The sequence below is a fragment of the Microbacterium sp. 20-116 genome (assembly GCF_041079415.1).
Lineage (GTDB): Bacteria > Actinomycetota > Actinomycetes > Actinomycetales > Microbacteriaceae > Microbacterium.
Window position 1 is genome coordinate 1 of the sequence record NZ_JBFYGP010000008.1, and the last position, 113,669, is coordinate 113,669.

Sequence of the window (113,669 nt, forward strand, 5' to 3'; positions counted from 1 at the left end):
CCCCCACGCAGAAACGCTCTCCGCGCGCAGAAACACGCTGTCCTCGCGTTTCCGGGCGCTGATCGCGTTTATGCGTGCTCGACGCGCGTGATGGGACCGCCGCCGGGCCCTCGCCGCGTGACGCCCCACGCAGAGACGCCGCGCTCGTGAACGCCGAACCCCCGCGCAGACGGACGCGAGGCGCATTCGCGCGCGGCCCGCACGCACCCGCTCAGCGCATCGGCAGCAGGCGCGTCGGCGACGGCGACGGGGTGCGGTGGCGAACCCGGCCCGGGATGCCGGTGCGGGTGTCGAGCGGCAGCGACACGATCTCGTGCGCGAGCTGGCCCGCCACGAGCAGCGTGTCGTCGACGACCACGTGATGTCGGGGCCAGTGCGTCCCCGTCTCGGCGAGGGCGAGCAGCTGCAGCTCCTCACCGTGACCGCGGACCGACAGCACACCCACTGTGTCGCTGCCGCGGACCCCGGCGTAGATCGTGGCCCCGTCACGGCTGGCCGAGAGCTCCGCGGCCGTGTCGGTGTCGAGGGTGCCGAGAAGGGGCTGACCCGAGAGCACGTGCCAGCGCCCGGCGCGGTCGGCCCCCAGGACGAAGACCTCGCAGCTGAGCTCGGTCACGACGTACAGATGACCCGAAGGATGCCAGAGCCCGTGCCGCGGGCCGCTGCCCTTCGGGAGGACGACCTCTTGCACGAGACGCAGGCCGTCGTCGACCTGGCGCCAGAACCGCACGAGGTCGAATCCCATGTCGGTCGTCGCGATGAGACCTCCGGGAAGGAACACCGCCTGGTGGGCTCGCGAGACGCGTGCCCCGGCGGCAGCCTCTTCGGACTCCGCGTCGGTGAGGGGAACGTCGTCGTAGTCCGGGACGAGGTGGGAGTACTCGTCGCCCGCGGCCTCTCGGAGCGCGCGAGCGGCCGCCGCGAGGTCGGGGACGACGGCGCCCGACACCCGGGCACCGGTGGAGATGCTGCCCTGCTCGGACGAGGATCCGTGGGGATCGGCAGCTTCGGCGCAGATCACCGGGCCCGACGGTCGGCCCTGTGCGTCCAGCGCCATGCGGACGATGCGTCCGTCGCCCCAGCAGCTCGCGATCAAGAACGACGCGTCGGGCGAGACTGCGACGTGGCAGACCGCACCGCCGGCCTCGACGGGCGGGCCGAGAGGCGTCAACCGCGTATCGCTCGTACGGCGGAATGCCTGGACAGTACCGTCGAACTCGACGGCGGCGTACACGATGTCGTCGTTGGAGGGGTGGGCGGCCACCCACGACGGCGACCCGGGTACCTCGGCCGCGGTCGCGACCATGCCGAGGAGGCCACCGGCACCGAGCGCGTCGCGCTCCCCCGCCTGCAGGATGCCGATGCCCTCCGCCGACCCGGTGTCGGGGGCGTAGGCGCCGACACAGAAACGCATCAGTCGATCAGGTCGTGACGCACGATCACCTGGTCGCGGGCCGGGCCCACGCCGATGACGGAGATGCGCGTGCCGCTCATCTTCTCGAGCGCCAGCACGTAGTCCTGCGCGTTCTGCGGCAGGTCGTCGAACGTGCGGGCGGTGGAGATGTCTTCACTCCAACCGGGGTAGTACTCGAGGATCGGCTTCGCGTGGTGGAAGTCGGTCTGGTTCACCGGCAGGTCGTCGAACCGCTCGCCGTCGACGTCATAGGCGACGCACACCGGGATCTGCTCGAGACCGCCGAGGATGTCGAGCTTGGTCAGCACGAGGTCGGTGATGCCGTTGATGCGCGTCGCGTACCGCGTGATGGGGGCGTCGTACCAGCCGACCCGGCGCGGGCGACCCGTGGTCGTGCCGAACTCGAAGCCCCGTGAGCGCAGCCAGTCGCCGCTCTCGTCGAACAGCTCGGTCGGGAACGGACCCGAGCCGACGCGGGTCGTGTAGGCCTTGACGATGCCGACGATCCGGTCGAGCCTGTTGGGGCCCACTCCGGAACCCGTCGATGCCCCGCCGGCCGTCGCCGACGACGAGGTGACGAAGGGGTAGGTGCCGTGGTCGACGTCGAGCATGGTCGCCTGCCCGCCCTCGAAGACGACGACGTCGCCCGCTTCGAGCGCGTCGTTGAGAAGCAGTGACGTGTCGGCGACCATGGGACGCACGCGCTCGGCGTACGCCAACAGGTCTTCGACGATCTCGTCGGCCGTGATCGAACGACGGTTGAAGATCTTCACCAGCAGGTGGTTCTTCTGGTCGAGTGCCCCTTCGACCTTCTGCCGCAGGATGTTCTCGTCGAAGAGATCCTGCACGCGGATGCCGACGCGGTTGATCTTGTCGGCGTAGGCCGGACCGATTCCACGACCGGTGGTGCCGATCATGCGCTTGCCGAGGAAGCGTTCGGTGACCTTGTCGAGGGTGCGGTGGTACTGCGTGATGATGTGCGCGTTGGCGCTGATCTTGAGGCGGCTCGTGTCGAGGCCGCGCGCGTTGAGAGCCTCGAGCTCGTTGAAGAGCACCTCGAGGTCGACGACGACCCCGTTGCCGATCACGGGGGTGACCCCCGGGGACAGGATGCCGCTGGGCAGCAGGTGCAGCGCGTACTTCTCGTTACCGATGACCACGGTGTGCCCGGCGTTGTTGCCGCCGTTGAACTTCACCACCCAGTCGGTTCGTTCACCGAGCAGATCGGTGGCCTTGCCCTTACCTTCGTCGCCCCACTGGACGCCGACGATCACGATTCCGGGCATGTGCGCTCCTCGCGTCTGATTCCGGCGGTACACCCCATCCTATCGAGCGGGTGCGACACGCCCCGCGCGAAAGCTGCGGACCCGAGGTGCGCGTGATGTCGCGCCACGCGATCGACGCGCGCGCGGAGCCGGTGCGAGCACCGGGGGCGCGGCATCACTGTGCAGAAAGTTGCACGGGTGCCTTCCGGCGTCGCGTACGGAGCGCGAGGAGCAGAGCGAGGGGGATGAGAATGCCCGCGCAGGCGAACATCGTCGGCTGCGGGACGTGCGCCAGCAAGATGCTCGCGCAGGCGAAGCCGGCGTTCTGTGCAGCGAAAGCCCAGGAGAGGTAGCCGGCACGTTGCCGCGGGGGCAGATAGACGTCGATGCGGTGCGAGCGCAGGCCGAGAAGAGTGGCGACCGGCAACCCGCTCAGGAGCAATCCAGTCACGGCCCAGGGCAGCGGCGGAGTGAACGCGAGGAGGAGGCAGCCGACGCCCAAGGAGACGGCACCGACGAGTGCCCACCCGTCCTCAGAAGCGCCCGCCGGTCGCGACGCGTCCACCCACCCGCCGAGCACGCTGGTGACGGAGAGGGCGAGGAAGACCACCCATGCGAGGCTCACCTCGAAGCCGTACGTGACGACGAGCCCGGAAGCACCGACCTCCATCGCCCCGAAGTAGAGCCCGATCGTCGCGCTGAACAGTATCCACGCCACGCCACGCGCGTCCCATCGAAGGCGTCCCCCGCGCGGATGGGGACGCTCTCGCCCTGCGGCGTCAGGCGCGGGCGTTCCGCGCGACGTCAGGGAGACCGCTGCGGCCGCGGCGAATCCCACCAAGGCCACGGTGGCGATCGGTGCGACCGGGTGGATGAGGGACGCGAGGGCGGCGACCAGCGGCGCCAGGAAGATGAGGATGTCGAGGAAGATGACATCGACCGTGGATGCCGATCGTGCGGCATCCGCGGGCACCGTCTGCGACATCAGCGCCCGCACCGCGCCTCCGTTGCCGGCGATGCTCGCGCCCGCAGCGGCGGCGAGCATCGCGGCGATCCACGAAGTACTGCCCGCGACCCAACACGCGGTGATCCCGATCCATAGGACCGCGTGGGCAAGCATCTGCCATTGCAGTAACCGCTGCAGCGGCAGGATTCCCACCACATGCGCCATGACCGGCGTCGCTACGACCGTGCCTCCGACGTACCACGCTGCCAGAACCGCACCGGTGGCCAGGCTTCCCGTCATCAGGATGCTCGTCGTGGTGAGAGCGACCGCGGCCATCAGGACGGGTGCGCGCATGAGAGAAGCCGTCGCGGAGTAGCGCCAGAAGGCGCTGGACCGGAGGACGGCGTTGAGCGGTGAGGAGCGAGCCATATCTCGACCGTAACGGATGCGCTAGGCACCTTCCGTTACCTGCGATCATGGACCCATGGACAAACGGCACCATGCACGCGATGAGCTTCACCGCGTCATCGCACTCGTCGCGACGCGACAAATCGGGCCCTGGCCGGAAGAACTTCGAACCGCCGAAGATCTCGAACGGATCCTCCCCGGCAGCAGCGCGCACTCCGATAGCAGCGACGCGGGCCTCGGCGAATTGCAGGAGATACGACTACTCCGCGACAAGGTCGCGATAGTGCTCCTCGACCCGGAGGCGTCCGATGCATCGTCCCATCTCAATGATCTCGTGGACGCCTTCGCCCTTGCCCCTCTCGTCGCAGGCCTGGGCGAACCCCTCGGATTCCGCAGCTCGCGCACCGGATTGGTCGGAAGAGTCGCCGAACGCGTCATCGGCGCCGCCGTCACCGCGTTCTACAGCGGCGAGGCAACACACATCCACGAGTGCGAAGCCGACGGGTGCATCACGCCGTTCTTTGACGCCTCCCCGCGCCACAATCGCGCGTATTGTTCCGATCGCTGCTCCACAAAAATGCGCGTGCGACGCCACCGACGAAGCGCGGTCGCCGGGGCTTGATCCGCAGGTAGTCGGGCCAGAAGTTCGTCGGTGGCTGTGCGCGCAGACGCACAGCGCGCCTTCACTCGCCCAGGCTGTCGAAATGCCGCGCGAGCACCCTCTCGGCGTCGTCGCCAGGGTCGCGGGAAGCGTTCCACAACAGATGAAGCGCGAGCCCGTCGAGGAGCGCGTGGAGCCGAGCCGTCTCGAGATCCAGATCGACGTCGGTTGCCAGCAGGCCCGCCTTCGACATGCCTCCCAGCGCCGCCGCGCACACGCGACCGACACCGTCATGGAGGTCTCTGGCATGTCCCCGCATGGTTTCGTCCGTCTCGGCCAGCCGGCTCAGCTGCATCTGCACCACGAGTTCGGTCCGCCGTACGTCGTCGAGAGGGAGGAGCTCCTTCATCGCCTGCAGAGCGCGCTCTCGGGCGGTGCCCGTCACAGCACTCAACCGGGTCGTGACGGCGTGGCGTATCCGTTCGAAGCAGAACTGGCGCAGAGCATCTTGCGTCGCGAACGCGCGCCGCAGGGATGCGGTGGCGATCCCGGCTTCATCTGCGACTTTCCTCACCGAGAGTCCGGTCAGGCCCTCGCGTTCCAGAACCCGGAAAGCGGCCGCCGCGATCTCGTCGTTGCGGGCGTCATGGTCGATGAGGCGGGGCATAGTTCATCTTGCCTCCGCCGCGCGGGCACGTTTCGGCCAGAGGGAGTAACTGATCGCCCAGAGCAGGTCGACGACGACGATGACTCCGAGGACGGGGAAGATGCCGAGCAACTCGGCCGTGCGGGCGGGATCGGCGACCACGACGATGAGCCCCCCGAGGATGGCGGCCGTGATCACGGCGGCGAGGAGCGTACGGGCCACGTCTTTCCAGCAGGCGACCGCGTACGCCGCGCCCGACAGCGGCGCCGGCCGCGGCACCCCACGAAAGCGCGCGGCGAATCTGGCATCCATCCACCCGATCATGCGGTGTCCGTACGCAATGGATATCCCGATGTAGAGACCGGCCAGGCCGTGGTGCCAGGAAGCGGTTCCGCCACGGAGAAGATCGACCGTCACGAGCACCAGCAGGACCACGTCGATGATCGGAGCGGCGATCAGCAGGGCTCCTCCGAGCCTGGGGCGGCGAAGGACGTACCGAGCGGTCAGGCCCGCGAGGATCGCAATCCAGAAAGCCACCTCGCAGACGAGGATTGCCACCAAAATCATGAGCGCCTTTCCGGCATCTTTGCATTGTTAGCACGAGCGTACTAAATAAAAGGCGCATTTCGCGACCCGAACAATGCAGCCGGCGTGCGGCCGGACGCCCCAGACGATGGGGATGCGAGGCCGCGAGAGCCGAGACGCGACGGCTGTCGCAACCCCTCCCCGCGGCATCCGGGCTCTGATTAGCCTGGGGCGATGCAGAGATCGCGCGGATGGGCGACCGGGTGGAACGCGGCGCGCGTGACCGTCGCCGTACTCATCCTCGTCGCGGTGGGAGCACAGTTCGCATCGTCGACGGCCGAAGCCGTTGCGCGCGGCCGCGATGTCGCGACGGTGGTCGCCAACTTCTTCAGCTTCTTCACGATCCTCTCCAACGTCTCGTCCGCGATCGTGATCGCGTGGCTCGGCGCCCGTTTCTTCGCACGCGGCCGTCGTGTCGAGGTCGATCCGCCCGCCCTGGCGACGGCCCTCGCGTTCGTGTCGACCTACATGATCGTCACCGGCATCGTCTACAACCTGCTGCTACGCGGCATCCCCCTGCAGCCCGAGACGGTCGCCTGGTCGAACGAGATCATGCACGTGTGGGGCCCGCTCTTCCTGCTCTTGGACGTGCTCCTCGGGTCCGGCCGCAGGCGCCTGCCCTGGTCGGCGGCATTCGCGGCAGCGATCTTCCCGGTCGCCTGGATCGTGTACACGCTGCTGCGCGCGCCGCTCATCACCAACCCGACGACCGGCGCGCCCTTCTGGTACCCCTACCCGTTCCTCGATCCGAGTACCGGGGGATGGGGCAGCGTCGCGGTCTACATCGTGGTCATCGCCGTGGCCATCATCGCTCTCGCCTTCGGCGTCGTCGCGATCGGTCGGGCACGCGGCATCCGGAGACCGCGCCTCTCCGATGTCGGGGCAGACGTCCGTGGACGTCATGCCGCCGGCCGCCGGTGAGAAGCGTCCGACGGGGAAGGTCGACACGATCAGCCTGGACGGTGAGCGCGCGGCAGGGCCAGAGCCCGTGACCACAACACGGACATCTCCTCGGCCACGAGCCCGGATGCCACGAGCACACCGCCGTGGCGGGGGAAGAGCGATCGGCGACCGTCTTCGTCGCGCACCTCGGCTCCGGCCTCGTGAGCGATGAGCACCGCGGCGAGGTGATCGATCGGGCTGAAACGGTGCACCAGGGCGGCGCATCCGCGGCCGGCGGCCGGCCCGAGGAGCGTCAAGGTTCCCGAGCCCATGACGCGGAGCGTGCAGAATGCCGCGGTGAGCGAGAGCGCGAGGGCGTCCATCCCGGGCCAGGGCTCGTGGCCCGCCAGCTCGGTGCCGACCACTCCCCCGCGCAGTCCCGCGCGCTCCGGCAGGAGCAGCGGCATGCCATCGCGGCGAGCGCCCTGCCCGGCGACCGCATCGAACACCGCGTTCTGCCACGGCTCTGCCACGACGCCGACGAGCGGCTGATCGTCGACGGCGAGCGCAAGCGAGAAGGCGGTCCAGGGAACGCCGTTGGCGAGATTGGTGGTTCCATCGACGGGATCGAGGTACCAGGTCGGAACACCGGTGCGCGCACTGCCCCCGTACTCCTCCCCGACGAACGCATGGTCGGGGAAGCGGCCCAGCACGACCTCGCGCACTCTCCTCTCGATCGCGCGATCGAGCTCGGTGACGAGGTCGGCCGGATGCGCTTTGGCGTGCACCGCCGTCACCCGGTACGCACGCGTCTGGTCGATCGCCCATCGCGCGAGCTCCAGGGCCAGTTCGTGGGCCGCCGACAGATCTGACGGGGTCATCGTCTCGGCTCCTTCGTCGCGGATGCCGATCGCGCAGCGATCATCGCCCGCAGTCGATCGAGGCGGTTGGTGGTGACGGTGTCGATTCCGAGGTCGAGCGCCCGGGCGAGGTCGCTCTCGTCGTCGATCGTCCATGCGGTCACCGGCAGGCCCAGGTCGTGAACGGCTTCCACGAACCGGTGATCGACGAGCGGAAACGGCGCGTTGATGAGAACCGGCGACAACTCCTCCAGGTCGAGTGCCACCGGGGGCTGCTTGTGGGCCCACGGAAGCCAGATACGCGCGTCGGCGTCCCTCTCACGCAGCAGCCGCATGGCCGCGAGGTCGCCGCACCAGTCGACGACGACGCCCGAGGCCGCGACGACCGCATGGGCCGCGGCGGCCGGGCGCACGGCATCCATGTCGATCACCAGGCGGCTGTCGGCGTCGGCGAACAGCGGCAGCACCTCGGCGAGGAGGGGCGGGCGGTGGTCGGCGTCACCGAAGGCCGCCAGCTCGGCGGTGCGCACCGTCTCGATCGCGCGCGGGTCTCCCCACAACCGGGCGAGGGTGGGGTCGTGCAGCACGACCACGTCGCCGTCGGCGGTGAGCCGCACGTCGATCTCGACGACGGCCGCGCCCTTGGCGAGGGCCGACCGCACCGCCGGAAGGGTGTTCTCGCGCAGGGCCCACGAGTCTCCGCGGTGCGCGCAGGCGCGGGACCCGGCGGGACGCGTCATGCCGTCACCCCCGCCCGGCGCTCGACGAGACGACCGTCGCGGTACACGAGCGCCGAGGCGATCGACGCATACCCGCCCGCTCCGACCTGGGGCGGCACCCCCGGCACGAAGGCGTCGAGGGTCGCGTCGTCACGGCGCAGCCGCACCCGGTGGAAGTGGCCGTGCGGCACGACGCGCTCGACGCGCGCCGGTCGCGCGCCGGGCCGGGCGTCGAGCGTGAAGACGACGTCTTCGGGCCGCACTCCCACGACGGCGGACCCCTCGACGATGCCGACGCCGTCGAACTCGCCCTCGATCCGGTTGAGCGATCCGATGAAGGTCGCGACGAACTCGGTCGCGGGCCGCTGGTACAGCTCTCCGGGCGCGCTGAACTGCTCGACGCGACCCGCGTTCATCACGGCCACGCGATCCGAGATCGACAGGGCCTCTTCCTGGTCGTGCGTCACGACGACCGTGGTGATGCCGAGCCTCTGCTGCAGGTCGCGGATCTCTTCGCGCACCTTGACCCGCAGTTTCGCGTCGAGGTTGCTGAGCGGCTCGTCGAGCAGCAGCACCTCGGGCTCCTGCACGAGCGCACGGGCCAGGGCGACGCGCTGCTGCTCACCGCCCGAGATGCGCGGCGGGCGCGAATCGCGGTGGTGCAGCAGGTTCACCAGCTGCAGCACGGCGTCGACGCGCTCGGCGACCTCGGCGCGCGGGAGGCGGCGCAGCCGCAGCGGATAGGCCACGTTCTTGGCCACGGTCATGTGCGGCCACAGCGCGTAGTTCTGGAACACCATCGCGCTCGGTCTCTTGTCGGGCCCGAGCCGGGTCACGTCGCGGCCCGCCATCTCGATGCCGCCCGCGTCGGGGGCGAGGAAGCCGGCGATCATGCGCAAGGTCGTCGTCTTGCCGCATCCCGACGGCCCGAGCAACGACACCAGCTCGCCCCGCTGCACCGTGAGATCGAGGTCGTCGATGATGGTCCGCCCGCCCAGGGTCTTGCGCAGCGAGGTGAGACGCAGCCCCTCGGAGGGGTCGGAGGCGCCCGCGGGGGCGACAGAGGTCGGATCGACCGCGATGGTCACAGCATGCTCCTTCATTTGAGCTGGAATCCTTCGGCCAGCTGACCGCCCATCACGTGCTTGCGCACGGCGAGCAGCAGCACCACCGAGGGGATGGCGAGCAGGATCGAGAACACGGCGGCGACCTGCTTGGGGAAGTTGAGGACGAGGGAGTACATCTCGGTCGGCATCGTCACGATGTCGGGGGCACCGACGAGATAGGTGCCCTGGGCCTCGTCGAAGGCGGCGAGGAAGGCCATGACACAGCCCACGAGGATGCCGGGCAGAGCCATCCGCAGCGTGACGGTCACGAAGACGCGCACTCGCGAGGCGCCCGCGTCGCGCGCCGCCTCTTCGAGCGACCGGGGCACCGACGCGAACGCTGCGGCCGGGATCCACGTCATGAAGACGATGGTGCCGAGCAGCTGCACGACCACGACCCCCGCGACGGTGTTCATCAGGCCGAGGGCGTAGTACAGCGAGGCGAGCGTGGCGAACAGGCCCATCTTCGGAAAGGCGTTCGTGGCGAACAGGCCGATCAGGAACAGCCGCCGCCCGGGGAACTCGAACCGCGCGAACGCGTACGCCGCCGGCAGGCAGATCACCGCCGCGACCACGACCACGATCGGGGTGATGGCGAGGGAGCTCTGGATCGACGACGCGAGCTGCGGGTCGGTCAGCACGGTCGACCACCAGCGCAGCGTCCATGAGTCCGGCAGCAGGTGCGGATACGTCCACGTGTCGGCGAAGGCGTGGGCGCCGAGCCAGACGAGCGGCCCGAGCACGAAGACCAGCAGGACGACGGCGAACAGCACGGCGGCCGAGGTGCGCAGGGCCGCGGCGAGCACGCGGGGCATCAGACCTTCCCCTCACGACGGGCGGTGCGGAAGTTTGCCCACACGTACAGGGCGCCGATTCCGGATGCCGCGGCGAAGACGACGAAGGCCATGACGATCGACTGTTGCGGTTCGTTGTACGACGTGAACGAGTTCGCCAGCGCCACCCCGAGCATCGTCGGGGCATTGGGGCCGGTGAAGTACGGCACTGTGTAGGAGCCGATCACCCCGATCGCGGTGAACGTTACGGCGATGACGATGGGCACCGCGCTCATCGGCACGAGGACGGTCCGCACGATGCGGACCGTTCCGGCCCCGGCATCTCGGGCTGCCTCGATCATGGCATCCGGGATCGACTGCAGACCCGACGTGATCATGAGCACGGCGAAGGGCAGCGACGTCCACGCCGAGCCGATGACGACGGCGACGGGGGTGAACGCCCACACCGGCGCGTCGAGGCCGACCGCCGCGAACAGGCTGGTCAAGAAGCCGTCGGCCGAGTAGAAGGTCAGGATCGCCCACGACGCGATGACGACGGGGATGAACAGCGGCACGATCGCGACCGCCGAGAGCAGCCGCGCCAGGAACCCGCCGTGCAGGCGCAGGAAGAGGCCGATGCCGCCGGCGAGCACGAGCACGATCACGGTGCTGGCCAGGGTGACGCCGAGTGTCAGGCCGAGGTTCTGCCAGAAGTCGTCGGCGCCGAACACGTCGCCGTAGGCGGCCAGCGTGGGCATGGCGCCGTCGGCGCGGTGGACGTTCTGCCCCACCGCGGCGATGACCGTGTTGAGACCACCGGTGAACCCGACGCTGAACGCGAGCGCGGTGATCACCGGCACGCCCACGAACAGGGCGATCACGAGCACCGGGGGAAGCGCGAGCAGGAAGCCGGCCGCCGCCGTCCGCCGAGCCGGATGGGCTCGACGGACGGCGGGGCGCGCCACCCGTTGTGCGGTGGCGGCGGTCATCACTTGCCGGGGACCTTCTGGGCCCACGCCTTGTTCATGTCGGCCGCGTTGGCCGCGAAGTACCCGGGGCGCAGGTTCGCGATGTCGGCGTTCGCGAACGTGGACTGCACCGACGCCGGCAGCTTGTCGAGCGAGATCACGGGGTAGCCCGAGATGCTGTCGGCGACGAGCGCCTGAGCCGTGGGCGAGAGCACCCAGGCGAGCAGCTTCTGGGCATCGGCCTGACGCGGCGACGCCGCGGGGATGCCGAGGTAGCTGGCGCCGCCGGTGAACGAGGGGTCCGAGATCTGGGTGTAGGCGATGTTCGAGGGGATCTGGCCGTTTTTCACGCCGGTCACGAACTGATCGCTCCACACGGGCGCCATCGAGATCTGCCCGCTCGACAGCAGGTCGAGCACCTGGCTATTGCCGTTGGGGTAGACGCCCTTCTGGTAGACCGACGCGTTCAGGCCGGCGAGCGTGGCGAACCCGGTGCTCCACTCGCTCTCCAGATCGGGGGCGGCCTCGGTGGCGAGCTTGGTGCGGTCGTCCGCCGAGATGCTCTGGTCGAGCACGGTCGTCACGAACGAGGCGCCGCTGCCGCCCGTGCTGGGGGCGCAGTAGGTGAAGCGACCGGGGTTGGCTGCGATCCAGGCGAGCAGGTCGGCGAGGGTCTTCGGCGGGGTGGCGACCGTCTTGGTGTCGTAGGCGAGCACGACGCTCGATCCCCGGTAGGGCACGCCGCCGTTGCCGCCGGCCTGCACGAGAGCTGCGGGTACGTCGGAGAGCGCGGGCACCTGGTCGGCGGTCACGGGGGTGAGCAGACCCGATGCCGCGACCTGGGTCACGAAGCCCGCGTCGACGAGGTCGTAGCCGGGGTCCTGGTGCTGCACCGTCGCGGCGGTGAGCTTGGCCACGGTCTGCTGGTCGTGTGCGCCGTGCAGGTCGAAGTCGACCTTGACCGTGTAGCCGGGGTTGTCCTTCTCGAACGCGGGGATGAGCGTCTTCTGCCAGAGGTCCTGGATGTTGGTGTCGGCGCTGAGGAAGACGGTGAGGGTCTTGTCGGACCCGTCGGACGACGAGCCGTTCGAGCCGCTCTGGCTGCAGCCGGCCAGGGCGAGCCCGACGGCCGCGACGGCGGCGAGGGAGGCGATCAGGCGAGGACTTTTCACGGGGTTCTCCTGTGAGAGGAAGGGGTTCGGGTGCGTCGTCCCGTCGGTGGCGAGGACGAACGGTGTCACGCTAACTCGGCCGCTCATTTGTGGCGTAGCGTCGCGGGGAGGTTTCATATGAGCATCCGCAGTCGTTCAATCGGCGTTAATGTGAGCGCAAATGAGCATCGAGAGAGTGTGATCGACCTCAAAAGGAGTGCTGTGCTGACCCATCAACGCGAGGCGGCGATCCTCGAACGACTCGAGGCCGTCGGGAGCGTGACCGTCGATGAGCTGTCCCGCCTGCTCGACGTGAGCGGGACGACCATCCGTCGCGATCTCGAACGTCTCGAGCTGGGCGCCCGGCTGCGCCGTGTGCACGGCGGAGCGACCGTCGCCCGCACCCGGGAGCCGGGCGCGGACGGCGAGCTCGACGACGACACCCGCGAGAAAGAGGCCATCGCGCGCGCCACGGCGGGCTCGATCGCCGACGGTCAGGTGGTGCTGCTCGACATCGGCATCACCACGCTGCGACTGGCGCGGCACCTGCGCGGGCGACCGGTCACGGTCATCACGAACAGCCTCGCGGTGCTCGACGCCCTGCGCGACGACGACGTCGTGACACTGGTGCTGCTGGGCGGCATGATCGGCGCCAAGACGCGGACGCTCATCGGCCCGCTCACCGAGGAGTCGCTGGCCCGTGTGCACGCCGACGTCGCCGTGATCAGCAGCACCGGGATCAAGCCCGAGGGGGCCGTCGTGACCGACCTGACGCACGAGGCCAGCATCAAGCGGCGCATGCGCGAGGTCGCCGACCGGTCGATCCTCGTCGCGAACACGTCGAAGTTCCCCGGCAGCGGCTCGTACCGGATCGCGTCGCTGTCCGACTTCGATGCGATCGTCACGACCGACCGGGCGGATGCCACGACCCTCGCCGCCGCCGCTCGTGCGGGTGTCGAGATCGTCCGGGCGTGACCCGCAGCGCAGGTACGGCTCGAACCCTTACCCTGGTCGCGTGCGTACCCGACTGATCTCGGCGGCCCTCGCCGCCTCTGCCCTCCTCCTGCTCACCGGTTGCGCGAGCGCCCAGACAGCGCCCGCGACCGAAGCCTCGGTGAGCGCCCCGTCACCCACGACCGCCGGCTGCGCGTACACGGCGTCGGGCCAGGCCGCCGCGCCCGCGACGGCGCCGCCGTCCGACGCCCGTCCGGCCGCGTCGGTGAGCGCGGTGCTGCAGACCTCGGCGGGCGACATCCCGATGACGCTCACCGGCGAGCGCACGCCCTGCACCGTCGAGAGCTTCGTGTCGCTCGCCCAGCAGAACTACTTCACCGACACGACGTGCCATCGCCTGACCACGTCGGGTATCTACGTACTGCAGTGCGGCGACCCCACGGGCACCGGCATGGGCGGCCCGGGCTACCGGTTCGGCGACGAGCTCGACGGCACCGAGACCTACCCGGCGGGCACGGTCGCCATGGCCAACGCCGGCCCGAACACGAACGGTTCGCAGTTCTTCCTCGTCTACAAGGACTCGCCGCTGCCGGCGAAGTACACCGTCTTCGGCACGCTCTCGCCCGAGGGCCTCGCGGTCGTCTCGAAGATCGCGCAGGCCGGGGTCTCGGGCGGCGGCGCCGACGGCGCCCCGGCGACGGCGGTGAAGATCTCCGGCGTGACGATCGGCTGAGGCCGTCGGGCACCGGCGGCCCACCGGCGCTCTCGTGCGTCGGCCGCGTCAGCCGTCGTGACGCTGGAGCCAGTCCAGCACGAGTTGCCGACTCGCCTCGGCCGAGGCGGTCAAGGTGCCCGTGGTGTCGCCGGTGCCGTGTTCCAGGCCCGGGTACTCGACGTACCTGTTCGTGATACCGCGTTCGGTCAGCAGCTCGGCGAAGACCCGGGTGCGGTCGGCGAGCACGAGATGGTCACCGGTGCCCTGATAGATCAGGGTGGGCGGGGATTCCGCCGTGACGTGGGTCGCCGAATCGGTGAAGCGGTAGCGGTCGGGGTACTGCGCGGGAGGACCTCCCACGTACCACTGCTCGACCTGGCGAGCGATCGCGGTGGTATCCCCGATCCCGGTGAGATCGACCGCGGGGTACCCGGCGATCACGGCACGCACGGTGGGCAGCGCAGTCCCCGGCGGGGAGCAGCTCGACGCGAGGGTGTGGTCTGCCGACATGTACGCGGCGTTGACCGCGAGGTTGCCGCCGGACGACAACCCCAGCGTCGCGATGCGATCGGGATCGAGATTCTGTGTGCGGCCGTCGCCGGCGATCCAGGCGAGTGAGCAGCCGATGTCGTCGACCTGCGTGTCCCACGCGTGGTACGTCGACGAAGCGAGACGGTAGTCGACGTCGAGCACCGCGTAGCCGTGCTCGGGAAGGTAGCCCGTGTAGGCGTTCGGCCCCCGGGTGCCGGTCGAGAACCCGCCTCCGTGTATCGAGACCACGACGGGCCACCCCGCTCGTGGTGCCGCGCCCGGCGGAAGGTAGAGATCGGCCTGGAGCGTGGTGCTGCCCGCCGTTCCGAGCGTGACGGTGCGGCTCGGGCCGCTGTCGAGCCCGGTGAACGGGAGCGCGGGCAGCAGTGGGCTCACCCCGAGCCCGAGCGAGCCGATCGAGACGGCCAGCAGCGCGGTGGTCGCGACCACGCCGACCGTTCCCGCGGTTGCGGTGGCGGTCAGCCAGAACGGAAGGCGGCGGATGCCGGGCCGCGACCGCCAGAGGACGACCGCGCACACGAGGCCGACCAGCGCGACGACGAGGTTCCAGATGCCGAGCGTGTCGCGCAGCAGCCCGAAGACGAGCACCACGTACTGCGTCAGCTCCGTCTGGAGCAGCCAGATGGTCCACGGCACCGGGACGATCGCGAGCAGTTGCGCCAGAACCGTGTAGCCGATCGCGAGGAAGGCGAGGCAGGTCAGGATGACGCGGGCGGTACGGGACCGCACTCCGTGCTCGCGGGAGGTCGTCACGGATTCACCGTAGCAGAACGAGACGGTACCGTTCCATGAATGCGAACGGTCGCTAGAGTGGGCGCGTGGAGCAGGCGGTGAAGATCAGAGGAGCCGCGCGGCCCCGAGCGGCGACCACCGATGCGATCCGCGACGCCTGCGTGGCCGAGCTCACCGAACGCGGGTATCACGCGCTGTCGATGGAGAGCGTGGCGAGGCGCGCCGGCGTGGGAAAAGGCGCCCTGTACCGCCGATGGCCCGACCGGGCCGCGATGGTGGTGGCCGTCGTCGAAGAGATCACGCGCATCCTCCGCCCCGACCTGGCTTTCGATGACGACGACCTCGAGAGCGACCTGACGCTCTTCGCGGCATCGGTCGATCGGTGGCTGCACGACCCGCGCATCATCGCCGACCTCGTCTCGGTCGGGGTGCGCGACGCCGACTTCTCGACCGCCCTCACCGCCGCGGTCGCGGCGGTCCTGGGACCCACGCGAGAAGCGCTGCGCGAGCGGGCCGCACGACGCGGCGATCCCGATCCCGCCGACGCCATGGCCGACATCACGGGCGCGGTCTTCTGGCGACGCGCGGTGATGCATCAAGATCTGACCGACGCCGACGTGGCGCAGCTCGCACGGCGCGCAGCGCGCGGCGCGACGATGCCGCAGGTCGACTGACCTCGCACATCACCCTCGAGGCCGGCCACGACCACCTCGCGGTCGAGTCGGGGCGTGGCATCCGTCCCCAATAGAATCGAGGGCATGTCCAAGGTCTTGCAGTCCCTTCCCGTCGGCGAGCGCGTCGGCATCGCCTTCTCGGGAGGTCTTGACACCTCGGTGGCCGTCGCGTGGATGCGCGACAAGGGCGCCGTCCCCTGCACGTACACCGGCGATCTCGGCCAGTACGACGAAGACGACATCGCGTCGATCCCCGGCCGCGCCACGCAGTACGGTGCCGAGGTCTCGCGCCTCGTCGACTGCAAGACGGCACTGGTCGAAGAGGGCTTCGTCGCCCTGGCGTGCGGTGCCTTCCACATCCGCTCGGGCGGACGCACGTACTTCAACACCACGCCGCTCGGTCGCGCCGTCACGGGCACGCTGCTCGTGCGCGCGATGAAAGAAGACGGTGTCGACATCTGGGGCGACGGCTCCACATACAAGGGCAACGACATCGAGCGGTTCTACCGCTACGGCCTGCTCGCCAACCCCGCCCTGCGCATCTACAAGCCGTGGCTCGACGCCGACTTCGTCACCGAGCTCGGCGGCCGCAAAGAGATGAGCGAGTGGCTCGTCGCCCACGACTTCCCCTACCGCGACAGCGTCGAGAAGGCCTATTCGACGGATGCCAACATCTGGGGCGCCACGCACGAGGCCAAGACCCTCGAGCACCTCGACGTCTCGCTCGAGATCGTCGAGCCCATCATGGGCGTGCGCTTCTGGGACCCCGCGGTCGAGATCGAGACCGAAGACGTCACGGTCGAGTTCGAGGCCGGTCGCCCGGTCGCCATCAACGGCACGCGCTTCGCCGATCCCGTCGAGCTCGTGCGCGAGGCGAACACGATCGGTGGCCGCCACGGCCTGGGCATGAGCGACCAGATCGAGAACCGCATCATCGAGGCCAAGTCGCGCGGTATCTACGAAGCTCCCGGCATGGCGCTGCTGTTCCTGACCTACGAGCGCCTGGTCAACAGCATCCTGAACGAAGACACCCTCGCCACGTACCACGAGCAGGGGCGGCGCCTCGGTCGCCTCATGTACGAGGGTCGCTGGCTCGAGCCGCAGTCGCTCATGCTGCGTGAGTCGATCCAGAAGTGGGTCGGTTCGACGATCACCGGTTCGGTCACCGTGCGCCTGCGCCGCGGTGAGGACTACACGATCCTCGACACCGTGGCATCCGGAATGTCGTACTCGCCCGAGAAGCTCTCGATGGAGCGCGTCGGCGACGCCGCCTTCGGTCCCGTGGACCGCATCGGTCAGCTCACCATGCGCAACCTCGACATCGCCGACTCGCGCGCGCGTCTCGAGCAGTACGCCGCGATGGGCCTGCTGGGCGGTCCCACGGGTGAGCTCGTGGGCGATGTCGCCGCCGGTGGCGCGCAGGGCATCATCGAGTCGGCCGCCCCGCTCGACGCGGCCGGCGAGCGCCTGGCCGAGGCGACGGATGCCGCGGGCGAGGCCGCCGCGTTCGACTCCGGCACCGACTGACACGCACCACCTCGACGGAGCCCGCGACGCCTCGGCGCCGCGGGCTCCGTCGTTCTCGGCCGTCCCCTTCCGACGCACAGCGAGCGAGGGACCACGATGCGGAGCACAGGGCCGCACCCGTGAGCGAGAGCCGACGACGATAAGTTGCACACACGCGTGCACTTTCGGCGTACACTTGCCTCCGTGAGCACCCCCACCCGCCGCGACGCCGTCGAGAACCGCGCCGGCATCCTCGACGCCGCCACGGCCGCCATCGGCCACGACCCGCGCGCCTCGATCGACACGATCGCCCGCCGCGCCGGCCTCTCGCGCCGCGCCCTGTACGGCCACTTCGACGACCGCAACGCCATCGTGCGCGAGGTCATCGCCGCGGGAGCGGCCCGCTTCAACGACATCGCGGCCCGTATCGACGATGCCGACTCCCGCGTGGCGCTCGCGCGCCTGGCATCCGAGCTCTGGCGCGAAGCCGCTCACGTGCAGGCCGCGGCCGCCCTCGCCCTCGACGACGCCCACCTCGCCGAGACCTCCGACGCCCTCGCACCGCTGCGGCGTCGCATCGACGGGATCGTGCGCCGGGGGCAGGAGGCCGGAGAACTTCGGACCGACCTTCCCGCGGCCACCCTCGCGCGCCTTCTCGAAGAGACCGGGCGCATGGTCGTCTCGCGGGTGGATGCCGGTTCGTCGACGGCCCGCTCGATCGCGGTATGCGCGGTCCTCAGCATCGCGGGACTCTCGTGGACCGAAGCCCGCGCCCTGCTGGAGCAGCACCCCGACCTGGAGGCGCAGTGAGAGTCGTCCTGAACGCCGTCGCGAAGGGCCGTGCGCACAGTGCCCTGCCCGAGACGTCGACCTCGTACGAGACCGGCCGCGCGACCCTGGTCGTCGCCGAGACCGAGCAGCGCCCCACGGTGCTGGGCCTCGTGGCATCCGGTCGCATGAAGGTCGACAGCGGCACCGTGACCCTCGACGGTCGCTCCGACTCCTCGGGCATCCGCCGCCGGGTCGCGCTCGTCGATGCCCCCGTGGTCTCGGAACCCGAGTCGAACGTCACCGTCACCGGGGTCGTCGCCGAGGAGCTGATGTTCGCCGGCCACGCCCCGAATCCGTTCTCCGCCGCGCGCTGGCTCGAGGGCATCGGGCTCGAGTCGCTCGCGAACGTGGCCATCGGCAACGTCGAGCCCGCAGCCCGGGTGCGCCTGCTGCTCGAACTCGCAGCCCTCCGCAAAGACGTCGAGGGGCTCGTCCTGGTCGCCCCCGACCGCCACGGCGGCGAACCGCTCGCCTGGTGGCGTATCGCCGAGGAGTTCGCCGAGCGCGGGTACGCCGTGCTCGTGGTCGCGGGCCACGCCTCGAAGACCATGATCGACGCCCTCGACGAGACGGTGGAGGCCGCCCGATGAAGATCCCGCAGATGATCACGGCGGAGCTGCGCCGCCTCACCTCGACCCGCATGTCGGTGATCGCCCTCATCGCGTTGCTCGCGGTCCCCATCCTGTACGGCGGCCTCTACCTCTGGGCCAACCAAGACCCCTACGGCAACCTGTCGAACGTCCCCGTCGCCCTCGTGGTCGACGACCAGGGGGCCGACGTCAACGGTCAGCAGCGCAATCTCGGCGACGAGGCCGCCGAGCAATTGCTCGACAGCGACACCTTCGAGTGGCACCGCGTGTCGCCCGACCAGGCCGACGCCGGCCTGCAGGCGGGCGACTTCGACTTCGTCGTGACCCTGCCGGCCGACTTCACCGAGGCCGTCGCCTCGCTCTCGAGCTCGACGCCCCGTCAGGCCGACATCGAACTGCGCACGAACGACGCCAACAACTACCTCGCCTCTACGATCGGCACCCAGGCCGTGGCCCGCATCCAGTCGTCGGTGGCGAAGAAGGTCGTCGACGAGGCCGGTCTGACGCTGCTCGACGCCCTGAACACCATCCGGGTGAAGCTCGTGGATGCCACGAACGGGGCGACCCAACTCGTCGACGGTCTCGCGAGCGCGAAGAACGGCTCGTCGCAGCTCTCGACCGGCTCGACCACCCTGGCCGAGGGCGCCGCGAAGCTGGCCGACGGCAACGCGCAGTTGTCGGCGGGCGCGAATCAGCTGCGCGACGGAACCGTACAGTTGCGCGACGGCTCCGCCCGCGTCGCCGACGGCGCCCAGCAGGTGGCCGGAGGCCTCGACCGCCTCGACGCGGCGGCCCGCCAGGTCGGCTCCGTCGCCGGCGACGCGGCGTCGCAGCTCCCCCAGGCGCGCACCGACATCGCCAAGGCCCTGGCCGACGCGGGGCTCGACCAGGCCCGCATCGACCAGATCCTCACGCGTCTCGACCCCGTCGGAGATCGCCTCGCGGCCGCCAACTCGCGCGTGCAAGACACGGTCACGCAGATCGACCAGCTCGACGACGGCGCCCGCCAGGTCGCCTCGGGAAGCGCCACCCTGGCCACCGGTGCCGCCAGCGCCGCCGACGGCGCCTCGACGCTGGCCGACGGCGCCGCGACCGCGGCATCCGGAGCCTCCCAGCTCCGCGACGGATCCGCTCAGCTCCGCGACGGCGCGACCCAGCTCGACGATGGCATCGCCCAGCTCTCGACGGGTGCGACGCAGCTGCGCGACGGCCTCGCGGCGGGTGTGAACCAGATCCCGGACTCCGATCAGGCCACTCGCCAGGCACAGGCCTCGGCCATCTCTGACCCCGTCACGGTCGGCTCGACCTCGGTCACCAAGGCGCAGAACTACGGTGCGGGGCTGGCCCCGTTCTTCGCCGCGCTGGCCGGATGGATCGGCATCTACGCGCTGTTCCTCATCGTGAAGCCGGTGTCGAAGCGCGCGGTCACGGCGCTGCGCTCGCCCTTCCGCGTGACTCTCGCGGGCTGGCTCACGCCCGCGGGGCTCGGCGCCCTGCAGATGGTGGGACTGTTCACGATCCTCGCCTTCGCGTTGCAGTTCTCGTTCGCGAACCCCTGGGCGGCCCTCGGCATCCTGCTGTTCGCCTCGGCGACGTACGCGGCGATCGTTCTCGCGCTGAACGTCTGGCTCGGGTCGGTGGGGCAGTTCCTCGGACTCGTGCTGATGGTGTTGCAGCTCGTCACCGCCGGAGGCACGTTCCCGTGGCAGACCCTGCCCGGGCCCCTCGCCGCCCTGCACCACGTGCTGCCGATGGGATACGTCGTGGATGCCATGCGGCAGGTCATGTACGGCGGAGACGTCTCGCGAGTCGGCCAAGACCTGCTGGTGCTCGGCGCGTGGATGGTCGGCGGCGTGCTGATCGCGGCGATCGGCGTCACGCGGATGACGCACCACCGCACGCTGCGCGACCTGCAGCCGAGCCTCATTGGCTGACGCGTCTCGCGAACCCGTCGCGGGGCACGCCATGTGGCGCCGGGACCACCTGCCTCCCCCCGGCGCCCGAGCTCACACCGGAAGCCTCACCTCGAACACCGTCCGCCCCGGCCGACTCTCCACCGAGATCGACCCGCGGTGGGCGGTGACGATGGCCTCCGCGATCGACAGTCCGAGGCCCGTGCTCCCGGCATCGCGGTTGCGGGAGTCGTCGCCGCGTGCGAAGCGGTCGAACAGCCGCCGGGCGACGCCCGGATCGATCCCCGGGCCGGTGTCTGTCACGCGCAGCACGGCTTCCGCACCTTCGCGCACGAGCGACAACGTCACCGTCGTGCCCGCCGGCGTGTGCGTCTGCGCGTTGCGGAGCAGGTTCGCGACGACCTGTCGCAGGCGGTTCTCGTCGCCCGTGACCGAGATGAGGTCGTCGTCTGCGACATCGAGACGCCACTCGTGCGTCGCATCCGCCGCCTGCGCATCGCTCACGGCGTCGACGGCGAGCAGGGTCAGCTCGACCTCTTCGCGTCTCAGGGGCTGGCCGGCATCCAGTCTCGCCAGAAGCAGAAGGTCGTCGACGAGGGATGCCATGCGCTCGGCCTCCGACTCGATCCGGTCGAACGAGCGGGCCTGGGTCGGCGTCATGGGTGCGTCCTCGCCGAGCGAGAGCTGCGCGTAACCGCGGATGCTCGCCAGGGGCGTGCGCAGCTCGTGGCTCGCATCGGCGATGAAGCGTCGCAGCTGGTCCTCGCTGTGCTGCCGCGCCGCGAGGGAGGACTGCACGTGCCCGAGCAGGTCGTTCAGCGACGAGCCGACGCGTCCCACCTCGTTGTCGACGCGGGTGTCCGCCGGAGCGACCCGATCGGGGATGTCGACCGCGCCCGCGCTGAGCGACAGGGTCGACACGCGCTGCGCGACCGCGGCGACACGGTCGAGCGGTCGCAGGCTCCGCCGCACGAAGAGCGACAGCCCCAGGATCGCGACGATCAGCGTGACGGCTGACACCGCGACGAGGATGACGGTCAGCGCCGAGGTGGTCGCGGTGACATCCGCCTGGGAGCTGCCGACGAACACGGTCGCACCGTCGTTCTCGGCCGCGGCGACGCGGAACGCCCCGAGGTCGCCCCCGAGGTCGACGGTCGTCGGGGTCCGGTCGGTCGGCACCGCCGATCGCAGCAGCGCGACCTGTTCGTCCGTCAGCGCGACCACCGTGCCATCCGAGCGTGTGTAACTCGAGACGAGGACCCCGCCCGCACCGTCGACCACCGCTTGCAGGGTGCCGATGCGCGGCGCCGGGGCACCGGCATCCCGCTGAGGGGGACGCTCCCCGCCGAAGGGCCCGCCCGAGCCGTCGCGCCCCACGGCGAACGACAGACCCTCGCGCACCTGCTGGTCGAGCCGGTCGAGCGTGAAGGAGCGCAGTGCCACGACGGTGGCGACGCTCATCACCAAGAAGGCGAGGCCGACGAGCACGCTCGTCCCCACGACGAGGGTGCGCCGCAGCGTCCATCGAACGCGCATCAGACGGTCTTGATCGAGTACCCCACACCGCGCACGGTGTGGATCAGCGGGTCGCCGAGAGTGTCGATCTTCTTGCGCAGGTACGAGATGTAGATCTCGACCACGCTGCCGTTCCCGCCGAAGTCGTAGCTCCACACCTGGTCGAGGATCTGCGCCTTGCTGAGCACGCGTCGCGGGTTCTGCATGAGGTAGCGGAGCAGGTCGAACTCTCTCGCGGTGAGCTTGATCGGGATGCCGCCGCGCTCGACCTCGTACGACTCCTCGTCGAGCGTGAGGTCTCCGACGCGCAGCCGCGGATCGGCGTCGGCGACGACCGCGACGTGACGGCGGGCCATTCCCCGCAGCCGCACGACGACCTCTTCGAGGTTGAAGGGCTTGGTGATGTAGTCGTCGGCCCCGGCCGAGATGCCCGCGATCCGGTCCTCCACCGCGTCTTTCGCCGTGAGGAACAGCACGGGGGCGTCGTTGCCCGCGGCGCGGATACGGGTCAGCAGCTCCATGCCGTCGAGCCCCGGCATCATGATGTCGAGCACGAGCAGGTCGGGGCCGAACTCCCGGATCGTGCCGAGCGCTTCCTGACCGTTCGCGGCGGTGCGGGCGTCCCACCCCTCGTTCTCGAGCGCCATCCGCAGCAGGTCGCTGAGGTTCGCCTCGTCGTCGACGATCAGGGCCCGGACGGGGGAGCCGTCGGGGCGGGTGAGGGGCGCGGGACGAGATGCCATGACAGCCAGCATGCACGCTTAAAGACGCCGCCGTCGCTCGACATATCTCCTTCATAGGAACGGTGAGGCAGCGGTGAGGGTGCCGTTCTTACGGTCGACGCAACGGCCGCACCCCGCGTCCGGAAGGAGAAGCATGTACGGCACCTACCTGCGGCGCGAACTCGCCGGCCGAAAGAAACAGACCGTGATCGTCGCGGTCGGGCTCGCGATCGCGATCGCCCTCGTCATCGTCGTGAACGCCCTCTCAGCGGGCGTCCGAGATGCCCAGTCGCAGGCGCTGTCGTCGGTGTACGGAGTGGGCACCGACCTCACGGTGACCGGCGCGCAGTCCGAGCCGGGCCAGGGCGGCGGCTCGCGCTTCGACTTCGGCGCCGGCGAGGGAGCGAGTGCCGACGGCACCACCACCCTCAGCCAGTCGCGGCTGATGACCGACATGCGCCGCGGCACGCTCGACGCCACCGCCGTCTCCACGGTCTCGAGCCTCGAGGGGGTGTCGGCCGCCACCGGTGCACTGGCACTGACCAACACGACCTTCTCGGGCCAGGTCCCCGATCGCAGCGCACAGTCGGGCGCCGGATCCGGCCCGGGGCAGGGCACGGGCGGAATGGGCGCTCCTCCCGCGGGCGGACCGGGTGGCGACGGCGGCAGCGCCTTCGGCGTCGACTCCTTCAGCGTTCTCGGCGTGGACCCCGCGGCATCCGTCGGCCCGCTCTCCTCGGTCACCGTGGCCGAGGGCCGCGCGCTCACCTCGGCCGACGCCGGCACCGACGTCGCTGTCGTCGACGCGACCTACGCGGCGAGCGCCGGGCTCTCCGTCGGCGGCACGGTCGAGGTCGCGGGCACGGCGATGCAGGTCGTCGGGATCGTCGCTTCCGCTTCGGCTGACGCCGACACCGCCGCGAACGTCTACCTCCCCCTCGATGTCGCACAGACCCTCGCCGGCACGGGGGATGTCGTCTCGACGGTGTACGTGCAGGCCGCGTCGGCGGATGCCATCGACGCGGTGCAGAGCGAGATCGCGGCCGCGCTGCCCGAGGCCACCGTCAGCTCGCAGTCAGAGCTCGCCTCGAGCGTCTCGGGATCGCTTTCGAGCGCGTCGACCATGATCACGAACCTCGGCACCTGGCTGTCGGTCGTCGTGCTGCTGGTCGCCCTCGCCCTGGCGGTGCTCTTCACCATCTCGGGCGTCGCGCGGCGCACCCGTGAGTTCGGAACGCTCAAGGCGATCGGCTGGTCGAACGGCCGCATCGTGCGTCAGGTCGCGGGCGAGTCCCTCGTGCAGGGACTGATCGGCGGGGCCGTGGGACTGCTCTTGGGTCTCGGCGGCATCCTGCTCATCGACGTCATCGCGCCCACGATCTCGGTGGCCGCGGAGACGACCGGTCCCGGCGGCCAGGGCGGACCCGGGGGCCCAGGCCCCGGCGGCTTCGGCCAGGCCGCGGCCCAAGCCACCGACATCGTGCTCAGTGCTCCCATCACCCCGGTGGTCGTGGTCGCGGCGGTGGGGATCGCCGTTCTCGGCGGGGTCCTCGCCGGAGCCTTCGGCGGATGGCGAGCCGCTCGCCTCAGCCCCGCCGCCGCCCTCAGATCCGTCGCGTGAGCGGCATCCCCCATCTTTCGAAAGAGACATCATGACCCTCACCGCTCCCCCCTCCGTCGCCACCGCCTACCGACTCGACGGCGTCACCCGCACCTACCGCCAACGCGATCGCACGGTGCAGGCACTGGCCGGAGTCGACCTCGAGATCACCGTGGGCGACTTCGTCACCATCCAGGGACCGACCGGCGGCGGCAAGTCGACGCTGCTGCAGATGCTCGGCGCCCTCGACCGGCCCTCGAGCGGGTCGATCGTGCTGGGCGAGCTCGACATCGCGCGGGCGTCGAACGCGCAGCTGGCGAAGCTGCGCGCCGAAGAGATCGGGTTCGTGTTCCAGGGATTCAACCTCATCCCGACGCTGACCGCCGCCGAGAACGTCGACATGGGCCTCGAGCCCCTCGGGCTGGGCCGCGACGAGCGCCGCGTCCGCGTGACCGAGGCCCTGACCCGCGTGGGCCTCGCCGACCGCGCCGATCACCGCCCCGGAGAGCTCTCGGGCGGTCAGCAGCAGCGCGTCGCGATCGCCCGGGCCGTTGCTAAACGGCCCCGCGTGCTGCTCGCCGACGAGCCCACCGGCAACCTCGACGAGCGCATGCGCGACGAGATCCTCGACGTGCTGCAGGAGCTCAACGCCGAGGGGCTGACCCTGGTCGTGGTCACACACGACTCCGCCGTCGCTCGCCGAGCCCGCCGTCGCTTGCGCCTGGCTCAGGGCACCGTGACCGACATCACCCGCGGCTGAGAGCCCCACACCACGCGCGAGGGGCCGAGAATCGTGGCCGGGACAGTGCCCCGGCGATGATTACCGGCCCCTCATGCGCGGGCAGCGCGTCAAGGGGAGCGGGCCAGAACCCCGCGGCGGCCTACAGTCGGATTCACGCCGACAGGAGGGATGCCATGGCCGCCCGCAACACGCGCCTGATGCGCTGCACGCCCGACGACCTCTTCGCCGTGCTCTCCGACGGCTGGCTCTACCCCGTGTGGGTCGTGGGAGCCGCGCGGATGCGCGACGTCGACGAACAGTGGCCGCGCGAAGGATCGCGCATCCATCACTCGCTGGGCGTGTGGCCCGTGATGATCCACGATCAGACCGAGATCGTGGAGTGGGATCCCCCTCGTCTACTGCGACTGAGGCCGGAGGCCGGCATCCTGGGGCGAGGAGTCATCCGCATCGACGCCCGCCCCCACGGCGACGGCACGGCGGTGACCATCGTCGAGGAGCCGGTGTCGGGAGCCGCGTCGTTCCTGCCCCGCGCCCTGTGGAAGCCGATGCTCGTCGCACGCAACCACGAATGCCTCAACCGCTTGGCGTTCCTGGCCGAGGGGCGGCGCGAGGAGCGCGAAGCACGCGAGCTCGACCACCGCACCGAGACACCCGACCCCGCCGAGGGCGTCGCCTCACCGCAAGCCCAGCAAGACGTCCGCGAGGCCGGGATCTGAGCGGGACTCAGCTCTCGGGGCGGGACTCCGCCCCGGTCGAGCCGGGCTGCTCCGTGCTGTGGTGCAGTTCGTCGATGTAGAGGTTCTCTTCATCGGTCGTCCGGTTGCGGTAGGCCGCCCGCCCGACCATGTGCGCGGCGAGGGGTGCCGTCGCGAACTGGATGAGCACGATCGGGATGCCGAAAGCGAGCGCCTCCCACGTGCCCGTCGCCAGCGCGACCGCAGAGACGATGAGAAGCACGCCGAGCACCTGCGGCTTGGTCGCCGCGTGCAGGCGCGTGGGCACATCGCGCCACCGCAGGAGGCCGATGGTCGCGGTGAGGCAGAGGATCGCACCGAGGAGCACGAGCACGAGCGCCACGGTGTCAAGAACGCCGTCGAGGGTCATCTCGGGTTCTCCTTCCGCGCGACGAAGCGGGCCACGGCGATCGAGCCGAACACGCCCACGGCCGCGATGATCAGCATCGCGGGCAGCGAGCGCGTGTGGTGATTGATGACCATGTCGGCGCCCAGGATGCAGAGCACCTCGGTGAGCAGCACGTCGGCGGCGACCGCACGGTCGAGGATCGACGGACCGATCACGAGACGGATCAGCGCCAGCACCGCGGCGACGGCGAAGACGACGAGGATGACCACGACGAGGATGTTCACAGTAGCGTCCTCCCATCGCGCGGCGTCTCGGCCCCATGGCGGGCGTCGACGTCCGCCTCGGCGATCTTGGCGCGCAGCTCCTGCAGCTCTTCCTTCGAGCCCACGGCACGCGTGATGCGGGCTTCCCACCCGAGCACGACGCGGCGCTGGTGCTCGGCATCCGCGTCGCTGCGCACCCCGATGGTGTGCAAGAACAGTGTGCGGTTCTCGCGATCGACGTCGACGATGAGCGAGCCCGGGATGAGCGATGCCGTGACGGCGGTGTGCGCCATGATCACATCGTCGTCCACCCGAAGGGGCACGGCGATGATGGCCGCACCGGGCTGCCGCCGAAAATCGAGCACCTGCCACGCGACGATGAGGGAGCCCTTGATGACGGCGCCGAGGAAGGTGACGACGAAGACGAGGCCGTACCAGAGGTTGATGCGACCCGAGAGCTCGACCGGGGGCAGCCGGAAGACGCGGGTGACGAAGACCGCCATGACGAGACCCGTGAGGAAGGCGAGCCAGGTGAACTGGCCCCACAGCAGCATCCACAGTGCGACCAGCCAGACCAGGAACGGAAGCTGGTGCAGGAAGAGCGACACCTGCGAACGGCGGGACGGGTTCATCTTTGACCCGCCTGTTCCTGGACCTGGACGAGGCTGACCCCGTCGGTGATGTCGACGCCCGCCCGCAAGCACATGTCGAGCAGCGGTCCGGCGAACACGGTCAGCGACACGGTGACGGCCACCATGCCGACGGTGGCGAGCGTCATGATCTTCGGCGTCGTGCGCCGCTCGGTCGAGATGGCGGCGGCGGGCGCGTTGCCGAGGTAGGCGATGCGCTCGGTCGTCTCGGCCGAGTCGTCGTCTTCGCGCCAGAACGAGAGGTTCCACGCGCGCATGAGCGCGTACAGCGTGAGGATCGAGGTCACGATACCGCCGACGATCAGGACCATCATCACGGGTGTTCCCACCTGAGCCGCGGCGTCGAACAGCGCGTACTTGCCGATGAAGCCCGAGAACGGAGGCAGGCCGCCCAGGTTGATCGCCGGGATGAAGTAGAGCACCGCCAGCAGTGGCGCCGCGCGCATCAGGCCCTTCACCTTCAGGATCGAGGTACTCCCCGCCCGGCGCTCGATGAGGCCCACCGCGAGGAACAGCGTCGTCTGCACGATGATGTGGTGGACGATGTAGTAGATCGTGGCGCCCACCGCGAGCGGCGTGTTGATCGCCAGACCGAAGATCATGTACCCGATGTGGCTCACCAGCGTGAACGACAGGATGCGCTTGAGCTCGGCCTGCGCGACCGCCCCCAGGATGCCGACGATCATCGTCGACAGCGCGACCATCATCAGCAGGAAGTTGAGGTCGTTGTCGACGAACAGCTGTGTCTCGGTGCGGATGATCGCGTAGACGCCGACCTTGGTCAGTAGGCCCGCGAACACCGCCGTCACCGGCGCGGGAGCCGTCGGGTACGAGTCGGGCAGCCAGAACGACAGCGGGAAGACCGCCGCCTTGATCGCGAAGGCGAGCAGCAGCATGAGGTGCAGGATCGTCTGCGTGTCCTGGGGCAGCAGCGACATCCGCTCGCTGATCTGGACCATGTTGACCGTGCCGAGCGCGCCGTAGACCATCGCGATCGCGGCGAGGAAGAGGATTGACGACACCAGCGACACGACGATGTAGACGACGCCGGTGCGGATGCGCGATTCGGTGCCGCCCAGGGTGATGAGCACGTACGAGGCGACGAGAAGGATCTCGAAACCGACGTACAGGTTGAACAGGTCTCCGGCGATGAAGGCGTTGAAGATGCCCGCGCCGAGGATCAGGTACGCCGGGTAGAAGATCGAGACCGGGGTGTCCTCGTCGTTGTCGGCCGCGCCCTGGCCGATCGAGAACAGCAGGACCGCGAGGAGGACGATGCTCGTGACGACCACCAGCAGGGCCGCGAGCACGTCGACGTAGAGCACGATGCCGAACGGGATGTCCCACGCGGCGATCGCCACCGCGATGGGCCCGCTCGTGTCGACGGTGACGAGCAGGACCGCACCCAGCACGAGGACGGCCGCGAGGGAGGCGACCGACACGACGATCTGCGTCTTCTTGCGTCGTCCGAAGATGAGGTTGATCGCGGCACCGATGAACGGAATGCCGACGAGCAGGGGCACGAGGGCGCTCACGAGCGATCACCGTCCTGGGGGTCGCGGGGGGCGTCGAGCGGCGGCTCCGATTCACGCGACACCGCGACCCGGTCGACCGGAGCGTCGTCGACCAGCTGCGAGAGATCGCCCTGGTGCAGCACGCGGATGGGCGAGGCCACATCGCCGACGAAGTCGGTGGTGACGTCTTCGTCGTCGGAACGGGCCTCTTCGTCCATCGCGTCTTCGGGCTCGTCGGCCGCGCGGGTGCGCAGAGCCACGTCATCGGCGTCGTCGATGACCGTGTCGGCCTGACCGAGCTGCCAGGAGCGGTAGATGAGGGCGAGCAGGAACGCCGAGATGCCGAACGTGATGACGATCGCGGTGAGCGTCAGGGCCTGGGGCAGCGCGTCGGACATGTCCGCGGCATCCGTCTGCCCGCCGTCGTAGAAGGGGGCCCGGCCGGGCGCGCCCATGACGATGAGGAGCAGGAGGTTGGCGGCGTTGCCGAGCAGCAGGAAGCCGATCAGCACGCGGGTCAGGCTGCGCTCGAGCATCGCGTACACACCGCACGCGAAGAGCACGGCCATGACGATGACGAGAACGAAGGAGATGGTCATGAGGGCGCCATCTCCGCATCTTCCGGGTGCTGCGACTGCCGGTCGACCTCGGCGCCGAGGCTGCGGAGCACGTCGAGCACCAGACCGATCACCACGAGGTAGACGCCGACGTCGAAGATCGTGCTGGTGACGAACTCCCAGTGCCCGATGATCGGCAGCTCGCCCTCGAAGGTGAAGCTCTGCAGCGGTGCGAACCCGAACACCATCGGCACCAGGGCGCACAGCACGGCGATCGCCATGCCCGCACCGAGCAGGCGTCCCGCGTCGGTCGGCGCGGCGGCGCCGAGCTCCCAGCGGCCGCCGGCGATGTAGCGCATGACCAGGCCCATTCCCGCGACCAGGCCTCCGGCGAAGCCCCCGCCGGGCAGGTTATGGCCGGCGAAGAGCAAGTACAGCGACACGATCATGATCGAGTGGAACAGCACCCGGATGATGATCTCGAGCAGGATCGAACGGTTCTCGGGCTGCACCTTGGAGCCCGAGATCAGCCACGCGCGCGGGGCGCCGGTCTCGCCCACGCGTCGAGCGCGCACGCCGCTGTCGGTCTCGACGAGGGGTCGACGGCGGCCCAGCCCGACGCGAGAGCGCGCGGTGCCCGATCGGCGCGCGAGGTTGTCGCTGCGGTTGGTGATGAAGACGAGGGATGCCACGCCCGTGGCGGCGAGGACCAGCACCGAGAGCTCTCCCATCGTGTCCCAGCCGCGCAGGTCGACCAACGCGACGTTGACGACGTTGCGTCCGTGGCCGATCTCGTAGGCGAGGGGCGGCCACTCGAGGGAGATGGGGAGGTCTTGACGTGCTCCGGTCGCCACGATCGCGACGAGGGCCATGGTGAGCCCCACGCCCGCGCCGAGGATCGCTCGGGCGATCGGGGCCACCGACTCGTTCTGCTCCCCCATGCGGGCGGGGAGGCGCCGCAGCACCAGCGCGAACACGACGAGGGTCACGGTTTCGATGAGCACCTGGGTCAGCGCGAGATCGGGGGCGCCGCTGGTCGCGAAGAGCACCACCATTCCGAGCCCCGTCACCGAGACGAGCGCGACCCCGGTGTAGCGCTTTCGGGCGCGGACGGCCAAGATGCCGGCGGCGATCATGACAGGTGCCGAGATCAGCTGCGCGGGCGACTGCCAGGCGTCGAGCTGCGCGCGCCACTCGCGCGAGGCCAGCAGGGCCGTGCCCTCGGCGACCACGAGCACCACGAAGATCGTGCCGACGTAGAACGGCAGCGAACCGCGCTGGAAGCGGGCGGTCACCCACTCCGAGGTGTGGTCGATCGCGCGGAGGGTGCCGTTGTACGCGTCGTTGGCTGTGAAGGGCAGCACACGAGGACGCTTGTGCAGCTGTGTCTTGCGCACCACCCAGAACACGCCCGCGCCCAGCGCCAGGGTGCCGAGCGAGATGAACAGCGCCGGCTCGAGCCCGTGCCAGAGGGCGAGGTGGTACGGATACTCGGGCGAATCGACCCCGGCCGTCGCCTCGGGGAGTCCGTCGGCGTAGGGAGCGAGCCAGTGGTCGACGATCGGCGCGAGGAACCCGAGGGCCAGCGTGGTCGCCGACAGCAGTACGGGAGCCGACAAGAACCCGATGGGCGGGTCCGGCCACTCGGTCGTCTCGACGTCGCGCTTGGTTCCGTACGCACCCCAGAGGAATCGGATGCCGTAAGCCGCCGTGAGCGCGGAGCCCAGGACGATGCCGACCAGGGCGACGATCCCCCACACCGCTCCCCCCTCGGCCTCGTGCAGCAGAGCGGTCAGCGCCGTCTCTTTCGCGACGAATCCGAGGGTGGGGATCACACCCGCCATGGAGAAGATCGCGACGAACGACGCCGTGGCCATGACGGGCGCCTGGCGGCCGAGGCCGGAGAGCTGGCCGATGTCACGGGTGTTGAGCTGGCGGTCGATGACGCCGACGACGAGGAAGAGGCACGACTTGAACAGGGCGTGGCTGAGCAGGAGCGCGACGCCGGCGAGAGCGGCATCTCTCGTTCCGTATCCCAGCATCACCGTGAGAAAGCCCAGCTGGCTGACCGTGCCGAAGGCGAGGATGCGCTTGAGGTCGCGTTCGCGCAGCGCCTGGAAGCCACCGAGCAACATGGTGAAGACCCCGAGCGCGATGAGGGTCGGTCGCCAGAACGGGGTGTCGGCGAACCCGGGGGCGAGACGGGCGATCAGGTAGATGCCGGCCTTCACCATGGCCGCGGCGTGCAGGTACGCGCTGACCGGGGTGGGCGCGGCCATGGCGCCGGGGAGCCAGAAGTGGAACGGGAAGATCGCGGACTTGCTCAGGGCGCCGACCAGCAGCAGCAGGACCGCGATGTCGACGACCGCGCCCGTGGGAGGGTCGGCGAGGATCGCCGACAGGCTGGACGTGCCCGACTGGACCACCATGAGCACCACGCCGATGAGCATGACGAGCCCGCCGAGGGTCGTGACGAGCAGCGCCTGCAGCGCGGCACGGCGACTCGCGGAACGGCTGTGGTAGTAGCCGATCAGCAGGTACGACAGGACGCTCGTGGCCTCCCACAGCATCACCAGGACGACGAGATCGTCGGTGAGGACCAAGCCGTACATCGCACCGGCGAACCCGAGCAGGACCGCCGAGAACTGCCCCACGCCCCGCGTCTTGCCGCGGAAGTACCAGCGGCAGTAGAGCATGACGAGCGCCCCGACGCCGGTGACCACCAGGGTGAGGAGCCACCCCAGCACATCCATGCGCATCGACAGCGACACGTTCAGCGCGGGGATCCACCGGTATTCCTGTAAAGGAATATCGCCCGAGAAGACCGCGGGGGCAAGGACCACCGCGTGGGCGAAGGCAAGGGCGGGGAGCACCGCGGCGGCGTAGAACGCGCGGGCGCCGATGCGCGAGACGAGCCACGGCAGAAGAAGGGGGACGGCCGCGAAGGCGCCGAGGAAGATCAGCACGGTCGGGCCTCCTCGGGGTCGACGGGCGGATGCCCGGGCTCTCGGGGTGTCGTGACTATTCTATGCGGAGCATGAGAGTCCCAGCATCCGCGGCGTCATGTGGTACGCGGCGGGCCGGTCGTCGTTCCCTCTCGGAAGGCGCACCGCAGGTCGAGCCCTGAGGGCGTCTCGTCCTCGAGCATCGCCGCCACGGCCTCACCGGCAGCGCGGCCCTTCGCGGTGGCGGGCTGCACCAGGGTGGTCAGCACGTGCGGGGCGAGGCCGTCGACGACGACCCCGTCGAACCCGGTTACGCTCACGTCGTCGGGCACTCGCAGACCCGCTTCCTCGGCGGCGCGGATGACCCCGGCCGCGAGCAGGTCGCTCTGGGCGATGACCGCCGTCGGGCGGTGGTCGGGATCGGCGAAGATCGCTCGACCGGCGATGCTCCCCTCGTCGATCGAGCTGGTGGCGGCGGCCACGGCGGGAGCGTCGGGGAACACCTCCCGGGCCCCGGCCAGCCGGTCGGCGGTGACGTCGACCCGGACGACGGCTTCGTCGGAGATCCAGCCGCGGCGCCGAGCCGTGTCGGTGGGCAGGGTGACGATCACGACGTCTCGGTGACCGAGCGCCTCGAGGTGGCGCGCGGCCTCGCGCTGCGCTTCGGTGTTGTCGAGCAGCACCTGGGGCACGCCCTCGCCCGCATCGCCCTCGACCACGACGACCGGGATGCCGCGGCCCTTCACGATCTCGAGGGAGTCGCGCATGCGCGGGCTGCAGCCGATCAGCACCGCGGCGTCGATGGGAGCGGTGTGCAGCGAGGGTTCGCTCACCGTCTCGCCGTCGTCGCGAAGCAGCAGCAGCGCCGCCCCCAGGCGGGAGACGCCGTCGGCCAGACCGTCCATCATGTGGGTCGTGACCGGGTCGAGGAACGCCGTACCGAGGTGCTGGTCGAAGACCACGCCCACGATGCCGGAGCGTCCGCGACGAAGGGACGCGGCGCGCGGATCGGGCCCGGTGTACCCGAGGCTCTCGGCCGCCGCGAGCACTCGCGCGCGGGTCGCCTGCGAGGTCGGCGTCTTGCCGCTGAAGACGACGGACGCGGTCGACGCCGAGACGCCGGCCTCTCGGGCGACGTCGCTGATGGTCGCGCGACGGTTGCTCACGGGCCGATCGTACTCGCCGACGCGGGCGTCGCCGAATCGATTCGATGCGTGTCGAATCGATTCGGTACAGTGGCCGCATGCACTCGACGCTCACCCGGTCCCAGCTCGTCCGCTGGCACATCGCGATCTGCGCCATCTTCCTCGCGAGCGGGCTGAGCATCTCGACGTGGGCGTCGCGGGTGCCCGCCATCCGCGAATCGCTAGGCATCGAGAACTCCGGCGTCGGGCTGCTCCTGCTCGGCATGGGCGTGGCATCCATCATCGGTCTCTCGATCGCGCCGGCTGTCATGGCCCGCATCGGCGCGCGCACCGGCATGCTCGTCGCCCTGCTGCTCGTCGGCATCGGCCTCATGATCATCGGCTTCGGGGCCGACTCGCTGCAGTTGTTCGGGGTCGCCCTCGTGGGCCTCGCCCTGTTCGGGTTCGGCAACGGCACGGTCGACGTGATGATGAACGTCGAGGGAGCAGCGCTCGAGAAAGCCACCCGGCGCACGATCATGCCGCTGCTGCACGCCTTCTTCAGCTTCGGCACCGTCATCGGCGCGGGTCTGGGATTCGTCGCCGTCAGCCTGGGCATCCCCGTGGTCGCGCACTGCGCGGCGATGGGCGTGGTCATCATGGTGGTGGCCTTCGTGTCGGTGGCCAACGTGCCGCGGGCCGAGGTAGCGATGGACGCCCCCGCCGCCGAGGAGCGCGCCCACTGGCGCGAGCGTCTCGCCGTCTCGCTGCAGGCCTGGCGCGAGCCGCGCACGTACACGCTCGGGGTGATCATGCTGGGCATGGCGTTCGCCGAAGGCAGCGCCAACGACTGGCTCCCCTCGGCCGTGGTCTACGGCCACGGAGCCCCCGAAGAGGCAGGTCCTGCGGTGCTCGCGGTATTCTCGGTCGCCATGACCGTGGGCCGAATCGCCGGGGGCCCCGTCGTCGACCGCCTCGGCCGTGTGCTCGTGCTGCGGGTGCTCGCCGGCACCGCCGCCGCGGGTCTGTTGCTGTTCATCCTCGCGCCCTACGGTCCCCTCGTCTTCGTGGGTGCGGCTCTGTGGGGCCTCGGTGCCTCGCTCGGGTTCCCGATCGGCATGTCGGCCGCCGCCGACGACCCCGCCAAGGCCGCCTCCCGCGTGGCCGCCGCGGCGACCATCGGCTACGTGGCGTTCCTGTGCGGCCCCCCGATCCTCGGGTGGATCGGCGACCACATCGGTCTGCTCAACACGCTGCTCATCGTGGTCGGGCTCATCGTGGCATCCGGTCTCTTCTCGGGCGCGGCCAAGCCGCTCGCCGTCGAGAACGAGCGGGCCGCAGAGCCGGCGCGGCGCGATTAGGCGCCACGGCCCCCAGCGGTCGCTGCTGCGTCGATGACTCCGGCCGCCTCGACGCGCATCCCGCCGTCGCGACGACGGTGCGGAACCCTCGGGGTGACGCGACCCGTCGGACGAGCTACCCGGGGGCGGCGGCGCACCGCAGCCACGGCACGGTCTCTCTCGACGGCGGTGTGACGATCGTCTCGAGTTGCGACAATGGAGTCGTGCGCCTCGTCATTGCTCGTTGCTCCGTCGACTACACCGGTCGCCTGAAGACACATCTGCCCCTCGCGACCCGACTCATCATGGTCAAGGCCGACGGTACGGTCGCGTTCCATCGCGACGTCCAACACGCGCCCCTGAACTGGATGAGCCCGCCGTGCTCGCTCACCCTCGAGCAGCCCGACGAGGCCGACATCGAAGACGGCGTGATCGAACGCTGGCGCGTGACGCACGCGAAGAGCGGCGACGCACTGCTGGTGCGCATCCACGAGGTCATGCACGACACCGCCCACGACCTGGGCCTCGACCCCGGGCTCATCAAGGACGGCGTCGAGGCCGATCTGCAGCGCCTGCTCGCCGAGCAGGTGTCGGTGGTGGGTGAGAACCTCACGCTCGTGCGCCGTGAGTACCCCACCGCGATCGGCCCGGTCGATCTGCTGCTGCGCAATGACGACGGCCACGGCACCGTCGCGATCGAGGTCAAGCGTCGCGGCGACATCGACGGCGTCGAGCAGCTCACCCGCTACCTCGAGCTGCTCAACCGCGATCCTCTGCTCGCCCCGGTCACCGGCGTCTACGCCGCGCAAGAGATCAAGCCCCAAGCGCGCGTGCTCGCCACCGACCGCGGCATCCGGTGCCTCGTCCTCGATTACGACGAGATGAAGGGCGTGCAGTCGGGCGCCCCGCGGCTCTTCTGACGCGGCGAGCGCCGCGCGCGGGCAGCGCCGGTAGCGTGGACGCATGCCTGCACGCTCTCCCTTCTCCTGCGTCCTGTGGGACGTCGACGGAACCCTCGTCGACGCATCGGAGGGCATCCTCCGCCGGTTGACGATCACACTCGAGCACTTCGGACGCACGCCCCCCGTGCGGGGAGAGCTGTCGCACTGGATCGGTCCGCCGATGTTCGAGTCGTTCCAGGTGAACGTGGGGATGACTCCTGAGCAGGCCACCGAAGCCGTCACCTTCTACCGCGGGCTGAACAAGAGCGAGGGCTACACGGTGAGCGCGCGCCTGTACCCGGGCGTCGAACAGCTGGTGCACGACCTGCACGCGGCGGGCATTCCGCAGTCGACGGCGAGCTCCAAGCCCGAAGTACAGGTGGTCGCCCTCATGGACCACTTCGGCCTCGCTCCATCACTCGAGGCCATGGTCGGAGCCACCCTCGACGAGCGCACCCTGAGCACGAAGGCCGACGTCGTGCGCGAGGCGCTGCGCCGTCTCGAAGCCGCCGGGGCCGACACCTCGCGCCCCATCCTCATCGGCGATCGACACCACGACGTCGAGGGAGGGGCGGATGCCGGGGTGCCGGTGATCTTCGTCCGGTGGGGCTTCAGTTGGCCCCACGAGGCGGACGGCGCCCAGGCTGCCGTCGACGAGATCGACGAACTGCGTGCTCTTCTGCTGATCGACGACTCGTCGGGACCGGGCACCTCCGTCGGTGTCTGAACTCGAGGGGGTTGCCCCCGCGGCGATCGCCCTGCTGGCGGCCGCACTCACCGTGGCGGCCATCGTCATCGCCGTGCGGCTCTGGCGCAGATCGCCCCGTGCTCGCGCCGCGGCCGCCCAGTCCGTGAGCGATGCCGCCGAGGCGCTGCTTCGCCTCGACGACGCCGTCATCGCACTGGAGCTGGCCTTCCGGGCCGCGGACGCGGTAGATGCCATCGACGAACCGACCGAGCTCCGCCGCGCCCGGGCCGCCGCCCTCCGCACGCGCGATCGCGGGTTCGCCGACGTCTCGCGCCTCGAGACCGACACCGGTCTCGCTGTCCGGCGACGCGACGAGGCCCGCCGGTTACGCGCCCAGCTGGACGACCAGAGCGAACGCGTCGCTCGGACCCGCACGCAGCTCGAGGAGTGGGCCCGCACGCACCGGAGCGCGGCCGCGCTCCTGGCCGCCGCCCGAGGCCGCCGCGCACGACTGATCGAGACGACGGGCGACCCCGAGCCGCTCCTCTTCGTACTGCGCGAACGTTTCGCCCCCGAAGACCGCGACGATGCCGAGGCGGCCGGGCGGGCGGCATCCGACGCCCTCCGCGACGCCGACGACGCCATCGAGCGCGCCGCCTCCGAGCCGGACGGCCGCCACCTCTTGGACGCCTCCGCCGCCCTCGCCCGCGCCGAAAGACAGCTGCGCGCCGTCGAGGACGCGCACCGGGTCGCGATGCAGGCCGCCGAGAACGCGGCGACCGAGATCACCGCGGCGCGAGCCGAGATCGCGGCAGCGACGCAACTGGCGTCTCGCCGGCCCGGCGAAGCGGCACCCGACGCCGCTGAGCGCTTGGACGCCGCCGCACGAGACCTCGAAGCCGCGGCGACCGACACGGCCCGGCGACCCCGGCGCGCCATCGCCATCGTGGCCCGGGTACGCGAGCGAAGAGACGAAGCGCTGAGCGAGGCGATGACCCCGCGGCAACGCCTCGAAGCCGCACGCGCCGCTCTGCCGGGAACCCTGGCCTGCGCCCGCGCCGCCCTCGCCGTCGCCGACGCGCGCGACTCCGAGGCCCCGATCGCCGATCGCCTCCGGCTCGAAGACGCCCGCCGTCACCTCGCCGCCGCCCGCGCGGCGACCGATGCCGAGCAGGCTCTCGCCCACGCACGCGCCGCGTGGCACTCGGTGTCCCGACCGAGCTGACCACCGACCCCGGTCCGCCGTCGCGCGACCCCCGTGCCCTATCGTGAGCGGCATGGGGCAGAACACGATGCGCCGACGGGTGCCGCAGCTCGCGCGCCGCCTGCCGGCCACGATCATGCTGGTCGGCATCCTGCTCGCCACAGGCGTCGCGACCGGCGCGCTCTGGCAGCCGTTCACCGCCTCCGACGCCTTCGACACGCTTGCGTACGGCCTGCCCGCCCTCGAAGCCGGCCGGTGGTGGACGCCGATCACCGGCACCTTCGTGATCAGCGCACCGTGGCTGTACCTCATCGGCCTCCCGACCCTCGTCGGGATGGGGTTCCTCGAGGTCCGTCGCGGCACGCGCGTCGCGAGTGCGTACTTCGCCGTGGGCCAGCTGTTCTCGATCTTCGCCGCGTCCCTCTTCCTGTGGCTCACGGCCTTCTTGTCGTGGCCTTGGGCGCAGGCACAGGCGATGACGCTCGATGTGGGTCCCTCCGGCGGTGTCTTCGCCTGCGTGGCGGCGGCGCTCGCGCTCCTGCCCTCCCCGTGGCGCCTTCGCGCGTGGACGGTCCTCATCGCGGGTCTCGCCCTCACCTTCCTCTACTACGGCTCGCTCCCCGATCTCGAGCGCGTCCTCGCCGTCGCCCTCGTGCTGGGAGTCGACAGGTCGCTGCGCCCGCAGCGCGTGAGCGTACGCGAACAACGCCTGATCGCCTTCGTCGTGCTGTGCGCCCTCGGGGCGTTCGAGATCCTCGGCTATCTCGCCCCGATGACCGGTCCGTTCGGCTCGTCGGCGGCGACCTCGGGATCGTGGGTCGACGTCGCGGTCAATACGCTCGTCGTCCTCGTGGTCGCCACAGCCCTCCGCCGCGGTCGACGATGGGCCTGGGTCGTGGTGATGCTCTACAGCGCGCTGAACCTCCTGTTGGTTCTTCTGCTCTTCGGCGTCCTGCTCCTGGAGGGTCTCACCCAGATCGAAGCGGATCTGGATGCCGACTTCACCAGCGTCCTGGCCTCCTCGGCGCTGTGGCTCGTGGCATCCGTCTACTTCTTCCTGGTGCGGGCAGCCTTCCGTGCCCGTCCGCGCGCAGCGCTCGGCGACTCCCCCGCCCCGTCGGTCGCTGAGGTGAAGAACGAACTGCACACGAGCGGCGGAGGCACGCTGTCGTGGATGACGACGTGGGAGGGCTTGTCGTACGCGCGCTTCGGCCGCGGCCTCGTCGCGTACCAGCGTCGCTCCGGCGTCGCGCTCGTCCTGGGCGACCCGCTCGGGCCCGTCGGCACCCGCGCTCAGACCGTCCGCTCGTTCATCGAGGCGGCCGAGGCCGCGGGGCTCGCACCGTGCTTCTTCAGCGCGGGCGAGGCGACGGCCGATGCCGTCCCGGACGGATGGCGACGCATCGTCGTGGCCGATGACACGGTGGTCGATCTGCCCGGCCTGCAGTTCACCGGCAAGGCCTGGGGCGCGGTGCGCACCTCGCTCAATCGCGGCGAGCGCGAGGGCATGACCTTCCGCCTCTCGAGGCTCAGCGACGAGACGTGGGGGGTGCGACAGCAACTGCGTGCGATCTCGGAGAGCTGGGTCGGAGACAAGGGCCTGCCCGAGATGGGGTTCACCCTCGGCACCCTGCACGAAGCGGCCGATCCCGAGGTGCGTATCGCCCTTGCGGTCTCACCGCAGGGCGATGTGGACGGCTTCCTGTCGTGGCTGCCGATCTACGGCGAGGACGGGATCCGCGGCTGGACGCTCGACCTGATGCGCCGCCGCGACGGCGGCTTCGGGCCGGTCATGGAGTACCTCATCGGCGCATCCGCCCGCGAGTTCTCCGCCGAAGGAGCCCAGGTCATGTCCCTGTCCGGCGCCCCGCTGGCCCACGAGTATCCGGCGGATGCCGGCGCGATCGCCGACCTGCAGGACCGCATGGCCGCGATGCTCGAGCCCGTCTACGGCTTCGCCTCGTTGCACCGGTTCAAGCAGAAGTTCCACCCGCGCTACGAGACGATGTACCTGCTCTTCCGCGACGAGGCCGATCTCACGCGAATCGGTGCCGCCCTGACGCGGGCGTTCCTTCCGCACGCGACGCTGGGGCAGTTCGCCGCCGCGGGCGTCGACCTCGTGCGTCACGAACACTGAAGGCCCCGGCCGACACGCGGAACGCGCACGACCGGGGCCGGACCGACCGGAGCCGGTGGAGGATCAGAGGGGGCGGATGTTCTCCGCCTGCAGGCCCTTGGGGCCCTGGGCGACCTCGAACTCGACACGCTGGTTCTCTTCGAGCGAGCGGTAGCCGCCCGACTGGATCGCGCTGTAGTGCGCGAAGACGTCCTGGCTGCCGTCATCGGGCGCGATGAAGCCGAAGCCCTTTTCCGAGTTGAACCACTTGACCGTGCCCTGCGTGCTCATTCGTTCTGCCGTTTTCCGCTTGAGCCGGCGCCGAGCGCGCCGGTCTGTGCCCCCACGGTAACCGCCGGGGTCTGTTCTCGCACGGGTCCGTGACACAAACGTTGCGAGGCGCGAGATACGCGGAAACACGCCGTAAGCCCATACGACGCCCGGGCTGAGCAAGGCTCGAAGCCCGGGCGTCGACGGATCCCCCCGGATATGTCACGCGAGGCGTGACGGCGATCACTTTACCGGCGCGGGGGCCCGCGCGCGACACGAAAACGAAGAATCAGCAAGTTCTTCCCATGTGCTGTGGTAACCGGAGGCCCTAAAATCCGGCTGATGGATAGTCGTCGGCGTGCTTCCGCCCTCGTCGACGAGGCCTACCGGGCCCTCGGCGAGGCGATCGTCGATGGTCGACTCCAGGCCGGCGACCGCCTGCGCGACGTCGAACTGGCAACCCTCATGGGTATCTCCCGCACCCCCGTGCGCGAGGCACTCCAGCGGCTCGAGCGGATCGGACTCGTCGAGGTCGCGGCCAACAGGTACACCCGGGTTGCGGCCCTCACCGACCGTGCCCGCCACGACATGCGCGAGTACGCCGCGCACACCATCGCGGCCGCGATGCACGTCGCCCTTCCCCGATGCACCGATGAAGAGCTCCTCGACACCGCACGCTTCGTCGAAGAGATGCGTTCCGCCGAATCTTCGGAGCAGTACGTGCGCGCGGTCATGGATCTGGCCTCGCACCTCGTGGCCGTTTCACGCAATGTCGTCTTCCAGAAGACCTTCCTGCAGCTCGATCTCGTCCTTCGCCGCAACCTCGAGGGGTGGACGAGCGTCTCCGACGGCACTCGCGAGACGCTCTTCCGCCATTTCCACGACCAGGTCGCGCGCCGCGACACCAATGGCGCCACGTGGACGTTCCTGGCCCTGCACGGTTTCGCCTGACCGCACAAGAGCCGCGACCGACTCCGCCCGCGCCCGTTAGCGTGACGCCATGCCCCACATCGAGCTGCGAGACCTTCGAAACCACGATCGGGATGCCGCTTTCCAGGCGGTGTCGGCGAGCACCTCCGCGTGGCCCCGAGCGGCGTTCGCGGATCGCGAGGCCTTCGACGCATGGGCGGCGGACGACAAGGTCGACGCGCACGTCGTCGTCGAGGACGGCTCCGTGGTCGGGGTCGCCGCGGCGCTCGACGTCGACGGCGACCGAGAGATCCTCCTCGCCGTCTCTCCCTCCGCGCACGGCGACGCTCCCACCGAAGCCGTGCGTCTGCTCACGGCCCGCGAGGCGGAACGCCCCCTCTACGCGTGCGTGTCCGCCGACGACGAACCCTCGCACGCCGTCCTCGCCCGCATCGGTTTCGTCGAGCACGGGCGCGACGGCGACGACGTGGTCTACGTGCTGCCGCCGACGTTAGAGTGACGCGGTGCCGACGAGTGACGAAGATTCGAACCCCCGGATGGTGGATGCCGAGGGTTTCACCCGCGTCCTGAACCGTCCCCGGGCGATGGTGGCCTTCGTCGTCATCGTGTTCCTCGTCACCGTCGTCCAGGCGCTGTCCGACCCTCTCTCCGCCGTCCTCCAGGGCGACATCGTCTGGGATTACCGCATCCCGTTCGGTGTGGTGATCGCGCTCGTGATCGCGGGGTGCGCTGTGCAGAGCGGCTTCCTGCTCCTGTCCGCCCGGTTCCCCCTCGTCGCCGTGCTGGGGACGACTGGCTGCTACCTCGCTCTGGTCGCCGGGCTCGAGATCCCGCGCTGGCTCGGCGCCCTCCCTCTCGTCGTCGGTGTGGCCGTGTTCTTCCTCGCCGCCCAGAGGCGCGCCGCGGCGGCCATCGGGTGGACGCTCGCGGTGATCGGCGCAGCCGTCGGCATCCTGTCCCTCTGGTCGACGTCCACCGGGGCGCCGCCCGCCGTCGCGTGGAGCTTCGTCCTGAGTTCCGGGCTCGCCTTCGCCGCCCCCGTGGCCGGTGCCGCAGCACTCGGAATCTGGTGGGCTCGGCGCATGAACAGCCTGCGGCGAGCGCGCGCAGAACTCGCCGCCGCCGCAGCCGAGCACGAGGCCGAGCTCGAGAGGGCGCGCATGCGCGAACGGGCGCGCATCGCCCAAGAGCTGCACGACGTCGCCGGTCAGCACCTCGCCGGTCTCCTCTCCCTGGCCGACGCGGCGGTCGACATCGACGTGCTCGACGCCGATCAGGCCGCCGCCCTCATCGCCGAGATGCGCGCAGAGGGCCGTTTCGCCTCAGCCAGCCTCTATGCGGCGCTGCGCGACCTGCGCGCCGAGAGCGACGCGCGCGCCGAACCGACCCTCGACCTCCGCTTTCTCGACGAGCTGCTCGACTACTGGTCGTCGCGGGGGATGCACGTGGTCGCCCGCGTCCACGCGGCCGTCGACGACCTCCCCGCGATGGTCTCCACGACCGCCTACCGCGTCGTCCAGGAAGCCCTGACCAACGCGTGCAAGCACGCCCCCGGCGCGCCCGTGTCGGTCGACGTGCGCGTCTCGCCGACATCGATCAGAGTGGCCGTCGGCAACGAGGCCGGCCGGGCCTCCGCGCCCTCCGATCTCCCCGCCGGACTCGGGTGGGGCCTCACGGGAATGGCCGAGCGCGTCGACCTCCTGCACGGTTCCCTCACCGCGGGCCCCGTCTCGACGGGCGGATGGGCGGTCATCATGGAGGCACCTCTGACGGCCTACGAGCCCACGACCCCCCTTCTGACGCCGTGACGACGGCCGGCAACGACATCCGGGTCCTGATCGTCGACGACAACCGCACCGTGCGCCGCGGCATCCGGCTCCGGCTCGAGAACGCCACGGGCGTTCGCGTCGCGGGAGAGGCATCCAACGGCCGCGACGCCGTGGTGCTCGCCCACGCGGAGCGCGCCGATGTCGTGCTCATGGACCTGCACATGCCCGGCATGAACGGAATCGAGGCCACGCGCCTGATCACGGCGGACGAGCAGGGCGGATGCCGCGTGATCCTGCTCACGAGCGAGGTCTCCGACGCGTTCGTCGTCGACGCCATCGAGGCCGGCGCGAGCGGCTACCTGCTGAAGGGGCACGACAGCGATCAGCTGCTGCCGGTCATCCGCGGGGCGGCGGCCGGAACGGCCACGATCTCTCCCCGCGTCGCCCCGAGACTGATCCGCGAACTGCGCGAAGCGCGCAGCGCTCCCGCCGAGCCGGAGCAGGTGGCTCTGCTGACGGCCGCGGAACGCAGGGTCGTGGGGCTGCTCAGCAGCGGAGTCACCTCGACCGACGACATCGCGAAGAGACTGAGCGTCTCAGTGAACACGGTCCGCAGTCAGACCGCCTCGGCGCTGCGCAAGCTGGATCTCGACGACCGCACACAGCTCGCCCTCTGGGGAGTGCGCAACGGGCTTCCACGCCCCCGGTCGTAGTCCGATCGGATGAAATCGCCGGACCCCTTCCCCTCCGCCACGTGTGCCCGGGCCGGCCGCGGCGAGCGCCCGATGTCGATCGGGGGCACACTGAGGGCACAGCGTGAGGGGACTCCGCTGCCGCATTCCGCGCGGGGTCGGGCTTGTTGGGGGCGGCCCCGCGCGGCTCGCGGCGATCGTTGACCTCGCGGCGATGCCGTGTTGGGGTGGAGCGATGACGAGCGAATGGGCGTGGAGCATCTTCATCGTCGTCGGCGCGATCCTGTGGTTCTGGTCGATCCGGCTGACACTGCGGGCCTACCGCGACGAACGCCTGCCGATGTGGGCGAATCCCCGCAATGCTCCGGGTCGCGCCGTCGCGGCCCGTGCCTTCGGGACGGGCCTCGCGATGTTCGGGGCCGGTATGACAACGGGCGCCGTCGACACGGGGCCCTGGACCGCCGCGGTCCTGGCGGGTGCGTTCTTCGCCATTGTTTTCGTCGCCCCCTACGCGATCTCGGTCGCCGTCCACAATTCCCGTGTGGACCGAGGTGTCACTGCGGCGTGAGCGTCGCGACGATGGGGCGGTGATCACTGCCCGCGTCGTCGAAACCGTCGAGGACGGCGAAGCCGTTCACCCTCCACGCCGAGCCGACCAGCACATGGTCGATCGGCGCGGCGAGGCCGACGGGCAGCCGCACGGGCCAGGTTCCCGCGGCGGCCGAGCCCGCTTCGGCGGCGGCGTCACGGCATCCGCCGATGGTCCCTCCGTCGACGCCGAGGCCGGCGAAATGATCGACCGTGGAGTTGAGATCGCCCGCGACGATGACGTCGCTGTCGGTGCACCTGTCCGCGATCCATCCGAGGCCGAGCTCCCAGCGATCGGTGACGCCCGGCAGGGGTGGCATGGGGTGGGCCGCGACGAGGATCGGACCCGAGCCGTCGACCGACCTCCACACCCCGCTCGGCAGGCCGACCGTGGAACCCGCGTCGGCGTCGAGCTCGTACTCACCGAGAGCGCGGGAGATCAGAATCGAGGTGGGGATAACCTCGCCGTCCGGTGACGCCGCGACCGTATCGTGCGCCATCGAGATGCCCTCGCGATCCAGGATGCCGGCTACCTCGGCTGCCGCGACCGCATCGGTCTCGGGGAGGCTGACGACGTCGGCACCGGTCTCCCGAACCATCCGGGCGATGGTCTCGGGCGTGACCGAACCGCCGTACGTGTTCCAGGCCGCGATCGTGAGCTCCCCCGGCTGCACGGGCGCTCCCCCGCCGCGAGCGAGCAGCACCGCCCCGTTGCCCACGGACGCCACGGCGAGCGCGATCGAGAGGGCGGCAGCCACTCCCCATCGCCGACGCCAGACCGCGACGCCTGCGACCAGCAGGGCGGCGATCCCGAAGCCCAGAGCGAGCAATGCGCGAAACGAGATCGCGTTGGCCACGAGAGGCAGGCGATGGATGCCGACCCCCTGCGGCCACACCACGACAAACGCCGCCACCGATCCCCCCGCGAGAGCGAGGAGGAAAGGGAAGCGGCGGTGTTTCGGCATCCCGCCCAGTAAAGCGGGTGACGGCCGAAGACGCGGAAAGGCCCGGGGCGCGGTCCAATCGCCCCGGGCCTTTCGCTGCAAGGTCAGCGCGCGGCGCGACGACCCACGATGAGGCCGTAGATGAGCAGAACGATAATCGAACCACCGATCGCGAGCAGCCACGTCTGGATCGAGAAGAAGTCCTGCAGCGGAGCGTTGAAGAGCAGACCACCCAGGAACCCGCCGAGCAGAGCGCCCACGACGCCGAGCAGCAGCGTGATGAACCAGCCGCCACCCTGCTTGCCGGGGAGGATCAGCTTGGCGATGGCGCCGGCGATGAGGCCGAGGAGAAGAAATCCGAAGAATCCCATGATGTGTTCCTTTCGCGAGTGTGAACCGATGCCCGCTCGAGGCGGGACTCTCGTTGCATCCAGCTTCCTCTCAGGAACGAGATTCAGGGGGTGGGTTGCGTAAGACGCGCATTTCTGGTGCAGTCGCGCGTCCGCGCGAACGGCGTCGTCCGGCCGGCGATCGACCGAGCACGGGATGCGAGACTGGAAGAGGCCGGCGCGCCCCGTCCCGACCGGAGGACGCCCCATGAGCAGCACCACCCGACCGTATGGTTCACCGTCTCTCGGCACGACGCAACGGGACCGCGACCGTTCCGTTCGCCGACGAGAGCGTGCCGAGGTCGCTCTGATCGCCCTCTGCTGGGTCTCCGTCGTCGTCGCCGTGATGCTGTTCCTGGGGTCCGGGCGACCCGCGCAGGTGACCGATCTCGCGAGCGTAGTCACGGCCGCGGGGATCGTGACGGGCCTCATCGGCACCGACCTGCTGCTGCTCATGCTCGTGCTCGCCGCCCGCATCCCCTGGGTGGACCGCACCTTCGGGCAGGACGCCGCGATGAGGTTGCACCGCCGCCTCGGCAAGCCCGCGGTGTACCTCGTCCTGGGCCACGGCGCGCTGCTCACCGTGGGCTACTCCCTCCGAGACGGTCTGTCGCTCTGGCACCAGACGCTGTCCCTCTATTCGGGGGCCGACATGCTCCTGGCGCTGCTCGGCAGCTGCCTTCTGGTTCTCGTCGTCGTGACCTCGCTCGTCGTCGTGCGTCGCCGACTCGCGTACGAGGCCTGGCACGCGATCCATCTCGTCAGCTATGCCGCCGTTCTGGTGGCGGTGCCTCATCAGCTCTCAGCCGGCCAGGTTCTCTCCGGCAGTACGCCGCAGAGCGTGTACTGGATCTGCCTCTACGTTCTGGCGTTCGGCTCGATCGCGTGGTTCCGCTTCGCCGCCCCGCTGCTCGCCACGGAAGAGCACCAGCTTCGCGTCGCCGCCATCGAGACCCTCGCCCCGGACGTCTTCTCGATCCATCTCTCCGGCCGCGACCTGCCGCGGCTGGGCGCCCGAGGTGGGCAGTACGCGATCTGGCGCTTCTGGAGTCGCGGCACGTGGTGGCATGCGCACCCGATCTCGTTCTCCGCGGTGCCGACCGACACGAGCGCCCGCCTCACCGTGCGCGCGCTCGGCCGCGGAACGGAGCGTCTCGCTCGGCTGCGGCCCGGAACGAAGGTCTCCGTCGCGGGCCCGTACGGGATCTTCACGGATGCCGCCCGCACCGCCCCGCGCCTGGCCGTCGTCGCCGCCGGGATCGGCGTCACCCCCGCACGTGCGCTGCTCGAAGACACCGGACTGCGCCCGGGCGAGGCGACGGTCGTTCTGCGTGCGACCGACCGCTCGCAGACCTTCCTCTGGGACGAGACGAAAAGCCTCGTCCAGGACGCCGGCGGCGCGGTCATCGAGATGATCGGCAGCCGGCCCGCCGAGGAATCGTCGTGGATGCCGCTCGAGGCGATCGAGCGAGGGGCGACCATCGCCTCGGTCTTCCCCGAGCTGCAGGAGTCGGACCTCTTCGTCTGCGGGCCCGCAGAGTGGACGGATCTGGTCGTCCGCGACGCGAGGGCCGCGGGCGTGAAAGACCGGCAGATCCACGTCGAGAGATTCGTGTGATCGTCACGCCCCGAACGTGCAAGAAGGGCCCCGGAGTAAATCCGAGGCCCTTCTTCGTTGTGTGCGCGAGGGGGGACTTGAACCCCCACGCCCTTGCGGGCACTGGCACCTGAAGCCAGCGCGTCTACCTATTCCGCCACTCGCGCGTTGCGCGGCATCGAGGATGCCACGCGACCAACTTCCCGAGAATATCACGGCGGCCACCAGGTCACGAAACGCGGCTCCGAAGCCCGCGTCCATGACCTCCCCAGCCGCGCTGACTACGATGTGCCTACTGGTCTGCCTGCCTGAAGGAGTCTCGTGGGGCTACTCGACAGTTTTGAGAAGGGTCTCGAACGCGCCGTCAACGGTGCGTTCGCCAAGACCTTCCGCAGTGGCATCCAGCCGGTGGAGATCGCGTCCGCTCTGCGCAGCGAACTCGACAAGAAGGCCGTCGTCGTCACGCGTGAGCGCATCCTCGCGCCGAACACCTTCGCGGTGCGCCTCTCCCCCGCCGACGACGAGAAAATGAGCGCGCTCGGCTCGACCCTGGTCGCCGAGCTCGACACCCTGGTGAAGAAGCACGCCCGCACGCAGGGCTACTCGTTCGCCGGCCCCGTCGCCATCTCGATCGAGCGCGACGGCTCCCTGTCCACGGGCACGCTGCGCGTGGACTCGCAGACCACCGAGGGCCAGGTCGCCTGGCGCGGAGTCGTCGACATCGACGGCACCCGTCACCCGCTGACATCCGCCCGCACGGTGATCGGTCGTGGCAGCGACGCCGACATCACGATCCCCGATGCCGGGACGAGCCGCAAGCACGTCGAGATCCTGTGGGACGGCGAGCGCGCCATGGTGCGCGACCTCGGTTCCACCAACGGCACGACCCTGAACGGTCGCAAGGTCTCCGAGGCCGCTCTTCCGCCCGATTCGACGATCTCGATCGGACGCACCAATATCGTGTTCCGTGTGGTCGCTCAGGCCCAGCCGCCGCGACGCTCTTCGGCGTCCGACGCCACGAGCATCTTCGACGTCCGGGAACGGGGACCCCTTTCATGAGTCAGCTGACTCTCCTCCTTCTGCAGGGCGGTTTCCTCGTCCTGCTGTGGTTCTTCGTGTTCGGCGTCGTGTACTCGCTGCGCGCCGACCTCTTCGGCGTCAAGGTGCGCAAGCTCCCCGAGCCCTCGGCATCCGCTGCCCCGGCGGCAGCCGCTCCCACCTCCTCGCCCGACGCGGTGACCACGCAGGTCAAGCGTCCCGCCGCTCCCACCCCCGCACCCGCCGGGGGGCTCGCGACCACGTCGGCGGTCTCGCGCATCGTCATCACGAGCGGCCCCAAAGCCGGGCTCGAGCTGCCGCTGGGCACCGAGCCGCTGACGATCGGCCGCTCCAGCGAGTCGGGTCTCGTCATCCGCGACGACTACACCTCCAGCCATCACGCCCGCCTCGTGCTGTGGGGGGAGCAGTGGATGCTGCAAGACCTCGATTCGACGAACGGCACCTCGCACGACGGCGTCCGCGTGGCAGCGCCGGTACAGGTCAAGGTGGGTGCTCCGATCAAGGTCGGCGCCACGACGTTCGAGTTGAGGAAGTAACCCTCCCCCATGGTCTTCCAGGGCTCGAGCGCCGCCATCTCCCACACGGGCAAGGTGCGCTCCAACAATCAGGACTCCGGCTACGCCGGGTCCAACCTCTTCGTGGTCGCCGACGGCATGGGCGGTCACGCGGGCGGTGACGTCGCCTCGAGCCTGGCGATCGGCCGTCTGACCGAGCTCGACCAGCCCTTCGGCTCCCCCGCCCAGGCCGAGCACGCCATCCGCGATTCCCTCGCCGACACGGCAGCGGAGCTCATCGACACCGTGGCGCGCCGCCCGGAGCTGGCCGGCATGGGCACCACGGTGAGCGCTCTGGTCATGGTCGACGATTACGCCGTCATCGGCCACATCGGCGACTCGCGCATCTACCTGTACCGGGACGACACGCTCACGCAGATCACGGCCGACCACACCTTCGTGCAGCGCCTGGTCGACTCCGGTCGCATCACGCCCGAAGAGGCGCGGTACCACCCCCGTCGATCGGTGCTGATGCGGGTGCTCGGCGATATGGATCCCGATCCCGAGATCGACAGCTTCATCATGCCGACGCAGGACGGCGACCGCTGGCTCCTGTGCTCCGATGGTCTCTCGGGCGTCGTCGACGACGCGCACACGGCGAAGACCCTCGCTCTCGGACTGCCCCCCGCTCGGACCGCCGACGCTCTGCTCAAGCAGGCTCTCGATGGCGGTGCGCCCGACAACGTCACCGTCGTCCTCGTCGACGTCGGCGGGCAGCACCCGGTCTTCATCGGCACCCCGACCATCGTCGGCTCCGCCTCGAACCCCAGCGGAGTGGTCGTCCCCGCGGCGCGCCCCGGCCGATCCGGCTGGCTCCACCACGCCCGTCAGGTCGCGAACGAGCCGACGCATTTCGAGCCGGCGGCCGAGTTCCTCGAGGAGCTCATCGAAGAGGACCGCCGTCGTGCCCGCCGACGCCGTTTCGGCTGGCTCGCCGCCCTGATCCTCGTCCTCGCCGCCATCGGCGTCGGCCTGTTCGCCGGGTACAACTGGACGCAGACCCTCTACTACGTCGGCGCCGACAGCGACTCGGTCGTGATCTATCGCGGTATCCAGCAGTCCATCGGCCCGATCTCGCTGTCGACGGTCTACCAGGACACGAACATCCCGCTGGACGGACTGTCCGACTTCGATCGGCAGACCGTCAAAGCCACCATCTCGGCCCCGTCGCTCGGAGACGCCGAGAAGATCGTCGAACGCCTGCGTCCCGCGGCGGAGGGAAGCGGATGACCGATCAGAAGCTCACCCGATCCGGTGACTCCGTGTCCACCGACACGGCCGTCATGCGCGCGCTGAAGAAGATCCGCGTCCCCGCCAAGCAGCGCAATCGCGAGCTCGGTCTGCTCCTGTTCGCGATCATCGTCTACGGCGGCGCCGTCGTGCTGGTCCAGCTCGGCGTGAACAACACGGTCGAGACCGGCTACCTCACGATCGCCGCGATCCCCGCTGTGCTCGCCCTCGTGATGCACGTGGTGCTGCGCCTACGCGCCCGCGACGCCGACCCCTTCGTGCTGCCGATCGCCACCGTCCTCACGGGTCTCGGTATCGCGATGATCTACCGCATCGACCTCGCCGAGAAGGCGAGCGGGTGGGATGCCACGGGCAACCGCCAGATCGCCTGGGCGGCCATCGCGATGGTCGCAGCCCTCGCCGTGCTGATCTTCGTCCGCAACTACCGCGTGCTGTTCCGGTACACCTACCTCTTCGGCCTCGTGGGCATCCTGCTCCTGCTGCTGCCGTTCGTGCCGGGCCTCGGCACCGACCAGAACGCCGACGTGTGGGTGTCGCTCGGCTTCGTGTCGTTCCAGCCGGGCGAGCTGGCCAAGATCTGCCTGGCGATCTTCTTCGCCGGGTACCTCGTGCGCACGCGGGAGAGCCTCACCTCGACCGGCACGCGCTTCCTCTTCATGACCTGGCCGCGCGCTCGCGAACTCGGCCCGGTGCTGATCATCTGGCTCGTCTCGCTCGGCATCATCGTGCTCCAGCGCGACCTCGGCACGGGCTTGCTGATCTTCGGCATGTTCGTGGCGATGCTCTACGTCGCCACCGGCAAGACGAGCTGGGTGCTGATCGGCCTCGTGCTGGTCGCGAGCGGTGCGTTCCTGGCATCCCGAGTCCTCCCCTACGTCAACGGCCGCTTCGCCAACTGGCTGAGCGCCTTCGACCCCGAGGTCATCAACCGCGACGGCGGCAGCTACCAGCTCGTGCAGGGTATCTTCGGCCTCGCGCACGGCGGCCTGTTCGGCACCGGGCTCGGCCAGGGTCGTCCCTACATCACCCCGCTGTCGCAGAGCGACTACATCGTGCCGAGCCTCGGCGAGGAGCTCGGCCTGGTCGGCCTGTTCGCGATCCTCGCGCTCTACATGGTGTTCACCAGCCGCGGCATCCGCATCGGCCTGGCCGGTCAGGACGACTTCGGCAAGCTGCTCGCCACGGGCTTCTCGTTCACCATCGCCCTGCAGGTGTTCATCATGGTCGGCGGCGTCACCCGCGTGATCCCGCTGACCGGCCTCACGACCCCGTTCCTCGCGGCCGGCGGCTCGTCGCTGATCGCGAACTGGATCATCGTGGCGTTCCTTCTGCGCATCTCCGACGCGGTACGCAGCCGCCCCCGGGTGGTGATCGGTTGATGAACCGCCCGTTCACCGCCGTCGACGCCCCGATCCTGGAGGAGGCACCGTGACCAAAGAGCTCCGACGCCTCAGCATCGTGATGCTGGCGATGTTCCTGGCCCTGTTCGCCTCGACGAGCATCATCCAGGTCGCTCAGGCCAACTCGCTGACCAACACCACGGGAAACACCCGCGCGCTCTACGACTCGTACCAGATCCAGCGTGGATCGATCATCGCCGGCGGCACCGCGATCGCTTCGTCCGTGCCCTCCGACGACGTCTACAGCTGGCAGCGTCAGTACACGGATGCCGCGATGTGGGCTCCCGTGACCGGCTACATGAACCCCGTGCTCGACGCGAAGACCCAGATCGAATCCGCTGAGAACAGCGTGCTCAGCGGGTCCGACTCGAACCAGTTCTTCTCCCGCATCGACCGGGCCATCACCGGTCAGGCTCCACGCGGCTCGAACGTCGAGCTCTCGCTCGACCCGAACGTGCAGAAGGCCGCCTGGGACGCGATGGGTGATCTCCAGGGCGCCGTCGTCGCGATCGAGCCGTCGACCGGTCGCATCCTCGCCATGGTCTCCAAGCCCAGCTACGACACCAACGCGCTCGCCTCGCACGACACCGATGCCGTGAACGCGGCGTACGACCAGCTCGTGGCCGACACCTCGAAGCCGCTGGACAACCGTGCCATCGGGGGCAACCTCAACCCCCCGGGCTCGACCTTCAAGCTCGTCGTGGCCTCCGCCGCCCTGGCATCCGGTCGCTACACGCCCGAATCCACGTTCCCGAACCTCGCGGCGTACACGCTGCCCCAGTCGACGAACGTCGTCAGCAACGCCGGCGGCGGCACTTGCGGCGGGGGCGACACCGTGACGATCGCAACCGCTCTGCGGCTGAGCTGCAACATCCCCATGGCCGAGCTCGCCGTCGAACTCGGCGACGACGCCATCCGCGCCGAGGCGGAGAAGTACGGCTTCAACAAGTCGTTCAGCATGCCGCTCGAGTCCACCCCCTCCACCTACCCGGCCTCGCCGAACGCCCCGCAGACCGCGCTCAGCGGCTTCGGCCAGGGCGACGTGCGCGCGACGCCCCTGCAGATGGCGATGGTCTCGGCCGGCATCGCCAACGGCGGCGTCGTGATGAACCCGCGCATGGTCGACCGGGTGATCGAGCCGAACCTGTCGATCAAGGACGAGGCGAGCAGCAGTGAGTTCGGGCGGGCTCTCGAACCCTCGATCGCCGCGCAGATGGTCACCATGATGACGGCGAACGTCCAGGACGGCGCAGCATCGAATGCAAGAATAGACGGGGTCGCAGTGGCGGGTAAGACCGGCACGGCGGAGAACGATTCCCGTCCCTACACTCTCTGGTTCACCGGCTTCGCACCGGCGGACGACCCCAAGGTCGCCGTCGCCGTGGTCGTCGAAAACGGTGGAGGCCAGGGGCAGAACGGGAGCGGCAACGAGATCGCCGCCCCGATAGCGAAGAAGGTCATGGAGGCGGTGCTGGGTAAATGAGACCGACGCAAGGTGTGACCTTCGGAGGACGCTACGAGCTCGATTCGCGAATCGCGATCGGCGGTATGGGCGAGGTCTGGGAGGCGACGGATCACGTCATCGGACGAACCGTCGCGATCAAGATCCTCAAAGACGAGTACATGGGCGACCCGGGCTTCCTCGAGCGCTTCCGCGCCGAGGCCCGCCACGCCGCCCTCGTCAACCACGAAGGCATCGCCAGCGTGTTCGACTACGGCGAGGAAGACGGCAGCGCCTTCCTCGTGATGGAACTCGTCCCGGGCGAAGCCCTGTCGACGATCCTCGAGCGCGACGGCTCTCTCTCGACCGACAAGACTCTCGACATCGTCGCCCAGACGGCCGCGGCCCTCCAGGCCGCGCACGCCGCGGGTCTCGTCCACCGCGACATCAAGCCCGGCAACCTACTCATCACGCCCGACGGTCGTGTGAAGATCACCGACTTCGGCATCGCGCGCATCGCCGATCAGGTGCCGCTCACCGCGACCGGCCAGGTGATGGGCACGGTGCAGTACCTCTCGCCCGAGCAGGCGTCCGGTCACCCGGCGTCGCCGGCCACCGACACGTACTCGCTCGGAATCGTCGCCTACGAATCCCTCGCCGGCAAGCGCCCCTTCACGGGCGAGTCGCAGGTCGCGATCGCGATGGCGCAGATCAACGAGCAGCCCGCTCCGCTCCCGCCCACCGTGGCGCAGCCGGTGCAGAATCTCGTGATGGCGATGATCGCCAAGAAGCCCGACGACCGTCCGGCCTCCTCTGCCGCCGTCTCGCGCGCCGCCACGGCCCTGCGTCGCGGCGACCTCGCCGCGGCCGCCGCGGCCGTCCCGGCGATCGCGACGGGCGCTGCCTTCGCCGATGACGCGACGCAACTGCTCACGGCCGGCGGACAGACCTCCGCCACCACGCGCCTCATGCCCGCCTCCGCGGCCGCGACCTCTCTCCTCACCGAGGAGCACACCGAAGAAGACCCCGCGCCGCAGAAGAAGAAGCGCAGCCCCTGGACGTGGCCGCTGGTCGCGCTCATCGCGCTGCTGGCTCTGGTTCTGATCGGCACGCTCTTCACGCTGCTGTCGAATCAGGGCGATCCGGACGCCGTTCCGGCGAGCCCCTCGGCCTCGGCCTCGACCCCGGTACCTCGCCCGTCGTCGCCCTCGCCTGCCCCGTCGCCCTCGAACACTCTCGTCGACGTCGACGCTCTCAACCTCATCGGCAAGACCTGCGATGAGGCCCGGGAGCTTCTGCGCGACGCGAACCTCGGCGCCACCTGCGCCACCGGCAACGCCGCAGCGAGCGCCGATCAGGTCGGCAAGATCTACGTGGTCGACCCGACCGGACGCAACCCGCAGGGCACCAACATCGAGGTCACGGTCTACGGCGAAGAGACACCGCTCTCCACGCCCGGCACTCCGACCCTGCCCGGTACCTCGGTCACGGCCGGCAGCGACATCCAGATCTCGTGGCAGCAGTACTCCTGCCCCTCGGGAACCGGATCGGTCACGTCGTACAACTTCACCGCGACCAACGGCACCTTCGACACCAACGGTCAGTCCACCGCGTCGTTCGCGCCCGATGCGCGTAACGCCAAGCTGACGGTCAGCAACGCCCCCGGTCAGACCCTCCGCGTGACGTACACCGTCAGCTGCTCGGGTACCGACCGGACGGCCGGCCCCTCGGGCGAGGCCTCCGCGACGATCTCGGGCGGCAGCTCGGCATCGCCGACGGCGACGCCCGCGGCCGTTCCGACCGTCAAGCCCTGATCACCCATCCCCCCACGCCAGGAGCTCCACCCGTGACCACTGAGACGCGCGTCCTTTCCGGGCGCTACCGCGTCGACGACCTCATCGGTCGCGGCGGTATGGCCAGCGTCTACCGGGGGTACGACCAGACACTCGGCCGCACGGTCGCGATCAAGGTCCTGAAGGCCGACCTGGCCGGCGATGCGGCTTTCCGCACGCGCTTCCGTCTCGAGGCGCAGGCGGCCTCGCGCATGGCTCACCCGACGATCGTCCGTGTGTTCGACGCGGGCGAAGACGTCGAGACCGGGGAGGACGGCCACGAGCGTCCGGTGCCGTACATCGTCATGGAGCTCGTACACGGTCGCCTGCTCAAGGACGTCATCGCCGCGGGCCCCGTCCCCACCGACGACGCCCTGCGGTACGTCGACGGCATCCTGGAGGCCCTCGAGTACTCGCACCGCGCCGGTGTCGTCCACCGCGACATCAAGCCCGGCAACGTCATGATCACCGACTCCGGTCGTGTGAAGGTCATGGACTTCGGCATCGCCCGCGCGGTGTCCGACTCGTCGTCGACGGTCGCCGAGACCACGGCGATCGTCGGGACCGCGGCGTACTTCTCGCCCGAGCAGGCCAAGGGCGAGTCCGTCGACGCGCGAGCCGACCTGTACTCCACCGGCGTGGTGCTCTACGAACTGCTCACGGGGCGCACGCCGTTCCGCGGCGAGACCCCGGTGGCCGTGGCATACCAGCACGTCAGCGAGGCCCCCGTCCCACCGAGCGAGATCGTCGAGACGGTTCCTCGGGCTCTGGATGCCATCGTGCTCCGCGCCCTGGCCAAGGATCCGTTCCAGCGTCCGCAGGACGCCGCGAGCTTCCGCGAAGCACTCGACGAGACGGTCGACGGCAAGGGACCCACGAAGCGCCAGATGTCGGCGCTGTCCAACGAGCTGTACGGACCCAACCCGCGTCAGGCGGCCGAGACGGCCCGCTCCTTGCGACAGCTCAGCACCGACACGACGATGCGTCGCACCCAACCCGGTCCTCCGGTGGCCTGGATCTGGGCGGGCGTCACCGTTCTCGCGGTACTGCTGGTGGCGGTGCTCATCTGGGTCATGCAGATCCAACCGAGCAACGACGTCCCCACCAGTGCCTACACGGTTCCCGACGTCGTCGACATGTCGTACGACCGTGCCGTCGAGACACTCGAAGCTCAGCAGCTGACCACCAGCCGTGTGAACGAGTCCGATGAGAAGGTCGCTGCCGGAAACGTCGTGAGCACGGTCCCCGAGGCCGGAACGAACGTCACCTCGGGTCAACGGATCACGGTGTACGTCTCCACCGGCCCCGATACGGCGAAGGTGCCGACGCTCGACGGGATCACCGAGAGCGAGGCGCGTACGTCCCTGCAGAAGGCCGGTCTCACGGTCGGTTCGATACGACGCCAGGACGACCCCGCCCTGGCCGCGGGAACGATCATCTCGTCGAGCGTCCAATCGGGCTCCGAGGTCGCGAAGGGCACCACGGTCAACCTCGTGGTCGCGAGCGGTCAGGTCGTGATCGTGGACTACACCGGCTACACCCACGAGGCTGCGCAGCGCGAGTTGGAGTCCGACTCGAAGCAGCTGACGGTGAAGACTCAGCAGGATCCCGGATGCAAGGCGGCTACGCCCCCGACGGTCAAGACGCAGTCGCTGGCCCCGGGCGAGGTCCCCGTGCACAGCGAGATCACGCTGACGGTGTGCGCGGGTTCCTGATCCCGCGGGGGTGAAGCAGCAAGCCGCGCGCGGCGGCTCCCGGTAATCCGGCGTTCTCGAGCCAGCGGCCGAGCAGAAGGTGGCCGCCTTCGGTGAGCACGCTCTCGGGGTGGAACTGCACCCCCTCGATCGGCGCGGTTCGGTGGCGTACACCCATCACCACGCCGCTGTCCGTCTGCGCGGTGATCTCGAGCTCGGCCGGGAGCGAGTCCGGCTCGACCGCGAGAGAGTGATACCTCGTGGCGACGAATCCCGCGGGGAGGTCCTCGAAGACGCCCTGGCCTCGATGCCGGATGACGCTCGTGATCCCGTGCAACAGCTCTGGCGCATGCCCCACACGGGCACCGAAAGCCGCCGCGATGGCCTGATGACCGAGGCAGACCCCGAGCAGGGGGATGCCGGCACCGAACGCCGCGCGGACCACGGCGATGGAGTGCCCGGCGTCGTCGGGGTGCCCTGGCCCCGGGGAGACGAGGATCGCGTCCGCGTCCCTCGCCGCGCGCTCGGGTAGCCCAGACTCTCGCGAATCGAGGAGGACGGTCTCGGCGCCCAGGTCGCGAAGGTAGCCGGCGAGGGTATGGACGAAGCTATCGCGATTGTCGACGACGACGACGCGCCAGGGCCTCACTCGACCGTGACCTCCTGGGGGTAGACGAGGTCGCTCACCCAGGGGAAGACGTAGAAGAACAGGCCGTACAGCACTACCGCGACCAGCACCAGGAGGATCAACAAGCGCACCCACCAGGGACCGGGGAGGACGCGCCACAGGGCTCCGTACATCAGGATGCTCCAGAGGTCAGGGACGCCGGCGGACCGGCGTCGGTCCGCGGGGTGAAGGACTCGAAGACGCCGTAGCCGATCGCACGCTCCGAGAAGCCGTAGCGCGGGCTGCAGGTGGTCATGGTGATGAGGCGGTCCGTCGCCTCGATCTGCGGCTGCTGCGGCGTGGGCAGCAGGACATTCACACCGTCAGGGCGCACGTACTCGATGTTTCGGAAGCGGTAGGTGAACCAGCCGACCTCGGTCTCGACGACGATGGCGTCACCGATACGCAGCGAAGGAAGGTCGGCGAAGGGCGCGCCGTGGCTGCCGCGGTGGCCGGCGATGGCGAAGTTGCCCACCTGTCCGGGCATCGCGGTGTCGGGGTAGTGGCCGAGACCGATCGGGTCGAGCGTGCGCGAGGAGCTGACTCCTCCGGCCACGGTGAAGTGGTAGTCGGGTCCGAGACGCGGAATGTAGACCACGCCGAAGCGTTCCGCGTCTCCCGGCTGCTCCAGGGCGGGCGGGTCCGCGGTGGGCGGTGCTGCCGGCTGCGCCGGAGTCGTCGTGGTGGCAGAGGGGGCGGGCGGCGGAGGATCGGCGTTCCATTGCTCGCTGAGCTCTTTGCCCTGATCCTTGAACTGCGCGCCGATGATGGCGTCGCCGATCCAGAGCTGCCACACGACGAAGAGGAGCACGAGGACGCCGGCGGTGACCAACACATCGCCGATCACCCCGATGACGGACACCCGGCGACGCGGCGCGCTCCCGCGCCGTGATCCCCGACGGGTCTGCGGCTGGTCGACGGTCTGCACGGGGGCAGTCTAGTTCCGCGGGATCACGCGTGCCTGACCGTTAGACTGTCCCGCATGGCTCGAATTGGCAAAGGCGAAGACCCGATCGCTGAGCGCAACGAAGGCGGATCGGCTCCGAACCCCGTGTGGTTCCTGCCCATCATGATCGGCCTCATGCTCATCGGCCTCGTGTGGGTGCTGGTGTTCTATCTCAGCAACTCGCAGTTCCCGATCCCGGGTATCGGTCCGTGGAACCTCGTCATCGGCTTCGGCATCGCCTTCGTCGGGTTCCTCATGACCACGAAGTGGCGCTGACTTACACACGTGTAATTCATCCCCACCTGTGGACGGGGCTGTGGATAACTCTCAGACGTAGAAAAGAGCCGGGATTGCCAGCAGGGCGATCAGCAGAACGCTGAACCCGACCAGCAGACCGATCTGCAGGCGCTTCTGCGCCGCCGCACGGGTGCGTGCATAGATCAGCCCCACTCCCGCTCCGGTGACGAGACCGCCGAGGTGGGCCTGCCACGAGATGCCCACCGCCGCGAGGGATCCGGCGAAGTCGCCCGACCCGATGGCACCGATGGCCGCGATCACGAACGGCCAGGCGAAGTTGATGGCGATGAGCAGGGCGATGACGCGGATGTCCGCCCCGATGTGCCTTCCGATCACCAGGAGGGCACCGAACAACGCGAAGATCGCGCCCGAGGCACCGACCGTGGACACGCCGGGGGCGAGGAGCGCGACCGCAACGGATCCGCCCAGCGCGCCGATCAGATAGAGCGCGAGAAAACGACCGCGGCCGAGCAGGGGCTCGAGGCTGCGCCCGATGAACCAGAGCGCGAGCATGTTCAGGCCCACGTGGAAGAAGCCGCTGTGGACGAGGGCGACCGTCAGCAGGCGCCACGGCTCCAGCACACCCAGTTGCGGCACGAGGTAGAGGCTGTTGAACGCGAGCAGGTTTCGCACGACCCCGCCCACACCGGGGATCAGACCGATGACGTAGGCAAGTCCGGTGACGGCGATGATGCCCAGCGTCATCTGCGGTCTGCCGGACGCGACCAACGACACGGGACGCGATGCCCAGCGACGCTGGGCCTTCTTCTGAGCAGGGGTTTGCGAGGCGCGCTGCTGCGCCATGCACTCGGGGCAGATGACTCCGACGGCGGCGGGTGTACGACACTCCGAGCACACGGTGCGCATGCACCGCTGACACAGCACGAAGCTCCGCCGGTCGGGATGCCGATAACAGAAGTTGTCGCTGTTACGACGGAACTCGTCAGTTGTGGACACCCGCCGCCGCCTGGAAGGTCAGACCGAGACGACGTCGACCGACTGGAGCACGACGGGCTCGATCGGGCGGTCGCCCGCAGCGGTGGGAACGGCGGCGATCTTGTCGACGACGGCCTTCGAGGCCTCGTCGGCCACCTCACCGAAGATGGTGTGCTTGCCCTGGAGCCACGGAGTCGGGTCGGTCGTGATGAAGAACTGCGATCCGTTGGTGCCCTCGGGCTGGCCGGTGATGGCGTTGCGGCGCAGACCGGCGTTGGCCATGGCGAGCTTGTAGGGCTGGGTGAAGTCCAGCTCGGGGCTGATCTCGTCGTTGAAGTTGTATCCCGGTCCACCGATGCCCTGACCGAGCGGGTCGCCGCCCTGGATCATGAAGTTGGGGATGATCCGGTGGAAGATGACGTCCTTGTAGAGAGGGCCCTCGCCCTTGGCGCCCGTCGCCGGGTTCGTCCACTCCTGGGTTCCGTCGGAGAGTCCGACGAAGTTGCGGACGGTACGCGGAGCGTGGTCGCCGAACAGGTTGACGACGATGTCGCCGTGGTTGGTGTGCAGGGTCGCTACGGCGGTGTGGTTGGCCATGGGTACATTCTCTCAGAGTTATCTGCAAGGGTCGGCGGTGCCGGCGACCCGTTCTGGCAAGATGAACGAACGTACATCCCATCGACAGGGAGGATGAGCCGTGGGCCTCAGCCGCAAGAGCAAGAAGGAACTGCGCAAGCTCCAGAAGCACGCCGCAAAGGTGTGGGAGTCGCAGCAGGTGCTGCTGGGCGAGAGCGGGAAGGTCGCTCGAGAAGCCGGCCACCAGCTCGGTCGCTTCAGCCGCGAAGATCTCGTCCCCGCCGTGCAGGACGGGTACAACAAGTACGCCGCTCCGTACGTCGACAAGAGCGTGAAGTACAGCAATCGCTTCCTCAGCCACAAGGTCGTTCCCGCGGCCGGTGCCGTCGTCGGCGGAGCGATGTCGGTGTGGGACGCCGCGGGTGACACCCGTGACCGCCTCGCGAAGGGCCGTGGTTTCGAGCTCGACACGCACAAGTATGCCAAGCGCGCCGAGAAGTACGGCAAGCAGGCGTCGAAGCGTCTCGCCAAGAAGCTTCCCTCGCAGCACGACGGCATCGGTGCCGGTGGCGTCATCGCCATCATCCTCGGTGTGGTCGCCGCTGCGGGCGTCGCCTACGCCGCGTGGCAGACGCTGCGCGCTGACGATGAGCTGTGGGTGGCGGACGACCCGCTGCGCGCACCCGACGCGTGAGCGATCCCACCATCAGAGTCCGAGAGGCCGCGCGAGAGCGCGGCCTCTCGGTCGATGTGCGTGAGCGTCCGGCGCCGTCGAGCCTCGACGAGGCGGCCGAGCTGCTCGGCATCCCCTCTGCATCCATTGTGAAGACGCTGGTCGTCAAGCGGTCCGACGACACGTACCTGTTCGCTCTCGTGCCCGGTGACCGTGCCATCTCTTGGCCGAAGCTGCGTGCGGTGGTCGGGGTCAACAAGCTGCGCCTCCCGGAGCCCGAGCTGGCCCTCGCCGCCACCGGCTACGAGCGAGGCACCATCGTCCCCATCGGCAGTACGACCGACTGGCCGGTCTTCGCCGACGAACGCATCGTGGGCACGCGCATCGCCATGGGAGCCGGAGCGCACGGTTACAGCGTGTTCGTCGAGGCCGATGAGCTCATCGCCTCTTACGGCGCAACCGTCGCCGACATCACGGCGGAGCGCGCCTGACGCTCAGGAGCCGAGGAGGCCTGCCATCCGCAGGGCTACGTCGACGAGCTGAACACGTCGAAGCTTTCGCGTGGCCGCGAGGGTGAACCACTCGGCCCTGTCGGTCGATCCGTCGGTCTCGAATCTCAGCCGGCCGCCCACGACGCGCGCGCGGTAGACGATCCGCAACGCGTGCAGCGGACCCGTGGCTCCGCCCGCGAGCCGAGCTTCGGCCGGAATCACCCGAGAATGGATGCCAAGCAGGTCGTCGACGACGACGCGGAACCCCGTTTCTTCGCGCACTTCGCGGCGCACCGCGTGGGCGGGGTCTTCACCGTCCTCGAGGCCCCCGCCGGGAAGGGTCCACGCCCCTCGCCGGCCGTCTATCCAGTGGGCGAGCAGCACACGGTCGTCGGCGTCGGTGACGACGGCGTACGCGGCCACGCGCATGTCCATGACCAGACTCTAGCGAGGGTGCTCACCCGCGTGTCGGAGTTGACGGTGAGGGACCGGTACCCGCCACGATGGTGCCATGCATACAGCGCTCTCGACGACGACGACGGATATCTCGCGCCGCGATCTGACTCTGGATCTCGCCCGTGTCACGGCCGTGTGCTTCGTGGTCATCGTGCACTTGCTGCAGGTCGGGGTGGGGTGGGGCCCCGACGGCTCCCTCGTCACCTCACGGCCCGCAGAGATGCAGCCCTGGTTCGATACCGCGACCTGGTTCGGACAGATCATGCCGCTCTTCTTCGTCGTCGGCGGATTCGCTTCCGCGGCGGGGTGGGCGACGTGGACGGCCCGCGGCGGTGATGCCCTCGGCTTCGTGCGTTCGCGGACGCTGCGGCTGGCGCAACCGGCTCTGCCCCTGTTCCTCTTCGTCGCGGTCGTCCTGGTCGCCGCCACCGCCATCGGGGTCGATCCGTCGCTGGTCGCCGCCGCCGTCGTCGGAGTCGGGATGCCGCTGTGGTTCCTGGCCGCATACCTGTTGTGCCAGGCGGTGGTCCCCCTCGCCGCTCAGTGGCATGCGCGGGCCCCTCGGGGAACCCCCGCGGTGCTTCTGACCGCGGTCGTGGCGGTGGACGCCCTACGGTTCCTCTCCGGGGTGGAGGAACTGGGCTACCTCAATCTCCTGTTCGTCTGGCCCCTCATCCAGCAGCTGGGATTCTGGTACCGCGACGGGTGGTTCGATCGCCGCTCGGCGGTATCTCTCCTCGCCCTCGCGACCGCCTGCTACCTCGTGGTCGGCGCCGTGGTCGTGTGGGGGCCCTACTCCGACAACATGCTGGCGAATCTCAACCCGCCCACTCTTCCCCTCGTGCTGTTCGGCCTCGCTCAGGCGTGTCTGCTGCGTCTGGCGAAGCCCGCGCTCACCGCGCTCATGCGCACGCGCCTCGCGCAGGGGGTGGTGTTCGCGGTCGGGTCCCGCCTGATGACGGTGTACCTGTGGCACCTGCCCGTCATCCTCATCATCTCGGGGATCGCCCTGCTCATCCCCGGCGCAGCTCCCGCACCCGCGAGTCCGCAGTGGTGGGCGACGCGCCCCCTGGTCTTCCTGGCGACGGCGATCGTGCTCGGGTTGCTCTCGTTGATCCTGATCCGATTCGAGGCGCTGGGCGACCTTCCGCCGGCACCGGGATCGGTCATCCTGGCGATCGCGTGGTTCTGCGCATTCCTCCCGCCCTTCGCCGTGACGCTGCAGGGGATGAACACGGTCCTCGCGGTCGGCGGAGCGGTCCTGTACACGGCATCCGTCGTTCTGCTCCGAAGAGGGCGGCGACGACGCGCCTCGTGAGAGCGACGGCGGAAAAGAAGAAGAGCCGGTCCCGATGGACCGGCTCTTCTTTCTCGATTGTGGAGCCTAGGAGATTCGAACTCCTGACATCCTGCTTGCAAAGCAGGCGCTCTACCAGCTGAGCTAAGGCCCCGCGAGGGAAGGGGTGGGGCTACCAGGACTTGAACCTGGGACCTCTTCATTATCAGTGAAGCGCTCTAACCGCCTGAGCTATAGCCCCGTCTCGCTGACGTGATGTCAACCTCGAAGACTTTACCGGACTCGCGAGGTTTTGACGAATCGACGTCAGTTCGAGGTGAACCCGACGAGAAGGCCACCGGTGACCTTGACCGCCAGGTTGTAGATGCCCGCCATCACGGCGCCCAGCACCGTGACGATGACGAGGTTCAAGATGGCGATGATGGCCGCGAACGCCATCACCTGGGGAAGGCCGACGTACTGGGACAGGGTCGCACCACCGTCGGTAAAGCTGGTGAAGAACTCATCGAGCTTCGTCAGCAGTGTCGCCGATACGACGAGGTAGATCAGGAAGTACGAGACCACCGTGACGATGGCCAGGGCGACCGCCGCCAGGAACGACAGCTTCACCGCCGACCAGAAGTCGATGTACACCAGGCGCAGTCGGACCTGCTTGGCGGGGGTCTTGTGAGTCGACTTCTTGGCGAGCTTGTCGGCTACCGTGCTCATGCGTCAGTACTTTCCTCGGGGGTCTCGGAGGAGGAGGCGTCGGCCTCGTCCGCGGGGGAAGCGGCGGGCTCCGTGGTCGTCTCCGTCGTCTCGGTCAGGTTCCGCTCTGCGTTTCGGGCGATGGCGATGATCCTGTCATCACCTCCGGCTCGTGCGAACACGACACCCATGGTGTCGCGCCCCTTGGCGGGGACCTCGGCCACGGCAGAGCGTACCACCTTGCCGCTGGCAAGAACCACGAGGACCTCGTCGCCCTCCGACACCATCATTCCGCCCGCGAGAACGCCGCGATCATCGGTCAGACGAGCCACCTTGATGCCCAGACCACCGCGGTTCTGCATGCGGTACTCGGTGACCGCGGTGCGCTTGGCGTATCCGCCCTCGGTCACGACGAAGACGAATTCGTCGTCCTTCGCCACCGATGCCGAGAGCAGGCTGTCCCCCTCGCGGAAGTCCATACCCTTCACGCCTGAGGTCGACCGACCCATCGGTCGCAGCGCGCTGTCGGTGGCGGAGAACCGCAGCGACTGTCCGAGGCGGCTGATGAGCAGGATGTCATCGCCCTCGTCGACCAACATGGCGCTGACCAGCTCGTCCGCACCGCCCTGTTCCGCCTCGTCGCCCTCTTCCGCGACCTGGCCGCGGAGCTTGATGGCGATCACACCGCCCTGTCGGTTGGTGTCGTACTCGTCGAGGCGGGTCTTCTTGACGAGACCGTTGCGGGTCGCGAGCACGAGGTACGTCGCGACGTTGTAGTCGCGGATGTCGAGGATCTGCGCAATCTCCTCATCGGGCTGAAGGGCGAGGAGGTTCGCGACGTGCTGACCCTTGGCATCCCGACCGGCCTCGGGGACCTCGTAGGCCTTCGAGCGGTACACGCGACCCTTGTTCGTGAAGAACAACAGCCAGTGGTGCGTCGTGGTGACGAAGAAGTGCTCGACCACGTCGTCTGCGCGCAGCTGCGCGCCCTTCACACCCTTGCCGCCGCGATGTTGCGAGCGGTAGTTGTCGCTGCGTGTGCGCTTGATGTAGCCGTCGCGGGTAACCGTGACGACCATCTCTTCTTCGGCGATGAGGTCTTCGATCGAGACGTCGCCGTCGAATCCGTGCAGGATCTCGGTGCGACGGTCGTCGCCGAAGCGGTCGGTGATCGCCGTGAGTTCGTCGCGGATGATGGTGCGCTGACGGGCGGGGGTGGCGAGGATGTCGTTGTAGTCCGCGATCCGCGCCTCGAGCTCGGTGGCCTCGTCGACGATCTTCTGACGCTCGAGGGCCGCGAGTCGACGCAGCTGCATGTCGAGGATGGCCTGCGCCTGGATGTCGTCGATGTCGAGAAGCTTCTGCAGGCCCTCGTTGGCATCCTGAGCCGTCGGCGACCGACGGATGAGCGCGATGACGTCGTCGAGCGCGTCGAGCGCCTTCAGATAGCCGCGCAGGATGTGCATGCGCTCCTCGGCCTTGCGGAGGCGGTACTGCGTGCGACGCACGATGACCTCGACCTGGTGGTCGATCCACAGGCTGATGAAGCCGTCGAGAGACAGGGTGCGGGGCACGCCGTCGACGATCGCGAGCATGTTCGCGCCGAAGTTCTCCTGCAGCTGCGTGTGCTTGTACAGGTTGTTCAGCACGACCTTCGCGACGGCGTCGCGCTTGAGCACGACGACCAAGCGCTGACCGGTGCGCCCCGAACTCTCGTCGCGGATGTCGGCGACGCCCGTGATCTTGCCCTCGCGAGCGAGGTCGCCGATCTTGACGGCGACGTTGTCGGGGTTCACCTGGTAGGGCAGCTCGGTGATCACGAGGCACGTGCGGCCCTGGATCTCCTCGATGTTGACGACGGCCCGCATCGTGATCGAGCCTCGGCCGGTGCGGTAGGCGTCCTTGATGCCGCGGGTGCCGAGGATCTGCGCACGCGTCGGGAAGTCGGGGCCGGGAATGCGCTCCATCAGCGCTTCGAGCAGCTCCTCGCGCGTGGCATCCGGGTTCTCGAGGGCCCAGAGGGCACCGGACGAGACCTCGCGCAGGTTGTGCGGGGGGATGTTCGTGGCCATGCCGACCGCGATGCCGACCGAACCGTTGACGAGCAGGTTCGGGAAGCGCGCGGGAAGGACCGTCGGTTCCTGGGTCTGACCGTCGTAGTTGTCCTGGAAGTCGACGGTCTCTTCTTCGATGTCGCGCACCATCTCGAGCGCGAGAGGAGCCATCTTGGTCTCGGTGTATCGGGGCGCGGCCGCACCCTGGTTGCCGGGCGAACCGAAGTTGCCCTGACCGAGAGCGAGGGGGTAGCGCAGAGACCACGGCTGCACGAGGCGCACGAGGGCGTCGTAGATGGGGGCGTCACCGTGCGGGTGGTAGTGACCCATCACCTCGCCGACCACACGGGCGCACTTCGAGAACGACTTGTCGGGACGGAAACCGCCGTCGTACATGCCGTAGATCACACGGCGGTGCACGGGCTTGAGGCCGTCACGCACATCGGGCAGAGCGCGCCCGACGATGACGCTCATCGCGTAGTCGAGATAACTCCGCTGCATCTCGAGTTGGAGGTCGACCTGGTCGATCTTCCCGTGGTCGTGCGCCGGCTCGCCGCGGACGTCGTCGGATTCGGGCGTGATGTCGTCAGCCATGTCTTCTCAGTTCCGTGATGAATGCGTCGTGCGAGATCAGATGTCGAGGAAGCGGACGTCTTTGGCGTTGCGCTGGATGAAGCTGCGTCGCGACTCGACGTCCTCGCCCATGAGCACCGAGAAGATCTCGTCGGCTGCGGCGGCGTCGTCGATCGTGACCTGCTTCAGCGTGCGCGTCTGCGGGTCCATCGTGGTCTCCCACAGCTCGTGATCGTTCATCTCGCCGAGACCCTTGTAGCGCTGGATGCCGTTGTCCTTGGGGATGCGGCGACCGGAGGCCTGTCCGTCGATCAGCATCGCGTCGCGCTCGCGGTCGCTGTACGCGTACTCGTGGGGGTGGTTCGACCACTTCAGTCGGTACAGCGGCGGCTGAGCGAGGTAGACGTAGCCGGCCTCGATGAGCCCGCGCATGTAGCGGAACAACAACGTGAGCAACAGCGTCGTGATGTGCTGACCGTCGACGTCGGCATCGGCCATCAACACGATCTTGTGATACCGCGCCTTGGCCATGTCGAAGTCTTCGCCGATGCCCGTGCCGAAGGCCTGGATCATGGCCTGGACTTCCTTGTTGCCCAGGGCGCGGTCGAGACGCGCGCGCTCGACGTTCAGGATCTTGCCGCGCAGCGCCAGGATTGCCTGCGTGTGCGGATCGCGACCCTGCACCGCGGAGCCACCGGCCGAGTCACCCTCGACGAGGAAGATCTCGCTGATCGAGGGATCCTTCGAGGTGCAGTCCTTCAGCTTGTCGGGCATCGCGGCCGACTCGAACACGCTCTTACGGCGAGCGGTCTCGCGTGCCTTGCGCGCGGCGAGGCGCGCGGTCGCGGCGTCGATCGCCTTGCGGATGATGTTCTTGGCCTGACCCGGATTGCGGTCGAACCAATCGCCGAGCTTGTCGCCCACGACCTTCTGCACGTAGGCGCGCGCCTCGGTGTTTCCGAGTTTGGTCTTGGTCTGACCCTCGAACTGCGGTTCCGACAGCTTGACCGAAATGACCGCGGTAAGACCCTCGCGGATGTCGTCGCCGGTGAGGTTGTCGTCCTTCTCTTTGAGGAGGTTGTTCGCGCGGGCGTAACGGTTCACGAGCGTCGTCAGCGCGGCGCGGAAACCCTCTTCGTGAGTGCCGCCTTCGTGGGTGTTGATCGTGTTCGCGTAGGTGAAGACGTTCTCGGTGTATGCGGTCGTCCACTGCATCGCGAGCTCGAGGGCGATCTTTCGATCGGTGTCCTCGGACTCGACCTCGATGATCTCGTCGTTGACCACGTCGGCCTTGCGCACGCGGTTGAGGTGCTCGACGTAGTCGACGAGCCCACGCTCGTAGAGGAACGTGTCGTGACGGGCTTCGGTGACCTCTTCGCCCGGTTCGCCCTCCGTGATGACGGACTGCGGACGCTCGTCGCGCAGGCTGATGCGCAGGCCCTTGTTGAGGAAGGCCATCTGCTGGAAGCGCGTGCGCAGGGTGTCGTAGTCGAAGTCGATGGTGTCGAAGATCGTGGCATCCGGCCAGAAGGTGATCGTCGTTCCCGTCTCGTCGCTCTCTTCGTCCTTCGAGAGCGGAGCGAGCGGCACACCGCCGTCGCGGAACGACTGACGCCACACGTGCCCCTGGCGCCGGACCTCGACCTCGAGGCGCGTGGAGAGGGCGTTCACGACCGACGAGCCGACACCGTGCAGACCGCCCGAGACGGCGTAGCCGCCCCCGCCGAACTTTCCGCCGGCGTGCAGCACGGTGAGCACGACCTCGACGGTGGACTTGCCCTCGGTGCGGTGCATGTCGACCGGGATGCCGCGGCCGTTGTCGACCACGCGCACGGCGCCGTCACCGAGGATCGTGACCTGGATCGTGTCGCAGTAGCCGGCCAGCGCCTCGTCGACGGAGTTGTCGACGATCTCTTGCACGAGGTGGTGCAGACCGCGCTCACCCGTGGAGCCGATGTACATACCGGGACGCTTGCGAACGGCCTCGAGGCCCTCGAGCACCTGGATGGCGTCCGCCCCGTACTCGTTGGGAACCTTCTTCGCCGCGGCGGGGACTTCGGGTTCCTCGGAAACGCTGTCGGGGTTTTCGGACGTCATAGGTACGCGCGCTCCAGATCGATTCGTCGGAACTCCCATCCTATCGCGGAAGGGCTCTCGAAATGGCTTGTACGCCCCTACGCGGGGATAAATCGCGTCGAGCCGGGATCGACCATGACTCAGCCGTAGGTATCGCGCGGACCGCGGCCTGGAACGGCTCTGGGCCCCCATTTCCACGAGGGGACGTCCGGGCCTACGAACCGGATCGCCTCGACACCGGCCTCGGGGAAGCGCCGAAGGATCTCCGACAGGATCTGCGCGCGCATGAACTGCAACTGCTTGGCCCACGCCGTCGAATCGGCCTGAACGGTGAGCGTTCCGTTCTCGAGGGCCACCGGGCGCGTGTGCGCCGCGGTGTCGGCTCCGGCTACCTGATCCCACGTGCGCACGAGGTCCTCGCGCGAGAGCTGGGGCTCCCACCCCGCCGACTGGGTCAGCGCCGAGATCACATCGCCCAGACCGCGCGGGTCGCGGCCCGGGCTGAAGGGAGCGTTCTCGCCGTCGTCGGCCCGACGACGACGCTTCTTCTTGCGGTACGGAGAGGGCTCGAGCCCACGAAGCCGCAAGTAGGTCGACATCGTTTCGGGGATCTCGGCGTCGTCACTCACCGCGGGGCTCCTCGATGCGGCCCGCCTCGACGCGGACGACGTGTGCCCGCAGGACATCGGGCACATCTTCTTCGACGGCCGAGGTGACGATGACCTGCTCGTAGCCACCGGCCAGCTCGGCCAGTCGGGTGCGGCGGCCGGCGTCGAGCTCGGCGAACACGTCGTCGAGGATGAGAACCGGGTCGCCCAGACGCGACTCGGCGCGGAGGAGTTCGGCGGATGCCAGGCGCAGAGCGAGCGCGACCGACCACGACTCTCCGTGCGAGGCGTAGCCCTTGACCGGCAGACCCCGAACGCGCAGCACCAGATCGTCGCGGTGCGGGCCCACGAGGGTCAGACCGCGCTCGAGCTCGGCCGAACGCTTCGCCGCGAGGGCTGCCCGGAACTGATCGGCCAGGGGCTCGCTCGATCGCGCGCCGTCGACGGCATCCCCCTCTTCGGGGTCGCCGCCGCCCACGGAGAGCGCCCACGACAGCCGCGGTTCGTGGTCGGCGCCGGCGATCGCTGCATAGGCCGTGGCCACGGGATCGGAGAGGTCGGATGCCAGCGCGCTTCGCGCCTCGATCACCTCGGTGCCCAGGGTGACGAGCTTGTCGTCCCAGACGTCGAGAGTGCTCAGCGCCTCGCCGCGGAGTCCCCGAGCGCGCGCCGACTTCAACAGGGCGCTGCGCTGGCGGAGCACGCGATCGTAGTCGGCGAGCACTCCGGCCATGCGCGGGGTGCGCTGGACGATGAGCTGATCGGCGAACCTGCGGCGGGCGGAGGGGTCGCCTCGCACGATCTGCAGGTCTTCGGGGGCGAAGAGGACCACCTGTGCGTACCGGGGGAGCTCGGAAGTGCGGACGTTGACGCCGTTGACGCGGGCCTTGTTCGTGCCCTGGCGGTTCAGCTGCAACTCGAGCAGGACGCTGCGCTCACCGTGGGCGAGCCGGGCGCGCACGATCGCGGCATCCGTCCCGTCTTTCACGAGAGGGGCGTCGTTGGAGACGCGGTGCGAGCCGAGAGTCGCAAGATACGCCACCGCCTCGACCAGGTTCGTCTTGCCTTGGCCGTTGCGGCCGACGAACACGTTGGCCCCCGGGGAGAGCATGACATCGGCTTCCGCGTAATTGCGGAAGTCCTTCAGTCCGAGCTGCTCCACGATCACCGAGTCAGACTACCCGCCGCCTCCGACACGGCAGCGTGGGTTGCCGCTCAGCGCAACAGCAGGTTGGGCTGCAGGAGGTACTTGAACGTCCCCTCGCCGCCCTTCTCGACCGACGTCTGCGGGGTGACCAGCACGGGGCTGAGCTTGTTCGCGTTGTCGCTCGAGGTGAAGGTGATGCGCGTGAATTCGCTGCGGACGGCACCGAGCGATTCGATGAGGTACTGCGGATTCAGGCCGAGAGTGACCTCGTCGCCCACGAGCGTCGCGTCGACCGACTCGGTTGCGCGCGCCTGCTCGGTACCGGCCGCGTCCATCGAGACACCGTCGGGGCCGAAAGTGAAACGCAGCGGCGCGGAGCGATCGAGCACGAGGGCCACGCGACGGACCGCTTCGACGAGCTCGGCGGTGTTGACCACGCTGTGGTGTTCGGTCTGCGCGGGGAAGAGCCGGCGCACGGGCGGGAAGTTGCCCTTGATGAGCAACGACGTGACGGTCTTGTTGCCCGACGAGAAAGCGATGATCTCGCGGTCGCCCGAGCCCGAGAAGGCGATGGAGATGTCGCCGCTGTGGGCGAAGGTCTTGCCGACTTCCTGCAGCGTACGCGCGGGCACGAGAGCGGAAGTGGTCTCATCAGATGCCACGGCTCCGCCATCCCACGGGATCTCGCGGAGCGCGACGCGGTAGCGGTCGGTTGCGACCAGGCTCAAGCGGGTGCCGGAGACCTCGAGCTGCACGCCGGTGAGGACGGGGGTCACGTCGTCGCGCGAGGCCGCGAACGCGACCTGTGCGATCGCCGTGGCGAACTCGTCCGCGGGAACGAGACCGGACTCGCCCGTGACCTCGGGGATGGCCGGGTACTCCTGCACGGGCATGGAGGCGAGCGTGAAGCGCGCGGAGCCGCAGGTCAGCAGGATGCCACCGTCGTCGTCGACCGTGATCTGGATCGGAGCGTTGGGCAGACGGCTCGCAATGTCGCTGAGGAGTCGGCCGTGCACCAGGATCGTGCCGGGCTCGTCGACGGTCGCCTCGATCGTCGTGCGCGCCGAAGCCTCGTAGTCGAAGGCGGCGAGGGTGAGTCCCTGTTCGTTGGCCTCGATGAGCACACCGGCCAGGATCGGCTGCGGGTTTCGCTGGGGCAGGAGCTTGACCACGAACGAGACGGCTTCGCTGAACACATCGCGATTGACGTGGAACTTCACGGGTGCTCCCTTGACGGCGGGTATGGCTTACCCATGCTAGTGCCCCCTTTCGGTGACGCCCGCCGAGCGACGTCCCCACGGCAAGGTCATCGAATCTCTCTTAACAAAGAACTTGGATCTTCATCTTGTTAACAGCTGTGGAGAGTGTGGATAACTCGCGACACGCTTGTTAACAGAAGGGAACCGGGGGTCTGTTAACTGTGGACGAGCTGCGGAGAGCCTGTCGAGTTAACACCGGTCGTCGAGACGACCTCCCCCTGCTCCTCCACAGCGTTAACGCCTCAGTGCACAGATCATCCCGAGGAAAATCGAGTTATCCACAGGTTTTCCACACTGTGTAGAACCACCCCGGAAACACCCCGTGAGAGACGCTCCACGCCCGGTCAGGGGCAGAAAAAGCGAAGGGGCCCGAGCCACCGGTGGTGGTCGGGCCCCTTCGGGAGACAGGCGCTCAGCGCATGCGGCCGAGCTGGCTGGTGATCTCCGAAACCTGATTGAAGATCGATCGACGCTCCTTCATGAGGTCGCTGATCTTCTTGTACGCGTACATCACGGTCGTGTGGTCGCGGTTTCCGAACAGCTGCCCGATCTTGGGGAGCGAGAGGCTCGTGCGCTCACGGCAGAGGTACATCGCGATCTGACGCGCGGTGGCCACCGCCTGCGAGCGGCTCGAACCGTAGAGGTCGTCGACCGACAGCTTGAAGTACTGCGCGGTCGCCGTGATGATGTCCGTCGGCGAGATCACGTTCGCGTCGTCCTGGTCGATGATGTCGCGAAGGACCGTCTGGGCGAGCGACATGTCGAGCGTCGAGCGATTCAGACTGGCGAACGCGGAGACACGGATGAGGGCGCCCTCGAGCTCGCGGATGTTCGACGAGACGACCGTGGCGATGTATTCGAGCACGTCGTCGGGAATGAGAAGTCGTTCGCTCTGCGCCTTCTTGCGGAGGATCGCGATGCGCGTCTCGAGGTCGGGCGCCTGGACGTCGGTGATCAGACCCCACTCGAAGCGGCTGCGCATGCGGTCTTCGAAGCCGGTCAGCTGTTTCGGCGGCAGGTCGCTCGTGATGACCACCTGCTTGTCGTGGTCGTGCAGCGTGTTGAACGTGTGGAAGAAGGCTTCCTGCGTCTCGGCACGGCCCTGCAGGAACTGGATGTCATCGATCAGCAGGATGTCGACGTCGCGATAGCGCGCCTGGAAAGCCGAGCCCCGGTTGTTGGCGATCGAGTTGATGAAGTCGTTCGTGAACTCTTCGCTCGAGACGTAGCGGACCCGGATGCCGGCGTACATGCTCGCGGCGTAGTCGCCGATCGCGTGCAGGAGGTGGGTCTTGCCGAGCCCCGAGTCGCCGTAGATGAAGAGGGGGTTGTACGCCTTGGCCGGCGCTTCGGCGACAGCGACCGCCGCGGCGTGCGCGAAACGGTTGGACTGCCCGATGACGAAGTTGTCGAAGGTGTACTTCGGATTGAGGCGGGTGTCGTTCCGCGACGCCGGGACGATCGGCTCGGGAGCCTGCTCGTTGATGGTCGAGAGCGCGGGTGCCGCCTGCGGCCGCTCTTCCTGCGGAGCGGCGGAGGAGCTGCGCTGCGTCTCGATCACATCGGGGTTCACGACGACGCGGAACGTGCCGATCTGAGGATCTTCTCCCTGCACGTGGGCGAGTGCCTCGAGGATCGGCGTGCGCATGCGCTTGTTGAACTGGGCTGCCGTGAGGTCGTTCGGCACGTCGAGATAGAGGGTGCCCCCCATGACGCCCTGCGGAACGGCGAGGTTCAGGAAGCCGTGCAGCTGCGGGGTGACGCGGTCGTCGGTGAGAAGATGGTCCAACACGGATGACCAGACGGGTACATCCGGTGCTTCGTGCAGAGACATAGCCCCTCCGGGGTGTTGACGCGACGGGTGATCGACGTGTCGCGTCGAACCTGTGGATAACTTCCGGGGCCACGCTAGTTCGAGGCCCTGTCGGAGCAAAATCCACTGTAGGACGCGGCCGCGTGTCTTTTCCACGCTTGTGTACAACGCCTGGGGATAATGGGCGGTCGCGTTCTCGGTTTGAGTTAACGCCGCGCTCGACGTAGCCTTAGTCGGTTGACTTATGCCTATACGGCAGTCCCGACCCCCGTCCCCGGCAGAAGAGCATCGGGCGACATCACCTCCGGAGTGACCCATGAGCAAGCGCACCTTCCAGCCCAACAACCGCCGCCGCGCCAAGAAGCACGGCTTCCGCGCCCGCATGCGTACGCGTGCCGGCCGTGGCATCCTGGCCGCACGTCGCGCCAAGGGCCGCACCGAGCTCTCGGCCTGACGGACCCGGTGCTCGCGAAGCCGAACCGACTCACCCGCGGATCGGACTACAAAGCCACGGTCCGACGGGGCACTCGCTGTGCCGGAGCGCACACCGTGACCTACGTCGGAACCTCGGCTGAGACCGATTCGCCCCGGTTCGGCTTCATCGTGAGTCGACAGGTCGGCTCCGCAGTCACCCGCAACACCATTCGCCGCCGCCTCAAGGCGGTGTGCGCCGAGGCGCTCCCGTCTGTTCGCGGGGGCGCCTCGATTGTCATCCGTGCGCTGCCCTCGGCCGCGACCGTCGACTATCCGACTCTCCGCGCCGAAGTGGTGCGATGCCTCGAACGAAAAGCATCGGTATGAGTGCCTCGACTCTCCCGACCTCGTCCACGGGGGCCGGTCGGCTCACGGCCGACGGTGTCATGGCATCCATCCCGCTCCTCCCCCGCAATGCGGGGCTGGCGCTGTTGCACGCGTATCGAGCGACGATCTCGCACGTCTACGGCGACGTGTGCAAGTACTACCCGTCCTGCTCCGCCTATTCGGTGGGTGCCGTGCAGCAGCATGGACTCGTGAAGGGCATCGCGTTCACCGCGGCCCGTCTCGCACGCTGTCATCCCTGGGCTCAGGGTGGCATCGACGACGTCCGTCCTCATCGGGCCTTCCGCCACGAACTCACTCGGCACGGATTCGTCGTGCCCTCCCGAAAGGACTGATCGTGCAATTCGATCTCATTGGGACCATCCTCTGGCCACTGAAATGGGTGGTCGAACTCGTGCTGGTGGGGTGGCACGCCCTTTTCACCGCGTTGGGCATGGCTCCCGCGGCCGGCCTCACCTGGGTTCTGTCGATCGTGGGCCTCGTGCTCATCGTGCGCGCCGCCCTGATCCCGCTCTTCGTGAAGCAGATCAAGAGCCAGCGCAAGATGATGGAGATCGCTCCCGAGCTGCGCAAGGTGCAGGAGAAGTACAAGGGCAAGCGCGACCAGCTGTCCCGCGAGGCGATGAGCCGCGAGACCATGGCGCTGTACAAGAAGCACGGGACGACGCCGGTTTCGAGCTGCCTGCCCCTGCTCGTGCAGATGCCGATCTTCTTCGCGCTGTTCAGCGTGCTGAACGACGTGTCGAAGCACGCCGCGAGCGGTATCGGCGGTGTGGGTCTGCTGACTCCCGAACTGACGACCGAGTTCTACGACGCGCGCCTGTTCGATGTGGCGTCCATGCACGTCAACCTGGTCACCGCATGGGGCCAGGCCGATGGCCAGGTCACCGTCGCGATTCTGCTGACGCTCGTCGTGCTCATGATCGGCTCGCAGTTCTTCACGCAGCTGCAGATCATCTCGAAGAACCTGTCGCCCGAGGCCAAGACCGGTCAGGCGTACCAGATGCAGAAGATCATGCTCTACATCCTGCCGCTGGCGTTCATCTTCTCGGGTGTGTTCTTCCCGCTCGGTGTCGTCATCTACTGGTTCGTGAGCAACCTGTGGACGATGGTTCAGCAGTTCGTGGTCATCCGCGAGATGCCGACTCCCGGTTCCGACGCCGCGAAGGCTCGCGAGGAGCGCTTGGCGCGCAAGGGCAAGGCCATCGATTCGTCGGGCAAGGTCGTTCCCATCGAGAAGTACCGCGCTGAGCAGCAGCGACTGCTCGAAGAGACCGAGAAGGCTCGTGCGGCCCAGCCGAAGCGCCAGCAGCCGGTGGGCAAGCAGCGCGCGAAGAAGCAGCAGTCCACGAAGAACACCGGCGCCGCGGGTGGATCCGCTGGCAACGCCGGTTCCGCACCCGCCTCCTGAGAACCGGAGATCACGATGACGACGTCCGATCAGATCGCACCCGAGCAGACTGCCGCCACCGAGGAACAGCTCGAGCAGGAAGGCGACATCGCCGCCGACTACCTCGAGGGCCTTCTCGACATCGCCGATATCGACGGTGACCTCGCCATGGACGTGCGCGCAGGACGCGCGTACGTCTCTGTCGAGGCCGAGGATGCGGCGGCTCTGTCGACCCTCTCGCACCCCGACACGGTGCAGGCTCTTCAGGAGCTCACGCGTCTCGCGGTGCAGAATGCGACGGGCCGGTTCTCACGGCTCATCCTCGATATCGGTGGATCCCGCGACGCGCGCCAGCGTCAGCTCGAGAACCTCGTCGATCGGGCGATCGCTCGTCTCGACGAGGGTGCGTCGCAGGCATCGCTCCCGGCGATGTCGAGCTACGAGCGCAAGCTGGTGCACGACATCGCGGCCGATCGCGGTTTCTCGTCCGAGTCCTTCGGTGAGGGCGCCGATCGTCACACCGTGCTCCGCCGCGGCTGAGCCTCAGGATGCCGGAACAGCTCGAAAGTGAGCCGAGTGCTGCATCGACGCTCTTCGGTGTGAATCTCGAGAAGGCTCGTCGCTTCACCGAGAATCTCGCGGTCCACGGCGAGGAACGTGGGCTCATCGGCCCGCTCGAGGTGCCGCGACTGTGGACGCGTCACATTCTGAACAGCGCTATCGCGGCGCCGTTCTTCGAGGGTCGCGCCGTCGACGTGGGCTCTGGTGCCGGCCTGCCCGGGCTCGTGCTCGCCATCGCCCGACCGGACGTCGAGTGGACGCTCATCGAGCCCATGGAGCGCCGTACGGCGTGGTTGTCGGAGCAGGTGGCCGAGCTCGAATTGGAGAACGTCACCGTCGCGCGTATGCGTGGCGAGGAGTGGGCTGAGGGTCGAGTGTTCGACGTGGCGACAGCTCGTGCGGTGAGTGCTCTGCGGACCCTTCTGCCGTTCACCGCTCCCCTGGTGCGTCCCGGCGGTCGTCTGGTCTTTCTCAAGGGCGCCAATGTCGGTGCCGAGGTCGAGGCCGCCTCGAAGCAGGTGCGCAAGTACGGCCTCAGCGATGTCTCTGTCGAAGTCGTCGGCGAGGGTGTCCTCGAGGAGCCGACGCGGGTCTTTCTCGCCACCGTCAGTCGTTGACCTTCCAGTTCGCCATTCACTTCAGCGAGCGGCATCGGCTCATGCTGTTTCCTATGTACTTCCTATGGATACTTGCCCTTTCGCCTCACCGGCGGCCTGACTTCAGCCGGCTGTCTCGTCCGTGTCGTGTGCGTTCGATCCACGAGTAGACGCAGGTGAATGACGGTCGAAGTCTTGCTCGCGGATCGCCTGGGGTTCCGCGGTGTTCTCGTTTTATCGGTGTCTCAGGTTCCGGTGACAGCCGTCCGATAATGACAGGTTCACACCGTCTGCCATAGGCCGAACAGTTGCGATAGGTCCCGCCAGGCGATCCCGCACCGGTAACGGTAGATGATCGCCTCGACCATCAGCCTCGCGTCGGAGAACTTCCGCCCCGGCCGACCGGTGGGGCGGGGAAGCATTTCCTCAATCAACGCCCACTGAGCATCCGAAAGTACGTGAATCCGCGACATCAGCCGGGCGTCTCAGACATCCCCAACGGATCGCGGTGGGCTCGCCCCGTCAGCGACACGTCACGCCCGCACTACTGGTTGCTGAGGGCGATCCGGTTACCCTCGCTGTCAGCCAGCTCTGCAACAATCAGGCCGTCGGCGACTTCTGTAACGGGGTACAGCACCGATCCACCGAGCTTTTGCGCCCTCGCTACCATTGCTTCGACGTTGTCCACCGACACGTAGACGCGAGTGCCATCGATGGATGGAACGTACGATTTGCCCTGCATCAAAGCGATGACCGCGCCCGCTGCGTCCGAATCGTCATCGAGGATGTAACACTGATGACCGTCAACGACCGTCCGCCGCACCGAGGCACCGAAGAGACCGCGGTAGAAGCGTTCCGCACGTTCCAAATCCTCTGCCGGGATCTCAACGTACGTCGCTCGTACGTGAACCCTGGTCATGCCCACGACCATAGTGGAAACAACCAGACGCTGGCAGGGTATAGCCGCACGGAGGCGCCCACCCGATGCCGCACAGCGGAAACGTTTATCGGACACGCCCTTGTCGCGAACCGGGCCCTCTGCCGCTGACGCGGGGAGGGTGGTCGCCACACCATGGCAATCTGCCTGCCATTGTGCCTGGCGGAATTTTCACGGCGCCGCAAAGGGTTCGTAGACGGCAGTGATCGCGGGAGCGAGGCGTAGGGCGCGCGATCGGTATGAGGCGCACCGACCCGTCGCGGGTTCTCGGGATCAGGCGCTGGGCCATCAGACCCACTCGGGTAAATCGGCTTACGCATCTTCACGGATGAGGGAACGGGTCATTGACTGGCTTTGGTGATGGTTCGGATGGGGCAGGGGACTCTCCCCCACCCGTGGCAACAGCCTGGCTTGGACTCGGAGGCTATTGGTGGTCGACGGCGGGGATTGCGATGCTGCGGCGAAGTGGGCTCCCCCGGCGCGCTGTCGGTCGGACTGTGCGGTGCGCCGGTGCCGTTTGGTGTCACGTTAGATCGTCCGTACGTATGGCAGTGGCGCGAGGTGGTAGCGCTGCGGAAGTGGCCAGGAGCCGCTAGGCCCGGTGCAGCGTCAGTGGCGCGCGATGGTCGGATCCGAGGTATCCGGGAGAGTGTGGGGATGCTTCAGTAACACGCGGTGTTTCACGTGAAACGTCAACTACAGCTGATTGGCCTAAGTGGTGAGATGGAGACGGCGGGGTTGTTCGTATACGAAGTTCGGCCGAGTGACGGTTCTGTTCCATTCGTGGCACGTTCGCGCGCGTCGCTCCAGCGTCCGACTTGGACATCCAGTTTCCGTGCTGACTGCAGATGAAAAAGTCCATCAGGCGGCCCGCTCCGTCACGCTGTTTCACGTGAAACATCGGCACTGCCGCACCTGGGTAGCGGCACCATGGTGTGACTCGTTCGTGGGGTCGAATTGCGGTGCCGCAGGAGACCCTCGATGGCGACCTGCGTCACCGACGGTGCATTGCAGTGCCGCGGGCGGCGACCCGTTTCCTCCTCCCCGCCGGGTTGTCGCCGAGTTTGCCGTATCAGTCCCTTCTTCGGGGATGTTTCACGTGGAACATCGGATCGCGGTGCCTGGGTAGCGGAAATCTGGTGCGACTTGTTTGTGGGCTCGGGACACGGTCCCGCAGGAATCCCACGGTGGCGAGCCGCTTCACCGTTGGGTGCATTGCAACGCTGCGGGGGGTGGCCCGCTTCTCCCTCCCCTGCCCGGGTCTCGCCGATTTCACCGTGTTACCCCCTCTCCTCAGTTGTTCCACGTGAAACACCGGCATCGCCGTACCTGGGTAGCGGTAATCTGGTGTGACTCGTTCGTGGGGGTCGAGTCGCGGTCCCACAGGAGACCCTTGATGGCGAGCCGCTCCATCGACGGCGCATTGCAATGCTGCGGGCGGTGGCCCGTTTCCCGCTCCCCCGCCAGGTTCTCGCCGAGCTTGCCGTGTCAGTCCTCTCTTCGGAGATGTTTCCCGTGAAACAGGCCCTGTGACGAGGGCAGTGGGGTCGTGAACTCCAGGCCTGCAGGGAGTGCCGTGATCCGCGCGGAGTTGGAGCACGGACCAAACGTGAGGGAAGCTCGAGCCCCGCCGGACTCTGCTCCGAGAACTGCCAGTAGTCCTAGTTTAGGAAAGTCGCGTCACGCGGTCGCAAGAAGACGCCGAGGCTGCTGAAAGCGAGAACATCGAGCGAGTTGCGCGGCGGTAAGACGAGTTCGACATGCCGCTCGGTTGCCCCCGGGCGGATAGTGTGCGGTCATCGATCGGGGACCACTGTGTCGGCCCTCTGTGGGCGACCACGAGCGGTCGCTTGGCCCGACAGTTGGCAGAAGTATGTACGTTTTGACGGGATCTTCCGTAGGTGGGGCGCTTACGTTCTCGCGCAAAGTCCCATAGGCGGATGCGGGTGGGCGTTCTGCCGTGAACTGCCACGGGCGTAGGGCTCTGCGTGGGCTGCCGGCACTCGCTGGTGACAGCGGGAGTCTTCCGTGTTGCTGCCCAGTTGTTGCTGCTGCGCTGCCGCGAAACGGGACGGGCCTCCATCCGCAATCTCGCTTACACGCAGAACCTGACCCGGCGTCTGCTGCGAGGCTGACGTTGCCTGGGGGCGCAGCGACAGAGCTCCGACCGCGGGGTCGGTGCAGAAGGGTGGGCTTCGCTGCGTCCTCGCTTGTGAACCGAAGGTCGATGGGTGACCCCGGCGCGTCTGCGCGGAGTGAAGATCTGGGTGCGTACGGCTGGTCGCTCGCTCGCCGCCGGCTGGTGCGAGCGTTGAGCGGGAGCGGGCGGGTGCGGTACGTCAATCAATTACCGACGAAGAGGTCTCGCCTCCCGTATCCCCTGTCTCGCTCGCTCACGCCCATACGAATTCGGTTCCCAGTCGATCCAATGCAGCGCTAGCACTGCTTCTTGATTCCACAGCGCGCTTCGACTGAGGGGGTGCGCGCACGCCAGCTGCGCAGTCATGGAGACCGCCCGACGACCGGCGCGTGAGATCGAGCTACGAGGCACTACTTCGTACCTTGAATCGACCGTGAACGCGCGCTGCCACTAGACGATCCGCCTTTGTCTCGTTGTGACGTTGGTGAGCGGCGAACTCGCCAGGGTCGCAATCCTGAGGTGGAGACACGCGTTGAGCCCGCTTGGATCCTGGCGGAAGAGTTTCACGTGAAACACAATTGCTAGCCCCTGACGGCTGAGTGTAAGCGGCTGAAGAGTAGCCAGCTGACCCAGCACCGAACTCGCGTCGCGGAACCCTGGGCTGTTGTCCGACGGTTCTCGTCACCGCCCCGGATGGCGCGAAACGATGGAGGAGTAGGGCGGACTCAGTGTTTCACGTGAAACATAATGACAAGGCGTGGCGGGAGATCACGCCAAAAACGGACACCCTGCACCCGGGTGCCCCCTCATGAGCTCGCGGGACTACGACCCGGGGACTGATGCGTGTGCAGCGACGAAAGGTCCGGCGTGCCCAGTCGCTGCCCCTGCCATCACACACCGGGCGCGCGGGTAGACTGGGCGAGTTGCCGACGGAGAGGTGCGTTTCACGTGAAACAGTCCGATGAGGCGCCCGCGTCGTCTTCGTTCGACGACTCCCCGATCGCACGAGAGATCGCGAATCTCTCCGCCCGTCGACGGACTCTCGAAGAGACGTCTGTTGAGCTGTCGGGTCGCACGCGCGTGTTCACGGTGTCGAATCAAAAGGGTGGGGTCGGTAAGACCACGACGGCTGTTAACATCGCGGCGGCGCTGGTCTCGGTCGGAGCTCGTGTCCTGGTCGTCGACCTCGATCCCCAGGGCAACGCGTCGACGGCACTCGGCGTTGCGCATAGTGCCGATACTCCGAGCGTGTACGACGTGCTCATAGATGAGTTCCCTCTCGCGGACATCATTCAGACCAGCCCGGAGTCCCCCAACCTCTTGTGCGCACCCAGCACAATCCACCTCGCCGGCGCCGAGATCGAGCTCGTGTCGCAGGTCGCGCGAGAGCATCGCCTCCGCGGAGCGCTACGTGATTACCTCGATCGGGATGAAAATCGTCTCGACTTCGTGATCATCGATTGCCCCCCATCTCTCGGGCTCCTGACCATCAACGCCTTCACGGCCGCCGATGAGGTTCTGATTCCCATCCAGTGCGAGTACTACGCGCTCGAGGGACTCAGTCAGCTACTCGGTAGCGTGCAGATGATCCAGAAGCATCTGAACCCGGGCTTACATGTCTCGACCATTCTGTTGACGATGTACGACGGACGAACCCGGTTGGCGCAACAGGTCGCCGAGGAAGTCCGCTTGCACTTCACGGACGAGGTCTTGAACACCGTCATCCCCCGCTCGGTACGCGTCTCGGAGGCTCCGAGTTTCGGACAGACCGTCATCGCGTACGATGGCCAGTCAGCGGGCGCCATTGCCTACCGCGAGGCCGCGGTGGAGATCGTCGCTCGCGACACCACGAAGAAGGGTTCCTGATGGCCAAGAGGACCGGTCTGGGCCGCGGTATCGGCGCCCTCATCCCCACCATGGAGCCGTCGGAGGCGCGTCCCGTCGACGTGTTCTTCCCCGACGGGAACGTCAAGGGCAAGGACGCTCCCGTCGAGACCGTTGGCGATCAGACGTCCGACTCGTCACTCGTCACGGTGCCCGGTGCGCGCCTCGTCCACATCGACCCGAAGTCGATCGTTCCCAACCCGCGCCAACCACGTACGCACTTCGACGCCGACGATCTGGCGGAGCTCATCCACTCCGTCCGTGAGTTCGGAGTTCTGCAGCCTGTTGTCGTGCGGGACAAGGGCGACGGCACCTACGAACTCATCATGGGTGAGCGCCGTACTCGAGCGTCTCGCGAGGCGGGGCTCGAGACGATCCCGGCTGTCGTGCGCGAGACCGAGGATGAGTACCTCCTCCGCGATGCCCTCTTGGAGAACCTCCACCGGTCGCAGCTCAATCCGCTCGAAGAAGCTTCCGCCTACCAGCAGTTGCTGGAGGACTTCGGCATCACGCAGGAGGAGCTCGCGACGCGTATCGGTCGCTCCCGCCCGCAGATCAGCAACACCATCCGTCTGCTGAAGCTGCCGGTGCCCGTGCAGCAACGCGTCGCTGCGGGTGTCCTGAGTGCTGGGCACGCTCGTGCCATCCTTTCGCTGGACGACCCCAAAGAAATGCAGAAGCTCGCCGACAAGATCGTCAACGAGGATCTCTCGGTGCGGGCGGCCGAAGCTGCGGCCAAGATGCCCGGCGTTGCACCCGTGCGCCAGAAGCCCCGGGCCGGGTCGCAGCAACTGGGTCTGGACGCCATCGCCGACAGGCTCGGTGATCGCTTCGATACCAAGGTGCGGGTCTCGCTGAGCGCGAAAAAAGGCCAGATCAGCATTGATTTTGCAAGCATTCAAGACCTCAATCGCATTCTCGCGACGTGGGGCGAAGAGGGCTACACGGGCTGAGCGCTCGCTGGGGTGCTTCTCTTGCGGTCAGCGAACGGGTTCCGAGGCCCGATGTCAGCGGCTCGACGTACGCTGGAACGGTGACAGCGAACGACGACAAGCCGCGCCGTCGCGCTAGCCTCGAGCTTCTGCGCGCGGAGGCCTCCGACGAACTCGCGGTTTTGATCCACGAGCGCCTGCGCGGGGGTGAAGACCCGTGGGACTTCATGGAAGACCTACCGAGTGTCGACGAGCTGGTCGTGCTCATTCTGCGGGCTGACAATATCTCGAAGAACGGCGGCGTCCGTCCGACCCGCGCACGCAATTACCGTGTGCTCCGGCAGATCGCCCTCGACTACCCCGCTCTCACGAAGGCCGTATGGCGCATCCTGGGCGATGAAGAGCCGCATCGGCGCTGGGATGCCAGCGCCCGCCTCGACGCCTCCTGAGGGGCGCTCAGGCCCCCGTGGGGCCGCACTCATCATCTGACCGACGAGAACGTGCTCCGCACTTCCAGGAGTCCTGGCATCCCGATCTCGTCCGAGGGTGATCGCGCGGTGACCCGCAACGGTGAGAGTGTCGGTGTCTCGCTGTCTGAACGCTCGATGCCCCTGCTACTGGAGTTCCGGCGCCCCCGGGGCCCTTCTTCGACAACCCTGTACCCATAACGCAAACGTCCCCGGCACCAGAAGGCGCCGGGGACGTTCAGACGAGAGATCTCAGCCGAGGAAGGCGGCGAGATCCTGCTCGAGCGCGTACTTGGGCTTCGCACCGATGATGGTCGTCTTGACCTCGCCGCCCTGGAAGACCTTCATCGCGGGGATCGAGGTGATCTGGTACTTCATCGCGAGGTCGGGGTTCTCATCGACGTTGAGCTTGAGAACGGTGATCTTGCCCGCGTTCTCGTTCTGGATCTCGTCGAGAACGGGGGCGACCATGCGACACGGTCCGCACCACTCGGCCCAGAAGTCCACGAGAACGGGTCCGTCGGCCTGCAGGACGTCCTGCTCGAACGTTGCGGAGGTCGTCGCCTTGGCAGTCATTGCATTTCTCCTTAGATGAAAGCGTCAGTTGGTGAAAACGCCGGTGAGCTCGGTTTTGTTCCTCAGACGACCGCGGCGTCGGGGAGGCCCTCGATGGGGCTCTCGGCGACGGCGGGCTCGCCGGCCTCACCGCGCGCGGCGAGGAAGTGCTCCACGTCGAGTGCGGCGACGGTGCCACTGCCCGCGGCCGTGATGGCCTGCCGGTAGGTCGGGTCGATGACGTCGCCGGCGGCGAAGACACCCTCGACCGACGTGCGCGACGAACGGCCGTCGACCCAGATGGTGCCCTGGTCGGTCAGCTGCAGCTTGTCGTGGACGAGGTGCGTGCGGGGGTCGTTTCCGATCGCGACGAACAGGCCGTCCAGTGGCAGCTCGCGCGTGGAGTCGTCGACGGTCGAGCGCAGGCGCACGCCGTTGACGGCCTCGTCGCCGAGGATCTCGTCGACGGCGCTGTTCCAGATGAACTCGATCTTCGGGTTCGCGAACGCGCGCTCCTGCATGATCTTCGAGGCGCGGAGGGAGTCCTTGCGGTGGATGATGTAGACCTTCGACGCGAACTTCGTCAGGAAGTTGGCCTCTTCCATCGCGGAGTCGCCACCGCCGACCACGGCGATGGTGCGGTCACGGAAGAAGAAGCCGTCGCAGGTGGCGCACCACGAGACGCCGCGGCCGGACAGGCGGTCTTCGCCCTCGAGGCCGAGCTTGCGATAGGCCGACCCGGTGGCGTAGATGACAGAGACGGCCTCTTCGACCTTGCCGCTACCGAGGGTGATCTTCTTGACGGGGCCGTCGAGCTCGAGCGATACGACGTCGTCGTATAGGACCTGGGCGCCGAAGCGCTCGGCCTGCGCCTGCATCTTGGCCATGAGGTCGGGACCCTGGATGCCGTCGGGGAACCCGGGGAAGTTCTCGACCTCGGTCGTGTTCATGAGATCGCCGCCGGCTTCGACGGAACTCGCGACGACGAGGGGCTCGAGGTTGGCTCGGGCAGCGTAGATGGCGGCCGTGTATCCGGCCGGGCCCGATCCGATGATGATGACGTGACGCACGTTTGCGCCTTCCTCTCGTTGATTCCGTCGGATGAAACCCATGGTAGCCGCGGGGTATTCCGCAGCCCCCGGGGCTAGCGCTTGGGGAGGAACCGCCGACCGAGCGCGAGCGCCGGGGCGAGTTCGGGGGTGCGGAAGAGGGCCAGGATGCCGATGTACACGGCGAGGACGACGATGCCCAGCACCGCGGCGCCGGCGATTCCGGTCCCGACGCTGCTCGTCATCCATCCTTCGGGTCCGCCCAGAAGGAGCAGGGTCCCCCATCCGGCGGCGGCGGCGGGAATCGCAGCCAGGGCGAAGCGTCCAAGCGCGGGGAGCCACGAGCCCGTGCCGATGCCGGAGAGCCGTCGACGGAGCAGGATCGTCGCGACGATCACCTGCACGATGCTGGCGAAAGACTGGGTGAGGGCGACGCCGGCGGCGAGTTCCGAGCGGTCGAGGGCCGCGCCGGCCGCAAGGGCTCCCGCGGCGACCAGCACGCACTGCAGCAGCGTGAAGAAGAACGGGGTCCGCGTGTCGTTGTAGGCGTAGAACGTCCGCTGGATGACGAAGAGCACGGCGAGGGGCACGAGGGACACCAGGAAGCACCACAGCACGGGAGCCGCCGCGAGGGCTTGTTCGGGATTTTTGGTGAAGATCCGGCTCGCGGGAACGGCGGCCACGGCGAGGGCGGCGGTGGCCGCGACGATGAAGAACCCGAGCGTACGGATGCTGCGGGCGATGTCCGCACGCACGTCCTCGTCGCGTCCCGCGGTGGCGTGCTCGCTGAGCTGCGTGAAGTAGGGCGTCCCGATCGAAAGCACGATGATCGAATACGGGAGCATGAACAGCAGCCAGGCGTTCTGCGACGCGAAGATCGCGGGGTCGTTTCCGGACGCGCCGGAGAGGACGTTCGACTGCACGACCCCGGCGAGCTGACCGGCGACGACCATCAGGAAGGTCCAGCCGGCAAGCCGTCCGATGTGGCGGAGACCCACCCCTTTCCACCGGAAGTCGGGCCGGAGAGTGAGCCCTGCGCGGCGCCAGAAGAACATCAGCACGACCGTCTGCACGACGATCCCACCCGTCGCCGTGGCCGCGAGCAGGGTGATCATAGACGGGGTCCACGCGCCCACGTTCTCTTGCGGACCGCCGAACAGCAGGATGAACGCCCCGAAACCCGCGATCGACACGACGTTGTTGACGATCGGCGCCCACGTGTACGGGCCGAAGACGCGCCGGGCGTTGAGGATCTCGCCCAGCAGCGCGTACAGCCCGTAGAAGAAGATCTGCGGCAGGCACCAGTAGGCGAAAGCGGTCGAGAGCGCGAGCTGGCCCCCGGTGAATTTGCTCGCGTAGACCTGCACGAGGAGCGGGGCGGCGATCATCGCGAGAGCGGTGGCGCCCAGCAGACCGACGGTGCCCAGGGTGAACAGTTTGGAGATGAAGGCCTGTCCCCCATCGGCGTGCGCGGCGGCCTTCACGATCTGCGGGACGACCACGGCGGTCAACAGGCCGGTCGAGATGATCGCGTAGATGTTGTTCGGGAGCTGGTTCGCGACGGCGAAGGCGTCACCCGCTCTGCTCTGCGAACCGATGGCCGCGACGAGCACGATGGTGCGCAGCACCCCGCTCACGCGGGACGCGATGGTCCCGGCTCCGATGAGCACGCTGGCCCGTCCGATACTGCTCACGGGCGTGTCTCCTGCTCGGTCTCCGACGCGGTCGCGCGGGGTGTCTGGTCGTCGTGCTCGAAGTCCTCGGCGTCTTCCGCGGGGCTGCGCCCGTCGGCATCCGGATCTTTCAGGACGATCCCGTCCGCGGGCTCGTCGTCGTGAGGGGTCTGAGGTGCGGCTTCTTCGGCACGCAAGCGGCGTCGACGGGCGACCGTGCGCACCACTCCGAGGCTCAGGAAGCCGACGATGAGGGCGATGACCACCACGATGCCGATGTTCTCCCACTCGGCGCGCACCTCGACGTCGACCGCCTGAGGCGAACCGATCGGCACGCCCGTGGGGCTGTAGAGCTGCAGGTCGACGCTGACCTCGCCGTTGGCGATGCGGGCTTCGACGGGGACCTCGACGCGGGTGTTGGCGGAGGCCTGGGCGTCGATGGTCGTGTGGTCTTGGACGCGAAGCCGCACGTCGTTGGTGCGGACCGCCATGACGACGGTGATCGGCCAGGGCAGATCGTTGCGTACCCACGGCCGCAGCGGGGCGCTGGAGCTGACCAGGCGGAAGTCGGACGACAGGATGCCGACGGAGTCGAGCGTCGTGCGCGTGGCGTCGCGGTGGTCGGAGACGGCCTGGCGGGCGGCATCCCCCGTCCACGAGACGTTCGTGACCTGCAGGACCTCGGCGCGTTCGCGCCCGGTCAGGAGCTCGGGCTGGTCGAGGATCGAGGCGAAGCGGTCGATGCTCTGTTCGTCGCCGAGGAGGTTGCGGACCTCTTCGACACGGGCGGCGTCGACGGTCGGGGTGGTGAGGGAGACCTCGGATGCCGGGAGGGCAGCCACCGTACGCAGCGTCGAGGCCGTGAAGCCCGGCGCTGTCGCGGCGAGGCCGAGGGTCGCGCGCAGGCTCACACGAGAGCGGTCGGTGCCCCGGTCGAGGACGGCGAGCACCGGCTGGTCGCCGGTGGCGGCGCGTGCGATGGAGAGATACGCCTGGGCGGCCGCCAACGAGGCTCCGCGCCGGGTGCTGTCGTTCTGCCCCGCCGCGTCGGCGAGAGCACGCGAGACCTCGGCGTCGTAGACCGGGGTGGACACCCCTCCGACGCGGGCGGAGGCCTGCCGGCCGCCGCCCGAGACGTTCGTCGACGGGATGAGGACGTGGGTGGGGTCATCGGTGCTGCCGAGGGCGCCCAGGGCGGCGACGGTATCCGAACCCGCGGATCCGGTGGCAGGCCAGTAGACGTGGGGGGTGGCGACTCCGATGTCGAGCAGCGTCGACAGGGACGGGTAGGTCGGCTGGCCGGGCGTCGTGCTCGGCGCGGGTTCGGGAGTCGACACCGCCGAGACGGCCGGCGCCGGCTGCACGAAGTCGGCCGCGGTCATGTAGTTCTGCAGCGATGTGGGGGTCAGCGGGGCCGTCAGCCCGGCGTGCAGCTGAGCCGCGACGTCGGAGTCGCCGAACTGCAGGGCGAACCGGTCGTTGGGGAGGGCCATCAGACGCTGGAGCCACGACACCGCGGTGGGCGGGGCCGCGGAGCCGAGCACGCGGATCGCGGCGGGGATGGCGGGGTCGACCGCCAGAGTCGTGGCCGTACCGTCGACCGCGTCGAGCTGCGCCGAGAGGGCGCCGTCGACAGCGGTGAGCTCGGCCAGTTCGTTCGCCGTCAGCAGCCCTCGGGTGAGGGGCGCCGCGGTGATCGGCACGACGAGCGCGATCGGCGTCTGCGCGCCGGCCTCGGCGGGGACGACGACCACGCTGGGGGCGGTCAGTCCTGCACTGGTCGCCAGCACGGGGTAGACCCCCGCCCCGCGGTTGGCGAGAGCCGGATCGGTGCCCGGTGCCGTGAGCGTCGTGGTCGACTGGGCGCCGGAGGCGGTGGCATCCAGTGTTCCCACGGCGATCTGCTGAAGAGCGATACCCGAGGCATCACCGCTGAGCCAGCGGTCGATCGACGCGTCGTCGGCGAGGGGTGCGGACCCGAGGGAGAGGGTGACGGGCCCGGCGGCCACGGGCGAGGTGCCGGCCGCGACGGTGACGACGACCGACAGGGCATCTCCGGGGCGCAGGATGCCGTTCGCCGAGGGCGCCGCGGTGAGCACCGACGGAGAGGTCGAGGCCGACGGCGACGGGCTGGGCGTGGCCGCGGAGGCGGTCGTGACCGGCAGTGCGATGCCCGCGACGAGGGCCCCGGCGGCCAGGGTCGCCAGGAGCCGGCGCGTGAAGGAGCGCCGCGGCACGGGTGCGCCCGAAGGCTGGGAGGTCACGGTCATACGATCGTCGGCGGAACGAGGGGGCCTCGCACCGCCTGCGAGTCTAGGCCCGCGTACCTACAAGCCCCCCGATAGCCTCGCGCAGACGATTGAATGGACCGGTGCTTCCCGAACCCGATCCCCAGCTGTGCCAGGCCCTCGCCGACGACCTTCGCGCGGCGGATTACACCAGTGCGGCCCTCCGCGACGCGTGGGGGGTGCAGGCCGACGACGCCGTCGCCCGCGGGCTCCGCCGCCCCGCCACCCGGGCCCTGGGCGATCGCGGCGACGCCCTCGCCGTGCTGGGCCGCCTGTGGGGGCTCGGGCTGCCCGTCCCCCGCGGTGACGCCGAGGCGGCTCTTCCCACCCTGCGCGTCGACGGGGCTGCGGCCCTCGGTCTGTTGGAGATCTCGGGGGATGCCGTGACCCCGGCGGTGCTCGTGAGGCCTCAGGCCTTCGCCGACGACGAGGGCGAGGTCGAATGGTGGATCGCCAGCGACCTCGATGAAGCAGCCCTCGAGGGTCCTCTTCCCGAGGACCATGTGCTCGGCGTCGGCGGGGCGTCGCAGACGCTCGCGCGCCTTCAGCTCACCCGTCGCGCGCGCTCTGCCCTCGACATCGGCACGGGCTGCGGCATCCAGGCCCTTCGACTCCGCCGGCTCGTCGATCGCGTCGTCGCGACGGACATCTCCGAGCGCGCCCTGCGCTTCACCCGCCTCAACGCCCTCGTGAACGGGGTGGACGGGATCGAGACCCGCCTGGGCTCCCTGTTCGAGCCCGTCGCCGGTGAGACCTTCGACCGAGTGGCATCCAATCCCCCGTTCGTCATCACGCCGCGGGTCGCGGAGGTGCCCGCGTACGAGTACCGCGACGGGGGGATGGAGGGCGACTCGCTCGTCGCATCGGTCATCTCGGGTGTCGGGGAGCACCTCGCGCCCGGCGCGGTGGCGCAATCGCTCGGCAACTGGGAGTACCGCTGGGGCGAGTCGGGGCTCGACCGCGTGCGGGGATGGGTCGGATCGTCGCTCGACGCGTGGGTGATCGAGCGCGAGGTGCTCGACCCCCTCGCCTACGCCGAGCTGTGGGTGCGCGACGGCGGTACGGTGCCCGGGACCCCCGCCTACGCGCGTCTCATCGACGCGTGGCTCGAGGACTTCGCGAGTCGCGGGGTGACGGGTGTCGGGTTCGGGTACGTGCTGTTGCGCAGACCTCTCGCCGGTGGACCCACGCTCGCGCGCTACGAGCGCGTCTCGGGTGGCGGGGAATCGGCCTTCGGTCCGCACCTGTCGGCATCCCTCGCCGCGCACGACCGAGCTGCGCTGCTCGACGACGAGGGTTTGGCGGCGAGCGTGCTGCGCGTCGCCCCCGACGTCACCGAGGCACGCCACCACCGCCCGGGCGAGGAGGACCCCTCGGTCATCGAACTGCGTCAGGGCGGTGGCTTCGCACGAACGCTCGAGGTCGACCCGGGGCTCGCGGCCCTCGTCGGCGCATGCGACGGCGACCTGGCGGTGGGCGCTCTCATCGATGCGATCGCCCAATTGATGGAGGTGGATGCCGAAGCCCTGCGCGCGGATCTGCTGCCGCGCGTGCGCGAGTTGCTGGTGACGGGGTTCGTGGGCTTCGCAGACGACTGATCCACCGCCCCTCGCTCGGTGGCGTCCAGCGGCCCCGGATAGGCTCGAAGGCATGCTGAACATGGCTGAGGGTCTCGCGCGCCTCGAGGAGCTCGCCGCGCATCCCGTGGTCGCCGACCTCTCCCGCGTCTTCGCCGACGCCGGTCGCGACCTGGCGATCGTCGGGGGTCCCGTGCGCGATGCCCTGCTGGGCCGCGTCACCCACGACTTCGACTTCACGACCGACGCCCGCCCCGACGAGATCCTCGCGCTGGTGAAGCCCGTCTCGTCGGTGCAATGGGACGTGGGTCGGGCCTTCGGCACGATCGGTGCCCGGGTGAGGGGCGAGCAGGTCGAGATCACCACGTATCGCGCCGACAGCTACGACGGGGTCACCCGCAAGCCCACTGTCGCGTTCGGCGACACCCTCGAGGCCGACCTCAGCCGTCGTGATTTCACGGTCAACGCGATGGCGCTGCGGGTTCCCGCCCGCACGCTCGTCGACCCCACCGGCGGCGTCGAAGACCTGGTCGCGGGGCGCCTGCGCACCCCCATCGACCCGGCCGTGAGCTTCGGCGATGACCCGTTGCGCATGCTGCGCGGGGCGCGCTTCTCGTCGCAGCTCGACTTCGCCGTCGACCCCGACACCCTCGCCGCCATCACCGAGCTGCGCACGTCGTTGCAGATCGTGAGCCCCGAGCGTGTGCAGGCCGAGCTCGTGCGGCTCATGCAGACGGACGACCCGGTCCGCGGCATCCGGGTGCTGGTCGAGACCGGTCTGATCGACGAGTTCCTGCCCGAGGTGCCGGCGCTCCGCCTCGAGGTCGATGAGCACCACCACCACAAAGACGTCTACGAGCACTCGCTCACGGTGCTGCGCCAGGCGATCGCGCTCGAGAAGCAGCGTCACCCGGATGCCGCACCCGACGTGCCCCTGCGCCTGGCAGCGCTGCTGCACGACATCGGCAAGCCCGCCACTCGTCGCCTCGAAGCGGGCGGTGGAGTGACGTTCCACCACCACGACATCAAGGGCGCGCGCATGGCGCGCAAGCGCCTGCAGGCCCTGCGCTTCGACGCCGCGACTACGACCGTCGTCTCGCGCCTCGTCGAGCTGCACCTGCGGTTCTTCGGCTACGCCGAGGGGGCGTGGACGGATGCCGCGGTCCGCCGCTATGTGCGCGACGCGGGCGATGAGCTCGAGCGTCTGCACATCCTCACGCGTGCCGACGTGACCACCCGCAACAAGCGGAAGGCCCAGCGCCTGGCATCCGCGTACGACGACATCGAGGCCCGCATCGCGGCGCTCCGCGAGCAGGAGGAGATCGACTCGATCCGCCCCGAGCTCGACGGCAACCGCATTCAAGAGGTTCTCGGGTTGAAGCCGGGTCGCGAGGTGGGCGAGGCGTATCGCTTCCTGCTCGACCTGCGACTCGACGAGGGCGTGCTCGGCGAGGACGAAGCCGAGAAGCGCCTGCGGGAATGGTGGGCGGCGCGGGGCTGAACCGGGGCCAGGCTTCCCGCCGGTGGGCGGGACCGTCGCGCGGAGTTCGTCGGTGACACGCCGACGATGACACGCCGACGGTGACGGGCCGTCGGCGGCGGGCCGGGCGCGCGCTCCGCACGACGGTACGGGGTGGGGCGGCCTCGTAGGGCGTTGTTCGTGGCCCCGGGGCGTTCTGTGTGGCCCCGGGGCCATTGGCGAGAGAGAGGGGCGGCGTCATCGGGTTGCTCGAAGGTCGGATGCCACCCCCTCACTGCCCGCGTCAGGGCACGACGACCGCGCGCCCCCGGACCTCCCCCTTGTGCAGCTTCCCGTATGCCTCGACGGCGCCGTCGAAGCCGTAGCGCTCCACGTGCACGCCGACCGCCCCGCTGCGGGCGAGATCGAGCACCTCGATGAGTTCGCTGCGGGTGCCCCAGTACGGAGCGCGGACAGCCGCGCCCATCGGCGTCGAGAAGAAACCGGCGGGGAGGATGCCGCCGCCGATGCCCACGATGTGGATGAAGCTGTCCATTCCCGCGACCGCACGGGCGAGGTCGATCGTCGGCTGGACGCCGACGAAGTCGAAGACAGCGGTCGCACCGAGGCCGTTCGTCAGCTCCTTGATGCGCTCGGCCGCATGCTCGTCGGAGGTGACCGTGTGGTGCGCGCCCACCTCGCGGGCCAGTGCCAGCTTGTCTTCGCCCAGGTCGACCGCGATGACCGTCGCCTGCGTGATCGCGCGGAGGATCTGGACGCCGACGTGACCGAGGCCTCCGACACCGATCACGACCGCTGTGGCACCCGGGTACAACTTCTCCTTCGCCGCGACGATGGCGTGGTACGGCGTGAGGCCGGCATCCGTGAGCGAGACGGTCTCGACCGGGTCGAGGTCGCCGAGGGGCGCGAGGTGACGCGGATCGTCGACGATCACGTACTCGGCCATGGCTCCGGGGCTGCCCAGTCCTGGAGGCGTGATGCCCATCTCGGCCGCGTAGGGGCAATAGTTCTCGGCCCCCTGGGCGCAGGCATGGCAGCGGCCGCAGCCCCACGGTCCGTAGATCGCGTACGCCGCGCCCATCTCGACGCCTTCGACACCTTCGCCGAGCTCGTCGACGACACCCGCTCCCTCGTGACCCAGCGTGAGAGGGAGTCCGTAGGTGTACTGGTCTTCGGGCAGGTCCATGACGAACCAGTCCGAGTGGCACAGGCCGGCCGCGGTGACCTTCAGGCGCACCTGGCCGGGACCCGCGTGGGGCTCATCGATGTCGACGACCTCGGGGCCTTTGCCGATCTCGCGATACTGCACTGCCTTCATGGCATCCCTTTCTCTCGTTCTTTCCACCGTGGGGCGCGTCCTCTGTGTTTCCTGTGGGGGTTGACGGCGTTTTCGGGACATCGGGAACGGTTCTCATCGGCAGGCTGGGGCAATGGATGCCACGGACTGCGTGTTTCACGCCCGGGTCGGTCTCGCGCAGGGCACGTCGGCGCTCGTGCCGATGAGCGACCTCGCCGGAATCGCGCCCGAGGCCTATCGAGACGCCTTCGCAAAGTACGACGACACCGCCGAGCGGCGCCGGCTGCGCGACACCGTCATTCCCGGCCTCGACCGGACGTGGACAGAGGTCGTCTTCCTCTCCCCCGTGCACCCGCACGCGATCTGGCAGGCGTGGCTCGAGATCCGGGGGGGTGAGAGGCCCCCAGTGGAGTTCTGGGCCATTCCGGCCGCTGACCTTCCCGATGGCTGTGTCGTGCTGGACCGCACGCTCACCGCCACGGGTGAACCCATCGACCCGCGTGAGGTCCTGCCGTTCGATCGTGCGTCCCATCGAGCGGCACTGACGACGACCCCGCAGAATCGCGCCTGGCTCGAGGATTGCGCGCGCCGAGGGGTGAGCGGGGCCTGGTTCCACGGCATCCCGCATGTCCTGGCTCCGGGGTCCGTCCCGCTCGACCGCGCTCGTGTCGTGTCCTGGGAGGTCGCGCCGTAGCGGGGTGTCTTTCGTGCACCGGGGCGCTCGCTGACCGCCCCAGTGCACGGACTGCGCCCCGGTCGATTCGACCCTCCCGATCGCGGACCACCCGACCTACACTGGGACCCACCTCCGTCACCGCCGATGGGAGTCCCGTGCCCTCTCCATGGTCGCGACCGGCCGTTTCCCCCGAGACCTCGGGGCTGCTGATCGCGCGTGCTCACGACGAGCTCCTCGCCGGCAATGACGACCGGCGCCTCGATGACGTGCGGCCCCTCGTGCAGGATTCGTGGCGGAGGTCGCTGGCATCCCTCGTCGGGCCCGAAGGTCTTCCGCCGCTCGATCTGCCCAGCGGTGAGCTGGAGGCGTACCGCCGCGCTCACCCGCTCGCGGGGGTCATGGACATGGTTCGCTCGTTGCTCCTGCCCGGCACCGCGGAGGAATCAGGAGTGGTCGTGGCGGTGGGCGACGCCGCGGGCCGCCTGCTGTGGGTCGAGGGCGATCGTCATATCCGCGCCCTGACCGGCGATATGGGGTTCGTGGCAGGGGCGAACTGGGCGGAGGATGCCGTGGGCACCTCGGCCCCGGGCACGGCCCTGACTCTCGACAGGTCGGTGCAGATCCGTGGCGCGGAGCACTTCAACCGGCTCGTGCAGCCCTGGTCGTGTACCGCGGCTCCCGTGCACGACCCCGAGACGCACCGACTGCTCGGCGTGATCGACGTCACCGGAGGACCCGAGGCCGTGACGCCCCAGGCTCATCTGCTGGTGGATGCCACGGCTCGCGCGATCGAGAGCGAGCTGCTCGTGGCGCGGCTGCGCGCGCAGCAGGCTCCTCCCCCGCGTCGACCCACGCCGGCGCGAGCCCTGCTGCGCATCCTGGGTCGAGACCGTGCCCTGCTGGAGGTCGGCGGCGCGTCCGTCGAACTCAGCGCGCGGCACGCGGAGATCCTGCTACTGCTCGCCGTCCACCGCGAGGGTCTGTCCGCCGAGGCACTGAGTGAGGCGGTGTACGGCCACGCTGCCGTCGAGACGCTGCGGCCCGAAATGGTGAGGCTGCGGCGCGTGCTCGCCCCGATGGCGCCGCGCCTCGTCCCCACCTCGCGGCCCTACCGGCTTCCCGTGGGCCTCGAAACGGACGCGCAGCACGTGCTGTCGCTGCTCGATCGCGGGGCGCACCGGGTGGCGCTCGCGGCGTATGCGGGCTCGGTGCTCCCCGACTCCGAGGCTCCGGGGGTGGTCGAGGTGCGTGAGTCGGTGCGCTCGACGCTGCGTGAGGCGCTGATCGCCGAAGCGGGGGTGGATGTGCTTCTCGCCTACGCCGAGACCGCCGACGCGCGCGACGACGAGGAGGTGCTGCGCTTGTGTTTGAAGCTGGTGCCCGCCCGCTCACCCAAACGCGCGGGTCTCGTGGCTCGGCTGGCGAGCCTCGAAAGCGCGTGACACTCCGTGCTCCCCCGCGCCACCAGGGGATTTGCTGAGAGCCTCCCCGATGTCGGAGGCCCTCGTTACGCTGACCGTATGGACGAAAAAGCTCTCGACATCTTCTCGGCAGCTCGCGCCCGTCGCGACGTGGGGCGCATCCGCGAGGCACTCGCCGAGGTCAAGGCGGGCGACGTCGCCCGCGTCATCGTCCGCTCGCCCCGCTACGGGCTCTACGCGCTCGAGGGCACTGTGCGCATCGGCGTCGGCGGGCAGCCGCTCGTCGGCGACGTCATCCTCGCCACGAGCGCCGAGATCCAGCGCATCGACCTCGGCATCGAGGCCCCGCAGCCCGCGCTCGAGGCCGACGTGGTCGACCCCTCGACCCTTCCCCACGGCACCCCCGTGCGGGTGACCTTCGTCACCCCGACCCACCAGACCTTCGCGCTGACGGGTCCTATCACGGCCGGCAACGACCGCTTCCTCCTCGTCGGCAGCTGGATCGTCGCCGACGACCGCGCGATCGCGCCACGCGTGCAGAGCATCGAGCGCCTCGACGACGTCGACCTGCACGAGGTCAACGTGCCTCCGCTGCGTTCGGTGCTGGCCGACGCCGACGCGTAGTCGCGCGGCTGCGCCGAGTCTTCGACGCGCAGAACGGATGCCACGGCCTCGGGGTCGTGGCATCCGTCGTTTCGCGGGGTGCGGTGAGGTCGCGAGATCACGTGATCTCGCCGACATCACCCGTCTTGTCGTGTGTTTTTGTCCAGGTCACGTGATCTCGCGCCCTCCGCGGCCACGACGACCCCGTGCAACTCGATGCAACCTCCTCCGGCGTACCGTCGGCGCATCGCCGCTCGCAGCCGACGCGGCGACTCATGACCGTCGAAGGAGACACGCATGACCATCGTCGAAGAAGGCGTCTCGAGCGTCTATGCCGCTCCCGGAACCCGCGGGGCCGTCGCCGAGTACCGTTCGCGGTACGGGCACTACATCGGCGGCGAGTGGGTCGAACCGCACAGCGGCGAGTACTTCGAGAACATCACCCCCGTCACCGGCAAGCCGTTCTGCGAGGTCGCTCGCGGCGACGCGCACGACATCGACCGCGCGGTCGAGGCGGGGTGGAAGGCGTTCGCGTCGTGGAAGAAGACCACCCCGGCCGAGCGCAGCGTCATCCTGAACAAGATCGCCGATCGGATCGAAGAGAACCTCGAGAAGATCGCCGTCGCCGAGACGTGGGAGAACGGCAAGCCGGTACGTGAGACGCTCGCGGCCGACATCCCCCTGACCGTCGACCACTTCCGCTACTTCGCCGGTGTGCTGCGGGCGCAGGAGGGATCGCTCAGCCAGCTCGACGAGAACACCGTGGCTTACCACTTCAACGAGCCGCTGGGTGTGGTGGGTCAGATCATCCCGTGGAACTTCCCGATCCTCATGGCCGCGTGGAAGCTGGCCCCGGCCCTCGCCGCGGGCAACTGCGTCGTGATCAAGCCGGCCGAGCAGACCCCGGCATCTCTCCTGTTCCTCTTCGACATCATCGGCGACCTCCTGCCGGCGGGTGTCGTGAACATCGTGAACGGCTTCGGCATCGAGGCGGGAGCACCGCTCGCCCAGCACAAGCGGATCCGCAAGATCGCCTTCACCGGCGAGACCACGACCGGCCGCCTGATCATGCAGTACGCCTCGCAGAACCTCATCCCCGTCACGCTCGAGCTCGGAGGCAAGAGCCCCAATGTCTTCTTCGAAGACGTCGCTCTGCACAACGACGACGCCTATTACGACAAGGCGCTCGAGGGTTTCACGATGTTCGCGCTGAACCAGGGCGAGGTGTGCACGTGCCCCTCGCGCTCGCTGATCCAGCGGTCGATCTACGACCAGTTCCTCGGCGACGGCCTCGAGCGCGTCAAGAAAGTGCGCCAGGGCAACCCGCTCGACCCCGAGACGATGATCGGCGCGCAGGCCTCGAACGACCAGCTCGAGAAGATCCTGTCGTACATCGACATCGGCAAGCAGGGCGGTGCGAAGCTGCTCACGGGCGGGGAGCGGGTCGACCTCGGCGGCGACCTGTCGGGCGGGTATTACGTCGCGCCGACCGTGTTCGAGGGCACGAACGACATGCGGATCTTCCAGGAGGAGATCTTCGGGCCGGTGCTGTCGGTCACGTCGTTCGACGACTTCGACGACGCGATCTCGATCGCCAACGACACGTTGTACGGCCTGGGCGCCGGTGTCTGGAGCCGCAGCGGCGACACCGCCTATCGCGCGGGCCGGGCCATCGAGGCCGGGCGCGTCTGGACGAACACGTACCACCAGTACCCCGCGCACGCGGCGTTCGGTGGGTACAAGCAGTCGGGCATCGGCCGCGAGAACCACCTCAAGATGCTCGACCACTACCAGCAGACGAAGAACCTGCTCGTGTCGTACGCCGACGGGGCGATGGGCTTCTTCTGAGCTTCCTCCGGAATGTCCCGCTTCGCACGAGCTCGACGGACTGAACTCGCACGAAGTGGGACACGCAACGTGGCGGACGGTATGCATGTCCCACTTTGTGCGGATCGGGTTCGCGATCTCCGCACGAAGTGGGACATGCCTCAACGAAGGACGGGAACGGATGCCAGAACTCTCCCGCGTGGACGTGACGGATGCCGCGGCCGCGCTGCTGCGCGAGCTGACGGTGAAGCACGGGCCGCTGATGTTCCACCAGTCCGGCGGGTGCTGCGATGGTAGCTCCCCCATGTGTTACCCCGTGGGCATGTTCCTCACCGGGCCTAGCGACGTGCACCTCGGCGACATCGAGGTCGGACTCGACGACCCCGTCGAGGTCTACATGTCGGAGTCGCAGTTCGAGTACTGGAAGTTCACGCACCTGACGATCGACGTCGTTCCGGGACGCGGCGCCGGCTTCTCGGTCGAGGGCCCGACGGGCATGCGGTTCCTCATTCGCTCCCGGATGCTGACGGAGGAAGAGGCGGTGGCGTTCGGGGTGGGCACTCCGTCCGGATGAGGCTTGCCCGCCAGCGCTTGTCACGCAGGGCCGTCACCGAGGCAAGGGTCAGGACGAGAACCGGGACGGCGAGCACCGCGTCCGGAACGAGGTAGGACACCAGAAACCCCGTTGCCGAAGCGCAAGCCACCGCGATCCAGTAAGTGGAATGCCGAGCCGGGTCGATGAGGTATCCCCAGCCCATTCCGAGCAGAGCCGCGAAGACGGTGACGATAAGACTGAGGTCGGGGGTCTCGTGCACGTGGATTCTCCAGGTCCGTGGAGAGGTCAATGTGGCATACCGTGTCCGTCCTCGGCGGGAGAATCACCTTCGGGCGGACGGTATTCACCCGTCCTGTCGCGGCCCGGCCCGCTACAGCCACCCCCGCTCGACCGCGACCCGCACGGCATCCGCCCGATTCCGCCCGCCGGTCTTGCCGATCGCGCTCGAGAGGTGGTTCTTGACCGTGCCCTCCGACAGGTGCACGGTCCGGGCGATGTCAGCGATCGATCCGCCGTCGCGCGCCGCGGCGAGCACGTCGGTCTCGCGTTCGGTCAGCGGTGAGTCGCCCTGGACGAGCGACTCCGCCGCGAGCTGCGGATCGACCACGCGTAGCCCCTGCGACACCCGCCGCACAGCATCGGCGAGCTCGGCCGCGGGGGTGTCTTTCACCACGAACCCCGAGGCTCCTGCCTGCATGGCCCGCGCCAGGTACCCGGGGCGTCCGAAGGTCGTGACGATGAGGGCGCGGCATCCGGGAACCTTCGACCGCAATTCAGCGGCCGCGGCGATCCCGTCGATTCCCGGCATCTCGATGTCGAGCAGGGCGACGGTGGCCCCCGACGTCCTTGCCGCCTCGACCACATGGTCACCGCGACCCACCTGGGCGACGACCTCGATGTCGGATTCGAGTCCCAGCAGGGCGGCGAGGGCCCCGCGGACGAGAGCTTGATCGTCGGCGATGAGCAGTCGGATCACCACGCCACCTTCACTCTGAATCCGCCGAGGTCGCTACGGCCGATCGTCAGCCGTGCCCCCGAACTCTCGACACGTTCCCGAAGCCCGGTCAGACCCGAACCGGTGGATGCCGTGGACGCCGGGCCGCAACCGTCGTCGGCGACCTCGATGGAGCGGTTGTCGAGTTGCACGCGGCAGGCGCTCGCTCCGGAATGGCGGACCACGTTGGTCACGGCTTCTCGAACGACCCAGCCGGCGAGTTCACGCCGGTCGGCGGGAACCTGGTCGGTGGAGCCGGGGAGGTCGGCGGACACTCCCGCGCTCTCGAGCGCCGCTCGCGCCGCGGCGAGCTCGCCGCTGATGCTCACGCCCCGGTAACCGTGGACCGTCGCCCGCACGTCGGCCAGCGCTCCCCGCGAAAGCTCCTCGATCTGGCCGATCTCGTCACGGGCGGCCGGGGAGCCGGCATCCATCAGTCGTCCGGCCAGCTCGGCCTTGACGGTGATCACGGTGAGCGAGTGTCCGAGGATGTCGTGTACATCGCGGGCGACCCGTCCGCGTTCGCGCTCGGCGGCGAGTTCGGCGATCTGCTCTTGCGCGTCGCGGAGACGCTCGAGGGTCGAGATGTTCTCGACGAAGCTGAACATCATGATCGAGATCGAGAGGATGATCGCCGAGTTCACGACGTTCGACAACGCGTCGGCGCCCATCGCCTCGCCGACGACGAACGACAGAGCGCTGAGGGCCGGGACGAACAGCCAGGTCGTCCGCCGGCCCATCGCCGAGACGGCGAACGCGACGCCGACGAACGTCCACATCCAACGGATGTCGGCGCCGAGCCACGGCAGCAGCGCGAGGCTGAGTGCGAACAGCACCACGGTCGGCGCCACCCGGCGCAGGCGCGACGCGGTGACACGGGCGTAGGGAACGGTCGCCATGAACGCGGCCGCGAACAGGACCACGATCGCGGTGCCGACGAGGTGACCGGCGACGCTCGGACCCTCCCACAGTTCGACGAGCACGGGAAAGGTCCAGATCAACGAGATCGATGCCCCGATGAACCAGCCGCGTCGGAACGGACGGCGGCCCGGAACGCGGGTGCGTTCCGGGCCGGTCGTCGTGCTCACGTCGTTCACCCTAGGCGCGTCAGCCGCGACGCGTGTCGCGACGGAAGAAGTACACGGTTCCGGCGACGAACACCGCGAGCCAGACCACCGCGTTGATCAGGGCGCCGAGATCGAATCCGTCACCGGTGAGGGGCGAACGGGCGAGCTCGCCGATGCCGTACACCGGCGTCAGCTTGCCAATGACCTGGAGGAAGTCGGGCATCGACGACAGCGGAAAGAACAGACCGCCGAGGAACGACAGCAGCACCACCGCGAGGCTCGTGATCTGCGCCGCGTTCTCGCCCGGCACCATGTACCCGACCATGAGACCGAGCGTCGTGAAGACGGCGCCGGCGAGCACCCAGGCCGCCAGGCCCGTGACGATCCACTGCGCCGGGGCGAGCTGAACACCGGCCCCGGCGGCGACCGCGTACGTCGCGATCACGGCGATGAGGCCGAACATCATGCCCGCGAGCATCTTCACCACGACGTTCGCGACGGGATTGAGGGGCGTGAGCCGCAGCTGGCGCGACCAGCCCTGCGCGCGCTCGACCGCGACCGATGCCCCGGTCTGGGTCGCCGACATCATGGTTCCGTACATCGCCATCGAGACCATGATGTACGCGGCCACCGACACTCCCCCGGCCGCCAGCGGGGTGTCCGTGAGCGGCACGTCCAGCGTCTGGAACCCCACGATGAAGAACATCAGCACGGGGAACGCGACGGTGAAGAGGATGCTCCGAGGATTCCGCAGCTTGCGCACCAGTTCGATGCGCAGATAGGTCAGGGTGAAGCCGCCGAAGGCGGGGACCGGGCGGTCGAGGGCGATGGCGGTCATCGAAGTGATCCATTCAAGGCGAGGTCGGACGCCGAGGGCTCGGCGGTGAGAGTCAAGAAGACGCTCTCGAGGTTCTGCGCGGTGATCTCCAGATCACGCGCCGTGGTCGTGCTGAGCAGGTGCCGGGCGAGGGCGTCGGAGTCCCGCGTGCGCACCGAGACGCGCTCGCCGTTGGCCTCGACCGAGTCGACGCCGGGCAGCGCCGCGAGCGCCGTGAGGTCGGCATCCGGAAGCGTCGCCTGAACCACACGACCCGAGACGAGGTTCTTGATCTCGGTGGTGCTGCCGTCGGCGACGATCTGACCGCCCCGCATGAGAATGATGCGGTCGGCGTACTCGTCGGCCTCGTCGAGGTAGTGCGTGGCGAACATCACGGTCCGTCCGCGCGCGGCATCCGCTCGAATCGCGCTCCAGAAAGAGCGGCGCGCTTCGACATCCATGCCGGTGGTCGGTTCGTCGAGGATCAGCAGGGCCGGGTCGCTCACCAGCGCCATCGCGAAGCGCAGTCGCTGCTGCTCGCCGCCCGAGCACAGTCCCACCTTGCGTCGTGCCAGATTCCGGATGCCGGCACGCTCGAGCGCCTCGTCGACGGGACGTTTCTCGGCGAACAGGCTCGCCGTGAGCTCGACGGTTTCGCGCACGGTCAGGTCTTTCAACAGTCCGCCCGACTGGAGCACGGCCGAGACGAGACCGCGGGCGACGGCGCCGCGAGCGGTGTGACCGAAAACCTCGATGCTGCCGGCGTCGGGAATGGTCAGTCCCAGGATCATGTCGATCGTGGTGGTCTTACCCGCGCCGTTCGGGCCGAGGAAGGCCACGATCTCGCCCGGTCGGACGGTGAGGTCGACGCCGCGCACGGCGTGGACGGAGCCGAAGCTCTTGACGACGCCCCGCGCGTTGATCGCGGCGGAGGTGGGGGTGGAGGAGGTCATGTGTTCATGCTGGCCTCGGGTGGTCCGCGGCACATCCGTCGCCCGTCACCATTCGGGGGTGACGTTCGTCATGGGTGGGTGACCGGGTGAACTTCGCCCGGGCTGCGGGCGGGATCTGTGGATAACTTCGGAGGCCCTCCGCCGAGTTCGTCTACCTTGCCGGCATGCGCGAGATCTCGGTTGACTCAGAGAGACTGCGTCGCACGGCACAGGTCGTCGACGTCACCGTCCAGCGCGCCGAGAGCGAGACCGCGGTCCCCGACTCCCGCAACCTCGGTCACGCCGAACTGGGCGCGGCCGTGGGCGACTTCGTCCAGGCGCTGACCGGCGGGTGGACCGAAGCGGTCGCGCAGTCGGACGACGTGGCATCCGGTCTTCGGAACTCCGCCGAGATGTACGAGGCGGCGGGTGCCAAGGCCGACGCGACCGTGAAGGCGCTCAAGGAGGGGCTGTGAGCGGTCTGGGCGCGGCGTCGGTGGCTCAGGACCTGGTTCCGGGTTCGGTTGATGCGGCGTACGAGGCCGCTCATCTCGCGTCGGGACGAAGCCGTGTGGCGGGGACGACGGCCGAGGAACTTCGGTGGCTGCGCGAAATCGACGGCTGGAGCGGTGAGGGAGCTGACGCGTATGCCGCCCGTATGGCGGCCGTGGCGCAGCGGTGGACGGAGATCGGCGACGGGGCGGCTTCGATCGTCGAGCCGATGCGGACCTACGCCCTGGCGCTGCGTAGGGCGCAGACCCTCGCGGCGGAGGCGATCGAAGGGTGGGCGTTCTCGGAGTCACTGGCGGAGGACGCCGCCGACGGAGTCCCGTTCGCCTCCTTCGCTCGGGGGTGGCCCGTCTTCGCGACCGACGCTCGACACCGCGGCCCTGCCCCGACGACCCGCACGGAAGCGAGAGCACGCGCCGAGGCGATGCTCGCGGACGCCCGCGCCGATGTGCGCGCAGCGGGTACCGTCGCGGCCGCGGCGGTCCGCGCCGCGATCGACGCGGTGCGGGCGCGCGGCACGACGTGGGCCGCTGTTGGCGCGCAACTCGGCGTGGCCACACTGACGTGGGACCGTGTGCTGTCGGTCCTGCGCTCGCTCGACGGTGCCGCGCTCGCCGCGCTGCTGCATACCCGGCCCGACCTGGTCACCCGGCTGTCGCAGATCGCCCCGAGCGAGGTGGCGCCCTGGTGGCGCGAGCTGAACGCTTCGCAGCAGAACGCGCTGATCGCGACGGCCCCCGGCGTGATCGGCAATCTCGGTGGAGTCGCCTACGCCGCCCGCGACCGGGCGAACCGCATCGTGCTCGCCCAGGCTCTGGAGGAAGCGCGGAACAGTCCGTTGGATGACGCGGAGCAGGTGGCGGCTTTGGAGGCGCTGGATCGTGCGTCGAAGGGCAACACGCTCGTCTCACTGGTGCTGGACCGGCCGCCGTTGGCGCAAGTGGCGGTGGGGGATTTGGATGCCGCGGAGCATGTGAGCTTCATCGTTCCCGGCATGAACACGACGGTGGGGAACGATATGGAAACCTACGTATCAGCCGCCGCAAAACTGAGGTGGGAACAGTTTCTGGCGTCGGGTACCCCCATGAATGAGATCGCGGTCGTCGCCTGGCTTGGCTATCACCCGCCAGTGAGTGATCCTCTCTGGCGGGCCCCCGAGGTCGTTGCCGATACCCGAGCCGAAGTAGGAGCAACGGCTCTCTCCCACGATTTGGGCGCCATGAAGGCTTTGCATGAACTCAATAGCGGAAAATCGACTATCTCAGTCATCGCGCATTCCTACGGAACCGACGTCAGCACTCTCGCGCTCGAGCGCGCCGACGCCGACCACCTCGTGCTTCTCGGGTCGGCCGGAGTCAGTGACGAGATTGAATCGGTGAAGGATCTGAGGGTTCCGGGCGGTGGAGTGTATGCAACGCAAGCAATGAACGATGGGTGGGCACCAGTGGGCCAGGGACTCTCGGGGAGGACTGACCCGACCACGGACTCGTTCGGAGCACACGCTTTCTGGTCGGAACACGCTCGCTTGAACGGCGAGCGGTTTGATGGCGTACACAGCCACGGGCCAATCGGCGCCGGGCCGCAGAGTCCCAGCTATCTCGACTCCGGTTCGGTCACTCTCCGCTATGCCGCAATGGCTTCCATCGGCCTGGGTGAGGACATACCGGAGGGTGGCGATAGCCTCGCCAGGCGTGCCGCGAGCGGAGGCATAAACACACGTTTCTACATCGACCCGCGACCGCTCCGAGATGCCCAATGAGGCTCAGGAGAAGTCTCGCGAGCCTGATTGCGTTGTCACTTATGACGACGGGGTGTGTGCCGACAAAAGACGGTGAGGGGAATGGGATGACTACCCGGGCAGTCGAGGAGCGCGCCGAACAGATCCTGCGCGCAACCAAGGACGTTCTCGGAGAGTCCGGGTGGACTCCGCACCCGACTTGGGTGGGATGCGATGCGCAGGGGAGAGGACTAGTCCAGCTTCTCTTCTTCGTAGAACGTCTCAAACCCATGGAAGGTGATCTGGGGGCCCTTTCTGAGAAAGTTGCCGAGAAGTGGGCGGGGCTTGGACTCGTCGCCCGCGCCCAGCCCGTCTCAGACAGGCCCGGGACGTATGTCGTTTCTGATCCACCCTTCCTGCAGGGGGCGAAGCAAGATGGAACCCTCACTCAGCTGCAGTTCAGCGCCACGTTCTCAGGGCTCCAGGTGTTGAGTCCCTGCGTGGAGGGCGATCTCGCTCAATTGAACTCCCCCCAGCCGACCCTCACGCCACCTTCGTCGCCCTGATCGGTTAGCTCAGCGGCATGACGGACGGTTGCTCGCTCAAGGGGAACCGTCACGTGACCCGGCGGAGCCTCCGCGGCGCGCTGAGCATGGCAGCGATTCCTGAGTCGGGACGGACGAGAGCTCGAAGAGTTGGATCGGGAGCGTTTACAAATGAAGCGCCTAGTAATCGCGTGTGTGCTCACTTTCGTGTTCATGTCCGTCAGCGCGTGCTCCGCCGGTTCGCCGAGCAGAGGGGCTGAAGAGGTGACTCCCGACGAGGTGAAAGAGACCGTGCTTGGTTACTACGCGGACGTACGCGCTGCCCTCGGCGATGACGCGTGGAGCGAGGAGCTCTTGGGGGACATGTCAGCTGGATGGTCACCGAGATGACGTCCAATGGACGTTCGCCGCCCAGCGTTTCATCGAACTGCCCATGACTCCCAAGTCCTACGGTGAGCAGATTGCTGCCGCTTGGACCGACCGCGGTCTCGAGCCATCAGCCGGGGAGGATGAAGGTTCCACGGAGGGCAGCTATCTCGTATCTGACCCGCCGTTTCTTGCTGGCAGCCGTTCGGACGGTGGATTTACGCAAATCTCCATTGATCCGCGCTCTGCGCTTTTTCGCGCGACGTCTGCATGCATCCCCGGTCGTCTCGCGGATATGGAACCGCCGCAGGGCTGAGACGAGCGTGCGGGAATCGCAATTCGCACCGCTAGGACGCGACCCTCACGCCACCTTCGTCGCCCTGATCGTGTAGCTCAGCGGCACGACCGACGGCTGCTCGGTCAACGCGAACTCGCCGTCGGAGCGCGGGGTCATGCGGCCGGGAAGCGCCTCCCACGGCACGCTGTCGTGCTCGACCAGCGTGTCGAGACGCAGGCCGCGCTCGAGCAGTGCCGTGACGATCTCGCCGAGACCGTGGTTCCACTCGTACGTCCGCGTCGATTTCAGGGGCGCGGCCACCTCGACGTAGGTGCTGTCGTCGTTCCACTCGAGCGGAGTGGCCTGCTCGAAGTAGGGGAACGCGAGGGACAGCCCTGGCAGATCCTCGTTCATCGCCCACAGGACGGGGTGCCCCTCGCGGATGTGCAGCGTGCCGCCCGGAGCGAGCAGGTCGGCGACGACCCCCGCCCACTCGGTGATCGACGGCAGCCAGCACAGGGCACCGATCCCCGTGTAGACGAGGTCGAACTCTCCGCGGGGCAGGGCGTTCGCGGCATCCCGCACATCCGACCGGACGAAATCGACCTCGACGCCCGCCTCGGCGGCAAGCCGGCGGGCCTCGACGACCGCGTTCTCGGAGAAGTCGAGTCCGGTCACCTTGGCGCCGAGTCGGGCCAGGGAAAGAGTGTCGGTGCCGATGTGGCACTGCAGGTGCACCGTTCGCTTTCCCGCGATGTCGCCCAGCAGCGGCCGGTCGAAACGCACCACGTCCGACAATGCTTCGGTGTCGTCGATGTAGCGTGCGATTCCGTATCCTGAGCCATCCCGGGCAGCGTGCAGCGTCGCGCGCTCGTCCCAGTTGGCGCGGTTGGCGTCGATGTAGTCGGAGGTCATGGCATCCCCTTTCCGAGAGACGAGCCTAGGGATGCCGCGACCCGGTGTCGCTTCGTGACGCGGAGTGGGCGCGATGTCGGGGGTGCGGGTTAGCCTGGCGGCATGTCGGGCAAGGTCTATGTCATCCACGAAAATCCCCAGTGGATCCCGCCGTTCGCGGCGGCATTCGAGGCAGAAGGGGTGCCGTTCGAGGAGTGGCTCCTCACCGACGGGTCGATCGACCTCGCGGTCGAGCCTCCCGAGGGCGTGTTCTGGTCGCGTCTGAGCGCATCGGCGCACACGCGCGATCACGCGCACAGCAAGGAGTTCGGTCGCGCCGTTCTCCGCTGGCTGGCGTCGTGGGGTCGGACCGTGATCAACGGCGCAGACGTTCTGGAGCTCGAGGTCAGCAAGGTCGCTCAGCATGCGGCTCTGCGGCACGCAGGCATCGACGTTCCGCGCACGGTCGCCGTGTTCGGCACCGACGACCTCGTTGCCAAGGCACGCGACTTCGGTGCGCCCTTCATCAGCAAGCACAATCAGGGCGGCAAGGGCCTCGGCGTGCGGCGCTGGGATTCGGTCGACGAGTTCGCTGCGTGGGTCGGCAGCTCCGACTTCGAGCCCTCGCCCGACGGCATCACGCTGCTGCAGGAGCTGCTGGTCGCCCAGGCCCCGTTCATCACGCGCGCCGAGTTCGTCGCCGGCGAATTCGTCTACGCCGTGCGGGTCGACACCAGCGCGGGCAGCTTCGAGCTGTGCCCCGCCGAGGCGTGCGCGGTTCCGGGTGCCGACGGAGTCGAGCCCGAGCCGCTGTTCCGCCGTCGCGACGACGTCGATCCCGTCCTGATCGATCGCTTCCTCGCTTTTCTCGCGGCCGAGGGCGTCGGTATCGCCGGTATCGAGTTCATCGAGACGCGCGACGGCCGCACCGTGACCTACGACGTGAACACGAACACGAACTACAACCCCGACGTCGAGGCCACCGCGCCTCGCTCCGGACCGCGCGAGATCGCTCGCTGGCTCGGCTCGCTGCTCCCGCAGGAAGTGGTCGGTTCGCGTGGCTGAGGCCGCTCCCCCGCACTCCGAGTGGGACGGCTTCGGCTTCGCCACGCGGCAGGTGCACGCGGGCGAGATCGAAGACCTCACGCACGGCTCGCGCATCACGCCGGTGCACCTGTCGGCGGCCTACCGATTCGACTCCTTCCAGGAGGCGACCGATCGGTTCGCCGGCGCCGATCTGGGCCACCTGTACTCGCGGAACGCGAACCCGACCAACCAGGTAGCGGAAGCCCGCCTGGCTTCCCTCGAGGGCGGGTCGGGCGCGATCGTCGTCGGCTCGGGCCAGGCGGCGATCACTATCGCCCTGTTGGGTCTCGCGGGCAGCGGCGAGCACATCGTCTCGACCGCGAGCATCTACAGCGGCACCCGCGTGCTCTTCGACCGCACGTTCGCCCGCATGGGCGTGACCGTCGAGTACGTCTGGGACCCCACCGACGAAGCGGAGTGGGACGCGCTCATCCGTCCCGAGACCAAAGCGATCTTCACCGAGACCCTCCCGAACCCCAAGAATGACGTCGTCGACATCGACGCCGTCGCCCGGGTCGCGCGGCGCCACGGCATCCCTCTCGTGGTCGACAACACCATCGCGACGCCGTTCCTCATCCGCCCCATCGAGCACGGGGCCGACATCGTCGTGCACTCGGCGACGAAGTTCCTCTCTGGCCACGGGGCGAACCTCGCCGGCGCCGTGGTCGACGGCGGCACCTTCGACTGGGTGGCATCCGACCGCTCCTACCCCGCCCTCACCGACACCGCGATCGCCGGTCACGCCTCGTTCGTCGAAGCGTTCGGGCCGCGTGCGTTCGAGCTGTCACTGCGGTTCGGCATCGCGAACGACACCGGCCCCGCGCTCTCGCCACTGAACGGTTTTCTGCTGCAGCAGGGCATGGAGACGCTGTCGGTGCGCATGCGCCAGCACCTCGCCACGGCCCGCACGATCGCCGAGTGGCTCGAGGATCATGCGGCGGTCGAGAGCGTGGACTACGCCGGACTCCCGTCTCACCCACAGCACGCGCTCGCCGTGCGCAACTACGACGGTCTCTCGGGCTCGGTGTTCTCGTTCACCGTGCGTGGCGGGCGTCCCGCCGCGGAGCGCTTCTTCGACGCCCTACGCCTCTTCAGTCGCATGACGAACATCGGTGACACCCGGTCGATGGCGCTCCACCCCGCGACGACCACGCACCTGGGCTTCACGCAAGAGACGCGCGACCGCCTCGGCATCGGCGACGGCCTCATCCGCCTGTCGATCGGCCTCGAAGATGCGGAAGACCTCATCGCCGATCTCGAGCAGGCTCTTCGCGCCGTGGCGTAGATCGCACGGTCACGCGGGTGACGGCATCCATCCGTCTGTCCCGTTGAGTGTCCAAAACACCCGGAGAGTTTCGGAATCCGTCCGAGTTTCTTGGACACTCAACAGGCGTGCGGCCATCCCAGGCGGTGCCCTTTCCCCTCGAGTGTCCGAAACACCCCGCGAAGGCGTCGGCGCGCTCGGGGTCTTTTGGACACTCACATGCCCGGCGGCCTGGTGCCGGCCCGGCGTGCCGACGCACGGGCGTGCCGACGTGCGGGTGCGGCGTACCAACGCACGGGGTGCGGGCGTGTCGGCATCGCCCGCCGAGCAAAGCCCGAGCAGGGACGGTGAACGGAATGCGCCACCTCCACCGGATTGGATGTCCAAAACACCCGGAGGTTTTTCGAATCCGTCCGGGTGTTTTGGACACTCAACAGGGGGTGCGCAGACCCGGGTCCGGCCCACGCCAGGCCCCGCCCGACTTGCGCCGGACGTTTGCGCCGTAACGCCCCCGCGTCAGGCGTCGCGCTGCGCCTCGAGCCGGCGCACGCGCGGAATCACCTCGGCGGCGAACCGCTGCATCTCGGGCAGGTGCGGCGAGAACTGCAGCAGCAGCGTCGAGACGCCGACGTTCGCGAACTCCACGATGCGCTCGGCGACCTGGTCGGGCGTGCCGACGAGGTTCGGCCGCAGGCCGCGGTTCGAAACCGAGTACTCCTTGAGGTCGACCTGGGTGTCCAGCTTCGACTTGCTCACGAAGTCCTGGTACGAGCCGTAGGCCGCTCCCCCGCGCACGTCGGTGATGCGGTCGATCTCGGCCTGCGCCTCGTCTTCGGTGTCGCGCACCACGGCATACGCCGCCATGCCGAAGGCCTCGAACGGCGTCGCTCCGGCCTCGGCGCGTCGGCGGCGCATGTCGGCGACTTTCGTCTCGAGCTCCTCGAGGGTTCCGCCGTGCGTGAGGTACGCGTCGGCGAAGCGCGTGATCGCCGTGCGGCCGGCTTCGCTCTCGCCGCCGGCGTACAAGCGCGGCTGCACTTGCGGCTTGGGCTCGGTATACGTGCCCTCGGTGCGGTAGTACTCCCCCTCGTACGCGAAGGGCGTCTGCGACCAGAGACCGCGCAGCACCTCCACCCACTCGATCGTGCGCGCGTACCGGTCGTCGTGCGCGCTGAAGAGCCCCTCGTACTGCTTGGCCTCTTCTGCCCACCACGCCGACACGACGTTGAGGGTGAAACGGCCGCCGCTGATCTCGTCGATCGTCGCGGCCTGCTTCGCGGTGTGGAACGGGTTGTGGAAACCCGGACGCACGGCCGTCATGAGCTCCAGCGACGACGTGACCGCGGCCAGTCCCGCCGTCACCGCCCACGCGTCGAGCGACGGAGCCTCGACGCCTTTGATGTCGTTGAGGTTGAGCTCGGGAATGAGCGTGAGGTCGAACCCGCCCTCTTCCGCAGCCCGCGCGATCTCGGCGATGTGGGCGAACGACACGGGGGTCTGCTCGTCGTCGACGTTGCGCAACCATCCGCCGAAGATGGGGGTCCAGTAGCCGAAACGCACGCGCTGGGGGGAGGTCATGGCTCCATCCTCACCCGGCGACCGTCGCCCGGCGTCACGCGACGAAACGGTCCGTCATATGTCGTTGACCGATGCCCGAAGCGATGCGAGGTTGGCCGGGTTCCGATCCGCGAGGAGGACCCCATGACCGATTCCACTCCCACCCACGAGCCGCTGAAGTTCGCCTACTGGGTGCCCAACGTCAGCGGCGGGCTCGTCATCAGTTCGATCGAGCAGCGCACCGACTGGGGCTACGACTACAACGTGAAGCTCGCGCAGACGGCCGAGCGCGTGGGATTCGAGTACGCCCTCAGTCAGGTGCGCTACGCCTCGAGCTACGGCGCTGCCCAGCAGCACGAGTCCACCTCGATCAGTCTCGCTCTGCTGCTCGCGACCCAGAAGCTCAAGGTCATCTCGGCCATCCACCCGGGCATCTGGCATCCGGCGGTTCTGGCCAAGTTCATCAACACGGCCGACCAGTTCTCGCACGGCCGGGCCGCCGTCAACGTCGTCAGCGGGTGGTTCAAGGACGAGTACACCGACCTCGGTCTCGAGTGGCTCGAGCACGACGAACGGTACGAGCGGGCAGCGGAATTCATCCAGGTGCTTCGCGGCTTGTGGACGCAGGAGAAGTTCTCGTTCCACGGCAAGTACTACGACATCACCGATTTCACGCTTCGGCCGTTTCCGTACGAGGTGCCGGGCCGGGCGCACCCCGACATCTTCCAGGGCGGCAATTCCACGGCCGCTCGCTTCAACGGTGGCGCATTCTCGGATTGGTATTTCTCGAACGGCAAGGACTTCGACGGGTTCACCGAGCAGTACGACGACGTCACCCGCATCGCGGCGGAGCACGGTCGGCGCACCCGGTTCGGCCTGAACGGGTTCGTCATTCAGCGAGACAGCCGTGCCGAGGCGGAGGCGCAGCTGCGTGAGATCATCGCCCACGCCGATTCGGGCGCGGTCGAGGGGTTCCGCAAGAGCGTGCAGGAGGCGGGTAACGCGACCGCGGACAAGAAGGGCATGTGGGCGGACTCGAGCGTCGACGATCTCGTGCAGTACAACGACGGTTTCCGCACGCAGCTCTTCGGCGACGCGCAGCAGATCGCCGAGCGGATCATCGAATACAAGAAGCGTGGCGTCGACCTGTTCTTGCTGGGGTTCCTTCATTTCCAGGAGGAGCTGGAGCTCTTCGGCGAGACCGTGATACCGATCGTGCGCGAGCTCGAGGCGGATCTGATCAGGAGCGGCGACCCCGTGACCGCGGCGCGATGACGCGTATGCCGCAAGGCGTATACGGTGCTGGACGTCACGGCGGGTGACGGGGTCGGCGGCGAGGCGGTGAGTGCTTTGCTTCCCCGCGGGCCGGAACTCAGTCGCACGTTCGTTGAGTTTCGGTCTCGTAAATATGCGCGCAAGGGCTTTGTGAGTGGCGGGAATCGGACTTAGATGTCCGAAGGAATGCGGCATTTGTCGCAATCAACACTTCACAGCAGAGGTACAACATGACACTGCACAACAGTGGCCGCGGCCGACTCGGCCTCGCTCTCGGCGCGCTCGGTGCGTCGACCCTCGTCCTGGCAGGCTGCACGACCACGACCGGAGGCGGCTCCTCCGACGACGGCTCCACCGACCCGCTCGTCATCGGCACCACCGACAAGATCACCTCGATCGACCCGGCCGGCTCGTACGACAACGGCTCGTTCGCCGTCATGACGCAGATCTACCCCTTCCTCATGAACAGCCAGTACGGCACGTCGGAGGTCACTCCCGACATCGCCGAGTCGGCCGAGTTCACTTCGCCGACCGAGTACACGGTCACGCTCAAGTCGGGCCTGAAGTTCGCGAACGGTCACGACCTGACCTCGTCCGACGTGAAGTTCTCGTTCGACCGCCAGGTCGCGATCAACGACCCGAACGGTCCCGCATCGCTGCTGGGCAACCTCGACAGCGTCGCCACCCCCGACGACACCACGGTCGTCTTCACCCTGAAGAACGGCAACGACCAGGTCTGGCCTCAGATCCTCTCGAGCCCCGCCGCGCCGATCGTCGACGAAGAGGTCTTCTCGGCCACCGCCGTCACCTCCGACGACACCATCGTCGAGGGCAAGGCCTTCGCCGGTCAGTACACGATCGACTCGTACAAGCCCAACGAGCTCATCTCGTACAAGCCGTACGCCGATTACATGGGGTCGCTGCCCAAGGCCGCCAACGGCGGCATCTCGACCAAGTACTACGCCGACTCCTCGAACCTCAAGCTCGACGTGCAGTCGGGTGCGATCGACGTCGCCTACCGCAGCCTGAGCGCGACCGACGTCGCCGACCTGCAGAAGGACGACGCGGTCAAGGTCGTCGACGGCCCCGGCGGCGAGATCCGCTACATCGTCTTCAACTTCGACACCATGCCGTACGGCACGAAGACGGCCGACGCCGACCCCGCCAAGTCGCTCGCGATCCGTCAGGCCGCCGCCGACCTCGTCGACCGCCAGGCCATCGCGACCGACGTCTACAAAGACACCTACTCGCCGCTGTACTCCTACGTGCCGCAGGGTCTCGCGGGTGCCAACGAGGCGCTCAAGGACATGTACGGCGACGGCCAGGGCAAGCCCGACGCCGCCAAGGCCAAGGCGACCCTCGAGGCCGCCGGTCTCACGACGCCCGTCACGCTGAACCTGCAGTACAACGGCGACCACTACGGCCCTTCGTCGGGTGACGAGTACGCCGCGGTCAAGGCACAGCTCGAGAAGGACGGCCTGTTCACGGTCAACCTCGCGCAGACCGAGTGGGTGCAGTACACGAAGGACCGCAAGGCCGACGCCTACCCCGCTTACCAGCTCGGTTGGTTCCCCGACTACTCGGATGCCGACAACTACCTCACACCGTTCTTCTCCAAGGACAACTTCCTGCTGAACCACTACGACAACGCGGACGTCCAGAAGCTGCTCGTCGACCAGGCGACGCAGACCGACAAGACCACGCGTGAGTCGGAGATCGGCGAGATCCAGGACAAGGTGGCCGCCGACCTCTCGACGCTGCCGCTGCTCCAGGGCAAGCAGGTCGCGATCGTGGGCTCCAGCGTCGAGGGCGCCGTCCTCGACGGGTCCTTCAAGTTCCGTTACGCACCGCTGCACAAGTAAGACCGAAGCGGCGCCTCGCGCGATCGGTCGCCGAGCGAGAGCGGAGCGATGAGGCGCCGTTCCCCCTGTGAGTGAGGTCTCTCCCGTATGGTCACTGCCGTCGACGCTGCCGACATCGCCAAACCCGTCGCTCCCAAGGGCGGAGGACTCTGGCGCTACATCCTGGTCCGTCTGCTCTTGATCATCCCGACGGTGTTCATCCTCGTCACCGTGGTGTTCGTGCTCATGCGCATCACCGGCGACCCGATCACCGCCGCCCTCGGCGGCCGTCTTCCCCCCGATCAGCTCGCGGAGCGCATCGCGCAGGCCGGGTACGACCGCCCGCTGATCGTGCAGTACTTCGAGTACATCGGCGGGATCCTCCGCGGCGACTTCGGCACCACGCTCACCGACAACCGTCCGGTGATCGAGATTCTGCTGCAGTACGGATCCGCCACCCTCGAGCTGGCGATCTACGCGCTCTTCGTGGCGCTGCTCATCGGCATCCCGTTCGGCCTGCTCGCCGCCTACAAGCGCGACCGCTGGCCCGACGCGACCCTGCGCATTGGGGCGATCCTCGGGTATGCGACGCCCATCTTCTTCGTCGGGCTCCTGCTCAAGCTCGTCTTCTCGGTGTGGCTGAGCGTCCTGCCGGTCGCCGGACGCGCGAGCACCCGCACCGAGCTGAAGTTCGCCTCGATCGAGAACCCCACCGGCATCTACCTGCTCGACGCGATCCGCCTCGGAGATGGCGCTGCCGCGGGAGACGTGCTGATCCACGCGATCCTGCCCGGCGTGGCGCTCGGCATCCTGACCGCGGGAATCTTCCTCCGCCTGGTCCGCACGAACGTGATCGGCACGCTGGGCGCCCAGTACGTCACCTCGGCTCGTTCTCGCGGCGTGGGGGAGTACCGCCTGGTCACCAAGCACGCCTACCGCCCGGCGCTCATCCCGATCATCACCGTGATTGGTCTGCAGATCGCCCTGCTGCTGTCGGGCGCCGTGCTGACCGAGACCACCTTCGAGTGGAAGGGCCTC

The 113,669-nt window shown here is 68.5% G+C and carries 106 protein-coding genes, 3 tRNA genes and 1 pseudogene (1 of these 110 running past the window's edge); 57 read left to right on the top strand and 53 right to left on the bottom strand.

Features of this window, described 5'->3' with window-relative positions:
• Positions 1-211: 211 nt before the first annotated feature.
• The 3 genes from AB6V29_RS13855 to AB6V29_RS13865 all read right to left on the bottom strand — a co-directional run bounded on the left by AB6V29_RS13855 (position 212) and on the right by AB6V29_RS13865 (position 4,054).
• Positions 212-1,414 (bottom strand): lactonase family protein, encoded by a 1,203-nt coding sequence (locus AB6V29_RS13855; protein ID WP_369359361.1) that lies wholly within the window; start codon positions 1,412-1,414, stop codon positions 212-214.
• Positions 1,414-2,700, bottom strand: a complete 1,287-nt coding sequence (locus tag AB6V29_RS13860; protein ID WP_210075679.1) for an adenylosuccinate synthase — start codon at positions 2,698-2,700, stop codon at positions 1,414-1,416. The genes AB6V29_RS13855 and AB6V29_RS13860 overlap by 1 nt, the downstream gene beginning before the upstream one ends.
• Before the next feature lie 154 nt (positions 2,701-2,854).
• Positions 2,855-4,054: a hypothetical protein gene (locus tag AB6V29_RS13865; RefSeq protein WP_369359363.1), complete on the bottom strand. Its 1,200-nt coding sequence runs from the start codon at positions 4,052-4,054 to the stop codon at positions 2,855-2,857.
• Positions 4,055-4,109: 55 nt separating this feature from the next.
• Between AB6V29_RS13865 and AB6V29_RS13870 the strand changes: the two genes are divergently transcribed.
• Entirely contained in the window at positions 4,110-4,655 is a 546-nt protein-coding gene (locus AB6V29_RS13870) for a CGNR zinc finger domain-containing protein (RefSeq protein ID WP_369359365.1), read from the top strand.
• Positions 4,656-4,716: 61 nt separating this feature from the next.
• Here the strand turns inward: AB6V29_RS13870 and AB6V29_RS13875 are convergent, their stop codons facing one another.
• Complete coding sequence (locus tag AB6V29_RS13875; RefSeq protein WP_369359367.1) at positions 4,717-5,301, bottom strand: TetR/AcrR family transcriptional regulator; 585 nt, start codon at positions 5,299-5,301, stop codon at positions 4,717-4,719.
• 3 nt (positions 5,302-5,304) lie between these two features.
• Positions 5,305-5,847, bottom strand: a complete 543-nt coding sequence (locus AB6V29_RS13880) for a hypothetical protein (protein WP_369359369.1) — start codon at positions 5,845-5,847, stop codon at positions 5,305-5,307.
• A 192-nt stretch (positions 5,848-6,039) separates the two neighbouring features.
• On the opposite strand from AB6V29_RS13880, the gene AB6V29_RS13885 reads away from it, so the two are divergent.
• Positions 6,040-6,786 (top strand): Pr6Pr family membrane protein, encoded by a 747-nt coding sequence (locus AB6V29_RS13885; RefSeq protein ID WP_369359371.1) that lies wholly within the window; start codon positions 6,040-6,042, stop codon positions 6,784-6,786.
• Between the two features lie 29 nt (positions 6,787-6,815).
• Here the strand turns inward: AB6V29_RS13885 and AB6V29_RS13890 are convergent, their stop codons facing one another.
• The 6 genes from AB6V29_RS13890 to AB6V29_RS13915 are packed head-to-tail and all read right to left on the bottom strand — an operon-like array spanning position 6,816 to position 12,432.
• Entirely contained in the window at positions 6,816-7,628 is an 813-nt protein-coding gene (locus AB6V29_RS13890; protein WP_369359373.1) for an inositol monophosphatase, read from the bottom strand.
• Positions 7,625-8,347: a glycerophosphodiester phosphodiesterase gene (locus AB6V29_RS13895; protein ID WP_369359375.1), complete on the bottom strand. Its 723-nt coding sequence runs from the start codon at positions 8,345-8,347 to the stop codon at positions 7,625-7,627. The genes AB6V29_RS13890 and AB6V29_RS13895 overlap by 4 nt, the downstream gene beginning before the upstream one ends.
• Positions 8,344-9,414: an ABC transporter ATP-binding protein gene (locus tag AB6V29_RS13900; RefSeq protein ID WP_307314238.1), complete on the bottom strand. Its 1,071-nt coding sequence runs from the start codon at positions 9,412-9,414 to the stop codon at positions 8,344-8,346. Before AB6V29_RS13900 ends, AB6V29_RS13895 begins: the two co-directional genes overlap by 4 nt.
• 11 nt (positions 9,415-9,425) lie before the next feature.
• Positions 9,426-10,247 (bottom strand): ABC transporter permease, encoded by an 822-nt coding sequence (locus AB6V29_RS13905; protein ID WP_210075666.1) that lies wholly within the window; start codon positions 10,245-10,247, stop codon positions 9,426-9,428.
• Positions 10,247-11,194 carry an ABC transporter permease gene (locus tag AB6V29_RS13910; protein ID WP_307314237.1) on the bottom strand — a complete coding sequence of 316 codons (948 nt, stop codon included), beginning with the start codon at positions 11,192-11,194 and terminating at the stop codon, positions 10,247-10,249. The genes AB6V29_RS13905 and AB6V29_RS13910 overlap by 1 nt, the downstream gene beginning before the upstream one ends.
• On the bottom strand, positions 11,194-12,432 hold the full coding sequence (locus AB6V29_RS13915) for an extracellular solute-binding protein (RefSeq protein WP_307314236.1): 1,239 nt from the start codon (positions 12,430-12,432) through the stop codon (positions 11,194-11,196). The genes AB6V29_RS13910 and AB6V29_RS13915 overlap by 1 nt, the downstream gene beginning before the upstream one ends.
• 114 nt (positions 12,433-12,546) lie before the next feature.
• On the opposite strand from AB6V29_RS13915, the gene AB6V29_RS13920 reads away from it, so the two are divergent.
• Together AB6V29_RS13920 and AB6V29_RS13925 are read left to right on the top strand one after the other, a co-directional pair.
• Positions 12,547-13,299, top strand: coding sequence for a DeoR/GlpR family DNA-binding transcription regulator (locus tag AB6V29_RS13920; protein WP_307314235.1), 753 nt, complete (start codon positions 12,547-12,549; stop codon positions 13,297-13,299).
• A gap of 40 nt (positions 13,300-13,339) precedes the next feature.
• The gene (locus AB6V29_RS13925) at positions 13,340-14,011 is read left to right on the top strand and encodes a peptidylprolyl isomerase (RefSeq protein WP_369359377.1); all 672 of its coding nucleotides are present in this window, start codon (positions 13,340-13,342) and stop codon (positions 14,009-14,011) included.
• 48 nt (positions 14,012-14,059) lie between these two features.
• On the opposite strand, the gene AB6V29_RS13930 is transcribed toward AB6V29_RS13925, so the two are convergent.
• Entirely contained in the window at positions 14,060-15,298 is a 1,239-nt protein-coding gene (locus AB6V29_RS13930; RefSeq protein WP_369359379.1) for an alpha/beta hydrolase fold domain-containing protein, read from the bottom strand.
• Positions 15,299-15,363: 65 nt separating this feature from the next.
• On the opposite strand from AB6V29_RS13930, the gene AB6V29_RS13935 reads away from it, so the two are divergent.
• The 5 genes from AB6V29_RS13935 to AB6V29_RS13955 all read left to right on the top strand — a co-directional run bounded on the left by AB6V29_RS13935 (position 15,364) and on the right by AB6V29_RS13955 (position 20,812).
• Positions 15,364-15,951, top strand: coding sequence for a TetR/AcrR family transcriptional regulator (locus AB6V29_RS13935; protein WP_369359381.1), 588 nt, complete (start codon positions 15,364-15,366; stop codon positions 15,949-15,951).
• Between the two features lie 84 nt (positions 15,952-16,035).
• Positions 16,036-17,478, top strand: coding sequence for an argininosuccinate synthase (gene argG / locus AB6V29_RS13940; RefSeq protein WP_369359383.1), 1,443 nt, complete (start codon positions 16,036-16,038; stop codon positions 17,476-17,478).
• Between the two features lie 183 nt (positions 17,479-17,661).
• Complete coding sequence (locus AB6V29_RS13945; protein ID WP_369359385.1) at positions 17,662-18,267, top strand: TetR/AcrR family transcriptional regulator; 606 nt, start codon at positions 17,662-17,664, stop codon at positions 18,265-18,267.
• On the top strand, positions 18,264-18,878 hold the full coding sequence (locus tag AB6V29_RS13950; protein ID WP_210075652.1) for a hypothetical protein: 615 nt from the start codon (positions 18,264-18,266) through the stop codon (positions 18,876-18,878). Before AB6V29_RS13945 ends, AB6V29_RS13950 begins: the two co-directional genes overlap by 4 nt.
• Positions 18,875-20,812, top strand: a complete 1,938-nt coding sequence (locus tag AB6V29_RS13955) for a YhgE/Pip family protein (RefSeq protein ID WP_369359387.1) — start codon at positions 18,875-18,877, stop codon at positions 20,810-20,812. The genes AB6V29_RS13950 and AB6V29_RS13955 overlap by 4 nt, the downstream gene beginning before the upstream one ends.
• Before the next feature lie 72 nt (positions 20,813-20,884).
• Here the strand turns inward: AB6V29_RS13955 and AB6V29_RS13960 are convergent, their stop codons facing one another.
• Both AB6V29_RS13960 and AB6V29_RS13965 read right to left on the bottom strand, forming a co-directional pair.
• Positions 20,885-22,327 carry a cell wall metabolism sensor histidine kinase WalK gene (locus tag AB6V29_RS13960; protein WP_307314223.1) on the bottom strand — a complete coding sequence of 481 codons (1,443 nt, stop codon included), beginning with the start codon at positions 22,325-22,327 and terminating at the stop codon, positions 20,885-20,887.
• A complete protein-coding gene (locus tag AB6V29_RS13965) occupies positions 22,327-23,049 on the bottom strand; it encodes a response regulator transcription factor (protein WP_369359389.1) in 723 nt (240 codons plus the stop codon). Before AB6V29_RS13965 ends, AB6V29_RS13960 begins: the two co-directional genes overlap by 1 nt.
• Positions 23,050-23,182: 133 nt before the next feature.
• Between AB6V29_RS13965 and AB6V29_RS13970 the strand changes: the two genes are divergently transcribed.
• The 3 genes from AB6V29_RS13970 to AB6V29_RS13980 all read left to right on the top strand — a co-directional run bounded on the left by AB6V29_RS13970 (position 23,183) and on the right by AB6V29_RS13980 (position 26,086).
• A complete protein-coding gene (locus tag AB6V29_RS13970) occupies positions 23,183-24,649 on the top strand; it encodes an ABC transporter permease (protein WP_369359390.1) in 1,467 nt (488 codons plus the stop codon).
• Positions 24,650-24,680: 31 nt separating this feature from the next.
• A complete protein-coding gene (locus AB6V29_RS13975; protein WP_369359392.1) occupies positions 24,681-25,388 on the top strand; it encodes an ABC transporter ATP-binding protein in 708 nt (235 codons plus the stop codon).
• Positions 25,389-25,543: 155 nt separating this feature from the next.
• On the top strand, positions 25,544-26,086 hold the full coding sequence (locus AB6V29_RS13980; RefSeq protein WP_267788879.1) for an SRPBCC family protein: 543 nt from the start codon (positions 25,544-25,546) through the stop codon (positions 26,084-26,086).
• A gap of 7 nt (positions 26,087-26,093) precedes the next feature.
• Here the strand turns inward: AB6V29_RS13980 and mnhG are convergent, their stop codons facing one another.
• The 7 genes from mnhG to AB6V29_RS14015 all read right to left on the bottom strand — a co-directional run bounded on the left by mnhG (position 26,094) and on the right by AB6V29_RS14015 (position 33,548).
• Complete coding sequence (gene mnhG, locus AB6V29_RS13985; RefSeq protein WP_115916374.1) at positions 26,094-26,474, bottom strand: monovalent cation/H(+) antiporter subunit G; 381 nt, start codon at positions 26,472-26,474, stop codon at positions 26,094-26,096.
• On the bottom strand, positions 26,471-26,737 hold the full coding sequence (locus AB6V29_RS13990; RefSeq protein WP_103207366.1) for a monovalent cation/H+ antiporter complex subunit F: 267 nt from the start codon (positions 26,735-26,737) through the stop codon (positions 26,471-26,473). The genes mnhG and AB6V29_RS13990 overlap by 4 nt, the downstream gene beginning before the upstream one ends.
• Positions 26,734-27,348 carry a Na+/H+ antiporter subunit E gene (locus AB6V29_RS13995; protein ID WP_210075634.1) on the bottom strand — a complete coding sequence of 205 codons (615 nt, stop codon included), beginning with the start codon at positions 27,346-27,348 and terminating at the stop codon, positions 26,734-26,736. Before AB6V29_RS13995 ends, AB6V29_RS13990 begins: the two co-directional genes overlap by 4 nt.
• Positions 27,345-28,901, bottom strand: coding sequence for a Na+/H+ antiporter subunit D (locus AB6V29_RS14000; protein WP_369359396.1), 1,557 nt, complete (start codon positions 28,899-28,901; stop codon positions 27,345-27,347). The genes AB6V29_RS13995 and AB6V29_RS14000 overlap by 4 nt, the downstream gene beginning before the upstream one ends.
• Positions 28,898-29,479, bottom strand: a complete 582-nt coding sequence (locus AB6V29_RS14005; protein WP_210075632.1) for a Na(+)/H(+) antiporter subunit C — start codon at positions 29,477-29,479, stop codon at positions 28,898-28,900. Before AB6V29_RS14005 ends, AB6V29_RS14000 begins: the two co-directional genes overlap by 4 nt.
• Positions 29,476-32,403 carry a Na+/H+ antiporter subunit A gene (locus AB6V29_RS14010; protein WP_369359398.1) on the bottom strand — a complete coding sequence of 976 codons (2,928 nt, stop codon included), beginning with the start codon at positions 32,401-32,403 and terminating at the stop codon, positions 29,476-29,478. The genes AB6V29_RS14005 and AB6V29_RS14010 overlap by 4 nt, the downstream gene beginning before the upstream one ends.
• 95 nt (positions 32,404-32,498) lie before the next feature.
• Positions 32,499-33,548 (bottom strand): LacI family DNA-binding transcriptional regulator, encoded by a 1,050-nt coding sequence (locus AB6V29_RS14015; RefSeq protein ID WP_267788872.1) that lies wholly within the window; start codon positions 33,546-33,548, stop codon positions 32,499-32,501.
• Between the two features lie 77 nt (positions 33,549-33,625).
• Between AB6V29_RS14015 and AB6V29_RS14020 the strand changes: the two genes are divergently transcribed.
• The 5 genes from AB6V29_RS14020 (at position 33,626) to AB6V29_RS14040 (ending at position 39,816) form a co-directional block, all read left to right on the top strand.
• Entirely contained in the window at positions 33,626-34,867 is a 1,242-nt protein-coding gene (locus AB6V29_RS14020) for a sugar MFS transporter (RefSeq protein ID WP_267788871.1), read from the top strand.
• Between the two features lie 203 nt (positions 34,868-35,070).
• On the top strand, positions 35,071-35,766 hold the full coding sequence (nucS, locus tag AB6V29_RS14025) for an endonuclease NucS (protein ID WP_103208530.1): 696 nt from the start codon (positions 35,071-35,073) through the stop codon (positions 35,764-35,766).
• A gap of 43 nt (positions 35,767-35,809) precedes the next feature.
• Positions 35,810-36,514, top strand: coding sequence for an HAD hydrolase-like protein (locus AB6V29_RS14030; protein WP_267788869.1), 705 nt, complete (start codon positions 35,810-35,812; stop codon positions 36,512-36,514).
• Positions 36,507-37,700 (top strand): hypothetical protein, encoded by a 1,194-nt coding sequence (locus AB6V29_RS14035; protein ID WP_369359401.1) that lies wholly within the window; start codon positions 36,507-36,509, stop codon positions 37,698-37,700. Before AB6V29_RS14030 ends, AB6V29_RS14035 begins: the two co-directional genes overlap by 8 nt.
• A gap of 52 nt (positions 37,701-37,752) precedes the next feature.
• Entirely contained in the window at positions 37,753-39,816 is a 2,064-nt protein-coding gene (locus tag AB6V29_RS14040; RefSeq protein WP_267788865.1) for a bifunctional lysylphosphatidylglycerol flippase/synthetase MprF, read from the top strand.
• Positions 39,817-39,879: 63 nt separating this feature from the next.
• Here the strand turns inward: AB6V29_RS14040 and AB6V29_RS14045 are convergent, their stop codons facing one another.
• Entirely contained in the window at positions 39,880-40,086 is a 207-nt protein-coding gene (locus AB6V29_RS14045; RefSeq protein WP_056225145.1) for a cold-shock protein, read from the bottom strand.
• Between the two features lie 321 nt (positions 40,087-40,407).
• Here AB6V29_RS14045 and AB6V29_RS14050 point away from each other — a divergent pair, with 321 nt between their 5' ends.
• The 5 genes from AB6V29_RS14050 to AB6V29_RS14070 all read left to right on the top strand — a co-directional run bounded on the left by AB6V29_RS14050 (position 40,408) and on the right by AB6V29_RS14070 (position 44,024).
• Positions 40,408-41,016 carry a GntR family transcriptional regulator gene (locus tag AB6V29_RS14050; RefSeq protein WP_369359403.1) on the top strand — a complete coding sequence of 203 codons (609 nt, stop codon included), beginning with the start codon at positions 40,408-40,410 and terminating at the stop codon, positions 41,014-41,016.
• Between the two features lie 49 nt (positions 41,017-41,065).
• Positions 41,066-41,494: a GNAT family N-acetyltransferase gene (locus tag AB6V29_RS14055; RefSeq protein ID WP_369359405.1), complete on the top strand. Its 429-nt coding sequence runs from the start codon at positions 41,066-41,068 to the stop codon at positions 41,492-41,494.
• A 4-nt stretch (positions 41,495-41,498) separates the two neighbouring features.
• On the top strand, positions 41,499-42,803 hold the full coding sequence (locus tag AB6V29_RS14060; RefSeq protein ID WP_369359407.1) for a sensor histidine kinase: 1,305 nt from the start codon (positions 41,499-41,501) through the stop codon (positions 42,801-42,803).
• Entirely contained in the window at positions 42,800-43,477 is a 678-nt protein-coding gene (locus AB6V29_RS14065) for a response regulator (RefSeq protein WP_369359409.1), read from the top strand. The genes AB6V29_RS14060 and AB6V29_RS14065 overlap by 4 nt, the downstream gene beginning before the upstream one ends.
• Before the next feature lie 214 nt (positions 43,478-43,691).
• Complete coding sequence (locus tag AB6V29_RS14070) at positions 43,692-44,024, top strand: hypothetical protein (protein ID WP_369359411.1); 333 nt, start codon at positions 43,692-43,694, stop codon at positions 44,022-44,024.
• On the opposite strand, the gene AB6V29_RS14075 is transcribed toward AB6V29_RS14070, so the two are convergent.
• Both AB6V29_RS14075 and AB6V29_RS14080 read right to left on the bottom strand, forming a co-directional pair.
• The gene (locus AB6V29_RS14075) at positions 44,011-45,009 is read right to left on the bottom strand and encodes an endonuclease/exonuclease/phosphatase family protein (RefSeq protein ID WP_369359413.1); all 999 of its coding nucleotides are present in this window, start codon (positions 45,007-45,009) and stop codon (positions 44,011-44,013) included. The genes AB6V29_RS14070 and AB6V29_RS14075 overlap by 14 nt on opposite strands.
• 83 nt (positions 45,010-45,092) lie before the next feature.
• Positions 45,093-45,359 carry a GlsB/YeaQ/YmgE family stress response membrane protein gene (locus AB6V29_RS14080; RefSeq protein WP_210075605.1) on the bottom strand — a complete coding sequence of 89 codons (267 nt, stop codon included), beginning with the start codon at positions 45,357-45,359 and terminating at the stop codon, positions 45,093-45,095.
• A gap of 226 nt (positions 45,360-45,585) precedes the next feature.
• Here AB6V29_RS14080 and AB6V29_RS14085 point away from each other — a divergent pair, with 226 nt between their 5' ends.
• The gene (locus AB6V29_RS14085) at positions 45,586-46,995 is read left to right on the top strand and encodes a ferric reductase-like transmembrane domain-containing protein (RefSeq protein ID WP_369359415.1); all 1,410 of its coding nucleotides are present in this window, start codon (positions 45,586-45,588) and stop codon (positions 46,993-46,995) included.
• Between the two features lie 62 nt (positions 46,996-47,057).
• Here the strand turns inward: AB6V29_RS14085 and AB6V29_RS14090 are convergent.
• Positions 47,058-47,141: transfer RNA gene (locus AB6V29_RS14090), tRNA-Leu, on the bottom strand.
• A 154-nt stretch (positions 47,142-47,295) separates the two neighbouring features.
• Between AB6V29_RS14090 and AB6V29_RS14095 the strand changes: the two genes are divergently transcribed.
• From AB6V29_RS14095 to pknB, 7 genes are read left to right on the top strand one after another with little or no spacing between them, the layout of a single operon-like run.
• Positions 47,296-48,033: a DUF3662 and FHA domain-containing protein gene (locus tag AB6V29_RS14095; protein WP_267788854.1), complete on the top strand. Its 738-nt coding sequence runs from the start codon at positions 47,296-47,298 to the stop codon at positions 48,031-48,033.
• Positions 48,030-48,569: an FHA domain-containing protein gene (locus tag AB6V29_RS14100; RefSeq protein ID WP_267788852.1), complete on the top strand. Its 540-nt coding sequence runs from the start codon at positions 48,030-48,032 to the stop codon at positions 48,567-48,569. Before AB6V29_RS14095 ends, AB6V29_RS14100 begins: the two co-directional genes overlap by 4 nt.
• Before the next feature lie 9 nt (positions 48,570-48,578).
• Positions 48,579-49,817 carry a PP2C family serine/threonine-protein phosphatase gene (locus AB6V29_RS14105; protein WP_210075575.1) on the top strand — a complete coding sequence of 413 codons (1,239 nt, stop codon included), beginning with the start codon at positions 48,579-48,581 and terminating at the stop codon, positions 49,815-49,817.
• Positions 49,814-51,217 (top strand): FtsW/RodA/SpoVE family cell cycle protein, encoded by a 1,404-nt coding sequence (locus AB6V29_RS14110; RefSeq protein WP_267788851.1) that lies wholly within the window; start codon positions 49,814-49,816, stop codon positions 51,215-51,217. The genes AB6V29_RS14105 and AB6V29_RS14110 overlap by 4 nt, the downstream gene beginning before the upstream one ends.
• Positions 51,218-51,266: 49 nt before the next feature.
• A complete protein-coding gene (locus AB6V29_RS14115; protein ID WP_369359417.1) occupies positions 51,267-52,721 on the top strand; it encodes a peptidoglycan D,D-transpeptidase FtsI family protein in 1,455 nt (484 codons plus the stop codon).
• Positions 52,718-54,493 (top strand): protein kinase, encoded by a 1,776-nt coding sequence (locus AB6V29_RS14120; RefSeq protein WP_267788848.1) that lies wholly within the window; start codon positions 52,718-52,720, stop codon positions 54,491-54,493. The genes AB6V29_RS14115 and AB6V29_RS14120 overlap by 4 nt, the downstream gene beginning before the upstream one ends.
• 32 nt (positions 54,494-54,525) lie before the next feature.
• Complete coding sequence (gene pknB, locus AB6V29_RS14125; RefSeq protein WP_369359420.1) at positions 54,526-56,226, top strand: Stk1 family PASTA domain-containing Ser/Thr kinase; 1,701 nt, start codon at positions 54,526-54,528, stop codon at positions 56,224-56,226.
• Here pknB and AB6V29_RS14130 read toward each other — a convergent pair.
• From AB6V29_RS14130 to AB6V29_RS14140, 3 genes are read right to left on the bottom strand one after another with little or no spacing between them, the layout of a single operon-like run.
• Complete coding sequence (locus AB6V29_RS14130) at positions 56,198-56,854, bottom strand: aminodeoxychorismate/anthranilate synthase component II (RefSeq protein WP_307314151.1); 657 nt, start codon at positions 56,852-56,854, stop codon at positions 56,198-56,200. The two genes, pknB and AB6V29_RS14130, sit on opposite strands and share 29 nt — an antisense overlap.
• A complete protein-coding gene (locus AB6V29_RS14135) occupies positions 56,851-57,006 on the bottom strand; it encodes a hypothetical protein (protein ID WP_267788844.1) in 156 nt (51 codons plus the stop codon). Before AB6V29_RS14135 ends, AB6V29_RS14130 begins: the two co-directional genes overlap by 4 nt.
• Positions 57,006-57,800, bottom strand: a complete 795-nt coding sequence (locus AB6V29_RS14140) for a class E sortase (RefSeq protein ID WP_307456902.1) — start codon at positions 57,798-57,800, stop codon at positions 57,006-57,008. Before AB6V29_RS14140 ends, AB6V29_RS14135 begins: the two co-directional genes overlap by 1 nt.
• A 54-nt stretch (positions 57,801-57,854) precedes the next feature.
• Between AB6V29_RS14140 and AB6V29_RS14145 the strand changes: the two genes are divergently transcribed.
• Positions 57,855-58,094 (top strand): cell division protein CrgA, encoded by a 240-nt coding sequence (locus AB6V29_RS14145; protein WP_210075563.1) that lies wholly within the window; start codon positions 57,855-57,857, stop codon positions 58,092-58,094.
• A 51-nt stretch (positions 58,095-58,145) separates the two neighbouring features.
• Here the strand turns inward: AB6V29_RS14145 and AB6V29_RS14150 are convergent, their stop codons facing one another.
• Positions 58,146-58,820 (bottom strand): rhomboid family intramembrane serine protease, encoded by a 675-nt coding sequence (locus AB6V29_RS14150; RefSeq protein WP_324289921.1) that lies wholly within the window; start codon positions 58,818-58,820, stop codon positions 58,146-58,148.
• 270 nt (positions 58,821-59,090) lie between these two features.
• Positions 59,091-59,648, bottom strand: coding sequence for a peptidylprolyl isomerase (locus AB6V29_RS14155; protein WP_210075561.1), 558 nt, complete (start codon positions 59,646-59,648; stop codon positions 59,091-59,093).
• A gap of 100 nt (positions 59,649-59,748) precedes the next feature.
• On the opposite strand from AB6V29_RS14155, the gene AB6V29_RS14160 reads away from it, so the two are divergent.
• A complete protein-coding gene (locus AB6V29_RS14160) occupies positions 59,749-60,321 on the top strand; it encodes a hypothetical protein (RefSeq protein ID WP_056225083.1) in 573 nt (190 codons plus the stop codon).
• Positions 60,318-60,791 (top strand): aminoacyl-tRNA deacylase, encoded by a 474-nt coding sequence (locus AB6V29_RS14165; RefSeq protein WP_369359423.1) that lies wholly within the window; start codon positions 60,318-60,320, stop codon positions 60,789-60,791. The genes AB6V29_RS14160 and AB6V29_RS14165 overlap by 4 nt, the downstream gene beginning before the upstream one ends.
• A gap of 3 nt (positions 60,792-60,794) precedes the next feature.
• On the opposite strand, the gene AB6V29_RS14170 is transcribed toward AB6V29_RS14165, so the two are convergent.
• Positions 60,795-61,226, bottom strand: coding sequence for an NUDIX hydrolase (locus tag AB6V29_RS14170; protein WP_210075556.1), 432 nt, complete (start codon positions 61,224-61,226; stop codon positions 60,795-60,797).
• A gap of 76 nt (positions 61,227-61,302) precedes the next feature.
• Here AB6V29_RS14170 and AB6V29_RS14175 point away from each other — a divergent pair, with 76 nt between their 5' ends.
• Positions 61,303-62,565 carry an acyltransferase gene (locus tag AB6V29_RS14175; protein WP_369359425.1) on the top strand — a complete coding sequence of 421 codons (1,263 nt, stop codon included), beginning with the start codon at positions 61,303-61,305 and terminating at the stop codon, positions 62,563-62,565.
• Between the two features lie 60 nt (positions 62,566-62,625).
• On the opposite strand, the gene AB6V29_RS14180 is transcribed toward AB6V29_RS14175, so the two are convergent.
• The 9 genes from AB6V29_RS14180 to dnaA all read right to left on the bottom strand — a co-directional run bounded on the left by AB6V29_RS14180 (position 62,626) and on the right by dnaA (position 72,782).
• Positions 62,626-62,698, bottom strand: a tRNA-Ala gene (locus AB6V29_RS14180).
• 13 nt (positions 62,699-62,711) lie between these two features.
• Positions 62,712-62,785: transfer RNA gene (locus AB6V29_RS14185), tRNA-Ile, on the bottom strand.
• A 65-nt stretch (positions 62,786-62,850) separates the two neighbouring features.
• Positions 62,851-63,252, bottom strand: coding sequence for a DUF3566 domain-containing protein (locus AB6V29_RS14190; protein ID WP_103207439.1), 402 nt, complete (start codon positions 63,250-63,252; stop codon positions 62,851-62,853).
• Entirely contained in the window at positions 63,249-65,879 is a 2,631-nt protein-coding gene (gyrA, locus tag AB6V29_RS14195; RefSeq protein WP_267788836.1) for a DNA gyrase subunit A, read from the bottom strand. The genes AB6V29_RS14190 and gyrA overlap by 4 nt, the downstream gene beginning before the upstream one ends.
• A 36-nt stretch (positions 65,880-65,915) precedes the next feature.
• Positions 65,916-67,955, bottom strand: coding sequence for a DNA topoisomerase (ATP-hydrolyzing) subunit B (gyrB, locus tag AB6V29_RS14200; protein ID WP_210075551.1), 2,040 nt, complete (start codon positions 67,953-67,955; stop codon positions 65,916-65,918).
• Between the two features lie 119 nt (positions 67,956-68,074).
• Positions 68,075-68,563 (bottom strand): DUF721 domain-containing protein, encoded by a 489-nt coding sequence (locus tag AB6V29_RS14205; RefSeq protein WP_246078171.1) that lies wholly within the window; start codon positions 68,561-68,563, stop codon positions 68,075-68,077.
• The gene (gene recF, locus AB6V29_RS14210; RefSeq protein WP_307314132.1) at positions 68,556-69,710 is read right to left on the bottom strand and encodes a DNA replication/repair protein RecF; all 1,155 of its coding nucleotides are present in this window, start codon (positions 69,708-69,710) and stop codon (positions 68,556-68,558) included. The genes AB6V29_RS14205 and recF overlap by 8 nt, the downstream gene beginning before the upstream one ends.
• A 47-nt stretch (positions 69,711-69,757) precedes the next feature.
• Entirely contained in the window at positions 69,758-70,909 is a 1,152-nt protein-coding gene (gene dnaN, locus AB6V29_RS14215) for a DNA polymerase III subunit beta (RefSeq protein ID WP_141377057.1), read from the bottom strand.
• A gap of 451 nt (positions 70,910-71,360) precedes the next feature.
• Positions 71,361-72,782, bottom strand: a complete 1,422-nt coding sequence (dnaA, locus tag AB6V29_RS14220) for a chromosomal replication initiator protein DnaA (protein WP_369359427.1) — start codon at positions 72,780-72,782, stop codon at positions 71,361-71,363.
• Positions 72,783-73,077: 295 nt separating this feature from the next.
• On the opposite strand from dnaA, the gene rpmH reads away from it, so the two are divergent.
• From rpmH to rsmG, 6 genes are read left to right on the top strand one after another with little or no spacing between them, the layout of a single operon-like run.
• Entirely contained in the window at positions 73,078-73,215 is a 138-nt protein-coding gene (rpmH, locus tag AB6V29_RS14225) for a 50S ribosomal protein L34 (RefSeq protein WP_013584598.1), read from the top strand.
• A gap of 8 nt (positions 73,216-73,223) precedes the next feature.
• A complete protein-coding gene (gene rnpA / locus AB6V29_RS14230; RefSeq protein WP_115916435.1) occupies positions 73,224-73,562 on the top strand; it encodes a ribonuclease P protein component in 339 nt (112 codons plus the stop codon).
• On the top strand, positions 73,559-73,915 hold the full coding sequence (yidD, locus tag AB6V29_RS14235; RefSeq protein WP_307314125.1) for a membrane protein insertion efficiency factor YidD: 357 nt from the start codon (positions 73,559-73,561) through the stop codon (positions 73,913-73,915). Before rnpA ends, yidD begins: the two co-directional genes overlap by 4 nt.
• A gap of 2 nt (positions 73,916-73,917) precedes the next feature.
• Entirely contained in the window at positions 73,918-74,991 is a 1,074-nt protein-coding gene (gene yidC, locus AB6V29_RS14240) for a membrane protein insertase YidC (RefSeq protein WP_210075540.1), read from the top strand.
• A gap of 15 nt (positions 74,992-75,006) precedes the next feature.
• The gene (locus AB6V29_RS14245) at positions 75,007-75,510 is read left to right on the top strand and encodes a R3H domain-containing nucleic acid-binding protein (protein ID WP_210075538.1); all 504 of its coding nucleotides are present in this window, start codon (positions 75,007-75,009) and stop codon (positions 75,508-75,510) included.
• 8 nt (positions 75,511-75,518) lie between these two features.
• Positions 75,519-76,148 (top strand): 16S rRNA (guanine(527)-N(7))-methyltransferase RsmG, encoded by a 630-nt coding sequence (gene rsmG / locus AB6V29_RS14250; protein WP_210075536.1) that lies wholly within the window; start codon positions 75,519-75,521, stop codon positions 76,146-76,148.
• A 263-nt stretch (positions 76,149-76,411) separates the two neighbouring features.
• On the opposite strand, the pseudogene AB6V29_RS14255 reads toward rsmG, so the two are convergent.
• Positions 76,412-76,600, bottom strand: a pseudogene (locus AB6V29_RS14255) (transposase); the annotation flags it as partial.
• A 71-nt stretch (positions 76,601-76,671) separates the two neighbouring features.
• A complete protein-coding gene (locus AB6V29_RS14260) occupies positions 76,672-77,046 on the bottom strand; it encodes a VOC family protein (RefSeq protein ID WP_369359432.1) in 375 nt (124 codons plus the stop codon).
• 3,106 nt (positions 77,047-80,152) lie between these two features.
• Between AB6V29_RS14260 and AB6V29_RS14265 the strand changes: the two genes are divergently transcribed.
• The 3 genes from AB6V29_RS14265 to AB6V29_RS14275 all read left to right on the top strand — a co-directional run bounded on the left by AB6V29_RS14265 (position 80,153) and on the right by AB6V29_RS14275 (position 82,469).
• Positions 80,153-81,070: a ParA family protein gene (locus tag AB6V29_RS14265; RefSeq protein WP_369359433.1), complete on the top strand. Its 918-nt coding sequence runs from the start codon at positions 80,153-80,155 to the stop codon at positions 81,068-81,070.
• Positions 81,070-82,041: a ParB/RepB/Spo0J family partition protein gene (locus tag AB6V29_RS14270; RefSeq protein ID WP_369359435.1), complete on the top strand. Its 972-nt coding sequence runs from the start codon at positions 81,070-81,072 to the stop codon at positions 82,039-82,041. Before AB6V29_RS14265 ends, AB6V29_RS14270 begins: the two co-directional genes overlap by 1 nt.
• An 80-nt stretch (positions 82,042-82,121) precedes the next feature.
• Positions 82,122-82,469, top strand: a complete 348-nt coding sequence (locus AB6V29_RS14275; protein ID WP_369359437.1) for a tryptophan synthase subunit alpha — start codon at positions 82,122-82,124, stop codon at positions 82,467-82,469.
• A 270-nt stretch (positions 82,470-82,739) separates the two neighbouring features.
• On the opposite strand, the gene trxA is transcribed toward AB6V29_RS14275, so the two are convergent.
• The 4 genes from trxA to AB6V29_RS14295 all read right to left on the bottom strand — a co-directional run bounded on the left by trxA (position 82,740) and on the right by AB6V29_RS14295 (position 88,028).
• Positions 82,740-83,063, bottom strand: a complete 324-nt coding sequence (trxA, locus tag AB6V29_RS14280; protein WP_056225032.1) for a thioredoxin — start codon at positions 83,061-83,063, stop codon at positions 82,740-82,742.
• A 62-nt stretch (positions 83,064-83,125) separates the two neighbouring features.
• On the bottom strand, positions 83,126-84,112 hold the full coding sequence (gene trxB, locus AB6V29_RS14285) for a thioredoxin-disulfide reductase (protein ID WP_210075525.1): 987 nt from the start codon (positions 84,110-84,112) through the stop codon (positions 83,126-83,128).
• Positions 84,113-84,186: 74 nt separating this feature from the next.
• Entirely contained in the window at positions 84,187-85,785 is a 1,599-nt protein-coding gene (gene murJ, locus AB6V29_RS14290; protein WP_369359440.1) for a murein biosynthesis integral membrane protein MurJ, read from the bottom strand.
• Positions 85,782-88,028, bottom strand: coding sequence for a DUF6049 family protein (locus AB6V29_RS14295; RefSeq protein ID WP_369359442.1), 2,247 nt, complete (start codon positions 88,026-88,028; stop codon positions 85,782-85,784). Before AB6V29_RS14295 ends, murJ begins: the two co-directional genes overlap by 4 nt.
• Before the next feature lie 107 nt (positions 88,029-88,135).
• On the opposite strand from AB6V29_RS14295, the gene AB6V29_RS14300 reads away from it, so the two are divergent.
• The gene (locus AB6V29_RS14300; protein WP_369359444.1) at positions 88,136-89,650 is read left to right on the top strand and encodes a methyltransferase; all 1,515 of its coding nucleotides are present in this window, start codon (positions 88,136-88,138) and stop codon (positions 89,648-89,650) included.
• A gap of 52 nt (positions 89,651-89,702) precedes the next feature.
• The gene (locus AB6V29_RS14305; protein ID WP_369359446.1) at positions 89,703-91,130 is read left to right on the top strand and encodes a CCA tRNA nucleotidyltransferase; all 1,428 of its coding nucleotides are present in this window, start codon (positions 89,703-89,705) and stop codon (positions 91,128-91,130) included.
• Between the two features lie 262 nt (positions 91,131-91,392).
• On the opposite strand, the gene AB6V29_RS14310 is transcribed toward AB6V29_RS14305, so the two are convergent.
• On the bottom strand, positions 91,393-92,427 hold the full coding sequence (locus AB6V29_RS14310; protein WP_141377076.1) for an NAD(P)-dependent alcohol dehydrogenase: 1,035 nt from the start codon (positions 92,425-92,427) through the stop codon (positions 91,393-91,395).
• Positions 92,428-92,539: 112 nt separating this feature from the next.
• Here AB6V29_RS14310 and AB6V29_RS14315 point away from each other — a divergent pair, with 112 nt between their 5' ends.
• From AB6V29_RS14315 to AB6V29_RS14335, 5 genes are all read left to right on the top strand, one after another.
• Positions 92,540-93,100 carry a hypothetical protein gene (locus AB6V29_RS14315; protein WP_141377078.1) on the top strand — a complete coding sequence of 187 codons (561 nt, stop codon included), beginning with the start codon at positions 92,540-92,542 and terminating at the stop codon, positions 93,098-93,100.
• Between the two features lie 137 nt (positions 93,101-93,237).
• A complete protein-coding gene (locus tag AB6V29_RS14320) occupies positions 93,238-94,524 on the top strand; it encodes a helix-turn-helix domain-containing protein (protein WP_267788798.1) in 1,287 nt (428 codons plus the stop codon).
• A 78-nt stretch (positions 94,525-94,602) separates the two neighbouring features.
• Positions 94,603-95,127, top strand: a complete 525-nt coding sequence (locus AB6V29_RS14325; RefSeq protein ID WP_141377083.1) for a hypothetical protein — start codon at positions 94,603-94,605, stop codon at positions 95,125-95,127.
• 276 nt (positions 95,128-95,403) lie between these two features.
• Positions 95,404-96,954: an aldehyde dehydrogenase family protein gene (locus tag AB6V29_RS14330; RefSeq protein ID WP_141377086.1), complete on the top strand. Its 1,551-nt coding sequence runs from the start codon at positions 95,404-95,406 to the stop codon at positions 96,952-96,954.
• A gap of 160 nt (positions 96,955-97,114) precedes the next feature.
• Positions 97,115-97,507: a DUF779 domain-containing protein gene (locus AB6V29_RS14335; RefSeq protein ID WP_141377088.1), complete on the top strand. Its 393-nt coding sequence runs from the start codon at positions 97,115-97,117 to the stop codon at positions 97,505-97,507.
• Positions 97,508-97,859: 352 nt separating this feature from the next.
• Here the strand turns inward: AB6V29_RS14335 and AB6V29_RS14340 are convergent, their stop codons facing one another.
• From AB6V29_RS14340 to AB6V29_RS14355, 4 genes are read right to left on the bottom strand one after another with little or no spacing between them, the layout of a single operon-like run.
• Positions 97,860-98,465 carry a response regulator transcription factor gene (locus tag AB6V29_RS14340; protein ID WP_267788788.1) on the bottom strand — a complete coding sequence of 202 codons (606 nt, stop codon included), beginning with the start codon at positions 98,463-98,465 and terminating at the stop codon, positions 97,860-97,862.
• Entirely contained in the window at positions 98,462-99,571 is a 1,110-nt protein-coding gene (locus AB6V29_RS14345; protein ID WP_369359450.1) for a sensor histidine kinase, read from the bottom strand. The genes AB6V29_RS14340 and AB6V29_RS14345 overlap by 4 nt, the downstream gene beginning before the upstream one ends.
• A 19-nt stretch (positions 99,572-99,590) precedes the next feature.
• The gene (locus tag AB6V29_RS14350) at positions 99,591-100,388 is read right to left on the bottom strand and encodes an ABC transporter permease (protein ID WP_141377097.1); all 798 of its coding nucleotides are present in this window, start codon (positions 100,386-100,388) and stop codon (positions 99,591-99,593) included.
• Positions 100,385-101,320 (bottom strand): ABC transporter ATP-binding protein, encoded by a 936-nt coding sequence (locus AB6V29_RS14355; RefSeq protein WP_267788785.1) that lies wholly within the window; start codon positions 101,318-101,320, stop codon positions 100,385-100,387. The genes AB6V29_RS14350 and AB6V29_RS14355 overlap by 4 nt, the downstream gene beginning before the upstream one ends.
• Before the next feature lie 164 nt (positions 101,321-101,484).
• Here AB6V29_RS14355 and AB6V29_RS14360 point away from each other — a divergent pair, with 164 nt between their 5' ends.
• Together AB6V29_RS14360 and AB6V29_RS14365 are read left to right on the top strand one after the other, a co-directional pair.
• Positions 101,485-101,775 (top strand): type VII secretion target, encoded by a 291-nt coding sequence (locus AB6V29_RS14360; RefSeq protein ID WP_267788784.1) that lies wholly within the window; start codon positions 101,485-101,487, stop codon positions 101,773-101,775.
• Positions 101,772-103,568 carry an alpha/beta hydrolase gene (locus tag AB6V29_RS14365; RefSeq protein WP_369359453.1) on the top strand — a complete coding sequence of 599 codons (1,797 nt, stop codon included), beginning with the start codon at positions 101,772-101,774 and terminating at the stop codon, positions 103,566-103,568. The genes AB6V29_RS14360 and AB6V29_RS14365 overlap by 4 nt, the downstream gene beginning before the upstream one ends.
• A 1,230-nt stretch (positions 103,569-104,798) precedes the next feature.
• Here AB6V29_RS14365 and AB6V29_RS14370 read toward each other — a convergent pair.
• Complete coding sequence (locus AB6V29_RS14370) at positions 104,799-105,629, bottom strand: bifunctional 2-polyprenyl-6-hydroxyphenol methylase/3-demethylubiquinol 3-O-methyltransferase UbiG (RefSeq protein ID WP_267788781.1); 831 nt, start codon at positions 105,627-105,629, stop codon at positions 104,799-104,801.
• A 102-nt stretch (positions 105,630-105,731) separates the two neighbouring features.
• Between AB6V29_RS14370 and AB6V29_RS14375 the strand changes: the two genes are divergently transcribed.
• Entirely contained in the window at positions 105,732-106,673 is a 942-nt protein-coding gene (locus tag AB6V29_RS14375; RefSeq protein WP_267788779.1) for a RimK family alpha-L-glutamate ligase, read from the top strand.
• Positions 106,666-107,979, top strand: a complete 1,314-nt coding sequence (locus AB6V29_RS14380) for an O-acetylhomoserine aminocarboxypropyltransferase/cysteine synthase family protein (protein WP_369359455.1) — start codon at positions 106,666-106,668, stop codon at positions 107,977-107,979. The genes AB6V29_RS14375 and AB6V29_RS14380 overlap by 8 nt, the downstream gene beginning before the upstream one ends.
• Before the next feature lie 495 nt (positions 107,980-108,474).
• On the opposite strand, the gene AB6V29_RS14385 is transcribed toward AB6V29_RS14380, so the two are convergent.
• A complete protein-coding gene (locus AB6V29_RS14385) occupies positions 108,475-109,536 on the bottom strand; it encodes an LLM class flavin-dependent oxidoreductase (protein WP_210075496.1) in 1,062 nt (353 codons plus the stop codon).
• A gap of 123 nt (positions 109,537-109,659) precedes the next feature.
• Here AB6V29_RS14385 and sfnG point away from each other — a divergent pair, with 123 nt between their 5' ends.
• From sfnG to AB6V29_RS14400, 3 genes are all read left to right on the top strand, one after another.
• Positions 109,660-110,790, top strand: coding sequence for a dimethylsulfone monooxygenase SfnG (sfnG, locus tag AB6V29_RS14390; RefSeq protein ID WP_369359457.1), 1,131 nt, complete (start codon positions 109,660-109,662; stop codon positions 110,788-110,790).
• A 230-nt stretch (positions 110,791-111,020) separates the two neighbouring features.
• A complete protein-coding gene (locus AB6V29_RS14395) occupies positions 111,021-112,652 on the top strand; it encodes an ABC transporter substrate-binding protein (RefSeq protein ID WP_369359458.1) in 1,632 nt (543 codons plus the stop codon).
• An 87-nt stretch (positions 112,653-112,739) separates the two neighbouring features.
• Positions 112,740-113,669: the 5' portion of an ABC transporter permease gene (locus AB6V29_RS14400; RefSeq protein ID WP_210075490.1), read on the top strand. It continues 144 nt past the right edge of the window; 930 of the gene's 1,074 nt are visible here — the first part of the coding sequence; the start codon lies at positions 112,740-112,742; the stop codon falls past the right edge of the window.

Bases quoted from the DNA above. Each gene is read 5' to 3' on its own strand.
- AB6V29_RS13855 (WP_369359361.1), bottom strand. From the start codon at position 1,414: ATGCGTTTCTGTGTCGGCGCCTACGCCCCCGACACCGGGTCGGCGGAG.
- AB6V29_RS13860 (WP_210075679.1), bottom strand. From the start codon at position 2,700: ATGCCCGGAATCGTGATCGTCGGCGTCCAGTGGGGCGACGAAGGTAAG.
- AB6V29_RS13865 (WP_369359363.1), bottom strand. From the start codon at position 4,054: ATGGCTCGCTCCTCACCGCTCAACGCCGTCCTCCGGTCCAGCGCCTTC.
- AB6V29_RS13870 (WP_369359365.1), top strand. From the start codon at position 4,110: ATGGACAAACGGCACCATGCACGCGATGAGCTTCACCGCGTCATCGCA.
- AB6V29_RS13875 (WP_369359367.1), bottom strand. From the start codon at position 5,301: ATGCCCCGCCTCATCGACCATGACGCCCGCAACGACGAGATCGCGGCG.
- AB6V29_RS13880 (WP_369359369.1), bottom strand. From the start codon at position 5,847: ATGATTTTGGTGGCAATCCTCGTCTGCGAGGTGGCTTTCTGGATTGCG.
- AB6V29_RS13885 (WP_369359371.1), top strand. From the start codon at position 6,040: ATGCAGAGATCGCGCGGATGGGCGACCGGGTGGAACGCGGCGCGCGTG.
- AB6V29_RS13890 (WP_369359373.1), bottom strand. From the start codon at position 7,628: ATGACCCCGTCAGATCTGTCGGCGGCCCACGAACTGGCCCTGGAGCTC.
- AB6V29_RS13895 (WP_369359375.1), bottom strand. From the start codon at position 8,347: ATGACGCGTCCCGCCGGGTCCCGCGCCTGCGCGCACCGCGGAGACTCG.
- AB6V29_RS13905 (WP_210075666.1), bottom strand. From the start codon at position 10,247: ATGCCCCGCGTGCTCGCCGCGGCCCTGCGCACCTCGGCCGCCGTGCTG.
- AB6V29_RS13910 (WP_307314237.1), bottom strand. From the start codon at position 11,194: ATGACCGCCGCCACCGCACAACGGGTGGCGCGCCCCGCCGTCCGTCGA.
- AB6V29_RS13915 (WP_307314236.1), bottom strand. From the start codon at position 12,432: ATGAGCGGCCGAGTTAGCGTGACACCGTTCGTCCTCGCCACCGACGGG.
- argG (WP_369359383.1), top strand. From the start codon at position 16,036: ATGTCCAAGGTCTTGCAGTCCCTTCCCGTCGGCGAGCGCGTCGGCATC.
- AB6V29_RS13955 (WP_369359387.1), top strand. From the start codon at position 18,875: ATGAAGATCCCGCAGATGATCACGGCGGAGCTGCGCCGCCTCACCTCG.
- AB6V29_RS13960 (WP_307314223.1), bottom strand. From the start codon at position 22,327: ATGCGCGTTCGATGGACGCTGCGGCGCACCCTCGTCGTGGGGACGAGC.
- AB6V29_RS13965 (WP_369359389.1), bottom strand. From the start codon at position 23,049: ATGGCATCTCGTCCCGCGCCCCTCACCCGCCCCGACGGCTCCCCCGTC.
- AB6V29_RS13970 (WP_369359390.1), top strand. From the start codon at position 23,183: ATGTACGGCACCTACCTGCGGCGCGAACTCGCCGGCCGAAAGAAACAG.
- AB6V29_RS13975 (WP_369359392.1), top strand. From the start codon at position 24,681: ATGACCCTCACCGCTCCCCCCTCCGTCGCCACCGCCTACCGACTCGAC.
- AB6V29_RS13980 (WP_267788879.1), top strand. From the start codon at position 25,544: ATGGCCGCCCGCAACACGCGCCTGATGCGCTGCACGCCCGACGACCTC.
- mnhG (WP_115916374.1), bottom strand. From the start codon at position 26,474: ATGACCCTCGACGGCGTTCTTGACACCGTGGCGCTCGTGCTCGTGCTC.
- AB6V29_RS13995 (WP_210075634.1), bottom strand. From the start codon at position 27,348: ATGAACCCGTCCCGCCGTTCGCAGGTGTCGCTCTTCCTGCACCAGCTT.
- AB6V29_RS14005 (WP_210075632.1), bottom strand. From the start codon at position 29,479: ATGACCATCTCCTTCGTTCTCGTCATCGTCATGGCCGTGCTCTTCGCG.
- AB6V29_RS14020 (WP_267788871.1), top strand. From the start codon at position 33,626: ATGCACTCGACGCTCACCCGGTCCCAGCTCGTCCGCTGGCACATCGCG.
- AB6V29_RS14030 (WP_267788869.1), top strand. From the start codon at position 35,810: ATGCCTGCACGCTCTCCCTTCTCCTGCGTCCTGTGGGACGTCGACGGA.
- AB6V29_RS14040 (WP_267788865.1), top strand. From the start codon at position 37,753: ATGGGGCAGAACACGATGCGCCGACGGGTGCCGCAGCTCGCGCGCCGC.
- AB6V29_RS14045 (WP_056225145.1), bottom strand. From the start codon at position 40,086: ATGAGCACGCAGGGCACGGTCAAGTGGTTCAACTCGGAAAAGGGCTTC.
- AB6V29_RS14050 (WP_369359403.1), top strand. From the start codon at position 40,408: ATGGATAGTCGTCGGCGTGCTTCCGCCCTCGTCGACGAGGCCTACCGG.
- AB6V29_RS14055 (WP_369359405.1), top strand. From the start codon at position 41,066: ATGCCCCACATCGAGCTGCGAGACCTTCGAAACCACGATCGGGATGCC.
- AB6V29_RS14070 (WP_369359411.1), top strand. From the start codon at position 43,692: ATGACGAGCGAATGGGCGTGGAGCATCTTCATCGTCGTCGGCGCGATC.
- AB6V29_RS14075 (WP_369359413.1), bottom strand. From the start codon at position 45,009: ATGCCGAAACACCGCCGCTTCCCTTTCCTCCTCGCTCTCGCGGGGGGA.
- AB6V29_RS14080 (WP_210075605.1), bottom strand. From the start codon at position 45,359: ATGGGATTCTTCGGATTTCTTCTCCTCGGCCTCATCGCCGGCGCCATC.
- AB6V29_RS14085 (WP_369359415.1), top strand. From the start codon at position 45,586: ATGAGCAGCACCACCCGACCGTATGGTTCACCGTCTCTCGGCACGACG.
- AB6V29_RS14100 (WP_267788852.1), top strand. From the start codon at position 48,030: ATGAGTCAGCTGACTCTCCTCCTTCTGCAGGGCGGTTTCCTCGTCCTG.
- AB6V29_RS14105 (WP_210075575.1), top strand. From the start codon at position 48,579: ATGGTCTTCCAGGGCTCGAGCGCCGCCATCTCCCACACGGGCAAGGTG.
- AB6V29_RS14110 (WP_267788851.1), top strand. From the start codon at position 49,814: ATGACCGATCAGAAGCTCACCCGATCCGGTGACTCCGTGTCCACCGAC.
- AB6V29_RS14120 (WP_267788848.1), top strand. From the start codon at position 52,718: ATGAGACCGACGCAAGGTGTGACCTTCGGAGGACGCTACGAGCTCGAT.
- AB6V29_RS14135 (WP_267788844.1), bottom strand. From the start codon at position 57,006: ATGTACGGAGCCCTGTGGCGCGTCCTCCCCGGTCCCTGGTGGGTGCGC.
- AB6V29_RS14145 (WP_210075563.1), top strand. From the start codon at position 57,855: ATGGCTCGAATTGGCAAAGGCGAAGACCCGATCGCTGAGCGCAACGAA.
- AB6V29_RS14150 (WP_324289921.1), bottom strand. From the start codon at position 58,820: ATGACGCTGGGCATCATCGCCGTCACCGGACTTGCCTACGTCATCGGT.
- AB6V29_RS14155 (WP_210075561.1), bottom strand. From the start codon at position 59,648: ATGGCCAACCACACCGCCGTAGCGACCCTGCACACCAACCACGGCGAC.
- AB6V29_RS14170 (WP_210075556.1), bottom strand. From the start codon at position 61,226: ATGGACATGCGCGTGGCCGCGTACGCCGTCGTCACCGACGCCGACGAC.
- AB6V29_RS14175 (WP_369359425.1), top strand. From the start codon at position 61,303: ATGCATACAGCGCTCTCGACGACGACGACGGATATCTCGCGCCGCGAT.
- AB6V29_RS14190 (WP_103207439.1), bottom strand. From the start codon at position 63,252: ATGAGCACGGTAGCCGACAAGCTCGCCAAGAAGTCGACTCACAAGACC.
- gyrA (WP_267788836.1), bottom strand. From the start codon at position 65,879: ATGGCTGACGACATCACGCCCGAATCCGACGACGTCCGCGGCGAGCCG.
- gyrB (WP_210075551.1), bottom strand. From the start codon at position 67,955: ATGACGTCCGAAAACCCCGACAGCGTTTCCGAGGAACCCGAAGTCCCC.
- dnaA (WP_369359427.1), bottom strand. From the start codon at position 72,782: ATGTCTCTGCACGAAGCACCGGATGTACCCGTCTGGTCATCCGTGTTG.
- rpmH (WP_013584598.1), top strand. From the start codon at position 73,078: ATGAGCAAGCGCACCTTCCAGCCCAACAACCGCCGCCGCGCCAAGAAG.
- yidD (WP_307314125.1), top strand. From the start codon at position 73,559: ATGAGTGCCTCGACTCTCCCGACCTCGTCCACGGGGGCCGGTCGGCTC.
- AB6V29_RS14245 (WP_210075538.1), top strand. From the start codon at position 75,007: ATGACGACGTCCGATCAGATCGCACCCGAGCAGACTGCCGCCACCGAG.
- rsmG (WP_210075536.1), top strand. From the start codon at position 75,519: ATGCCGGAACAGCTCGAAAGTGAGCCGAGTGCTGCATCGACGCTCTTC.
- AB6V29_RS14260 (WP_369359432.1), bottom strand. From the start codon at position 77,046: ATGACCAGGGTTCACGTACGAGCGACGTACGTTGAGATCCCGGCAGAG.
- AB6V29_RS14270 (WP_369359435.1), top strand. From the start codon at position 81,070: ATGGCCAAGAGGACCGGTCTGGGCCGCGGTATCGGCGCCCTCATCCCC.
- trxA (WP_056225032.1), bottom strand. From the start codon at position 83,063: ATGACTGCCAAGGCGACGACCTCCGCAACGTTCGAGCAGGACGTCCTG.
- AB6V29_RS14305 (WP_369359446.1), top strand. From the start codon at position 89,703: ATGCTGAACATGGCTGAGGGTCTCGCGCGCCTCGAGGAGCTCGCCGCG.
- AB6V29_RS14310 (WP_141377076.1), bottom strand. From the start codon at position 92,427: ATGAAGGCAGTGCAGTATCGCGAGATCGGCAAAGGCCCCGAGGTCGTC.
- AB6V29_RS14315 (WP_141377078.1), top strand. From the start codon at position 92,540: ATGGATGCCACGGACTGCGTGTTTCACGCCCGGGTCGGTCTCGCGCAG.
- AB6V29_RS14325 (WP_141377083.1), top strand. From the start codon at position 94,603: ATGGACGAAAAAGCTCTCGACATCTTCTCGGCAGCTCGCGCCCGTCGC.
- AB6V29_RS14330 (WP_141377086.1), top strand. From the start codon at position 95,404: ATGACCATCGTCGAAGAAGGCGTCTCGAGCGTCTATGCCGCTCCCGGA.
- AB6V29_RS14335 (WP_141377088.1), top strand. From the start codon at position 97,115: ATGCCAGAACTCTCCCGCGTGGACGTGACGGATGCCGCGGCCGCGCTG.
- AB6V29_RS14350 (WP_141377097.1), bottom strand. From the start codon at position 100,388: ATGACCGCCATCGCCCTCGACCGCCCGGTCCCCGCCTTCGGCGGCTTC.
- AB6V29_RS14355 (WP_267788785.1), bottom strand. From the start codon at position 101,320: ATGACCTCCTCCACCCCCACCTCCGCCGCGATCAACGCGCGGGGCGTC.
- AB6V29_RS14360 (WP_267788784.1), top strand. From the start codon at position 101,485: ATGCGCGAGATCTCGGTTGACTCAGAGAGACTGCGTCGCACGGCACAG.
- AB6V29_RS14370 (WP_267788781.1), bottom strand. From the start codon at position 105,629: ATGACCTCCGACTACATCGACGCCAACCGCGCCAACTGGGACGAGCGC.
- AB6V29_RS14375 (WP_267788779.1), top strand. From the start codon at position 105,732: ATGTCGGGCAAGGTCTATGTCATCCACGAAAATCCCCAGTGGATCCCG.
- AB6V29_RS14385 (WP_210075496.1), bottom strand. From the start codon at position 109,536: ATGACCTCCCCCCAGCGCGTGCGTTTCGGCTACTGGACCCCCATCTTC.
- sfnG (WP_369359457.1), top strand. From the start codon at position 109,660: ATGACCGATTCCACTCCCACCCACGAGCCGCTGAAGTTCGCCTACTGG.
- AB6V29_RS14395 (WP_369359458.1), top strand. From the start codon at position 111,021: ATGACACTGCACAACAGTGGCCGCGGCCGACTCGGCCTCGCTCTCGGC.